The organism is Cohaesibacter haloalkalitolerans (genome assembly GCF_003574655.1).
In the GTDB taxonomy this organism is placed as follows: Bacteria; Pseudomonadota; Alphaproteobacteria; order Rhizobiales; family Cohaesibacteraceae; genus Cohaesibacter; species Cohaesibacter haloalkalitolerans.
In genome coordinates this window covers 343,956-459,298 of sequence record NZ_QNUM01000005.1, presented here as the reverse complement: position 1 = coordinate 459,298, position 115,343 = coordinate 343,956, and the positions used below count along the sequence as shown (strand labels likewise).

The following is a 115,343-nucleotide window of genomic DNA, read 5'->3' as shown; positions in this document are numbered from 1 at the left end:
GAGTATTTCTCTCTGTATGAAGAGAAGAACGACGGACCAGCTGCCCTGATCTTCGGCAACGGAACGGTTGTCGGCGCGCGTCTTGACCGTCTTGGCCTGCGTCCGCTGCGGTCTGTTGAAACGAGCGACTATCTGTGTGTCATGTCCGAAGCCGGACAGGTTGATTTTGATCCGGAAAGCATCATTCGTCGCGGCCGCATCGAGGCCGGTGGCATGCTCTATTTCGATCACGCAACCAAGAAGTCCTACACCTCCGACGAAGCTCTCAAGATGCTCGCGTCCAAGCGCGACTATCGCGAGCTGCTTGAAAAGGCTCGCAAGAACCTTGAAGACCTGCCGCGAGCAGAAGGAAAGACCGTCGTTTCGCCAAGCTTTACCGACGTGCAGCGGTCTGTTGCCTATGGTCTAAACCAGGAAAGCTTCAAGTTCCTGCTTGACCCGATGATGCTGACCGGCAAGGAAAAGATTTCGGCCATGGGCTACGGCGTAGCCATCAACGCGCTGACCGATCAGGAAGGCGGCATGTCGAAATACTTCTCCCAGCGGTTTGCCCAGGTGACCAACCCGCCGCTTGACAGTATCCGTGAAGCAGACGGCATGACGCTGCGTGTTGCGCTCGGTGCCAAGCCGCATTTCAACAAGGGTGAAACCAAGCAATTGGTCGTCCAGAGCCCCATTTTGTCTCCTGACGATCTGGCCGCCATTCGTGCTCAAAGTGATGTCGCCATCACAGAAGTGCCGATGGTGTTCGAGGTCGACCACAAGGCATCCAAACAGAAGGCGCAGGACGACCTGATCGCCGCTGTTGACCATGTCTGCGATCAGGTGGAACACGCTGCCCGTGAAAAAGGTGGCATCGTCATCTTGTCCGACGCCATGGTCGACGAAAAGCTCGCTGCCATTCCGCTGCCCCTGATGATCTCGGCTGCCAACCAGCGGCTGATTGAACAGGGCATGCGCTTCCGCGTGTCTCTGGTTGCCGAGAGCGGCCAGATCGCTTCTGCTCACCAGATTGCTACCTCCCTCGGGTTTGGCGCGTCGGCTGTCATGCCTGTCGTCGTTGAAGCACGTGCGATGGAATTTGCCAAGGGTGACAGGTCCGCAGCCAAGGCCAACATTGCCAAGTTCATCTATGCTGCCAACAAGTCGCTGATGAAAACCATGGGCAAGGTCGGCCTCTGCACGGCAGAAAGCTACATCGGTGGTGAGTTCTTCGAGCCGAACTTCCTCGACACGGACGAGAAGATCCTGAAGCGCTATTTCCCGAACATGAAGAACACGGTTGGTGGTGTGGACTTTGCGTCCGTTGCCAAGAGTGTTGTCGAGTGGCATAAGCGCGCCTGTGAAGTCAAATCCGAAGACGACATTCCGCTGCTGGGTCTGTTCAAGGAGCGGTCTGAAGGGGCCGGTCACACCTATGGCAACATGGCTGTGCGTGGCTTTGTTGAAATGACCGCAGAGAAGATCCAGTCCGAGCATGGTGCCCCACAGGAAGGCGACGCCAACGAAGACGACTTGCGCCTTTTGCCGGTTGCGCGTCTGAAAGACGCCTATGGCAAGGGATCTGGCTCCTATCGCAACACCAGCTTTGCCCGTCGCACCCCGGAAGAAATCGACGCCTTCAAGATCACGCCCAACTACCGCAAGTTCGCGCTCGAGCTTGCCAAGGAACGTGAAGCACGTCCGGCGGCGCTGCGTGACGTCCTAGGTTTCCCGACGGACATCAGCTGGGCAACGACGGCGGAAGAGTTCCAGCACGAGTTGTTCAAGCATGACCTGGTGGGCAACAACGAGTTCTTCGTTCGTGGCCTGCGCGTTCATCACAACAAGGACGACAGCTTCACGGTCTTCTTTGCCAGCAAATACACCCACGAGAGACTGGTCGCCCTGTCGATTGCGCTCAAGAACCAGTTCGGGGATGAGCTGCTGTCGATGAGGACCGAAGGCGAGAACATTCACATCACCGCCAAGGGTCAGGCTCACTACTATTTGGCCAACCACCGTCGTCCCTATGGCAAGTTGCCGTTGAACAGAGTTCAGCCAGCCCATGAAATCACCGCGATGCTCGCATCCGGTGCCATGTCCCATGGTGCGCTTGTTGCGCCAGCCCATGAGGCTGTGGCTCATGGTGCCAACATGGTTGGCGCTTTCTCTAACTCTGGTGAAGGTGGCGAACACTATTCACGTTACGGCACGATCCGCTCATCGAGCATCAAGCAGCTTGCTTCCGGTCGTTTCGGTGTCTGGACCGGCTATCTTGCCGACCCGACCCTCGAAGAGATCGAGATCAAGATTGCCCAGGGTGCAAAGCCGGGTGAAGGCGGACAGCTGCCGGGCAAGAAGGTAACGGTTGAAATCGCTGCGGCCCGTGGTGGTACGCCAGGGGTCGAGCTGATCTCGCCTCCTCCGCACCATGACACCTACTCCATCGAGGATTTGGCTCAGCTCATCCACGATGCCAAGGCGGCGCGTGTGCGCGTCATTGTCAAGCTGGTGTCGTCCGAAGGGATCGGCACGATCGCGGTTGGCGTTGCCAAGGCTGGCGCCGATGTCATCAACATCGCCGGCAACTCCGGTGGTACCGGGGCTGCTGCGGTGACCTCGCTCAAGAACACCGGTCGTGCGGCGGAAATCGGCCTTGCCGAAGTCCATCAGGCTCTCTGTGTCAACGGCTTGCGTGACAAGGTCATCCTGCGTTGTTCCGGTGCCCACCAGACCGCATCCGACGTCATCAAGTCCTGCCTGCTCGGCGGCGACAGCTTCGAGTTTGGCACCACGGCCCTGATGATGCTCAAGTGCGTGATGGCCAAGAACTGCAACATCAAGTGCCCGGCCGGTTTGACGACGAACTCGGAAGTGTTCGACGGCGACCCGCGTGCGCTCGGTCAGTATCTGATGAACATTGCCCATGAATGCCGCGAGATCCTTGCGAACCTCGGCTTCAAGAGCATGCGCGAGGCACGTGGCCGGTCCGACTATCTGCATCTGATCAAGCATCCAAGCGCGATCGGCCAGATGGATCTGAGAAAGATGCTGAAGCTGGTGGAAGAGGTTCATATCAAGGAACCGGTCTATCTCGAAGCTCACTATGAGATCGATGACATGCTCTTGAAGGAATTCAAGAACAAGGCCGTTCAGCGTCATCACCGCAACGCCAAGCTCATCGTCGAGAAGAAGCTCGACAACCGCAACAAGACGGTTGGCGGCCAGTTCGCGATCGATATCGAGCGCATGCTCCAGCACGAGATCTCGGAAAAGCATGTAAAGTCAATGCCGATGGTCTACACCGATGACCGCGGCCGCAACATGCTGAAGCCGGAAACGCTGGAAATCCATACGCATGGCTCTGCTGGCCAGTCGTATGCGGCCTTCTGCAACTCCGGCATGGTCTTCCATCATGTGGGAACCTGCAACGACGGCGTCGGCAAAGGTGCATCTGGTGGCTATATCGCCATTCATACGCCGGGTGGCGGCTCCGAAGAGAACGTGCTGATCGGCAACTTTGCACTGTTCGGCGCCTGCGGGGCTTCGCTGTTCGTCGAAGGCGGCGCCGGTGACCGTTTCGGGGTCCGCAACTCCGGCGCAACGGCTGTTGTCGAAGGTGTTGGCGACTTCTGTGGTGAATATATGACCAACGGCGCCATCATGAACCTTGGCGGCTTCGGCAAGGGCTTCTGTAACGGTATGTCCGGTGGCGTTGCCTACCAGTATGACCCTTACGACAAGCTGGAATCGCTCTACAGCCATGACTCGGTCAAGCTGCATCGTCTGGACGGTGACAACGACCGCGCCAAGCTGCACAGGCTGGCCGTTCAGCGCCTGCTGCGCCATCACGTCAAGTTCACCGGCTCGAAGAAAGGCAAGTTCCTGCTCGACAATTTCGAAACGGAAATCGTCAACTTCAAGTTCGCCACGCCGCTGGCGCTCGAGACCTATCAGAACTACGAAGCCATTCTGAAGGCCAACCCGCGCAAGGAGCTGACGGAAGAGCTTGCCAACGCTCTGGTTTCTTACCAGATCCGCAAGTTCAAGCTGGCCTATCGCGATGGCAAGGTGATTGCTGGCGGTATCATTCCGTCGCAGGGCGAGACCGACACCAAGCTGATGTATGAGCTGATCAACAACTTCACGGTGATCAACATGGCTCAGCAGATCGTCAAGACCCGCTACCGCGGCGAGGAGATCGATGCGGCTACGCTCAACGTCGGCGTCAGGAAGCTGATCCTCACCGAGGACTTCAACCTGATGACCAAGCTGTCGAACATCGCGAAGCAGGCGCTGGCCGACTATTCCGACATGGAACTGGCCGTCCTTGTGTCTGACAAGCGCATGAAAGACTACAAAGTCGCATTGTCCAACCGGAACGTCCCTCTGATGGACTCCATCGGCACATACGGCTGGATCCTGCTTCAGGATCGGTTGAACCGCAAAGCCATGGGCGCGTTGCCGGACTTCGAGGCACTGTTTGCCGCGACGTCCAGCCAGGAACTGGTCAAGCAGGTGTCCTAGACACCTGCTTTCCAAGACGTCCTTTCGATAGCAATTCCAATTGACGGATCAAAGAGAGATGACCATACCTTTCCTTCCTGCTGACGCCCCCTTTTCCGAAGACCAGAAGTCTTGGCTTGCCGGCTTCTATGCGGGCCTGCACACCCAGATGCTTGTCGGCAAAAAATCACAGACCGCAGAATCCAAATCGACCATCACCGCCAATATTCTCTACGGCACCCAGACGGGGAACTCCGAAGGGCTGGCGGAAGACTTCGGCGCGGCCCTGCGCGCCGATGGCGTCAACGCTGTCGTGACCTCGCTTGACGAGATCGAAGTCGAGGCTCTGGCCGACATGCACTATGTCTTCCTGATCACCTCCACCTATGGCGAAGGCGAAATGCCAGACAATGCCCAGATGTTCTGGGATGCCCTCAAGGGCTCTGACGCGCCGCGCCTCGAGCATTTGCACTTTGCTGTATTGGCACTGGGCGATACGGCCTATGACGGCTTCTGCGAGGCTGGCAAGCAGTTTGACCTGCGCTTCGAACAGCTTGGCGCCAAACGGTTGACCGCCCGTGTCGACTGCGACGTCGACTATGAAGAAAGCGCCGAAGGCTGGATGACCTCTTCTCGCGAAGAGCTTGCCAAGCACAACCCGGAGGGTGGCGAAGGCAAACTTGCCGAAGCTGCCTCCGTTGGCACCAAGGCAAAGTCCAAGTGGTCGCGCAAGAATCCGTTCGAAGCACCGGTCACTGTGAACCATCTGCTTTCCGGCGCAGGTTCTGCCAAGGAAATCAGGCATTACGAGTTCGATCTGTCCAACGACGGCCCGACCTATGAAGCTGGCGATGCGCTCAATGTCATCCCGACCAACGACCCTGCCCTCGTTGCCGACTGGCTCGACTATCTTGGCGTTCCCGGTGATACTGCGGTTGCAGGCAAGGATGTTTCACTGGAAGAACTGCTGTTCAGCCAGCTTGAAATCTCGACGCCTTCCAGCGAGTTCATCAAGGCGATTTCCAGCCGCTCCGATGACGAACATCTCGAGCACATCGTTGATTTCAACGACAAGGAAGCCATGGAGGCCTATCTGTGGTCCAAGGATGCTCTGGACATTGCACGGCTGCATCCCAAGGCGAAATTCTCTGTCGCTGAGCTGATCGGTCTGTTCAAGCCTCTGCAGCATCGGGCCTATTCCATTTCGTCCAGTTCCAAGATGTACGAAACCAGTGTTCATCTAACCGTTGCTTCCGTTCGCTACGAAAGCCATGGCCGCAAGCACGGCGGTGTCGCCTCCTGCTTCCTTGCCGATCGTGTCGGTCAGGACAAGGCACGGGTCTTCATTTCGCCAAACAAGAGTTTCCGCGTTCCCGAGAACAATGACGTTCCGATGATCATGGTCGGTCCGGGCACGGGCATTGCGCCATTCCGCGCCTTCCTGCAGGAACGTCAGGCAATCGGGGCCAAAGGCTTCAACTGGCTGTTTTTCGGCGATCAGCACGAAAAATCCGATTTCATCTACAAGGATGAACTGGCCAAGATGCAGGCTGATGGTGTGCTCAACCGGCTCGACCTCGCCTTCTCGCGCGATCAGGCCGAGAAGATCTACGTCCAGACCCGCATGAAGGAAAACGGCAAGGAACTTTATGCAGCCTTGCAGGAAGGCGGGCACTTCTACGTCTGTGGTGACGCCTCCCGTATGGCCAAGGATGTGGATCGGGCGCTGCATGCGGTCATATCCGATCAGGCTGGCCTCAGTGATGACGGGGCGATGGACTATGTCAATCAGCTCAAGAAGGAAAAGCGCTACGTGCGTGACGTCTATTGATGACACACGGATAGCCAACGACATCAAGCCAGCCTCCAGAAAGGCTGGCTTTTTTTATTGGCCAGATGGACTGCACCTCATACATGTGAACAGATTGTCCAACAGACATTTCAATCGTATAATTCCGCCATCCACAAGGTCATGACTATGTGTCACTTCGCTGGGAGGATCTGAAATGACATTGAAAATCGCACTACTTTCGCTGACGATTGCCGCCGGTGTCACCCTGATTTCACCCCTTCTTTCGGGGTCTGGTCTTGTCGGTGAGGCACACGCCCAAGCCTATCAGAACATGTCATGCGGTGAACTTTGGTATGCCCGCAATTCCATCTATGCGCAGCAGGGCTACTGCTTCAAGACCGCTCGCGCAAGGCAGACGTTCGGGCCACGGTGCTATGCCCCATGGGGACGACTGACCCCGCGTCAACAGCGCCGTGTCGACACGATCATCTACTGGGAAAGACAGTATGGCTGCCGCTGATGGCTCTCTCGGGCGCTATCAGTTCCAATGATATGATTTGATGACAGCAAAAGCCCGCAGGGTTCCCCGGCGGGCTTTTCATTAAAAATCGCGACTGAGCGTCAAATCTCTTGCCGCTCATGGTAGCAGCCGACGTTAGTCGTTGAGGCTCCTGCCGTTTTCCTGCATCATGGTGGCGACAGCATCAAACGCAGGATCCTTGGGCAGCTCTTCCAGTTCCAGAGCGCATTTACGCCGCCAGTTCGGGTGCTGATCAATCGTTCCGGGCAGGTTCTGCGCCTCTTCCTGCGCTAGAATATCATCAAGCTGAACCGCAATCATGGCAACGGGGGAGCTGGCCAGAGCCGAATGGGTTGTCGTGAACAGGTGATCAAAGCTCAGGTCGCCATGCGTCGATGGGTCCGGGTCGAGGGTAGCAAGGGCTGCGACTTCCTGCTGCCGATATTGCAGGGCACTCTGAGACGGAGCATCAAGACCACGAATTCGGTCGCGCCATTTGATATCGCAGCCGGAAATAAAGCCTTTCAGGGTCGGAGTATCGTGGGTACTGAAACCGGCAAGGCTGAATTCGCGCAGATCGTTCGGGTGCTTGAAGGTGCCATCGGGCCATTTTTCATATTGAAGAACGGAATAGCCATAAACTCCGTGAGACTGGACAGATTCCCGGAAGCCTTCCGGGACGAGACCCAGGTCTTCGCCGATGACTGCCGTTTGCGAGGCATCAGCCTCAATCGACAGAATGGCAAGGAAGACATCAAGCGGCTGGGACACATAGGCGCCCGGAACACCCCCATCAGGTATCCAGAAGCTACGGTTGAGACCGAGGACATGATCCACGCGCAGAACGCCCGCATAGGCCATCGCCGAGCGATAGATGTTGCGAAGCGACTTGTATTTGTTTGCAGCCAGCTTTTTCGGCGCATAGGCGACCAGACCCCAGTTCTGGCCATCCGGCCCGAGCTGATCAGGCGGCGCGCCCAACGAGACGCCCTGCGCGACGCTGTCATGTTCGCACCAGCTTTCGCCACCACCACGACGCGCCCCGACAGCGAGGTCAAGATAAAGGCCAAGCCCCTTGTCGCCTCGTGCCCTCTGCTGGGCGTCCCCAAGCTGAACACTGGCGATCCACTGCAGCCAGATGTGGAAGTCGATGCGTGCGGCAAAGCGCTCTCTTGCTTGCTTGATGGCATCCTCATGTCGCTCCCGGTAGGAGACTGGCCATTGGTGCCAATCAGTCCCATACTGATCGCAAATTGCTTCGTAGAGCGCAAAGCGTTCAAGATAGGACCCGCGCGACTCCCTGAAAGCAGCTAGCGCCCCCTTCGACTCCGAGCCAGCATGCGTGAGAAATAGGGAATAGAGATCACGCAGCGCAGCGTTGTGGCAAATCCGGTGATCATTGTAACGGATCTGTTCACTTGCCCTCAGCTCGGTCCACTGGGTTTCCACGGCTTGCAGCAGGGCGTGAATTTCCGGTAGGTCCGGCATGCCACTGAACTGATCGAGCGCAATGTGCTGGGTATTGATGAAACCGCGATGGGTTGGCGAATATGGACTGATGGCGTAAGGGTCGGTAAAGCCGAGAGCATGCACCGGGTTGATGCCGACAAAAGCGCCGCCGAGCTGGCCGACATATTCCGAGAAACGGGCGAGATCCTCGAAGTCACCAAGGCCGGAGTTGCGACTGGAGCGGAAGCCGTAGAGCGGAGCCGTTATGCCCCAAACCCGGCTTCTGCCAATCAGATCGTCAATGGATGGCGCACGCAGAGGTGCGGTGATGATGGTTACGGTCTCGATGCGACCGCCAACCTCACACACCAGCTCGTGGATACCCGATGGCAGGGGCGGTAGCGAGATATGTGTGTCGGCAATGCCGCTGAGGATTTCGGAAGTATACTGCGAGCGGACATCCGACGACAGCCCTTCATCCAGCTCTATATGCCAACGGGCACCAAGGCCGAAATTGCACTGATAATCAAAGCCGGTGCCGGTGATCAGTTCGCGCGGGAACCATCTTTTCTTTTCCGCTTCGACATGATCGCGCAACGCCTCATCGACGTCCGCCTCACTGTCGAGATGCAGCCCATTGGCCTTCAGGAAGGCCAGCTGTGTTTCGACTGGCGTCTGAACCAGATTGCCGTCGAAGTCGTTGTAGGCCGTATGTATTCCAAAAAAGCCCGCCAGAGCATTCAGCTTGTCTTGATTCATGACTTAGCAGTATCCGATTCCAGGATGAGCGCGACGACAGAAGACCCTGAGACTTCAGTGGTTTCCTGATTGGTTTCAAGGCTGGGATATTGAGTTTGTTGCGAAGTATCCAAAGCCCGGACCCAACGGAACCCTTCCGGACAGGCTGGCATGACAACGCTGGCAGCCACATTGCTGCGGTTGAACACGATGAAAACGACGTCATTGTCCTTCTCGTAGGAAGGCACCTCTGCCGAGCAACGCAAGGTCAGGCAGAAGCTGGACAGGCTCGGATCGCGCCATTGCAGCGAGAAGCCGCCGAAATCTGTCCATTCTACATCACGCAGATCATCCTGCTGACGCTTGGCTCCATGCAAGAACCGATCCTGTCGCAAGGCCTTGTGATCACGGCGGAACTTGCTGAGATAGGCCACGAACTCCTTCAGCTCGTTGTCTGCCTTGTCCCAACTGACCCAGCCGATCTCGTTGTCCTGACAATAGGCATTGTTATTGCCCTGCTGGCTGTTGGCTATCTCGTCGCCAGCAAGCAGCATCGGGGTGCCCTGACTGAGGAACAGGGTGGCAAGAAAATTGCGTTGGCGGCGGACGCGGCGCGCCCGGATCACCGGATCCTTGGTCTCGCCTTCAGCCCCGCAATTATCACTGTGGTTGGCGCCGTGGCCATCCATGTTGTTCTCACCGTTGGACAGATTGTGGCGGTTGTTGTAGCGGGTAATGTCCGCCAGCGTGAAACCGTCATGGGCCGAGATGAAGTTGACGGAAGACCAGGCGCGACGCCCTGCCCGGTCGAACTTGTCTGCCGAGCCGAGAAGACGGGAGGCAAGGTCCGGCGTGGTCTGCGGTTCACCCTTCCAGTATTTGCGGGTTGTATCGCGATAGCTGTCGTTCCATTCGGAGAACTCTGGCGGGAACCCACCCAGACGATAGCCGCCCGGGCCTATATCCCACGGCTCGGCAATGAGGCGCACCGTGGACAGGATCGGGTCCTGCCGGATGGCATCAAGGAACCCGCCATAAAGATCGAAGCCGTAGTCTTCACGGCAGACCGTCGTCGCAAGGTCGAAGCGGAATCCGTCGACCCCCATGCAGAGTACCCAGTAACGCAGGGAATCGAGCACCATGCGCAGGACGAATGGATGGGACACATTGACCGTGTTGCCACAACCGGTGTCATTGACATAGTAGCGCGGCTGACCGGCGATCAAACGATAGTAGGATGCATTGTCGAGGCCGCGAAAACAGAGCGTCGGGCCATTCTGGTCGCCTTCTGCCGTGTGGTTGAAAACCACATCCATGTAGACCTGAATACCGGCGGCCTTGAGCTTCTGGACCATGGCGCGGAAGCCGATGATCCCATCCGGTCCCAGATAGCGCGGCTCCAGTGCAAAGAAGCCGATTGAATTGTAGCCCCAGTAGTTGACCAGATTCTTGTCGAGCAGAAACTCGTCATCAAGAAAGTGATGAACAGGCATCAACTCCACGGCTCGTACGTTGAGCGACAACAGATGGTCGATCATTGCATCACTGGCGATCGCCTCATAGGTACCCCGGATACCTTCCGGGATATCCGGGTGCATCTTGGTGAGCCCCTTGGCGTGCGCCTCATATATGAGGTCGCGACCATCCATGATCGGCGCTTCGGTTTTCAGGAATTCATTGAGAGACGGATCGGACACCACGGATTTTGGCACACAGGAAGCACTGTCAGCGGCACCAAAAGTCAGGTCCCCGCCAGAGGCCCCCTTCTGATAGCCGAACAGTGTGGCAGACGGGGTCCACTTACCAAAAATCTCGCGCGTATAGGGGTCCAGCAACAATTTGTTGGAATTGAAACGATGGCCCTGCTCCGGAGCATAGATGCCGTGGGCCCGATAGCCGTAAAGCGTTCCGGGCTTCAGCCCCTCCAGATAGCCGTGCCAGACGGGACCGGTTCGCTCCGGCAAGGAGATGCGGTCGACTTCCTTGGTGCCGTCGTCAGAAAACAGGCACAGATCAATCTGGCTTGCATTCGCCGAGAAGACAGCAAAGTTTGTTCCCTCTCCGTCGAAGAAGGCACCAAGTCTGTATGGCGTTCCGTGCGAGGTTCTGTATTTCATCAATGATCGGTCCTAAAGGGCACAGCCATCTATTTCACCAGCGACTGGTAGAGTTCTTCATAAAGCTTGGCCGACTGATCCCACCCGACTTCTGCAAACATCGCGCGGCGCATCATCGATTTCCATTTCTTGTTGTCACTGAACAAGTCGCAGGTTCTGTGAACTGCCATTTCCAGGGCTTCCACCGTAGAGGGCGAATACTGAATGCCGGTTGCGCATTTGGTGGCCAGAGCCGCCGCATTCGCGTCAACAACCGTATCAGCCAGACCGCCTGTGCGAGAGACAACCGGAATCGTGCCATAGCGCAGTGCGTAAAGCTGAGTCAGACCGCAAGGCTCGAAACGGGACGGCACGAGAAGGGCATCGACACCGCCCTGAATCTGATGGGCCAGCTCTTCGTTGTAGCCAATCTCAACGGCAACATGATCTGGTGCCTGAGCTGCGGCGGCGAGATAGGCTTCTTCCAGTTTCTTGTCACCGTTGCCCAGCACCACAAGACGCGCATTCCGCTCAATGAGCGTTGGAATGACTTCAAGCAGCAGATCAAGACCTTTCTGGGTAGTGAGCCGCGAGACCACGCCAAACAGAGGGGCATCGGCGTTGCTGACCAGATTGAACCGGTCCTCCAGCCACTGGCGATTGGCGGCTTTTCGCTTGAGGCTCTTGGGGCTGTAGGTTTTCACCAGTGCAGAATCTTCCTGCGGGTCCCAGACCGTGAGGTCAATGCCATTGAGAATACCCGAAAGGTCCTGCTTCCGGCTTCTGAGCAGGCCTTCCAGACCCATGCCGAATTCCGGCGTCAGCAGTTCAGTTGCATAGGTCGGGCTGACCGTGGTGATCTTGTCGGCAAAAGCCAGACCGCCCTTGAGGAACCCGGCATGCCCCCAGTATTCAAAGCCATCCGGATTGAACATGCCCTCGGACAAGCCAAGGGTCTGGACGACGCTGCCGTCAAACAGGCCCTGAAAGGCGATGTTGTGAATGGTCATGACAGTTGGAGGCGCCTGTCGTCCGGACTGCTTCATATAGACCGGAACGAGCCCGGCCTGCCAGTCGTGAACGTGAACAAGCTCAGGCTTCCAGCCGCCGATGCCGTCGAGTCCAATCTTTGCGCCGATGAGCGAGAGGGCTCCGAACCGGACAGGATTATCCTCCCAGTCGAACCCCTCTTCATCGAGATAGAGGGTGCCTTTTCTGTCGTACAAATGGGGCGCATCCAACAAGAGAAGGTTAAGCCCCTTGGCCCGCACCGAATAGACGCGGGCCGGGCCTCCGAAGAGATCTTCCAATTCCAGAAGAACATCGCCATGCTTCAGCCAGCCACTCACATCGGGGTAAGCTGGCAGAAGGATTTTGATCGTATGACCAAGATGTTCAAGAGCCTTTGGCACGGAGCCGATAACATCGGCCAGGCCGCCGGTTTTCACGAATGGTGAGCATTCGGAAGCTACAAAAAGTACGTTCATCTAAAGGTCCAGTTTGTCAATCATGGACTGCGTTATCAGGCAGATGCCCTTTTCTGTGCGGCGGAACCGCTTGGCATCCAATTCGGGATCTTCACCAACGACCAGACCAGCCGGGATTTTGACATCGCGGTCGATGACCACATCCTTGAGCCGGGCTTCCCGGTTGATCTCGGCGTATGGAAGCGCTACGACGCCGCTCATCTTGGAGAAGGAGTGCGCCTTCACGCCGGTAAACAGCAGACAACGGTTCAGTGACGAACCGGAGATGATGCAACCGCCCGACACCATGGATGAAACAGCCTGACCGCGGCGCCCTTCCTCGTCGTGGATGAACTTGGCTGGCGGGGTCAGTTCCTGATGGGTCCAGATTGGCCAGTCATTGTCATAGATGTCGAGTTCCGGAATGAAGTCGGTCAAATCGATATTGGCTTCCCAGAAGGCATCGATCGTGCCCACATCGCGCCAGTAAGGTTTGATTTCAAGACCCGACCGGATACAGGAGCGGCTGAACGGGTGAGCAACAGCCTTGCCCTCCTTGACCAGTTTCGGGATGATATCCTTGCCGAAGTCATGATGGGTGTCAGGGTTGAGTGCTTCTTCCTTGAGAATCTCATAAAGGAATTTGGCTTCAAAGACATAAATGCCCATGGACGCCAGAGCACGGGTCGGATCGTTAGGCATTGCTGGCGGGTTGGCCGGCTTTTCGACAAACTCGAGAATGCGATCATTCTTGTCGACCTTCATGACACCAAATGCGCTGGCATCGGCCAGCGGCACCTCAATCGAACCGACGGTAACGTCGGCGCCGGTCTCGACATGCTGGCGGACCATGAGGGCATAGTCCTGCTTGTAGATATGGTCACCGGCGAGAATGACAATATATTTCGGGCCGTAGCTTTCCAGAATATCGAGGTTCTGATAGATGGCATCGGATGTGCCCTGATACCAGGCTTCATCATTCATGCGCTGGGAAGCGGGAAGAATGTCGAGAAACTCGTTACGTTCTTCCCTGAGGAAGCTCCAGCCGCGCTGCAGGTGGCGAATGAGGCTGTGGGCTTTGTACTGAGTGGCAACGCCAATGCGGCGGATGCCGGAGTTCACGGCGTTGGAAAGAGCAAAGTCAATGATGCGGCTCTTGCCGCCAAAATACATGGCAGGCTTGGAGCGCTTTTCGGTCAACTCCTGCAGACGGCTGCCCTTGCCCCCTGCCAGGATAAATGCCATCGACTGATTGGCAAGTCTGGACGTTTCACGATCAAGTTTCATAGAATGCTCTCCCCACTATCACTTGTGTTCATATCCTCAAATCCTGTTCACGCCTGCTCCAGTTGAAAATAGAGCGTGGAAAGCGGTGGCAATGTCAGTGACAGCGAAACCTCTCTCTCATGCGAGGGAATGTTTTCGGTTACGGATGCGCCAAGGTTGCCGCGACCTCCTCCTGCGTAAAGGCTTGAATCGGTGTTGAGAATTTCTACCCAACGTCCGGCTTTGGGAACGCCCAGACGGTAGTTCTGACGTTCGACCGGAGTCATGTTGCTGACGATAAGAACCGGGGCGTCGCCCTCGTCTCCATAACGGATCCATGCAAACACCGAGTTTTCAGCAGAATGGCATTCGATCCATTCAAAGCCGCGCGGCTTGCAATCATATTTATGAAGGGCGGGCACCTCCCGGTAGACCCGGTTCAGATCGCGCACGAGCGACTGCACGCCGCGCTGGAAGTCATATTGCAGCAGATGCCAGTCAAGGCTCTGGGTATGGTTCCACTCCTCGCCCTGCGCAAATTCGCCACCCATGAACAGCAGCTTCTTGCCCGGATGGCCCCACATATAGCCGTAATAGGCCCTGAGGTTGGCAAACTGGTCCGCCGGATAGCCAGGCATGCGGCTGAGGAGCGATCCCTTGCCGTGAACGACCTCGTCATGGCTCAACGGAAGAATGTAATTCTCCGAATAGGCATAATGCATACCGAAGGTCATGTCGTGGTGATGGTATTTGCGATGCACCGGCTCATGGGACATATAGCGCAGGGTGTCGTTCATCCACCCCATATTCCATTTGTAGCCAAAGCCCAGACCGCCATGATTGGTGGGAGCACTGACGCCGGGAAATGCGGTCGATTCTTCAGCGATGGTCACGATGCCTTGCGCTTCACGGTAGGCCGTGATGTTCATGTTGCGCAGGAAATCGATCGCTTCGTAATTTTCGCGGCCGCCGTCCTTGTTCGGGATCCACTCGCCTTCCTTGCGGGAATAGTCGCGATAGAGCATGGACGCAACTGCGTCAACGCGCAGACCATCGACATGATGTTCCTTGAGCCAGTAAAGCGCGTTTGCCGACAGGAAGTTGGCCACTTCGCGACGGCCATAGTTATAAACCAGCGTATTCCAGTCCGGATGGAACCCTTCGCGGCGATCCTCATGCTCATAAAGTGCCGTACCATCGAAGCGCGCCAGACCGTGAGCGTCTTCGGGGAAGTGTCCCGGCACCCAGTCAATCAGCACCCCGATACCGGCGGCGTGAAACGCTTCCACCATGCCGCGGAATTCTTCCAGCGTGCCGTGCCGGATGGTGGGGGCGAACAAACCAACCGGCTGATAACCCCAGGAGCCATCAAACGGATATTCGGAGATCGGCATCAACTCGACATGGGTAAAGCCCATGTCCTTGACATAGTCGACCAGCTGCTGGGAAAGCTCATAATAGGACAGCGGGCGGTTGCCCTCGTCCTGAACCTTGCGCCAGGACCCCAGATGGACCTCATAAATGGAAATCGGCTTGTCAATCCCGGTGCTTCCCGAACGGTTTTTCATCCATTCGCCATCGTTCCACGAATGCCCATCAAGCTTGCGAACGATCGAAGCGGTACGCGGTGCGTGTTCGGAACCGAAACCAACCGGATCGGCTTTCAGTGGCAGCAACTGGCCCTGTCTGTTCAGCAGCTCGTATTTATAGGCTTCACCTTCCGAAACACCGGGAATGAAAATTTCCCAGACGCCGGTGACACCTCGCGGCCGCATCAGATGACGTCGGCCATCCCAGTTATTCCAGTTACCAACAACAGAAGCGCGGCGGGCATTGGGAGCCCACACGGCGAAGTGCGTCCCGGCAACCCCTTCATGGGTCATCACATGCGCACCAAGCACCTTCCAGAGCGCCTGATGGGTCCCCTCACCCAGCAGATATTCGTCCAGCTCGCCAATGACCGGGCCAAATCGGTAGGGATCTTCCTGAAGCCAGACATGGTCGCCGCGGGTGACGCGCAGCTTGTAGGCGAACCGCTCTGTCCGGCCTTCAATCGGCTTGGCAAACAGATCCGGTGCGAAATCGTCCCGTTCTAGCTCAGCAATTACGCTGCCGGTTTCATAGTCGATGACTTCAATTTCCGATGCACCAGGAACAAAGGCTCGCACAATGAGCTTGCCCTCCCATTCCTGCAAACCCAATAGAGAAAATGGATTGCTGTGAATACCGTCCTGAATGGACTGGGCATCGCGTCTTGAGGTATATGATGTCATAGCCCTGCTCCCCCTTTGTGTATTTTTACGCTAGAGCATGTGATCCGCAAATGGAACTGCCAGAAAAGTCGTATCCCTTTGTTTTTTTAACCTAGAATTTCATATGCCCATTTGTCGCAGCGCCTGATATTCTTTTAAAAAACGGATTTTCCTAACAACTCTAGATTTCCGATGGCGCCAGATTCCCGGCGCCATCGGATGACTTGAAACAATCAGCGTTCGTAGAGGGACTTGGTGTCCCAGATGTCTTTTGCGTAGCCCTTGATCGTGCGATCAGACGAGAACCAGCCCATGTTGGCCGTGTTCAGAATGGCCTTGCGAGTCCAGTCCTTGGTGTTGAGATAATCCTTGTCGATCTTGCGCTGGGTTTCGAAATAGTCGTCGAAATCGCAGGTGACGAGGAAGTAGTCACTCTCATACATCATCTGAACGATGGAGCCGTACCGGTGCGGTTCGCTTGGCGAAAATACGCCGCTGGCGATCTGATTGAGCACACGATAGAGCCGCGGACTTGCCTCGATGGCGTGGCGGGAATAATCCTGCTGGGTGCGGCGCTCGAAGGCTTCCTCGGCGGTAAGACCGAACAGATAGAAGTTCTCCGCCCCGACATGCTCCCTGATTTCCACGTTGGCCCCGTCGAGCGTCCCGACAGTCAAGGCACCGTTGAGGGCAAACTTCATGTTGCCGGTACCGGACGCCTCCTTGCCTGCGGTCGAGATCTGCTCGGACAGGTCGGCGGCGGGCATCAAGATCTCCGCCATGGAAACATTGTAGTTTTCCGGGAAGATGATCTGCAGATAATCCTTGGTTACCGGATCCTTGTTGATCACGGCAGCAACATCATTGATCAGATGAATGATCCTCTTGGCCACTTCATAGCCGGGAGCCGCCTTGCCACCAAAGACCTTGACGCGTGGCGTCCATTCCTTCTTCGGGTTTTCCTTGATCTCGTTCCAGTAGGCAACCGCCTCGAACAGGTTCATCAGCTGGCGCTTGTACTCATGGATACGCTTGACCTGAATGTCGAGCATTGCATTCGGGTCGATATTGACCTCGTGCCGCTCAGACAGCCAGTTGATGAAGCGCTTCTTGTTTGCCAGCTTGGCCTTGTGAAACTCCTCCTGGAAGACGGCGTCATCGGCATAGACATTGAGGCGTTCAAGCTGTTCCAGATCATCCGGCCATTCGATACCGATAGACGAGTTGATAAGGTCGCGCAGCGGCTTGTTGCAGTCATAGAGCCAGCGACGAGGGGTGATGCCATTGGTCTCGTTGATGATCCGCTTTGGATAGACCTGATGCAGATCGTGGAAGACCGTTTCCTTGACCAGTTCCGTATGCAGAGCAGAAACGCCGTTGACATGAGAGGCCATGATAAAGGCCAACTCGCCCATATTGACGTTACCATTGTTGATGATGCGGATATTGGAACCGGTTTGCTTGAGGTGTTGGTCCTGAATGATCTCGATGATGCGATAGTGACGCGGCAGGATACGGGCAAACAGTTGCTCCGGCCACCGTTCCAGAGCTTCCGGCAGGAGCGTATGGTTGGTATAGCCAAGGCACTTTCTGGCAATGTCAATGGCTTCGTAGATTTCGATGCCATGGATGTCGGTCAACAAGCGAACCAGTTCTGGACCGGCGATGGCCGGGTGGGTGTCGTTGAGCTGGATGGCAGCCTTCTTTGGCAGATCGCGCAAATCATCATTGGTCGAGCGATAGCGGCGGATAAGGTCCTGAATGGACGCCGAGGTGAAGAAGTATTCCTGCTTGAGGCGCAACTCCTTGCCGGTTTCGGTCGTGTCATCTGGATAAAGAACGCGGGAAATGGTTCTGGCCAGCGCCTCAGGGGCACTTGCAGCCAGGAAGTCGCCGCGGTTGAAGCTCTCAAGGTCGAAGGCGCGGGTCGGTTTTGCCGACCAGAGGCGCAACGTGTTGCACCATTTTGCCTGCCAGCCGAGAGCCGGTGCGTCATAGGCCTGTGCCTTTACGGTCTCGGCCGGATACCACACGGCGCGACCGTCGGATTCACTGACATGACCGCCGAAGGCGATGATATAGGCGACTTCCGGTCGTTCGAATTCCCAGACGTTGCGCTGGGCAAGCCAGCCTTCAGCGGTTTCGACCTGCGCGCCGTTTTCAAAATGCTGTTCGAACAGACCATGTTCATAGCGAATGCCATAACCGTGGGCCGGAATACCGAGGGTGGCCAGCGAGTCAAGGAAGCAGGCGGCCAGACGGCCAAGACCGCCGTTGCCGAGGGCAGCGTCCGGCTCGTTGGCGACAATGGCGTTGTAGTCCTGCCCGAGTTCACGCATCGTTTCGCGTGCGACATCTTCAAAGCCAAGGTTGATCGCAACGTCTTCAATCAGACGACCGATCAGGAATTCCATGGATAGATAATAGACGCGTTTTGCGTTGCTGTCGTAAGTCTTGCGCGTGCTGTCAAACCAAGGGTCAACAACGATGTCCCGCAGGGCCAAAGAAAGAGACATCCGCCAGTCATAGGGCGTTGCGTGTCCCTGATCCTTCCCCAAAGAATATTTGAGGTGTCGCAGAACTTCTTGTTTTAGCTTGATTTGGAAAATCTTTGTGTTCATGAGCCCGAACGTCCAGTTGAAAAATGTGCCATTGGCGAAACGGAGGCTTCCCTCCACATGACAGTATGCAATCCCTGCAATTTATGGCGCAGTTATGCTTTATAAAACGCAAACACAAACTCTCTTAATCGGCCAATATGTCAAAAAGGTATATATGCCGCATGCTTTCCACTCCAGCCACTCTCCCCGCCCCTTTACAGCATTTCCCTTATGATTGATTGGGACTTTGAAAAAGACAAGCGGAGAGAAAAAAAGCTGACGAAAGTGGCATTTTTTAAGCATATGCCTTTTCCTGTTGCGCACGATCTGAGCAATTCCACCAAGACTTTTCCCCAAACGGCAAAATCCGTATTTCTGACCCAAAACCGTTTTGCTGAAAATTGAGCGATGGTTGACCAATTTCAGGGTGCCAATCAGTCCTGTGCGGTGGCTATACCACCCTAACTTACACGATTCGAGCGGCCACCATGGTCCTTTCCTTTCGCTTGCGAAAGAATGGCGAGTCTTGCTCGTTTTCTTGATGATGCCACAGCCAATATGGCCTTCGTATGACGGCCATACAAAGAAATGCGCTCAGCAACCCTATGTAAGCAAGGGCCGGACTGGTAATGCAGAGCAAAGAAAAAGGCGCAGTCGAAACCGCGCCTTTCACAGTGTCTTCCCGTACAGGCCGTCTGCAATCAGGCTGCCTTGACGTTGGTCAGTTTCGGCATCAGTTCGAGCAGATGCTGGGAATATTCATGCTGCGGGTTTTCGAACAGCTGTTCGGTCTCCGCAACTTCCAGCAGCTGGCCATAACGCATGACGCCGACCTTGTCGCACATCTGCCGGATGACCGGCAGATCGTGACTGATGAACAGCATCGTCAACCCGAGCTCGGCCTGCAGGTCCTTGAGCAGGTTGAGGATCTGTGCCTGAATGGACACGTCCAGAGCCGAGGTTGGTTCATCACAGATCAGGAAGCGTGGCCGGGTCGCCAGAGCACGGGCGATGGAAATGCGCTGACGCTGACCGCCCGAGAACTCGTGCGGATATTTCATTGCGGCAGCAACACCCAGCCCGACGTGATCCAGCAGATCGCGGACGATGCTTTCCGTTTCGGCCCGGGAACTGGCAAGCCCATGGAAGCGGATTGGCTCTGCAATGATGTCCATGACCTTCATGCGCGGATTGAGCGAGGAGAAAGGATCCTGGAAGATCATCTGCATCTGCCGACGGAAATGGTCGCGTTTCTTCTCGGTGGTGATCTGCGTCAGATCGGTCCCCGCAAAGTAGATGCTGCCTTCTGCCGGGGTGTAGAGCCCGGAAATCATCCGGGCGATGGTCGACTTGCCACTGCCACTCTCGCCCACAAGACCGAAAATCTCACCTGAATTGATTTCGAAGTTGGCGTCTTTCACCGCGTCGAAATAGCTCCGGTTCTTCTTGAAGATCGAATTCTTGGTCAGAAACCGCATGTAGAGATTTTCGACGTGAATCAGCGGGCCGGTATAGTGGTCACCGAAGTCACGAGCCTGACCGAGCCAGTGATTGGCAATGTCTAGGCTCTTTTTCGTTTCTCCTGCGGATTCGATATATTCGACCAGCGGAAAACGATCAAGACGCTTGTCCGGACGAGGAACTGCACTGATCAGGCTCTGGGTATAGGGGTGATCCGGATCACCAAGAATTTTGGCTGTGGTCCCCTCTTCCACCAGATTGCCACGGTACATGACGGCAACGCGGTCGGTGACGTCGGCAATCACACCCATATCGTGGGTGATGATCATCATGCCAACGTTTTTCTCAACGCAAAGCTTCTTGATCAGCTCCAGGATCTGAGCCTGAATGGACACGTCGAGCGCCGTTGTCGGTTCGTCAGCAATAATCACCTCCGGCTCGGCGCAAAGCGCAAGAGCGATGACCACACGCTGGCGCATGCCACCGGAAAACTGATGCGGATACTGTTTGACGCGGTGTTCCGGATCAGGGATACCGACCTGACGCAACAGATCAACCGCACGGTCCTTTGCTTCGGCTTCGGTTACATCCAGATGCAGCTCGATGGTTTCCACCAACTGCTTCTCGATGGTCTGAAGCGGATCGAGCGAGGTCAGAGGATCCTGAAAGATCATGCCGATCCGCTTTCCACGCAGCTTGCGCTTTTCCCGATCGCTGAGATTGTCGATGCGCTCGCCCTTGAGGTAGACCTCACCAGCAGCCATGCGTCCGGGAGGCTCCAGAAGGCCGATGACGGCGTTGCCGATGGTTGACTTGCCGGCGCCAGATTCCCCGACGACGCCAAGAACTTCACCCGGATTGACCTGCAGGGAAACCTTGTCGACGGCGACCATGGTGCCGCGTCGGCTTGGGAATTCGATCCGGAGATCCTTGATTTCCAAAAGTGCCATGATTATTCCACCTCGCCTTATCGCAGTTTCGGGTTGAGCGCATCGCGCAGCCAGTCACCCAGAAGGTTGACGGCGAGGACGAGCAGAATGAGAGCGATACCGGGGAAGATCGAGATCCACCATTCACCGGAGAACAGATAGTCGTTGCCGATGCGGATCAGGGTGCCCAGTGACGGTGTGGTTGGTGGCACACCGACGCCAAGGAAGCTGAGGGTTGCCTCGGTGATGATGGCCAGCGCCAGATGAATGGTGCCGATGACAAGCACCGGGCCGGTGACGTTTGGCAGGATATGGCGGAACAGGATTGTGCCGGGGCGAATGCCGATAACCCGGGCCGCCTGCACATACTCCTTGCCCTTCTCCACCATGGTAGCACCGCGAACCGTTCGGGCATATTGTACCCAGCCGGAAATGCCGATGGCGAAAATCAGGACATAGACAGCCAGCTCATCATGCAGATCCCTTGGGAAAATGCCGCGAGCCACACCGTCGATCAGCAGGGCAATGAGGATCGCCGGGAAAGACAGCTGCACGTCGGCAATACGCATGATGAAGGTGTCGGTACGACCGCCAGCATAGCCACTGATGAGACCAAGGCCAACGCCCAGGACAACCGAGAAGGCAACCGAAGCAAAGCCGACGAGCAGCGAAATACGGGCACCATAGAGAATGGTCGACAGAATGTCGCGGCCCTGATCGTCGGTGCCGAGCAGGAAGCGCATGTCGCCATCAAACTCGTTCCATGCCGGTGGCAGGTTGGAATCCATGATGTCGATCGAGGCGAGATCGAACGGATTGTGCGGCGCGATCATCGGGGCGAAAATGGCTGACAGGATGATCAGAAGTGTGATCACCGCTGACAGGATTACGACGGGAGAATGGGAAAAGCTGTACCAAAGGTCGCCGTCAAAAAACCGTTTCAAGGCTTGTTTCATAAGAAAAGTTTCCTGAATTACCGTTGGGACATTGCTCAGTGACTACCGCTGACGCGATCAACACGCAGGCGGGGGTCAACAAGGAAATACAAGATATCGACGATCAGGTTGATCACAACGAAGAACAGCGCAATCATGACCAGATAGGCTGCCATGATGGGAATATCGACGTCGCTGATCGCCTGAATGAAGAGCAACCCCATGCCCGGCCACTGGAACACGCTCTCGGTGATGATCGCGAAAGCGATGATCGAGCCGATCTGCAGGCCGGTGATGGTAATGACGGGAACAAGTGTGTTCTTGAGGGCATGACGATAGTTGACGGACCGCCTTGGCAGACCGCGCGCGCGGGCAAACTTGATGAAATCCGTACGCAGCACTTCAAGCATTTCCGCACGAACCAGTCGCATGATCAACGTCATCTGGAACAGGGCAAGCGTGAAGGCTGGCATGATGATCGATTTGAGGCCGGTCACGGTCAGCAGGCCGGTCGACCACCAACCGAGCATGACGACATCCCCGCGCCCGAAGGTCGGCAAAACGCGCCAGACGACACCAAACAGCAGGATCATCAGGATACCGATAAGGAATGTTGGCAGGGAGACACCGATCAGGGATCCTGTCATGATGATCTTGGTCATGATGCTGTCCCTGTTCAAAGCAGTGTAGACACCCAGCGGAATCCCCAGCAGCAGGGAAATCAACGCGGAGATAAACGACAGCTCCAGTGTCGCGGGCATGCGCTCGGCTATCAAATTGCTGACGGGTTGCTTGTGGTGATAGGAAAGACCGAAGTCGCCCTGCACGGCATTGCCGACAAACCGGCCGAACTGAACAAGGAACGGGTCATTCAGCCCAAGCTGTTCCCGGAGCTGCTCGCGCTCGGCAAAGGTCGTGTCCTGGCCGACCATGTTGCTGATCGGATCGCCCACATAGTTGAAGAGCGCAAAGGCAACGAAAGCCACGGTCAGCATGACCATCACACTTTGCAACAAACGTTTCACGATGAATGAAATCACGGATTTGGCTCCCTGAGATCCAGTTGATTTACTGAAAGGCTTCTCACGGCCTTTTCAGGCAAAAAACCCGGGCGCCGAAACGCCCGGGGGTATGTCTTCAGATTATTCAGGAACAACGATGTTGCGGAAGTCGAGCACATTGTCTGCACGCTGAACAACCGACACGCCATCGCGCACGCCCCAGGACAGCGGCTGCTGATGCAGAGGCAGGTAGCCAACTTCGTCCTTCACGATCTGGAAGGCTTCGTCGATCATGGCCTGACGTTTTGCAGGATCGGTTTCCTTGCCGATTTCCCCGGTCAGTTCATCCACGCGAGCGTTGGAGTAATGGCCAAGGTTGAACATGCCCTGCTGTGCGTCTTTGTTAACGGAATGCAGCAGGTTCAGGATGGCGTTGTGCGCATCGATGGAACCCGGGGTCCAGCCTAGCAGATAGAAGCTGGTGTCAAAGCCGCCGGTAGCCAGAATCTTGGCGAAATACTTGGCTTTCGGCTGAGCGTTGAGGTCAACCTTGATGCCGACCTTGGCAAGCATGCTGGCGACAGCCTGACAAGTTTTCTCGTCGTTGACATAACGGTCGTTCGGGCAGTCCATGCCGATTTCAAAGCCATCCGGATAACCGGCTTCGGTCAAAAGCTGTTTGGACAGCTTCGGATCGTAGGTGTATGGCTTGGCGATTTCAGCGTTGTAGCCATTGATCTGCGGTGCAATGAGAGTACCGGCAGAAGTGGACGCGCCACGCATGATCTTCTGCTTGATGGCGTCAAGGTTCAGGGCATGAGCAAAGGCTGCACGCACTTTCTGATCCTTGAGCGGGTTCTTGCCCTTGATGTTGGAATAGAGCAGTTCGTCACGTTCCTGATCCATGCCGAGGAAAATGGTGCGGGCTTCAGGGCCGGTCAGAGGAGCAACACCCTTGGCTTCGTCAAGACGTTGCCAGTCCTGAACGGGAACAGGGTACACCAGATCCATTTCACCGGAGATCAGAGCAGCAACACGGGTTGCGGCCTGTTTGATCGGGGTGAATTCGATTTCCTTGACGTTGGACTTGATGTCTTTCCAGTAGCCATCGAAGCGAACCAGTTTGGTTTTTACGTCCGGCTGACGCTCAACAACCATGAAAGGACCAGTGCCGTTTTCATGCAGGTTGGCATAGTTGTTGGTGTTGGTATCGCTTGGGCTGGTGGCTTCGAGCGTGTTGTTCTCTTCGCTCCATTCCTTGTCCATGATGTAGAGGAACGTCAGGTCCTGCATCAGAACAGCGTTTGGCTGACTGGTGGTGGCTTCGATGGTGTAATCATCGACCTTGGTCATGGAAGCGATCTGGCCTGCGCGACCGCGAAGGTCGGAACCGTCAGTCTGGGCGCGTTTCCAAGAAAAGATTACGTCATCAGCAGTGAAAGGATTGCCGTTATGGAACTTGACGCCTTCGCGCAGGTGGAAGATCCACTTGTTCGGTTCCGGGTTTTCCCAGGACGTGGCCAGAGCCGGGATCAGCTTCAGGTTTTCGTCATAAGCGGTCAGAGCATCGTAGAAGTTGCCCTGAAAACCCAGCGTGAAGGTTTCGTTGAGGCTGTAAGGATCCAAGGACCCCAGATCACCCTGAAAAGCGTATTTGAAGGTCTGAGCCTGCGACGGAGCAGCCATTGCGATGGCGCCAATTGCCGCGGCTACCAACAGCGATTTTTTGAATAATGTCATTTGCGGTTCCCTTTTTATTACAAGATGACAGTCTCTGCTTTGAATTTTGCAGTTTGTTACGTGAATGCCTTTTGCACAAGCCCGATAAAACAAAGTTTCCATCGGGTTTGAAGCGATTCAGCTTTTTGCCTGATAGTCGATTACCTTTGTCAGGAAAGACACGGCCTTCTCGACTTCAGAAACTTCAATAAATTCATTGGCCTTGTGCGCCTGGTCGATGGATCCGGGGCCGCAGACCACCGTTGAAATTCCGACTTCCTGAAACTGGCCACCCTCGGTGCCATAGGGCACCACGCTTCCTGTGTTCTGTCCGGTCAGGTGACGCAGTAGCATTTCGGCAGCGCCTTCATCCTCCGGGGCCAGTGGCGGGGCTGCCGCGATGACCTCAGTCACGATGTCCGCGCCTGATGCAGACTTGCGCATTTCATCCCGCAACTCAGCACAATAGGTCTCAAACCGCTCGGTGATGTCGCTGATCTTGTCCCACGGCATGTCGCGAACGTCCCAATAGAACGAGCATTCGCGGGACACGATGTTGGGGGCCGTGCCGCCTTCGATCATGCCAACATGAACCGTGGTATAGGGAGGTTCGAAGCCGCTGTCGGGGAAGCTGCGTTCCTTGTAGTAATTGAGCTGCCCTTCAAGAAAGCAGACGAGCTTGGCTGCCGTCATGACGGCGCTGACACCCAGATGCAGCTTGGAGGAATGGGCTTCCTGCCCGATAACCGTGGTCTTGTAGACATTGACGCCCTTGTGGGCATTGACCATTTTCATGAGCGTCGGTTCGCCGACAATGGCTGCCGTTGGCTTTGGAAGCTGTTTGGCGATTTCCCGGATCATGAATGGCGCGCCGATGCAACCGACTTCCTCATCATAGGAAAGAGCCAGAATGATCGGGCGTTTGAGATCGGCCTTCACCATCTCCGGTACAAGCGAAAGAGCAATGGCCGAAAAGCTTTTCATGTCGGCGACACCACGCCCATAAAGACGGCCATCCTTTTCAACAACACTAAAGGGATCCGAATCCCAAGGCTGTCCTTCCACAGGCACGCAATCGGTGTGTCCGCTTAGAATAATGCCGCCTTCCACATTTGGGCCGATGACCGCAAACAGGTTGGCCTTTGTCTTGTCTTCATTGTAGACATAGGTGCTCTCGATGCCGAACCCTGCGAGATAATCTCTCACATAATCAATGAGGTCGAGGTTCGACTTGTATGAGCTTGTGTCAAACGACACCAGTTTGGAAATGAACTCGATTGCTGTTTTGGTCACTTCAATTGTCCTGTGAGGCTCGATATCTTTGTTATTATTATACATATGGATAATTGGCGTCAGCATAATGTCAAATCGAATTTTTTTGGTGTTTTATGCATAGATGCTATATACTGTCAATATTGACAGTATAACTTTGATTGGTGACGGCCCCCTTATGAGACTGCGACAAATAGAAGCCTTTCGTGCAACGATGAATACCGGCACCATTACCGGCGCTGCAAACATGATGGCAGTGACACAACCCTCGGTGAGCCGCCTGATTGCCGATCTTGAGCTCAATCTCGGGTTCCGATTGTTTGAAAGGAAGGGAAGCCGCCTGCATCCCACTGAAGAAGCATTACGTTTCTATCAGGAAGTCGAGCGAACCTTTGCCGGCATAGATCAACTAGAAGCTGTTGCCGAACGTATCCTGCAGGAACAGATGGGGCTGCTCAGTGTACTGTCGACCCCTGCCCTGGCAACATCGCTGATGCCGAAAGTGCTCAAGCGGTTTCATGAGCTTTATCCTGAGACGAAAGTTCGTCTCGAGGTGCGGATGCCGATGGAAATTTTCCGGCACCTGCAATCCAATGCTGGGGATGTTGCTGTTTCGAACCACGCCGCCGAGTTGCCTGGCGTCATACAGGAACCTCTGATCGATGCTGCCTTTGTCTGCGTCATTCCCGAGGGACACCGGCTGGCAAAGAAGGATGTCATTACCCACGGCGATCTCGATGGCGAAACCCTGATCGGGCTGTCATCGGAAGGTGTGCTCAACTGGAACAAGATCTTCAAGAAGTTTCGCGAAACCGGAATCGAGAATGACAACTGGCTTTCCACGCAACATTCCGGATCCGGCTATGCGCTGGTGGCCGAGAAGCTGGCCATCGGCATTCTGGAGCCTTTTTCAGCCCGTCAATGGGATGGCAGGGGCGTGGTGATCCGGCCGCTGCGGCCGAAAATCACCTTTTCCTTCTCTCTGTGTTTTTCCGCCAACAAGGCGAAGTCCTCCGTGGCGCAGGACTTCGCAAAGCTTGTACGGCAACAACTGGTGGATGAACCACCTCTGCATCAGGACTGAAACCGAAAGGCTCAGCCCCCGATCACATATCCGTCAAGGGATCTGGTTGAGCCATTCTTCTGTTGCGAATCTTTCGGCCACCAGCTTTTCAGCTGCGGCATATTCTTCCGGCGTGATGTTGCCGTCCGAGCCGCCGTTGAGAGTCTTGAAGGTTGCCTTCATGTGATCGATGACGGCGCGCCGTTCCATGCCGGTCTGGCTTTTGACCGGATCAACGCGCTTGGCCGCACTGGCAGTCCCCTTGTCCGACAGTTTTTCGCGCCCGATGCGCAGCACCTGCATCATCTTTGATGCGTCCATGTCATAAGCCATGGTCACGTGATGCAGCACGGTGCTTTTCTGGTAGCGCTTCTGTGCCGCGCCGCCAATCTTGCCCTTGGTGCTGGAAATGTCGTTGAGCGGCTTGTAGAAGGCATCGATGCCGATCTCGTTGAGCGCCTTCAACACCCAGTTGTCGAGAAAGGCATAGGAATCGGCAAAGCTCATGTCGGCGACCAGTTCTGCCGGAGCATAGAGTGAATAGGTGATCGCGGTGCCCTTTTCCACGAACATGGCGCCACCGCCGGTGACGCGACGGATCACCTGGACGCCCAGTTCCTTTGTCGCATCCATGTCGACTTCATTCTTCAGCGACTGGAACTTGCCAATGATAATGGCCGCCCTGTCCCACTCCCAGAAGCGCAGGGTTGGCGCACGACGACCAGCCGCCACTTCGCGGGCCAGAACTTCATCAAGGGCCAGATGCATGGCGGGTGCCACGGCTTCGGAATCGATGATCTGCCATTCGTAGTCACGCCATGTCTTGGAAACACCAAGCGCGCGTCTTACCGCGATGGCAACAGACTCAGGCGTAAAGCCGATCATGGCAACATCATCATCCAGCCTGGCTGTGATGGCCGAGGCAATTTCCTCGACAGAAGATGTCGCAGACAGACCATCCAGAGCCGCACAGATGTCTTCCAGAGCTTCGGCCGGTTCGAGGAAAAAGTCGCCCGCAATCTGAATGTTGCGCATGACACCGTCCTGAACGTCAAGATCGGCAACGACCAGTTTTCCGCCATGTACCTTGTATTCGCCGTGCATCTGAAAATTCTCCTTTACAGCTCGCATGCCCAGTTGGAAAGCGCGGGCAACCTAGGCTGAAATAGGGTGTCGGGCAACCGATTTCACGCCCCTGAGACAAAAATGCCGGGCCGATTTCCGCATATCGGCCTGTTGAGCGGAGGAACTTTCTTCCAAACTTATTTCGCCTTCCTCATTGATTTGCCGATGTCTTGCGCTTAAATGTAGCACGCTACATAAATTGGAGAGCCTAATGACCGAGTTTGCCGGTGTCGGTTTTCTGCTCAAGCAGATCAATGACAAACTGAGCCAGTATATGAACAATGAACTGCATCCTTTCGGATTGACCCACACACAGGCCAAGTTTCTGCGGTTTCTCAATGATCGGAAGGGAATGGATACCTCGCAAAAAGACATCGAGGACCATTTCGGCATCGCACATTCAACGGTGATCGGGGTTCTGAAGCGTCTGGAGCAGAAGGATCTGGTTGCCTTTGTTCAGGATCGGGGCGATCGCCGCAAGAAACTGGTCGTCCTGCTGCCTGCAGAAGAAAAGATCCATGCGCAGGTTCAGATCGCCAAGAAACGCATTGACCAGCAGATGATCAAAGGCATGTCGCCACAGCAGATCGAAGCACTCGAAACGAGCCTCAGGCATCTCCATGAAAACATTCACGAACTCATGAATAAGAACAAATAGTCGGACAGTCCCCATCTTATGAAACCGCAAGATACCTCACATGAGAACTACCTGTTTGAACGAATGCCCGTCCCGCGCGCCATTCTCGTCAACGCCCTGCCGACCGTGGCTGGCATGGTTGTCATTCTCGTCTACAACATTGCCGATACCTTCTTTGTCGGCCAGACCAATGATCCGTTTCAGGTGGCCGCTGTGTCCCTTGCTACGCCGGTGTTCCTGCTCTTCATGGCGACTGGCAACCTGATCGGTATTGGCGGCACATCCGTCATCTCCCGCGCACTTGGCGAAAAACGTCCAGGATTTGCCAACGCCGTCAGTTCCTTCTGTTTCTATACCTCATGGATCGTCGGCATCATATTCGCCGGCGTGTTTCTTGTTGAAATGCCGCGCATACTGAATGCTATCGGCGTCAGCGAGAACACCATCGCCCCTACCCGCGATTACCTGATGTATGTGGCCCCCAGCGCGCCATTCGTCATCATGGGTGTCGCGTTTGGCAACATTGTCCGTGCTGCAGGCAAGGCAAAGGAAGCAATGTTCGGCATGATGCTCGGCACAGGCCTCAACATCATCCTTGATCCGCTTTTCATCCTTACACTCGAAATGGGCGTTGCGGGTGCGGCCATCGCCACCCTTATCGGCAACATCGTCTCCTCGCTCTATTTCTGGCGCCTCGTGGCTGGCAACAAGACCTCGCTTTCCATCAGTATGTCAGACTTCCGAATTCGAGGTGTGCTGTGGCCTGTCGTCGCCATCGGGGTTCCCGCAGCCCTCAACAACGTATTGATGAGCACGTCGGTTATCGTGCTCAACAATGTGCTGTCGAGCTATGGCGACATTGCCCTTGCAGCCATGGGAGTGGCCACGAAGGTTTCGATGATTGCGGTTCTGTTGCAGATCGGGCTTGGTGTCAGTATCCAGCCGCTGCTTGGCTATAACTATGGCGCGAAAAATTCGGCGCGCTTCCGGTCGGTGCTGCAAACCGCCATCGTCTATGCCCTCGTCATGGGGTCTGTGCTGACCTTCGTCAGCTGGCTTGGCTCGGGCTACATCGTCAATGCCTTTATCGAGGATCAAGCCGTCTATGATCAGGGTGTCCGCTTCGTGAGAGCGCTTCTGCTAACCGGCCCGGTCATCGGCATCATGTTCATTTACATCAACACGTTGCAAGCAATGGGAGCGGCAAAGGAATCTCTGGTCTTGTCGGTCAGTCGTCAGGGTTTCATCTTCATTCCCATGATCTTTGTGCTCAACCACCTGTTCGGGCTTTCCGGCGTGGTCTATGCGCAACCGGTCGCCGACGTCATGGCCATTCTGATATCGATTGCACTGGTGTATCCGCATCTGGCCAAGTATCTGCCCAAACATGACGAACCCGGCAAATCCGGTGAAGACCTCGGCAGCCAGCCTGCTCAATAAGAACTGCCGCGTGATTGATTCGATATGATCTTCACTGCGCGCAGAAACATAAAAGCCCCCTTTCAACCAACTGAAGAAAGGGGGCTTTTTTGCTTCGGAGTTTGATCAGTTCGGCAGATCATTGCTGTTCGATTTGAGTGCCCTGAAGATGCGATCGATCTTCTCATCCAGAATCTCAGGCGACGTCGCATAATTGAACCGGACAAATTGCTCGTAGCCCTTGCCAAAGTTGGCCCCGTTGCCTCCCATGACGCGCCCTTTGTCACGCAGGAATTCAAATGGTGAACCGGAAATGGTAAAGGCCGAAAAATCAACCCAGGCAAGGTAGGTTGCTTGCGGCTTGCACAAGCCCACTTGCGGCATTTCTTTCCAGAAGCGCTCGACGAAGTGATCGCGATTGCTTTCCAGAACCGCAAGGTTTTCTCGAGCCCAGCCGTCCCCCTCTTCCCAGGCAGCCGTGGTTGCAACCAGCCCCGTTATGCCGGGGTGGCCGAGCAACATGGCAGGCACTTTCTGCTCGAACTCTGCCTGCAACTTGTCAGAGCCGAAATGCATCACGGCACAGGCAAGACCCGGAATATTGAAGGTCTTCGAGGCGGAGTAGAGCGTAATGGTTCGCTCAGCAAGATCAGGGAACATCTTTGCGAAAGGAACATGGGTCAGCCCGTCAAACAGGATGTCGCTGTGAATCTCATCGGAAATGATCGTCAAGCCATGCGCTTTAGCCAACTGTGCCAGCGGTTCCAGCTCTTCTTTGGAGAAGACCCGACCAGTCGGGTTGTGCGGATGGCAGAGCAACAGAATCCTGACGCCTTCTCCGATCTGGCGCTCAAGTGCCGCGACATCAAGTTCATAACGCCCGTCGACAACCGGCATGATGTTGCAGACGGCCGTTCGACGCGTCTGGGCAATCGCAGCATGGAACATCGGATAGGCTGGCACCTGAAGAGCAACGCCGTCACCCTCCTCCGAGAAAGCCCATATGGAGGCGGCTACTGCCTGCACCAGATTGCTGACCGGCAGCGTGGTTGCAGTGTCGATTTCCCAATCAAAACGATCCTTCATGCGCTGTTTGAAGGCAGCCTTGAGCCTAGCTTCAGGGCCTCCGTCACCATGGGAAGCGTAGCCGAACTTCTGATTGTCCACCGTGGACTGCAGCGCATTCATGATAACGGGCGCAATGGCGAAGTCCATTTCTGCCGGGTTGGAAGGCAGGATATCTTCAGCAAAATCCACCCATTTTCCGCTCGCTCTTAGACGCAAGCGCTCGCGCGTGAGAAACTCTATCATGACGACCTTTCAAAAATTCATTGTCTTCCAGTCAAGGAATGAGAGATTGATATCGGATGTAATCATTCGTGCAGGAAACGAGATGAGGAAGGATATGGCAACGGGCACCAGCGCGTTACCAGCGTCTAGCGATAGCATTTAAGACACAGACGCGCAAATATCACAGATAATGTTCAGCCGAACAAAGTTTCCGCAATCTTTTTGATTCAGCCCAACAATTAAGCAGAATTTCATTCTGTCGCGTCTTGCTTCAATCAACAATTGCAGATTTTCGTCGTTTTCTTACTTTTCTAAATTCGCAAGATTTGGAATAATTTGCACAATAATTAGACATAAGTTATTATACATATATCATTGCAAAAAGTTACCCGACAACTTGCCTTGACATTGCCCAAATTAAGTAGTTCATTAGTCATACAACAAGGCCCAAGGGATGTTTTATTCCTTTTCATTACCAGATCCTATTTTGTTACTTTCTCTGCTTCCTATTTTGGCAGCACAGTTTAGACATTGCACTGCAAGGCACTGTTAATTTCAAAATCAATTCTTGTAACTCCGCCTTCTTCAGGCAGAAATGGGCTTCCACTTTCATAGACGAGTGGAGATCTAGCTCTTTCAAACACACTCATCGCCATAGTCTCATTATCAATCCTCTTCAGCATGGCGGACGACTCGCTAACGGCCAGGCATTCGTCGTCAGTCTCATGGTGTCTTGCGCGTTCATCGCGACAAAAATTGGCAAGCTGCGGAGGAATTGACAGCTTGCCAGTTGAGGTTTGGTGGGGTCGTGAGTTTCGCCCCGCCTCAGGAAGTTCATTGACCAGTCTGCCCTTGTCTGTCGCCAGCTCCCAATGTGGCGCGACAAGAATTTGGCGACTTCAAAGCGCCATGTCTTTTGAGAAGACAAATTTCATCCGGTTGCTGTAGGTCTCTCCCGGTTTCAGGGTCACGGACGGGAAGTCGGGGTGGTTAGGCGAATCCGGATAGTGCTGTGTTTCCAGGGCGAATCCGGGATAGGTCTCATAGAGCGCCCCATCCTTGCCTTCGGTTGGCAGAGCCTTGAAATGATTTGCCGTGTAGAACTGGACGCCGGGCTGGTTAGAGTAAAGCTCGAACCCGCGACCGCTGGCCGGATCGCAAGCCCTTGCCGTCAGCCGCATCTTGCCATCATAAACAGTATGACACAGATTGTGGTCATAACCGCCATCAGGCCAAGCATCGGCGATCATGTCGCCTATCGAGTGTGGTTTATTGAAGTCAAACGGGGTTCCCTCAACCGGAGCAATCTCGCCCGTCGGGATCTTCTCAGGCGTGACCAGCGTATAGTGATCAGCCAGAATGCAGAGCTTCTGGTCTGTTACGCTGCCACTAGCGTGCCCGGCCAAATTCCAGTAGCCATGATAGATCATGTTGACGATGGTGGTCTTATCGGTCACCGCCTCCATGGTCAGCTCCAACGCGCCCATGCCGTCTACCCGGTATGTTGCGGTTGCTTCCAATGTTCCGGGGTAGTTCTGGTCACCATCAGGGCTGTGCAGCCGGAAGGTCACGGAGTTTTGTTCCGGGTTGGGGTCAGCCAGCCAGAAGCGTTTGCCATAGCCGGGCAACCCACCGTGCAGATGGTGCGGGCCGCTGTTGGTCGGCAACTGGATTTTCTCGCCCTCAAGGGTGAACCGGCCAAGGTTGATGCGGTTGGAAAAGCGACCGCAAATCGCTCCTGCATTGCCCGGGTTGTTCACATAGCTCGCCGGATTGTCGTAGCCGAGCACAATGTCCTCGACCTTGCCATTGCGATCCGGGCGCAGTACCCGTGTCAGGATGGCGCCGTAGGTCATCACTTCGATGGTGGTCTCGCCGCCGGTGATGCGGTAGGCATCGACCTCCTTGCCATCGATCGTTCCAATGACAACATGTTCGATTGTTGAGAGAGCCAATTCCATTTCCTCCTCGTGGAAAATCCTGAGCAGTTGGACACGCCCCCTGCCCGTTTGGATTCGACACGGCTCTGCCCCTTGTTGGGCCTGATAGCCATGAAAGATCACCCCGTCGGTTTTCTTCGGGGTCCATCGGAAAGCCGGTGGCCAACTTCTGGCGCTGGCCACCGGTTTGTTCAAGAGGCTCAGATCACCGATTTGACAGCGTCTGCAACGGCCTTGTCGGTAATGTTGAAATGCTTGTAGAGGACGGCCGGCGGTGCGGACTCGCCGAACGTGTCGAGCCCAACGCAGGCACCTTCAAAACCGACATATTTGCGCCAATAGTCCGTATTGCCCGCCTCGACGGAGACCCGAGGAATGCCGACCGGCAGAACGTCTGCCTTGTAGGCGGCATCCTGCCTGTCAAACAGGAAGGTCGACGGCATGGAAACAACGCGGGTTCCGATACCTTCCGCTTCCAGAAGCGCCTGCCCCTTGAGAGCAATGTCCATTTCACCACCAGTAGCGATGATGACGGCTTTCAGCTCGCCCTTTTCCTTGCGAAGAACATAGCCGCCTCGTTTGATGGCGTCGACCTGAGCGTCTGTTCGCTCAAACGCCGGACAGATCTGGCGGCTGAGCGACATCATTGTCGGCGTTTCGGCATGCTCAAGAGCACATTTCCAGGCAACGGCAGCCTCGGCGGCATCGCACGGGCGCCAAACGTCGAGGTTCGGGATCATGCGCAGAGACGCCAGATGCTCGATCGGCTGATGGGTCGGCCCATCTTCGCCAACGGCAATGGAGTCATGGGATAACGCATAGATGACCCGTTGCTTCATCAGGGCTCCCATACGGATGGCATTGCGCTGATAATCCGAGAAAGTCACATAGCCACCACCAAACGGAATGAGACCGCCGTGCAGGGCCAGACCATTCATAATGGCTCCCATACCGAACTCGCGGATACCGGCAAACAGGAAATTCCCCCCGCCTTCAGCGGTTATGGCCGTGCAATCATCCCAGATCGAAAGGCAAGAGCAGGCAAGGTCGGCGGACGCGCCGATCAGTTCGGGCAGTTCGCTGGCGATCATGGTGATTGCCTTGTGGCTGGCCATACGAACCGGCATTTCCTGCTGTGCCTTTGCTGTCTCCTTGATGAAGGCATCAAGCTTGGCCTCGAAGTCTGTCGGGAAAGCTCCGCTCATGCGCCGTTTGTAAACGGCAGCCTCTTGCGGGAATGCCTTTTCATAGGCAGCAAAGGCTTTGTTCCAGGCAGCTTCTGCGGCAGCACCGGCATCAACCGCGCTCATCAGGTCATAGACTTCCTGAGGGATCTCGAAGGCCGGATAGGTCCAGCCCATCAGAGCGCGGGCCTTGGCGATTTCCTCATCCCCAAGCAGGTTGCCGTGGCAGGATGCCGTCCCTCCCACCGTCGGAGCCCCCTTGCCGATGATCGTCTTGCAACAGATCAAGGTTGGTTTTGCGTTCTGCTTTTTCGCTTCAGCAACAGCAGCTTCAACAGCTTCGATGTCATGCCCGTCAATGTCACGAATGACATTCCAGCCATAGGCTTCAAAACGCATTGGCGTATCATCGGTAAACCAGCCCTTCACTTCGCCGTCGATAGAAATGCCATTGTCGTCATAAAGCGCAATCAGCTTGCCAAGGCCGAGCGTACCGGCAAGGGAACAGGCCTCATGGGAAATGCCTTCCATCAGGCAACCGTCGCCCAGGAACACGTAGGTATAGTGGTCGACGATGTCATGTCCGGGGCGGTTGAACTCGGCGGCCAGCACCTTCTCGGCGAGTGCCATGCCGACGGCATTGGCGATGCCCTGCCCGAGCGGTCCGGTGGTTGTTTCAACGCCGGGCGTCACGCCATGTTCCGGATGGCCCGGAGTCTTGCTGTGCAGCTGGCGGAAGTCCTTGATGTCGTCCATGGTGACGTCATAGCCGGTGAAATGCAGCAGGCTATAGAGGAGCATGGAGCCATGGCCGTTGCTCAGCACAAAGCGGTCACGGTTATCCCATTTCGGGTTTTTGGGATTGTGTTTCAGGTGACCCTTCCAGAGGGCGACACCCATTTCAGCCATACCCATGGGCATGCCCGGGTGGCCTGACTTGGCATTCTGTACGGCATCGGCCGAGAGAAAGCGGATAGCGTTTGCAAGAACGGTTGGGGCTTTATCTACCATTTCAAACCTCGTGGAAGACTATTTGTAGGCCGTGACGAAAATTTCGATCAAAGTGTCGCCGCCCAGATCGGGCGAGCACAGGGTCGCGCGGGCGGGCAGATGCTCTGCCTCGAACCATTCGCCCCAGACTTCGCTCATTCCTGCCTTGAGATCGAGGCTGGCGAGATAGATGGTTGCGAACAGAACCTTGTTCTTGTCCGAGCCTGCCGCATGCAGGTAGCCTTCCATCTTTTCGAGGGTCTCAAGCGTTTGCCCTTTGATATCCTTGCTGGTATCATCGCAGGCAGTACCGCCGACAAAGACAAACCCGTCTTTCTCAACGACGCGATGCAACACAGGGGTAGGAAGATATCTGTTTACCATGGAGTGTTTCCTTTCCTTGTTTGTGGGGGAATTGTCGCAATGCTTGTGGAAGGGCGCGGCAATTCCCTCTGATCCTTTCCGGCGTTATTTCTTCTGTTTCTTGAACTCTTGCTCGATCAATGCGGTCATGCGCTCGAGAGACGCCATTGCCTGGACGCCATCGTGGATTTGGGGAGCAGCCGACGGCTCACCGCGAAAGGCGGCGGCGGCATCGGCGATCAGCGCTGCATAACCCTTGTGATCCTCATTGGCTGCGGCTGTGAAATTGGGTTCCCAGCAGAGGGTGTCGACCTCGGGATCGAGCGTTGCGTTCCGGTCATCGGCCTTGAAGGGCGGATGGCGGAAGTATTTCACATGGATGATGTTCTGGATCTCGACCCGCCTGTGGTCGCCCATGATGGTCAGGCTTTCGGTTGGATTGCCGCGTGACTGGGTTGTCCCCATGGCGACCGAGCCGATGGCACCGTTTTCGCATTCGAAGCCCAGATGCACGAGGATATGACCCGGCTCGGAGACGTTGACCCGCACCGACAGATCAGAAAAGGGTGCCCCGGCCAACCAGGGCAGCAGGTCCATGTAGTGAACACAATGATGCAGGTAGAAGCTCGAATAGTCGGGCTTTCCCGAAAAATAGGCAGGCTCGTTCATATAATAGCCGCTCAGCCCCATGACCGGGCCAAATGCTTCACCCTTGAGAATGTTGCGGGCAATCCGGTTACCGGTGGAATAGCGTTTCATGAAGCCGACTACGACGGGTTTGCCAGCCTTGTCGGCGGCAGCGGCTATCTCCCGAGCGCTTGCCAGATCCTTTGCGGGTGGCTTCTCGATGAAGACCGGCAGTCCCTTGGCAAGCGCCGCCAGAGCAGCGTCATGATGAACCTCCGGCCCCACGGCCATGCCAACAGCGTCGAGCCCCTTGTGATTGACAAGCTCATGGAAGTCGCCATAAGCCGCTTCGGCGCCATATTGGGAAGCGGCCCGTGCTGCGGCCTTGCCATCAAGATCGCAGACCGCAGCGATGTGCAGGTCATTGCGTGCCAGTTGCGGCATCAACATTTGCGTGGCGTGTCGCCCGCATCCGATCCAGCCAATATTCAGTGTCATCTTTGATAGTCCGCCATTCGGGCGCAGGCGCGCACCAGTTCTACAGAAGCCCTCAATTTTTCGCTCTCGTCCTCCTGTGGTGGACGCCACTGGGCGATGGGCAAGCCGATACGATCATCATTGCGACGGAAGGGTTCCAGCGTTATGGCACCCTGATAATCAATGTCACAAAGCGCCTTCATGATTGCCGGCCAGTCCATGTTGCCGGTTCCCGGGAAACCGCGATGATTTTCATTTCCCTGGAAATAAAACAGCCTGTCTCCCGCCATGCGTATCGCATCGGGAATGGACCGTTCTTCGATGTTGGCGTGGAAAGTATCGAACAGCAGCCCCAGTGCAGGATGATCAACCGCATCAATCACCCGCAGGGCCTGCGATACGGTCGAAATGACATCCGTTTCATAGCGATTGAGCGGCTCAACCGAGAGCAGGCAACCAGCGCTCTCCGCTACGGGAGCAAGATCCGAGAGGGCCGTGACAACCCGCTCTTCCCTTGCCTTCATTTCATCGTCGGCAACAGGCGCCGGGGCACGCCCGGCAAAGACCATGGGAGCCCCGTAGAGAGGGCCGCCAACGGAAATGGCGCCAACCGTTTCGGCAAGCTCGATACAGTATTGAAGATAGTCCGTGCCAGCCTGACGGATCGCCGGATCGCTATCGGAGATCGACCGGGCCAATGACACTCTCGCGGCGAGCGCAATTTGCAAGCCCGCATCATCAAGCGCCAGCCGAATGTCGCCGGCCGCCAGACCTTCTTCCGGTTCGGGAACCAACAGTTCCACCAGATCAAACCCCAGCTCCTTCATCCGGACAAACAGGCCCAGATGCTCCCGGCCAAATGGCCGGGCAAACTGCATCGAGATTATTCCAATCGGATTGTTCATCGTCTTGCCTCCAGAGGCGTTCCGCCCCTACCCCTTCACTGCGCCTTGCGTCATGCCACTGATCAGGCGTTTCTGAACAATCAGGAACAGGATGGTCGCAGGCAAAGCGCCAACGATACCGCCGGATGTGAGAAGCCCCCACTGCACTTCATACTCGCCGATGAGGGTTTGGATCGCGACCGTGATCGGACGCACATTCGAGCCACCAAGAGAGAGTGCATAGAGATATTCGTTCCATGCGGTGATGAAGATATAGATGCCGGTGGCGACGATACCGGGCATGCAGAGCGGCAGCACGACGCGCCTCAGAGCTCCAATCCGCGTGCAGCCATCGGTCATCGCAGCTTCATCAAGAGACTTGGGTATGCCATTGATATAACTTGTCATCATCCAGACCGAGAAGGGAATGGCGACGGTCGAGTTGGCGATGATCAGGGCCAGATGCGAATCCAGCAGACCAAGTACCCGCATCAGAACGAACAGCGGCAGGATCAGCAGCACGATCGGGAACATGTTGATGATCAGGAATTGCGTCAGCAGATATTTCTTGCCGATAAAGTTGAATCGCGAGAAGGAATAGGCTGCGGTGACGCTGAGAGTGAGACCGACGACGACGGTGCCAGCGGCCACAATGAAGGACGTGATCATGTTGTCGAGAAACCCGACGGTGTTGAACAGCCGGTAGTAGTTCTCGAAGGTTGCGCCGATCAGGCTCGGCCCTTGCGTGAAGAGCTTGTCTTCCTGTGTCAGCGACGTCAGCATCATCCAGAGATACGGCCCGAGGGTGAAGAGCAGGATGATCACCATCGGCAGTTCAACAGTCAACATGCGGCGCAGTTTGCTTTTGTGGCTAACCATTAGTCCGCTCCCTTTCCGACCTTGCGTAGATAGACCACGACGATACCGAGCAACATGATGGTGAAGAGCACGGCAAGCGAAGAGCCGTAGCCGAAGTCGAGGTTGGTGCGCGCCTTGACGAAGGCGTATAGCGGTAGCGTATAGGTGGCATAGCCCGGCCCGCCGCCGGTCATGACGTAGATGACGTCAATGGAGTTTGCGACCCAGATGGTCCTCAACAGCACTGCCGTTACCAGAACCCCAGAAATTCCGGGCAGAGTGATGTGCCAGAACTGGCGCCATTTGCTGGCACCATCGATCGACGCGGCTTCATAATAGCTCCGCGGAATGGACTGCAGCCCGGCCAGGATCATCACGGCAAAGAATGGAAAGCCCTGCCACGTGAGCGTCAGGATGATGGCATAGAGCGCCGTATCTGGATCGGCGAGCCAGGGCACGGAGTCCTGAATGATGTTCATGCGCAGCAGGAAGTCATTGAGGATGCCGTAGTTGGAATCATAGATCCAGACCCACATCAGCCCAATGACAACGGATGGCAGGGCCCAGGGGATGATGATCAGGGCACGGGCCAGCGGACGCCATGGGAATTCCTGATTGAGCAGAAGCGCCGTCACCAAACCGAGCAGCAGCTGGCTGGGAATGGTAAGCCCGATCCAGATCACGGTATGCTTGAGGGAAATCCAGAAGACTTCGTCATGGAAGGCGGCAAAGAAGTTTTTCAGGCCGACAAAGCTGATCGCGTTCGGTTTCCATAAGATATAGTCGTGCAGGCTCATCCATGCTGCCTGCAGCATTGGAAAGAAAACGATCGCCAAAGTCACGATCACGGCGGGCGATAAAAGCGCATAAGGTAGTACGCGTTTAGCGAGCGCCGCGCGACTCGATGGCCACTCAGATGAAGTCATTGTCATTGTCATGTCACCGGATAACAAGCCGGCGTCCTATGTGCCGCCATCCTGACTTCACCTGATGAGAGGTGCTGTCCGACAGCGCAGAACCGGAGTCATGGGGGAGCGGTTCGGCCGAACTTTTCGACCGAACCATTGGCAAATGTTCAGCTTTTACTTGTTGAACAGTTTGTCGATCTTCTCGTTCATTTCTTTTGCGGTGATTTCGCCGGTGAGCGCACGCTGCATGTTGACTGGCCACTCGGTGTTCACGAAGTCGGACGTTTCAGGCCGGTTCGGGAGCATGTGAGCGAATGGCAAAGACTCGATGGTGGCATCGACAAAGCGTTTCGGATGCAGGGTCCAGTTGGCAGAGTCTGTTTTGGTGACAGGCAACTGACCGGTGGACTCGTTGAATTCCTTGTTGTTGCCTGCGGAGGAAAGGAAGGCGATCCATTTCCAGGCAGCATCCTTGCTCTTGGCCGAGGAGAAGACAGCCGTCGACTCATCGCCGAATGACGTCCAGCGTCCACCGCCGCATTCCGGCACGGTTGTGGCCGAAACCTTGTCACCAAGCGCGGCAACCATGTCGTTGGCCGAGCCGATGTGGTGAATGGTCATGGCCGTGGTGCCAGCCTTGAACGCTCCGGTTACTTCCTTGAAGCCGTCATTTGGTGCGGATGGCGGGAAGACCTTGTCTTTCTGGAACAGATCAACCACAAACTGGGTGCCTGCAACGCCTGCGTCGCTGGTCAGACCGCTCTTGTCGAAGCTCACGCCTTCACGGGAGAGAACAAGGCTGCCCCAGTGATCATGACCGCCCTTGCCGCCACGGAAACCAAAGCCATAGACATTGTTCCGTCCATCGCCGTTGGTGTCCCGGGTCAGCTTGATGGCTGCGTTGCGGAAGTCATCACAGGTCTTGGGTGGTTCGAGGCCAAGTTCCTTGAACATGTCGGCGCGATAGTAGAGATAGAGAACGACATACTGGACGGGCAGATAATATTGCTTGCCGTCCGGGCCTTTGGTCAGGTCGAAAAGGTTGGCCTGAATGTCGCTTGCGCCATCCCACGCAGCGATGCGATCATCAATCGGCTCCAATGCACCCATTTCGACCAGCCGAGGCTGTGCGTGCATTTTCACCATAGCTGCGTCTGGTGCATTACCCGCAATGATCGATGTATATAGATTATCGTAATAGCTATTCCAGGGAATGTTTTCGGCTTTGATCTTGATGCCAGGGTTCTTTGCCTCGAACTTGGCAACCAGATCAGCCATCGGGTTGTCCGCATTGTCGAAGTGATACCAGAACCGAACAGTATCTTCTGCGTTTGCGGCCGCGCCACAAATCATCATTGCCGCAGCGAGCGCTGCGACGGACAGTGATTTCTTCATCTTCTCCTCCGCTTAATACCGTTTTCTCAACGGCAAAGTGGTTTCCTCAATGCCCGTGATTTGACAAAAGAAGCCTCCCGCTCCCCCTGAGGCCGTTCGGGCTTCGGCCATATCCTTCCCCGATCTTTCGATCTCCTCTGAAAGCCAGCCCCCTCTCCTGAGCTGCTTTCACCCGATAGCCGAACGTCTCCACGGCTCGGCCAACACAACGAGCTAGATGTCCTCCTCTGTGATATCCGGACCGAATTCGGCGATGGTTGTTACGTGATGTGCGATGGCGGCGGTGGCTTTCTTCGCGTTTCCCTCCGCAAGAGCATCCAGGATCGCTTCATGTCGCACGGCTGTTTCATACAAATCCCGCTGGCTACCGGAATTCAGAATCTTGAAGCGGTGGTTGTGAATGAGACAACGCTGCAGCATCGGCCGCACGCTGGGCAGATCGGCAGCATCAAACAGATTGAGATGGAAGGCGCGGTCATAGAGCGTGAGCTGATAGACATCATCCTGCATCGCCGCTGCCTTCATATTCTCGATGGTCTCTGAAAGCTCGCTCCTGAGCAGCGAGCCAAACCGGCGCAAAACGCGCACCATGCTTCGCGACTCAATATCGCGTCGGATACGGATCATTTCGTGGGCATCATCGGCCCGCGCATCCGCAACAAAGGTGCCCCGATGTGAGCGCCTTTCGACAAGCCCGTCATTGCTAAGGGCAATGAGCGCTTCCCGCACAGTGCTCTGACTGCAGCCGAAGCGCTCGGCTATTTCCATTTCCACAATCGTAGCCATGGGTGGCAAGACACCAAGCATGATTTCACGCTGCAAATCGTCATAGACAGTAAGGCTCCTCTTCGCACTGCGTCGCCCTGAGGCTGTTGTGCTACCCTGCTGTTTATCAAGATTTTCGTTCGTCATTTTCATCCCAGCGCTTGCATCTCCGTTTCATTATCGATAATATAGCGATAATTAATCGATATGACAAGACTGCTTTTTCAGGTCATGATCGATTGTCCCCCTCATCGGCTCCGCTGCCGAAACTGGAGTTTTACACACACATCGAATGGCCGGGATTTCCGACCCCGGCGCGGTCATCTGGGAGGAACTGATGGCGAGTATTAAGCTAGAGCGGCTTGTCAAGAATTACGGGTCGTTTCGTGCAATCAAGGGTATTGACCTATCTATCGAAGACGGAGCATTTGTGACCTTCGTGGGGCCTTCGGGCTGTGGCAAATCCACCCTTTTGCGCATGGTTGCCGGTTTGGAGGAGATTTCCGGCGGAACCCTCAAGATTGACGACGAGGTCGTCAATGAGCTTGAACCCCGCGACCGCGATATCGCCATGGTGTTTCAGGACTATGCCCTTTATCCGCACATGTCGGTTGCTGAAAACATCGGCTTCGGGCTGAAGATGCGCAACATGGACGCCAGCGAAATTGATCAGCGTGTCAAGGAGGCGGCAGACATCCTGCAGATCGCCCCACTCCTTCATCGCAAACCCGGCCAGCTTTCCGGTGGCCAGCGCCAGCGTGTCGCCATGGGACGCGCCATCGTGCGGCGGCCCAAGGTCTATCTTTTCGATGAGCCTCTTTCCAACCTCGACGCAAAATTGCGTGTCGATATGCGCACCCAGATCAAGCGCCTGCATCAATTACTCCGCACCACCACCATCTATGTAACCCACGATCAGGTGGAAGCCATGACACTGGCTGATCATATCGTCATTCTGAAGGACGGCATGATCATGCAGCAGGGCCAGCCCGTGAGTGTCTATGAGAAGCCAATCAGCCGGTTTGTCGGTGAATTCATCGGGTCTCCCAAGATGAATATCATCTCGGCGACTGTTGCCGACGCTGACGCCGAGACAGTGCTGGAAAATGACAGCTTCTCACTCAAGGTCGCCGACTGTGGCAAAGTTCCGGGAGAAACAATCGAGGTCGGCATTCGGCCCGAACATCTTATTCCCTGCAACAAAGAAGAGGCTCTCATTACCGCTCGCGTTGATGTGCTGGAACCACTCGGGTCCGACACCCATGCCATCTGTCTCGTCGGCAAGCAGGAATTGACGGCCCGGCTGGACCCGAGCCTTGCACTCAAGCCAGGTGACATCCTGTATCTGCGTGCTGAGCCGGAAAAAATCCATTTCTTCGATCCGGAAAGCGGTGCGCGTCTCGAAATAGACCTGCCGCAGCAAATCGCAGCGTAAGGCTCGAGGGGCCTGCGCCAACAAGACTTCTTTTCCGTTCTCTCCTCCTGCCGAGAGGCAGCAAAAGAGCACTTAGACCAACTTCAGAGTGGCTTGACCCATCAAGCCACTTTTTCTTTTGCAAAGATCACAAGGGGCAACCCCAAACGAATGGCCCGCCCAAATATAAACAACCGGCAGACCGCGAAGCCTGCCGGTTGTTTCATTTCAAACGATGCGCCCTGACGCCTACTGTGCCTTCTTGCGGCCAAAGCCGAAATCCGTAAGGATCGCGAACAGGCTAGGCACGAGGAACAGCGACAGGATGGTTGCCGTCAGCAGGCCAAAGGCAAGGCTGTTGACAAGCGGGATCAGGAACTGCGCCTGCGTGCTGGTTTCAGCCAGCAGAGGCAGAAGCCCGGCAATCGTCGTAAGCGACGTGAGCACCACGGCCCTCAGACGGGCCTTGGCCGCTTTCTTGGTCGCCTCCATCACATCGTGTCCGGCCTCCATCTCTTCATAGATGAAGGATACAAGCAGAATCGAGTTGTTGACCACAACACCGGACAGGGTTGCCAACCCGACGAGGCTCGGAATGGAAATATCCAGCCCCATCAACAGATGGCCGATCACCATGCCGATGGCGCCCAGCGGAATCGCGGCCATCACAACAAATGGCAGGATGTAGCTGTGGAACTGGAAGCTCAGAAGGATGAAAACGAAGGCCATGCCGATGTAGAAATTGGTCAGCAGTGACCCGCCGGTTGTTGCTGCTTCCTTGCCTTGCCCGTTGAAGGCCATCGTCACGCCCGGGAACTGCTTCTTGAGTTCCGGTGCGAACCGGGTCTTCACCTCCATCATCAGCTCACGGGCGTTGACGACCGTTGGCCGGATGGCTCCGATCACGGAAACAGTCCTTTGCCCGTCGACGCGGTTGATGCGCGCATAACCGCGGCTCTCGGTGATGTCAGCAACCGTTGCCAGTGGGATCTTGGAACCGTCAGAGGCGGTGACGTAAAGCGCATTGATCCCGCCGCGGCTGTCGATCGTTCCCTCGGCGAGGCGCACACGGACGTCGACGCCATAGCGCCCGGTCTGGATTTCTAGGCCGGTATTGCCTTGCACGATGGAGCGCAATTCTTCTGATACCGTCTTGGCTGTCAGTCCTAGTCCGCCAGCGTCGTCATGCAGCTTGATGATAAACTCCGGTTTGCCCGGGCGCAGGTCATCGAGTACATCGACGACCCCGTCGTAGCCCGCGAGAAATGCCTTGAGGGCATCACCGGCATCCTTGATCTCGCCAAGATCACCACCTTGCAAGCGAATATCGATGGCATTGCCTGCCACGCCGCGTTCCTTGTCGGTAAATTTCATGGCCAGACTGCCCGGCACCGGTCCGGTGAGCTTGCGCCATTGGGAGAGCATGGCCTGCAGGGAACCTTTGCGGTCCTGAGCGCGGATGAGATCGGCGCTGATGGTAGCCAGATGCGGCCCTTTCTCGTTGGCATCAACATTGACGCCATAATAGACGAGCACATTCTGGACCAGATCGCGGCCTTCCTGCTGCATTGGCTTGAACTCTTCGTTCACCTTGCCAAGTGCGGTCACAACCTGCTGGACGGCAACTTCCGTTTCATCCAGCGTCGTGCCCTGCGGCATCAGGATGCGGGCCTGAATGGTATCGCTTTCCAGCGTCGGGAAGGAGCGAAACTTCAGCATCCCGTTGGCAAAGGGCACATAGGCGAGAATCAGCATAGCGATGATCACGCCAGTGGTGAGGTAACGCCAGGAAATGGCCCAGTCGATTGCCCGCCCGAACACGCCATTCCGGAAGGCCTCGAACCCTCGTTCAAAGGCTGCATGGAACCGGGACTGCTTCCGTGCGCCCTGTTTGGAGAGCGAATGATAGAGGTGGGATGGCAGGATCAGGAAGGCTTCGATGAGGCTGATTGCCAGCGTGATCACAAGAATGACCGGCATCACCTTGAGAACGGCGCCGATCTTGCCTGCCATGAGCGCCAGTGGCCCAACGATCAGGATCGTTGTCAGGAAGGACGAGATGACGCTCGGCAACACCTGCATGGTGCCCTTGACCGCAGCATCGAGTTCCTTTTCCCCCCTCTTGAGGCGCGCGCCGATATTCTCCGAAATGACGATCGCATCGTCCATCAACAAACCTGTGGAGACGATCAGCCCGACCATGGTCATGGTATTGAGCGTATAGCCCAGTCCATTCATGGCAAAGATTGCGCCAAGGAAGGACACCGGCAGGCCCATCGCAACCCAGAAACTATACCGCAACGAGAAGAACAGCCACATCGTCAGGAACACCAGCACTAGCCCCTGAATGCCATTGGACGTCAGAATCCTCAGGCGATCGACAATGTTGGGCGACACATCCTGCGAGATGTCGAGACTGACACCCGGAGGCGCCATGGTCTTTTCCTTGGCAAGGATATCATCGATGATGGCCTTGACCTTCAGGGTGTCCTGACTGGGTGTCTTGGCGATTTCGATAAGAGCGGCGCGCTTGCCGTTGAAGGTTACCTTGTCTTCGGCAAACTCGAACTGCTTGGAAATCGTTGCGATATCCTTGAGGCGGACAATGCCGCCATCGGCCGAACTCTTGATGACAATTTCGCCAAACTCGCGCGGCTTGCGGCGCTGGTCGGCATAGCGCAACACCAGATCCCCGCTTTTGGTTTCCAGCGTGCCAGCCGGAAGATCAACGCTTTGCGCCTTGATCGCGTTGGCAACATCGGGAATGCTGAGGCCGAGATCCCTGAGGGCAGTTTCATCGACCCGCACATCGATCAACGGATCGGCAAAGCCTTTCATCGTGGCCTGCGCAATCTGCTTGTTGCGCATCACGCGGGACAGCACCTTGTCGGCATAGGCAAACAGGCTCTGCGGATCATCAATACCGGTGATGGCGATTGTCGCAATCGTTGCCGTGCGTTCCATCTTGGTGACCGTCGGGCGTTCCACGTTTTCGGGAAAACCGGTGATCGCCTCGATCTCGCTCTTGATGTCGTTGTAGAAGGTGTCGAAATCCCGCCCTTCGATCATGGTCACGACCGCGATGGCGAGGTTTTCACGGGCCTCGCAGGTCATTTCCAGCTTGTCGGGAATGACGCCAAGCGCCTCTTCGAAGCGGAGACAGACGGCCTCCTCGACATCCAGCGCCGTTGCACCGGGATAGGAAACGCGGACTTCAACCTGCGTCGGATCGGTTTCGGGAAAGGTATCCCGCTGCAGTTTTGGCAGAGACAGGGCACCGACCAGCAATATGGCGACCATCAGCAGGTTCGCTGCCGTGGGATGCTTGGCAAAATAGCGGATCATGACTATTTGGTCCCTTTGCTAGCAGCTTTACCGGAGGCTTCAGCCATCACGCGTTCAAGCAGCGCCTTGTCCGGCTTGGGACCAACCAGCATGCCATCTACCGGCGCGGGCAGATCAGAGACCACCAGTTTCTCGTTCGGTTCCAGCCCGGAGGCCAACACAGCGATATCCCCCTGAATATAGGCGACCTTGACCGGCTTGAAATGCAGCCGTTTCTCGGCGTCGACAACCATCACCGTGCCCTTGCGAATGGCCGAAGCGGGAATGGCAATCTTGTCCTTCTTCGGCTGCCCCTGCAGGATGACCTCGACTGCGGTATCGCGCACCAGCGGCGGGCGCTGTCCCGGCGTGGCCTGACCATAGGGATCACTCACCGTCAGCACGATGCCGCGCGTCCGGGTTTTCGGGTCCATCGCAGCGGTGACCCGATCGAGTTTGGCGTCCCAGACGATATCGTTGCGCGGCGTCCGCAAGACAACCTTTGCTTTGATGGCATCATGACGGTCCGATGTGCCATCACTGCCCGCCTCCAGCGAGGCCAGAGGGCTGCCCGTCTCACCCGGCTTGTTGAACAGCGAACTCAGGGCCCCGATCGGGAACTGGGCGACCACTTCGGCGACCGATATGCCATCACCCGAAAACAGTTGCTGGCCCTTGTTGACATATTGCCCCAGCGAGATATCGACGGTATTGAGCCGCACGTCGAACGGCGCCTTCAGTTCGGTTCGTTCGAGATCAAGCGCGGCAATTTCCTTTTGTTGCAACAGGACCTTGCGCTCGGCGGCGTTCAACTTGAGCGTGCTGACCAACGTCTGCACCTTTGCATCCTGCGTGAGGGAGGCCCTTTCCGCCGTGTCGACGATGGCTTGAGAAGCCGAGCCCTTCGCCATCAATTGTTTCTTGCGATCAAGATCATCCTGCAGCAACAGCGAAGCCCGTTCCTCGATCTTGAGGGATGCCTTTGTCGTCTCGTCCTTGGCGTTGAGCGCCTCGATCTGGGCGTCGATCTGGGCAAGGCTCAACTGGTATTCTCGCTCGTCTATCTTCAGGAGGCTTGTTCCGGCAGGGATCAGCAAGCCACTTCTGAGCTTGTCCGCTGTCCAGACCACTGGCCCGGCGACCTGCGCAACTGCATCCCAGGTTCGATCCGGCTGAACCTTGCCATATCCGGAGACGAAAGGAACCGCCGTCACGGCCTTGACGCCGATGACCTTGACCGGAGTTGCCTTTTCCTTGACATCGGTCGCTGCTTGCGGGGGCTTGGTATTCTGGGCGGATGCCATGGTTATGGCGATGGCAATCAAAACGGGGGGAAGCAGGAGTGCTTTTTTGAGTATGCTCATGATCAAGCTCTTTGATGTGTCGAAAAACAGACGAATCGAGACCCGTAACCGGATATATTTTTATATATTAGAAATTACGCGAACAACTGAGCGCACAAAAGAGGCAAATGGTATCCGAAGGTAACCGATTGTAATCGACCATATGAAATGCTTGATGATGACCATATTAGCAAAAAGTCAGCCCACCGCCCATTGAACACCAAGGGCTTGATTTTCAAGCGCCTTCCAAAGGCTGGCAAGGGCGGTCTTTCGTCGCAGCATGGCGGCGGGAAACCCTTGGCTTTGTTGCCTACCGGGCGGTCATGTCCGGGCAGGCTTTCAGTTTTTGGCGAAGCTGATGGGCAGCGTGAAGCTGATACTCGCCTTGCCGCTTGAAGCGGGGATTGTCGGGAAGGGAGCGGCCCGTTGCGCCATCGAAAGGGCGGCCTCATCGAGTATCGCGCTGCCGGAAGACCGCACCAGATTGAGGCCGCTCATTGCTCCATTCCGGGCCACGACAAACCGGATGACCGCCGTTCCGGTCTCCCCCCTTCGCCGCGCGGCGTTGGGATAGCGCTTCTTGCTGGCTACACGGGAACGGACCTTGCCCATGTAGTTGGAGGTCTCGGCGTTGCCGTTGGACGCTCCCTTGCCACCGTTGCCACCAGTTGCACCTTTCTGCCCCTTGTCACTGGCCACATTGCCTCCACGGCGAGACGCTACGGTTGCCTGTTGTTCGTTGCGTGGCGTCTTTGCCCGGCTAGCCTTCACAGGAGGTTTTGGCTTGATCTGCGGTAGTTCGGCAATCGCCTTTGGGGCTTCAACCGGCTTTATGGTTTCAACGGCCCGCGCGTCCGGCTCTCGGGCTTCCATCTTTTGTGTCTCAGAAGGTTCAAGCTGCTCTGGCTCTACGGTCTTGGCTTCCCGTGGTTTCAGGATATCCGGCTCGGACAAAGCGTCATTGGCCGCCAGTTCCTCTATCGGAACCTCCACGGCCTGCTGCGGCACAACGGGAGCAGGGCTTGCTCGAACGGGCGCAATGGGCTCAACCGGGGTGGCTGTTGTTGGCTTGACCACCCGGGCCTGAGACGGGACAGGCTCGATGGCTGCGGACTCCACCGCATCCTGAGCGACGGAATCAAACAGACCGCCAATCTCAAGCGCCGCAACCCCTGCCCCGCGCTCTTCCCTGATCACCTCCGGGTCCTTGACAAAATACCACGCTCCAACCCCATGCACGACAAGAGAGAGAGCGATGAACAGTAACAAACCTGACGATCGCATCAGTTCCTCTCTTGCAATGTTATAAGGCGAATCTTCTTGTGCCCTGCTGCCCGGAAGGCCTGCAAAATCGGCATCAAAACGGAGGCTTGCAGATCCTTGTCTGCCAGAATTTGCAAAGTGTCGCCCGGGGCACCAACCGGGGCGTCCTCCGGCTTCTCACTGGGCATCGGGGCGGGAAAAAGCGCCAGAATGTCATCCAGCGCAAGTCGCTCTCCGCGATGGACAAGCGTCCCGTCCGCAAGGATCTCAATCGCATTGCCTGCGGGTGGGACATCCGGCAGGGTCCGGGCGCTGGGTGGGGTCAACTCCGGGGTCACCGGTGGAGCAACCGTTCCGGCGATCAGAAAGAAGATCAGCATCAGGAAGACGATGTTGATCAGCGGGATGGTATTATCCGGCAGAATTTTCTTGTGGGCTTTCGCCTTGTGCATGCGCATGCTGATACCCCGGCCAGATGGCTTGGGCCTCCTCGCTTCAATTGGCTAGAGACACAGATTTCAATTGGCTGTTCCTGAGGTTCTGCAACAGGGACACCAGCGTCTGCAGTTTGACATCCCCCTTGGGCACAACAACTGCCGAGGTGACGCCTTCTGCAATGAAGGGAGCCAGTGCGACATCCGGATCCGACAGGTCTGCGACCTTGCCATTGAGGCGGACACCCTCTTCCGTTGAGACGGAAATGATCAGTTTTGGCGTTTGCCCACGCCCTGTCCCTACCCCTGCGACACCCAGATCAAGCTCACTGTAGCGCGAGAAGGTGGAAGACAGCATGAAGAACAGCAGGAGCAGAAAAATCACGTCGATCAACGAAGTCAGCCCGACGATGGAGCGTCGTTTGCGCGTGGCTTCAAGACGCATGAATCAGCTCCGCCTGATGACTTGATAACGAACCTTTCCCGGTCACGACCTTATCCGTGATCTGTCCGGTCAACACGGCGGTGGCCAGCTCTTCCATCACACTCTGCTCACGTTCGACGCGAGTGGTGAACCAGTCGGCAAACAGGCTGGCCGGGATGGCGACGGCCAACCCCACGGCCGTCGTCAAAAGTGCGACCCAGATCCCCCCAGCAAGAACGGATGGATCAACAGTCGCCCCAGCCTCCTGCAGGCGCTGGAAGGCTTCAATCATGCCTATCACAGTGCCGAATAGCCCCAACAGCGGCGAAATCTGCCCGACGGTTTCCAGAAACCGCAACATGACCCGGGTGCGAGACAGGGACAAAAGCGCCACCCGCTCGATATCCTCGCGTATCAGCTCAGGCTTGTCCGCATGATGCATCTGCCCGCGCATGGCATGGGCAACGACGATGGTCGCAGGTGACTTGCCCTTGTCAAGCAACGACAGCGCCTCGTCCTTACTGCCCGCCTGCCATAGCATCAGGGCTTTGCGAGCCCGCCCGTGACGCCCAACCCCGATCAGCGAAAATTGCCAGAGCTTGTACAGGATGACCGCCAACGACAGAACCGACAGCACCACAAGCAGCATGACCACCGGGCCGCCCATGTCGATCATGGCTCTTACCTGCTCCACTACGGCATGGGGGTCAAACCCGACATCAGCCGCCACGGGTGCCGGGGCCACTGGTGATGTTGCACCATCGACAAGGTCAGGTGTTGTGATTGTCGGGGTTTCAGAGAGTGTGGTGGGCATGATTGGTATCTATTCCAGTAAGGCAAATTCGGGTTTGAGCAGCTCAGAGACCAAGCTTTATCTGGGTCTTGGAGGAAGGTTCCAGCGCCTTGAGACAGACGTCTTTTGTCACGGCCTCCCCCTGACAGTCGGCGACATCGTTGATCAGGATTTCGCCAAGATCCTCACATCCGCCTCCGGGCAAGTCGAACTGACGCAGACGCCGTTTGTCCTTTGCCAGCGCCCCGGTGCTCAGGACCATCAGATCCTGAACGAGACCTGCGTTATCGAGAATAACAATCTCAAGGCTCATCGCATCAAGCGGAGAGCCGAGATCATTCTGTATGAGGAATGACAAACGACACGCATTATCAACGGGCTGAGCGTTGTTCAATTCAATGGAAATGGAAGGATTTTTCTCCCCCACTCCGTACGCCGCAGCGTTGGCACCGGTAGTGCCTCCTATCAGCAATGAGCAGCAAAGACCAAAAAGAATGGACTGGCGACAAACCATGCGGGCGAAACTCCAATCTGTCGTTATCGATGAAACGGCCAACGTCTGAGCGCCAGCGCTTGGGGCACTGGTTCTGCTGCTCACGGGAAAATCCCGATGGCGCTTTCGCACTCCGACCCGCCAGCCTGCGCTAAAGCCAATCAGAGCAAAGACTTCCGACACAATACTATTTGTTGAGTAATGTATTCAAGTTTATAAACTTGCGCCAATGCGCCAAATGATTAGGCCAAAGCGCCACACTTGCCAGCCCCAACAGAGACAGATGCTTGGCCAGACCTAACGGTAGTGCATGACCAGTTTCTGATCGCCGATCTGATGGATTTCAGCCTCGAAATCAAAAATCGTCTCAATCGTCTCTGAAGTCAGAATGTCATGCGTGGGGCCATTGGCGATCAACTTTCCATCGCGAAGCCCAACGATCCAGTCGGCGTAGAGAGCGGCGTAGTTGATTTCATGCAGCACGACGACAATCGTCTTTCCGCTTTGCTCCGAGAGCTCGTGCAGTGTCTGCATCAGCGCACGGGCGCTCTTCATGTCGAGATTGTTGAGCGGCTCGTCGAGCAACAGATAGTCGGTATCCTGCGCATAGGCCATGGCAACAAAGGCCTTCTGTCGTTGGCCACCGGATATTTCATCAAGGAACCGGTGCGCAATCTCGCCGAGCCCAAGCGCTGCAATCGCCTCGTCAACCTTGTTCTTGTCCTCTGCGCCCGGCCTGCCGTTGTGATGAGGGAAACGGCCAAAAGAGACGAGATCCCGCACCGTCAGACGCGAAGCCAATGTGTTGGACTGGCTGAGAATGGCGAGTTTTCTGGCCAGTGTCCGGCTCGGTGTCTTGCTGACATCAAGACCATCAACCGTGATCACCCCATGTTGCAAGGCATGCAGACGGGCGATTAGCGACAACAGGGTCGACTTCCCCGCCCCGTTCGGCCCGATCAATGCGGAGAGCTTGCCCTTGGGCAGCGAAAGGGAAATATCACTGAGGATCGTCTGCCCCTGAATGGAATGGCTCACCGACTGGATGTTGATCATCTGTTTCGTCCTTTGAGAATCAGGATCAGGAATGTGAGGCCTCCCAGAAACTCGACAATCACGCTGAGCGGCGTCGAGAGATTGAGCACCTGTTCCAGAACCACCTGCCCGCCGATCAGAACACAGGCCGAAAGCAGAGAGGCTGCTGGCAGCAGGATAGCGTGACGATGGGTTGGCAGAAGCTGATAGGTCAGATTACTGACCAGCAGCCCGAAGAAGGCCACCGGCCCGACCAGTGCCGTTGATACCGACACCAGCGCTGCGATAATTACCAGCATTGCGTAGACCTGTCGCTTGTAGTGAACACCGAGATTGACCGCAGCATCACGCCCGAGTGCCATGACGTCGAGGTCAAACCGCATCCGCCAGGTTGCCACCAGCGCCGCAGCAATCATCAGGCTGCTGACCAGCAGAAGGTCTGCATTGATGGAGTTGAAACTGGCCATCGCAGAGGTCGCAGCAACGACGAAGTCATTGGGATCGATGAGGCGTTGCAGAAAGGAACTGAATGACCGGAAGAGCACACCGAAAATGATGCCTGTCAGCAACAGTCGGTGAATATCCTCACGCCTGCCATCAACCGACTTGCCCAGCAGTGAGCCAAACAGCAGCAGCGAGGCCACCATCATGATGGTGAAGGAGGAAAAGAAGGATGTCTGCGCGGACAGCTGGGAAAAGCCAAATCCGCCGAGCGTGAAGACGAGCACGGTTTGCAACAACGCATAGAGCGCGTCAAACCCCATCAGGGATGGCGTCAGGATGCGGTTGTGCGTGAGGGTCTGGAACAGCACCGTGGCAACGGCGATGGCAACAGCGACAAGGCTGATGCCGAGCAGCTTCGTTCCGCGAAACCACAACACAAAGTCCCAGTTGCCGCGGGCATTGACCGTGAGGAAGGCAACAGAAAACAAGCCATAGAGGCAAAGAAGCAATGCCAGTCGTCGAGCGATCATCGCGCGCGCTCCTTATCTCGCAGGCATGCCACCCCTTTGCTTTTGGGTGGAAAATATAGCAGCCACAGGAACAGCAACGCCCCGAGGACACCGAAGATCGTGGCTGCGGGTATCTCGAACGGATGCCGCACCAGACGCCCGACAAGATCGGACAGCAGCACCAGCCCACCGCCCATCATCGCTGTGACCGGCAGGGTGCGGCGCAGGTTATCGCCCAGCCAGCGGCTGACAATATTTGGCACGACCAGTCCGACGAAGGGGATGATCCCGACCGTGACCACGGTTACGGCCGAGATCAACGAAACGATGACGAGACCAAGGCGGACAATCTGGTGATAATTGAGGCCAAGATTGACGCTGACACTCTGCCCCAGCCCAAGGATGGCAAATTGATCGGCGATGACATAGGCAAGCAGCATCAGGACGCCAGCGAGCCACAACAGCTCGTAACGGCCTTGCAATATGCCGGAAAATTCCCCGAGAAACCAAGTTTCGAGATATTGCAGCAGGTCTGCCTGAAAGGCGATGAAGGTGACGAGCGCACTGACGACACCGCCATAGGCTATGCCAACCAGCGGCACCAGCAGCGGCTGATGTGGCGGCAGGCGCCGGACCATGGCCAGAAACACCATGGTGCCCAACAGAGATGTGACGCAGGCACAGGCCATCTTGATGAAGATGGAAGCCCCCGGCAGAAGGAAGGAGATCAGCAGAACCCCGAGCGCCGCCGTGGAGCCAGCCCCCGCCGTCATCGGCTCGACAAAGCGGTTGGCAACGATCATCTGCATGATGACGCCTGCGACCGCCAATGATGCACCGGTCAGCAGCACGGCAAGAGTGCGCGGAATACGACTGACAACAAGCAGATTGAGCCCCTCGCCTGACCGGGAGAAGCTATTCATATCGAGATCAATCGCACCAACGAAAAGGCTCGCAACTATTCCCGTGAGCAAAAGGGCAATTGCAATCAGCCAGCCTTTGGTCATTTCATTTCCATCCAACGGATCCTGGAAAGGAGACAGCACGGACCGGACAACCGCTTGCGAATGCCCGGTCCGTGGGTAACAATCAGGACGGATTGGCTCCGCCAAATGCCTTGATGATTTCATTGATGGTGTGGGTCATCGACTGAATGCCACCGCTGGCGATATAGATATTGGCAGCATCGAGATAGACAACCTGCCCGGCCTTCCACGCCTTGGTTTCATGCACCAAGGCATTATCGAGTGTCGTGGACGCAGCATCCCCGCTGGCCCCGATGGCGGCGGACCGGTCGATCACCAGCAGCCAGTCCGGATTGACATCGCGAATGAACTCGAAGGAGACTGCCTCGCCGTGGGTGGCGTCTTCAATTGTGCTGATGGCTTCCGGCAGACCGACGGCATCATGAATCCAGCCAAAGCGACCGCTGGCTCCATAAGTCGAGATCTTGGGGCCATTGGCAAGAATGATAAGGGCATTGCCCTTGCCTTTGACCGCAGCCTTTGCTTCAGCCAGCTTGGCATCAAACGCCATTTCCAGCTCGGCAGCCTTGTCGCGCTTGTTGAACAACGCACCATAGGATTCAAGACGCTTCTTGGCTTGCCCAACCATGTCTGCGCCCGAAATGGTCATGTCGATGGTCGGAGCCACCTTCTCCAAGGCTTCATACTGTTTGGCTGAACGGCCACCGATAACGGCAAGATCGGGCTGAAGGGCGTTGATGGCCTCGAAATTGGGTTCAAACAGGCTACCAATCGGTTCTGCCTTGCCCTCCAGATGGTTGAGATACTGGACATAGAGCTTGTTGGGCACACCGACGGGCGTCACACCAAGCGCATCCATGGTATCGAGCGCAGCAATGTCCATGACCACGACCTTCTCTGGCTGCGCGGCAAAGGTTACTGGCTCTCGTGCGGTGTCAACCGTAATCTCAGCGGCAGAAACCTGTGTGGCGGCGAACGCCAGCATGGCGGCGCATGTCATTGCCAGACGGGACAATCGTGCAGTCATGTTCCAATCCTCTGTTTGTCTTGCAGGAAACGGCAGAGATGGAATATCACCTGCCAATTTTAATATGAATGTGAGTTGCAACATAAGGTAAGATGTGAGAATGAAAAGGAGAAAATGTGTTTGCAGAATTTATTTTGAATATAATTCTCAACTTTTCAACAGAACATCTCCCTATCCTCCCCCCCCCCTACCCGTTGCAAGGGTCTTCCTACTTGCCAACAAGCTGTATCAGGCCTTGTGGCAGGATTTCCCGCCAGGCGAACATGTCATGGGCAGTTGGAAATTCGGCCCGTTCCACCTCATAGCCTTTGGCCAGCAACACATCAGCGAGATGCCGGTTTGGCTCCAGAATGCTGGCAAAGCCATCCCCCCGTGAGGTTTCAAACAAACCGGACGAAAGATAGAAGCGCACCGGCTTGTGTTCACTGGTCGCAACGCGACGCGCTACGGCGTTTTCTCCTTGAAACGCACCCTCTGGAGACCACCAATAGGAACCGGACATGGAGAGTACAGCGCCGAATTCTTGCGGATGCTTAAGGGCGATAGTCGTGGACCCAAGGCCACCGAAGCTCGAACCGGAAAGAATGGTTCTGTCGGCCCGTGGGGTCAAGCCCGTCTGATCAATGACAAACTGCAGCAGTTCATCGGCCATGAAGTCGGCGAACGCATCACTGTCGGGCAGTTCTCTGGCCCGGACGACATTGTCGATGGAGGACACGAACACCGTTACCATAGGCCGGAGCCTGCCAGATTCCACCAGAGCGTCGATGCTGCGATCAAGGAGCCCCTTCTTCAAGAATTGCTCGCCATCAAAGACAAACAACAACGGCGTGGTATCATTAGAGACATCCAACCCGGCGGAACGGTGGATCCAGATATCGCGGGAGTTCGAAAGTCGTTCACTTGCCAGACGATAGTGTGTGAGCGTCCCTCGCTGGCTGGCGGCCTGCTCATGCCATGGCTCAAGGTCCCCTCCGGCAACGCGGAAGGTCGATGACTGATTGAAGGGATCTGGCGCATTTGCAGGCCATGGAAAATGATTGAACGGGTCGGCCTTGGCCGTTGCCAGAATGGCCACCCGCTGCGCTCTGGCCGGCCCCTCAAACTCGGGCACATTGTCCGCCAGTTGATAGGAGAAAAGGCTACCCGCAGGGACAGCAATGCTACGGAACCAGACATCGCTTTGCTCAAGCCTCTCAAGCTCGTAGATATCATTGGCCGGTCCACCCAGCATTTTGACATTGCGGCTTGCTCCCCTGAACAGAAAGGTCAAAAGAGGCTTCCCCTTTTCTCCCTCTTCAACCAGTGGCGTTCCCTCTGCTTCAACCTCATGCCAGAAGGCGTCTGTCGATGCATTGGTGGCAAGCTGTTGGGCCAGTGTTGCAATCCTCGGGCTGAGATAATCCCTGGGCGGCGCCTTCAGGTCATCGGCAGCAATCGATCCGGTTTGTCGCAAGGTCAGCTTGCCTGCAATGGAGGCGGTAATCATCAGGTGTGCGGGGTCATCTGGCAATTGCAGCACCACATGCTTGCGCCCCTCGCCCTTTTGCAGAAGCGACCGGTGATGCTCTCCGCCATCGCGGCGCAAGGCTACATCGAATGGGGTTCCGTCTGTATCGAGAGACAGGGTTACCAGCGCACCCGGCGCACCAACGAGCTTCACCTTGATGACATCGGCGGCTTTCAACGCGATTGTGAGGTCTTCGTTGAGGACTGCAACATGCTGTCGAATGGGTGAGGATTGGGTCATGGCAAATACTCCCGAAACCTGGAGCCCCATCACAAGGCAGATCGCCGCCAGAAAGCATTTTATCATCAATTTTTCCTGATGCCGCTTCACAGCCCGCTCTTTGGGCCGGATGATGCTGAGACATTTGGGAACCCGCCGTTCATAAATGACAGGTGCCCTCCGCCAGCCCTAAAGCTGGCGAAGGGCTTGCTCGGTGGGTCCAAGCGTAGCTAGAAGCGCAGATTGGCGGAGAAATAGTAGCGCCGCCCATCAACGTTGAAATCGTCCGATTCCTCACGATAGATCTGGTTGTCAGCGATATTGAGCACCCCGGCTTTCAGCGTGAAATTGTCATTCACCTCATAGGCTCCGGTCAGGTCTGCCGTGACATAGGCCTCCGCCTTGGAGGCATTGGCCATGTTGCCGTCTGTTGGAACATAGGTATATTGCTTGCCAACAATATTGACCTTGGTTCCCAGTGTCAGCTTGTCGGTTGCCTGCCAATCCATTGCGACGTTTGCAGAGTGCTCCGGCTGATAGGCCAGAGGCCGCTTGACGCCACTGATCGCCTTGGCATCCAGATAGGTATAGTTGGCCTTGATTGTCAGATCGTCGCGCGGACGGATGGTCAGACTGGCTTCCACCCCCATGGTGCGAGCCTGATCAATGTTTTCATAAGAAAACATCGGGTTGCCATCCGATGACAGGCCGACATAATTGTCGTAGGTCATGGCCGTGGCCAGATCGGAGGTGCGGGCTGGCGGATAGGGGATCATATCCTTGATATCATTGTGGAAGGCCGTCAAGCCAACAGAGAACAGGTCCTGATCATAGGATACGCCAGCCTCAAAACTGGAACCGATCTCCGGCTTCAGATCCTCGCTACCTACCATATAGCACCCGCCACCACAGGAAACCTGATACCAGCTTGGGCTGTTTTCCAGCAATGTCGGCGCCTTGAAGGAAGACGACCAACCGCCCTTCACCGTCACAGCATCGGTGAGATTGTAAACGCCGTAGACACGGGGGCTTGCATTCCAGCCGAACTTCTCGTGATTATCAAAGCGTGTGCCGAATGTCATTTCGAACCGATCCGTAATGGCGGCCTGATCTTCGGCAAAGATGGCAGCCTGCCATACCGACGATTCTGATCCACCACTGCCGGTCAGCACGAACTTGTCATTGATTTCCTGATATTTGTATGCGGCTCCGACTGTGACCTTATGCGGCACGATCAGATCGACCTCATGGTTCACCTTGCCGTCGGCATTGAAATTGTAGGCCGTGTTCGGCTGCATATCACCGGCAGTGTTGCCATGGCCGTAGTCATTGTGGATTTGGTCGCCATAAACCTTCACCTCGGAAGAGCCGAAATCATACTCACCTCTATGGGTGACCCCCACAGATTTGCGCTCGAGTGTGGTCAGATCTTCCTTACGGTTCGAATAGCCGACGTTAAAGTCCATCTCATTGCTGTCATTGACGAGCCAGGTCGCCGTGCCATCGATGAACTTGTCGTCACTATCGGCAAAGCCGGGCAGATGGCTTCCGTCCCGCTGAAGACCGGGATTGATATCATCATCATCGGACGCGCGTATATCGTAACTGCCATAGGTTTTGAGGAACAGTCGATCCTTGATAATCGGGCCGGACAGGGAAAAGGAGCTGCGGCCATAGTCCCCCGACTTGCGGTTCTCCTGAACCGTCACTTCATTGGTCAACGACCCGTGCCATTCGTTTCCAGCCCTTTTGGTAATGATGTTCACCACGCCACCAATCGCATCCGAGCCATAAAGCGAAGACATAGCTCCGCGCACCACTTCGATGCGCTCAATGGCTTCAACGGGAACCCATCCGGAGTCGTAGTCGTTGCCGCGGAAGACGTTGGGGTCGGAATTAACACGCTTGCCGTCGATCAGAAACAGCGTGTAGCGCTCCGAGAGGCCGCGTATCTGAACCTTCTTCTGGTTGCCCGAAGTGTTGAATGTGACACCTGGAACAGATTCCAGCAGCGCCCGGGCATCCTGCGCTGGCAACTTGGCGATATCTTCTGAAGTGACGACGCTGACGGTCGCCGGAGCATTCTTGACGTCCGTCTCAGAGCCTGCGGCTGAAACGACGATGGCCTTGAGCACATCCTCTTCCGTCAATTCCTGAGCCGTGGTCAGGGTGGTGCTGGCCAACAAGGTTGCCAAAATGATTGTGGAGCTGGTCAGGCTCCGAATCGTGGTGTGGCTGATTTGGTCCTTTGTGTTGTTTATCGTGTCGAACACATGGGAAGTCATTGGAAAACCGCGAACCTTCAAGTTTGGATGGAAATGGGCCAAGAACCCCGGCAACAGGATTGTCGGATTTTTATCTTGACTCCAACACTCAACATAAAAGAAATACAGGTGATGTAAATTTCGAACGCTTTCGCTGCGGCGCCATTTTTTTAGGCCAAGGCGCCAAGTGCTCGCTCCCGCCACCTCAGGGGTGGGGGTGATTTTCACCTATGACGCATAGCCAGGTACGTCCGTGATCCGAGTAAAATCCAATTTGCCCTTAGCCACGGTTGCCTTTATGGAAGGCAAGCCCACCCATCACAGCCGAGACCTCAAGGAAGAGGTGTGCCCCTGCTTCCAGTTGATGATTTTCCTGGAAGGGGAACAGAAGTTCTATCTGGACGACAAGCTGTTCGATATTCACGCAGGGTATGGTGCAGAGCGGCGAGCCCAGATGCTGCTCATCCAGCGCAATCGGCCCTGCCTCCTTCGCACGGAGCCTCATCTTGGAGAGAAGACCCTGCGCAAGGTGAAAGTGTCCCTGCCCGCAAACTGGCTGGAAGAATCCGGCCTTGGTAAAGCCTCTCCGATCTTGAAACAGTTTCGAAGTGAACAGATCAGCAGCTACCTTGCCGAAGCGACAGCTGAGATGACATCACTGGCCGAAGCGGTCATACGGCCCCCCGCCCCCTTCACGGAAGGAACTACTCCGGACTGTGTTGCTCTTTACAGAGTGGCCAAGGGGATGGAACTGATTGCTCAGGCCTGTCTCGTTGTCGCAAACCGTCTGCAGCCCGGGGGCAGCACCCGACAGGCGTGCCATTTCAATCAGGCGGAGCGAATCCGCAGCCATATCCTCAACCATCTGGATGAAGACCTGACCATAGACAGCCTTTCGCGTCAGGTCGGGGCAAGCAAACGCTCTGTACAACGCAACTTCAAACAATATTTCGGTATGACCGTCACCGACTTCATACGAAAACAGCGGCTGGAAAAAGCCCGGCAGGCGATCGAAAAGCACGGCATGACCATCGGACAGGCAGCTTTTCTTGCCGGATACAACAACACGTCAAGCTTTAGCAACGCCTTCAAACTGGCCTACGGATCAACCCCGAAAAGCTGGCGCCCCAAACGCTGAAAAGTTAAAAAATCGTCCGGAAAATTGACAAGAAACGCCAAACCGTCATGCCAGCTTGGCGCATATGGTTAATTTTTGACTACCGAGCAAAATGATTCACAGCAATTTTCAACTTTCATAACTGTCCGCTTGACGAAAACCATCTTTTTCATCATGACATCCGTTTGATATTGCACCACTTTTTAGGATGCCCTTCAAAAAGGGTAGCCCATGAAAAACGCTGCCATGACAAGCACATAAAAATTTGCCTCAATTGTGCCAAATACTTGAACACTCTCGAGGTTGAACAAAACTGACTTGGATGGACGTAAATTTTCATGGAACTACCGGGAACTATATCGAGCCTGAAGACTTCTCTCATTACAACAGTGTCGAACTAGGATGAATGCTCCGATGTCTATTACGCGTCGCGTGTTTCTGGCTGCTTCTGCTGCCACAAGCTTGGTTTCTCTGAGCAATCTCGCATTTGCTGCAGGAACCGACGCAGCACCGGCAGATACCGTTGAAGTCGCTCAGCCCTTCAGCTTCGACAGCCTTTCTGCCGAAATGCAGGAGATGGCGTCCAAGGATTATGTGTCCCGGCCGCAGGTGGAGGATTCCTATCTCAAGGACCTTACCTACGACCTCTATCGGATGATCCGGTTCAACCCGGAGAAGGCACGTTTTGCCGATATCGATGCATCGGCATTCCGTCTTCATGCCTTCCATATGGGTTGGCTGTTCAAGTCTCCCGTGACCCTGTTTGAGGTCACGGAAGGCAAGGCTACGCCGATGGGCTTCAACACGGATGACTTCATCTACGAGCGGGAATCTCGCGACAAGGTTCCCGCTCATCGGGCTCTGCCAGGCATTGCCGGTTTCCGGCTTCACTATCCGCTGAACCGCCCGGACGTCTTTGACGAACTGGTCTCCTTCCAGGGGGCCTCCTATTTCCGGGCGCTCGGTCATGGTTCGGTCTATGGCTTGTCCGCCCGCGGTCTGGCGATCAATACCGGCAGCTCGGAACCGGAAGAGTTTCCGGTGTTCACCCGCTTCTATGTGGAGCGCCCGAACCCGTCCGAACAGAAGATCACAGTCTATGCGGCGCTCGAAAGCCGCTCGGTCACCGGGGCCTACCGGTTTGTCATCAATCCGGGCCAGAACACCGTGATCGACACGACCGCGCGTCTCTACATGCGGGAAGACGTGCCGCAGCTTGGCATCGCGCCTTTGACTTCCATGTTCCTGTTCGCCGAACGCAACAGGGACAAATTCGACGACTACCGCCCTAACGTGCATGACAGTGACGGGCTGGAAATCGTCAAGCAGAATGGCGAGCGCGTCTGGCGCCCCCTGTCCAACCCGCCGAATCTGGCTTCAAGCTATTTTGCCGAGCAATCGCCAAAGAGCTTTGGGCTGATGCAGCGTGACCGGAATTTCGATCATTTCCAGGATATTTCCGCCATGTATGAAAGGCGGCCATCCCTGAGGATCGAACCGGTTGGTGACTGGGGCAAGGGCTCCGTGCGTCTGGTGGAAATTCCGTCCGATCTGGAAGTCAACGACAATATCGTCGCCTTCTGGATGCCGGAAAATGGCGCCTCTGCAGGCCAGAGCCTTGAGTTTTCCTACCGGATGCATTGGGGCAATCTGCCCGCACAATCCGAGGAAGAACTGGCTTACGTGCTGGAAACCCGGTCCGGGACCGGCGGCGTATCCGGTGTCAGGAACAAGGACGGCACCCGCAAGTTCGTTATCGACTTCAAGGACGGGGTTCTGGCGAACCTGCCCGCCAGTGAAGTCGGCAATGTGAAAATCAACAGCGCTATTCAGAATGGCGAAATCAAGACCCAGACCCTGACGCCGATCCCAGAAGAAAAGGTATGGCGTCTGGTGATGGATATTGCCGCCAGTGAAGGAAGCATAGTGGAAATGACAGCACATCTGTCAGGCTATAACCGACGCCTCAGCGAAACCTGGGCGTATCAATGGATCAATGACTAATTGGTTGAAACATCAACTATATTGCAAGCGTAAAACAAGGTGATGACAATGACTTTTGAAGAGTTGACTTCCGGCCCTTGCGCTTTGCCGCGGGCTCCCCTGGCCATGCCGACCCAGATTCTGGAAAATCCGGAACACCATGGGTTTGTGTCCAGCTTGCGGATTTTCCTTCGGGAAACCGCCAGACTTTCTGGTGCATGAGCGCTAATCTATGAAAAAGTTCGGGCTCTATCTGTTGCGGGGCTTTGCCATTCTGGCAAGCCTCGCAATAGGTGCCATTGCGTTCATGACCTTTCTTCAGGTGGTCGCAGTCAATGGCATAAACCTGTTTGACATCATTCTGTCGGGGCTCATCCTGATTTCCACCATCTGGCTAGCCTGGGGTGGGATGCAGGGGATGATCGGTCTCACCACATCGCCAGCAAGAGTCTCGCTGAAGAAAAGCGACAGGATTACCGGCAGATCCATCATTCTGATGCCCGTCTACAATGAAGACCCGCTGATGTCCTTCACGCGGCTGGCTGCCATGGAGAGATCTCTCAAACGCAGCGATCCGCTCGCAGACATTCATTTTGCCATTCTGTCGGACACCCGCAAGGACGATATCGCCCGACAGGAAGAGGAACTGTTTGTTCATCTCGTCGAGGAATGCGATGGCGAGGGACGCTTCTTCTATCGCCGCCGCGCCCAGAATATCGGCAAGAAGGCCGGCAATATCGAGGACTTTCTGACCCATTCCGGCGCGGCCTATGACTATGCGATCATTCTGGATGCTGACAGCCTGATGGAGGGTGACACCATCCTCGAAATGATCGCCCGGATGGAAGCCGAGCCACGCCTCGGCTTGCTGCAAACCTTGCCCAAGATCATTCGCGCCGAAACCCGTTTTGGCAGGGCCATGCAATTTGCAGCCTCGTTCTATTCGCCGGTCTTCTGTCGCGGGCTTGCGATGTTGCAGGGCGAAACCGGCCCCTTCTGGGGACACAATGCCATTGTACGCATTGATGCCTTTGCCCAGTCATGCGGTCTGCCTGCCTTGCGTGGCCAGCCTCCATTTGGCGGCCACATCATGAGCCACGACTATGTCGAGGCGGCCCTTCTCGCCCGTGCGGGCTGGATTGTCCGTGTCGATGACGATCTGGAAGGCTCCTATGAAGAAGGCCCGGAGAATGTCGTTGACCATGCCAAGCGCGATCGGCGCTGGTGTCAGGGTAACCTGCAGCATTCCCGCGTCATCAATGCGCCCGGCCTCAAGCCATGGTCACGCTTTGTCTTTGCTCAAGGCATCATGGCCTATATCGCGCCGCTGTTCTGGCTGGCGTTCCTGATCGTGTCCATTCTGGCGCCGGGCTTTGACAACCAGCCGAACTATTTCCCCGTGCCAAACTGGCCAACACCCTATATTCCGCCGTCGATGACCTTTCAGGCCATCAGCCTGCTGGTTGGCATTTTCGGCTTGCTGCTTCTGCCCAAGCTGATGATTGTCGTCAAGGCAACCATCACGGATCGGGCGCGCTTCTATGGCGGTGCGGGCAAGGCTCTGACCTCGACGCTTTGGGAGCTGCTGATCTCGTCACTGATCGCACCGATTGTCATGCTTTATGCAACGCGCTCGGTCTATCAGGTCGTCATGGGCAAGGATGGCGGATGGCCAACCAACAACCGTGGGGACGGCCGATTGAGCTATGCGGAGTGTTTCGCTGCGGCCTGGTGGGTGTCTCTCATTGGCGTGGTCGGGCTTTTGCTCGCCATCTATCTGGCACCGAACATTTTCTACTGGTTGCTGCCGGTCGCCCTGCCGATCCTCTTTGCGCCGTGGATCCTGCACTGGAGTTCCCAGATCGGTTCCGACTCGGTCTTCACTGTGCCGAGCGAAATGCTGACACCGCCCGTTGTCAGCCTGCATGATGAACTGGTGGAACGCTGGACCACCCTCTACGCTTGAGGATCTCGTGATCAACCACCCGTGGCGGCCATTGATCGGTTAACGCCCGTCTTTGGCTGATTGAAATTGTGCTGCCACGGCTTGAGAGCGATTGCCTTGCGGATCAGGGCCACGAGTTCCTCGTCATCAATACCCTGCCGCAGAGGCTCCCTCAGGCCGACCGAATGGCTATTGCCAAGGCAGAGATGCAATGTTCCGTCGGCGCCAAGGCGAACCCGATTGCAGCTTGCACAGAAGTGACGCGACAGCGGTGTGATGAAGCCTATTTTCGTTTCGCTTCCGGCAATCCGCTTATAGCGGGCCGGGCCGCCGCCCGATGAAATGTCGTCGATCAGATTGAACTCGGCTTTCAGCGCCTCTTCCACGACATCCAACGGCAGATAGCGAGAGACGGCATCCATGCCCCCTGCCCCCATGGGCATGGTTTCGATGTAGCGCAGGGTGAAGCCATTCTCTATGCAGAAGCGAGCCATCGGCACGACTTCATCGTCGTTGATGCCTTTCATGACCAGCATGTTGATCTTGATCGGATCAAACCCCTCCTGCCGGGCACGGAAAAGGCCCTTCAATACGTGGTCCAGATTTCCACCATTGGTGATGCGGGCAAAACGCTCGACATTGATGCTGTCGAGGGACACATTGAGCCTTCCCACGCCAGCGGCAAACAGAGCCTCGGCATGAGGCTCCAAAAGCAGCGCATTGGTGCTCATGGACATGTCATCGACACCCGGGATTTGATGCAGTCGGGCCACCAATTGAGCCACCCCCTTGCGCACCAGCGGCTCGCCACCTGTCAATCGGACGCGATGCACGCCCAGCACAGCGAAAGCCCTGATAACCCGCTCGATTTCATCGAAGGTCAATCGTGTGTCTGATGGGGCAAAGCCCCTCGTACCCTTTGGCAGGCAATAGAAGCAGCGCAGGTTGCAGCGATCGGTCAAAGACAGGCGCACATAGTCGATGGTACGTCCATATGGATCGATAAAGGCCATGGCGTGGTTCCTCTTACGGCAACAGACCAGACGAGCGGCTGCCGGGTCACTCCGGCAGCCGAGCTTTTGTCTCTGATCGTCAGGCGATCTTTTCGATTTTTGCCGGCAGGCCCTGACGAACAGAGGCTCCGGAAATCGGATCGACCCAAACACCGGGGTTGCTTCTGGTCGGATCAATCAGACCCAGGTCATTCTGCAACACGCCGCTGCCTTGTCGTGGATCGGCTGGCATGGTGGCACCGTCGATGGTGATATCGGCGGCGCCAAACCGGCGATGGCCAAAACCATGCTCAATGGCAACGGTGCCCGGCACCACCCCATCTCGCACCACGGCAACACTCTCAAGGCTACCGCCCGGCGTGGTCAGGCGCAGTTTGTCGCCGGTCTTGATGCCCTGGCTTTCAGCCAGATCGCGGCCGATGTTGAGGGTGTTGGTTCCCACGACCCGCAAAAGCGTCTTGGCTCCGACGGAATAGGAGTTCTGCAACGGCGACTTGAAGCTGATCACCTTCACCGGCCATTCGCTTGCCGGGTAGACATCCGATACCTTGCTGCCATCGACAAATTCCGCCTCACGCCACGTTGGCACCCCGGGGGAGCGCTTGCCGGTCATGGCGTTGCGGGCACTGCCGACACCTTCGTTATAGATCTGCATGGCCTTGCCGAACGGATGGGCGCTCAGATCGCCCTTGTAGCTCTTGTCCTTGTTTTCATAGCGCCCGCCCTTGGCATAGACGGTTGCAGCCTTGCGCCATTCGTCCGGCTTCAGGGTCGCTTCCAATGTCGAGCGGATGCGTTCGACACCCGAGACGACGAGATCATCGTCGCTGGCCTCGTCCACCATAGATCCGCCGGATGTTGCGACATTTACCGCTCCGCGCAGATAGAAATCCTCCGGCCGGTTGAGCGGATGCATGGCGCCGTCCTTGTCGGGAATGGCAGCATCGCCAAAACCCGGCAATCCGAGCCGCTTGGCCGTTGCGATAAGGAACATGTCGACATCGATCGGCACACCGTCCGCCGTTTTGGCAACCCTCGGCTCAACGACCGGCCAGCGGGCCGTCGTCACCTTGGTTGGCACGCCGTTCCACGGCTTGACGAAGCCCCAGCTTTCATACATCACCGTATCGGGTACGATATAGTCAGCAAGCGCCGTGCTTTCATTGATGAAGGGATCGATGGAGATGATCAGCGGCACCACCTTCGGATCCTTCAGCTTCGGCACAAGATGCTCGATACCGGCGATACCATAGATCGGATTGGCATTGCGCAGGATCAGCGCCTCGATGTTGTAAGGATAGCCATTGACCATCGAGGAGAACCATTCGGTCGCCAGTCCCGGTGCATTGGGGTACCACGGCCCGTCCGCCGGGAAGGCCTTGCCCGAGGCCTTCTTGGCCTTGAACTCCGATGTCTTCTCATAAGGCACATTGCGCCCCAGTGGCAGGCCCTTCGGCTTGACGGCGCCAATCACCTTGTTGAGGTCATAAGCGGGGCCGTTGGTGTCGGGGTACCAGCCGCCGAGCATGACGGTGCCGCCCTTCCAGTTGAGATTGCCGATCAGCGTATTGAGCATCATCAGCGCAAAGGCATTGTAGAAGCCAGACCCGCTCATCATGCCGCCGTGGCTGTTGACTGCTGCCTTGCGGCCATGGCTGGTGAAGCGATCAGCCAGATTGGTGATCGTTTCAACTGGAATTCCGCAGGCACTGGCATAGTCAGCATAGCTCAGGCGTTCCGCTTCCTCACGCAGCAGCGAAAGCGCCGACTTGACCGCTATCGGACCATCCCTGCCCTCGACCGTTCCATCAAAGAACAGCGGCGCAGGCTGGTCTCCTACAGGGATGGGGCCTGCATCGGAGGCGACCATATAGGGGTCGCTGTCGTCATAGGACTTGGCCCCTTCGGCCAGTTCCAGCCCCATGTCCGATCCGCGCAACAGCTTGCCCATGCGCGGGCTCTTCTCGTCGACGATGACCAGATGGGTGGCGTTACTCCAGTTGGCTTCCCCGGCGATCGTTGCCGCTTCCTTGGAAGGTTGAGCCAGATAGGCCTTGTTGATGCGGTCGTTCTCGAACATCCAGCGCATCATGCCCATAGCCAGGGCGCCGTCTGTACCCGGAATGATCGGCACCCAGCGGGACCGATCGCCTGATGGACCGTTCTGGGCGTGGTTAAGCACCGGATCAACGACCACATAGTCGAGCTTGCCGTCACTGCGGGCTTCGGCCACCAGAGCGCCAATGCGTTTGAAGGGGTTGCCAGCATTGCCCGGTGCGGTGCCGACGAACAGGATGAATTCGGCCTCCTCGAAATCCGGTTTTGCGTGCGGCATCCCCTTGACGTCGCCAAACATGGCGCCGGACCCTGACCGATAGGAGCCGCCACAATAGGAGCCGTGACGAGCGTAGTTGGTGGAGCCGTACCCCTGTTTGAGCCAGCGCAGATTCATGTTGTCACGACCATCGTTGACCGAGCTCAGCATCACCACGCCATTGGCGCGAGGGCCGAACTCGGGTGCGTCGGCGCGGATCGGGGTCTCAAGATCGCGGATCTCCCTCAGGCCTGCCACCTTGCCTTCTCCGAACAGATCGCCGCCCTCCACGACTTCCTCCACCAGCTGTTCAAAGCTGATGGTCTGCCACTGGCCAGACCCGCGCGGACCGACACGCTTCAAAGGCTGGAGAACCCGGCGCGGGTTGTCGAGCTGGTCGAGCACCGCATTGCCGCGACCGCAGGCCGTCGAGCGATGCAGCATTCCATTGCCTTCACCTGCCTGGGCAAGCGCCACAAGGCTTTCCCGCACGGGCGTTTCATAAGGCAGGAATTCGGTCGTGCTGAGTGGATTATACGGGTTGCCCGTCACCCGCAGCACCTTGTTTTGGGTCTTGTCGACCCGCACACGCACACCGCACATGGTGGTACAGCCGATGCACATGGCGTAGCTGACGGTCTGATCCGGGTTGAGTTCAATCTCGCCATTGGCGGCGACGCGATATTCCGGTTCCGGCGCATTACCGGTTATGTTCTTGCGTGGCACTTCACCGGACCATTTGCCCTTCAGGACCTTTTTGACCGGTTCGGCATAGCCTGCTGCGAATGCACCCAAAGCACCGATTGCCGCAGCACCCTTCAAAATATTTCGACGTGTTGACATGGGCTTTCTCCTCAGACGGTACGTGCGGATTGGGGGGCGGCAGACGACGTCGAACCATCGTCCGGCACCTCCGCCTCGGCCCAGGGCACGAATGTGGTGTAAAGGATGAGCAGGAAGATCCAGAGCCCGAAGGTTCCGATCACGCCCATCAGGCCTTCAAGGCCCGTTGGCATCAGGGCATCATAGAGCCCGGAGCCGACCTTGGGCACGGCCTGCCCGCCCATGAAGACGGTCCAACGAAACATCCAGGCTGCATGGATGGCAATAAGGCCGGTGATCCAGCCCGACCGCGAGGGCGCGACCACAGCGATCACCAGCGGAATGATGATCGCAGCTGCGGCCCATAGCGCAATCCTCTGCCAAACGGTAAAGCCAGCGACAGAAGCCAGCGCCTCGGTATGGCTCTCGCTGATGCCGGACAGGGCAACCGCGAACCACAGGGCGCCGATGATCCCGACGATAACAAGGGCCAGAGCCAGCATGCGGTTCATGCGCGCTTCAACCACTCTGCCGGTTGCAAACAGCCGACCGAGCACCAGCATCACACCAAGTGCACCGACAGCGCCTGTGGCAGCAAACTGCAGCGGTAGCAGAGGCGTGTGCCAGAGCGGACGGGAGTAGACAACCGCAACTTCCATGCCGGTGTAGGTGAGAATGCCAAGCGCAGCAACACCTGCTCCGATGCCAATGATGCGGGCAAAGCCGTTGGCCGGACTGCCGAAGGCAAGGAAGCGGAAGATCCAGGCAAAGCGCCAGTCATCCTGACCCCAGCGATAGAAGGCAGGACGGTTTACGGCCCATGCATAGAGCAGCAGCAGCGTAACGTAGGACATGACAATCCACGAGCCCCATGCCATCCACGAAGTAGCGTGAGTGTAGACGAAGAACTCCCAAAACCGACCCGGCTGGTGCAGATCAGCAAGCAGGGCAACGGGACCGGAAATGCCGGTCGTTACTGCCGTGATCAACGCCAGCCGGGCGTGCGGCAGGGAGGACGCACGACCAAGAACAAATGCCGGGAAACTCAGAAACAGGGCTGTCGTCGACATGCCGATCAGGAAGAAATATTGCACCGCCCATGGCAACCAGGCTGCTTCGTGGACTGCGCCAACGAGTTCATGAATCTGCATTATCGGCCCTCCCCGTGATGCTCCAAACTGGTGGTCAGAGGAGGCTTGTAGGCAGCTTCCCCTGCGACACGGCCATCAAGGGCCTCATCCAGTCCGATGTAATAGACATTGGGATCGGTGTGCATCTCGGGACGCAGAACCGAAACTTCATTCGACGCCAACAAGCGCGATACCGTGCTTTCAGGATCGTTGAGATCGCCGAAGATGCGCGCACCACCAACGCAGGTTTCGACACAGGCAGGCAACAGCCCCGCCTCGGTGCGATGGACGCAGAAAGTGCATTTGTCAGCGGTCTGGGTTTCGTGGTTTATGAAACGGGCGTCATAGGGACAGGCCTGAACGCAATATGCGCAGCCCACGCAGCGGGAGGCATCGACCAGCACTTCGCCGGTTCCTTCCTGCTTGTAGGTGGCCTGCACCGGGCAGACCTCGACGCAAGGCGGTTCGTCACAGTGGTTGCACAGGCGTGGCAACATGACCATAGCCGGGTCGCGCCCTTCCTTGACTACCTCATAAACGGATACGTGGGTGCGGAAGGCATCTTCCGGCACAGCATTTTCCATGATGCAAGCCACCGTGCAGGCCTGACAGCCGATGCATTTGCGCAAGTCAACGACCATGCCCCAGTGGGGGCCGCTGGCGCCCTTGCCATCGGTCGTGGAGCCGGTTGTTGCCGAAGCGCTGTTGGCCCCGGCAACCGTGGCCGCGGCCCCTATCGTCACCTGTCCAATCGCTCCGAGAAATTGTCGGCGAGAACTATCCATGGCTGGTCCTTTCACTCCGGGCTGGGATGACCGGCAAGATGACTGCCGCGCACATGTAAAACCCGTTTGGTCCCTCAGAGGCCGCATCCTCTTCGTGTTTTGAATCACAAGGAGGGGCAGCCGGTCTTGAGAACCAGAGTAGAAAGGAGTTCTGTTGGAGTGAATCAGGCCAAACCCAGGGCCTTTAGGGGGTAACCCCTAAATCTCGTCCCAATTGACCGTGACAAGCTGCCGCACCAGATCCGCCGGTGTCGTGGCTTCCATCTTGGTCATCAGATTGTGGCGATGGATTTCCACGGTCTTGAGGCTAATTCCGAGATCCGCCGCAATCTGCTTGTTCTGCCTGCCATCCATGATGGCCCGGGCAACATCCTGCTCACGGCTTGTAAGGCTCTCAACGCGCCCTGCTATCGCGGCCTTCTTCTGTTCGTCTCCGGCGCGGGCGCGGGCTTCCTTCAAGGCATCGTTGATGCGTTCGACAAGTGCCATGCCGTTGACCGGCTTCTCGAAGAAGTCGAGTGCTCCGGAGCGGATGGCCCGAACTGCCATCGGCACATCGGCATGGGCTGTGATGATGATCACCGGCAGGGCACAATTGCGTCGCTTCAACTCATCAAGCAGTTCCAGCCCGGTCATTCCGGGCATCCGCACATCAGCGAGAATGCACCCCACCACCGCGCCATCCAGCCGGTCAAGCAGCTCTGCCGCCGAACCATGCGTCTCGATGGTCAGACCAAGGGACGACAGCATGAAGCCAAGGCCCTCACGCACAGCGCGATCGTCATCGACGATATGGATGATCCCGTCCTCAGTCATGCCCTCTCTCCCGTTGGCAGCCAGATGGCCACTTCCAGTCCCTCGCCATCATCGGGACGCTTGGCCCGCATGGACCCGCCGTGTGCTTCCACGATGGACCGGCTGAGCGCCAGCCCCAGCCCGATTCCGTCGGTCTTTGTGGTATAGAAGGCTTCAGCGAAATGGCCAAGGTCTTCTTCGCTCATTCCATGGCCGAAGTCGCGCACCCGCAGCAAAATGCCATCACTTGCTTCGCGCCACGGCCGAACGGAGAGGATGGCCTTGCGCCGCTCCGGTTCCAACTCGCCCATGGCATCAATGGCATTCTGAACGAGATTGAGGACCACCTGCTGAATCTGGATAGGATCAACCGTGATGAGCGGCAGCCCCGGCACCAGATCGACAGTAACGCTGACACCGGCCCGATTGGCAGAAGCCTCATAGACGGCGGCACAATCGGCGATCAGGTCAGCCACAACAACCGTTACCGGCTTTGTTTCCTTCTTGCGGACGAAAGCGCGGATGCGGCGGATGACTTCGGCTGCCCGCTGCGCCTGCTGGGCGATTTCACCGGAGGCCAATTCCATATCATCTGTCGTGAAACGATTGGCCTTGATCCGCAACAGGCAACCCTGCGCATAGTTGGAAATGGCGGCAAGCGGTTGGTTCAGCTCGTGGGCGATGGAGGATGCCATCTCGCCAAGAATGGACAGGCGAGCGACATGTTCGAGTTCGCGCATATGCTTGCGATCAGCTTCCTCGGCACGCTTGCGTTCAGCCATCTCAAGCCGCAGCCGGGCATTGGTATTGTTGAGGTCCCTCGTCCGTTTGCGCACAAGGCTCTCGATACGCACCGAATAGATCGCCCAGAAGATCAACGCTCCTGCGATGATGACCAACCACTCGCGATAATCATTGATGAAATCCGAGAGGGAAATCGGCCCGGTCCGGGCATAGGGCCCGATTTGCAACTGGCGCAACACCGCATGAACCGACTGATAGTCAAGCGGGACGGTCCAGAGGTTGCCCGCCTGCATCTGCATGAGCGTTATCGCCACCTGCTTGGCAAAAGCGGCATCGGTTCTAGGCGTTTTGGCGAACGGCCAGTTGGGGTAGATCGGGCTCGATATGGCGCAATCGGTTTGGCTGTCGCTTCTTGTAGCGAAGGCCTTCAGCGCCCCATAGCGGGTGGGATTCTGCTTTTGCAGCATCTCCAGAGTGCAGGTGCGCATGACGGCGACGTCGGCCTTGCCCTCAAGCACCGCTTCGGCCACCTGTTGCATCGGATAACCGGTCTGAAGGATGTCCAGCCGACGAGCGAGAGACGGATCGACCTTGTTCATTTCCGCCCAGATGACCTGAAAGCCGCCGAACGCTTCGGTCGAGACCACGGCCATCTTCTTGCCGACCAGGTCTTCCAGCGATTGGAACTGCCCAGCGGTGACCAGTGTCGAGGCCACGGGCTGATCTTCATCCACCGTCGCGATACGGCTGATGTGATAACGATACTCAAGCTCGGCATAGTTGCCCGGATTGGTGATGACAAAATCGAGCTGCCCGGCCTTCAGAGCAGCATCAAGCCCCGAGATATCCAGCGCCACCAACTCGAAGGTTACATCAGGAAAGGCGACATCCAGACTGGCCTCGGTCGGGGCCCAGTGGGCGCGGGAATGCTCTTCGCCGAGCACATCAAGAACACCAATGCGTTTCACCTCGCCCGCAGAGCCTGGAGCGGGAAGCAGCATCGGCGCGATCAAGAACATCGCCCAAAGCACGGAGCGGATGGAAAGCCTTCGCATGTTGCTATTGTTCGCCCCTCATCCGGTTGACAGTTGTCCGACTAATGCAAAGACAGCATGACGTGTACTGATGCTCCGTTTGTAAAATGCGGCCATCGGTTGCACAAGTCTTTTGTCCATTGCTGCGCGCCACCAATTTGCTCCAAGAGGCAGCGCTTCATCTATATCTTTTCATTTGAAGAGAAACAGATTTGAGCGCCAGATGGCATAGAGGCAGATGGCTCCGAACATCAGAAAGGCAGCGATGGAAAGACTGACGGATCGCGCAACCTCCTTCGGCAGGTCTCGCTTTAAGCTATCAACCTTCAGGGCCCTCAAGGGGAGTGAGAGAAAGCCAGACGACAGCGCAAAACCTGTTCCGATAAATAGGCTTATGTAAATTCCATATCCAATGAAATCATACTCCGGCTTCAGAATGCAGAAGGGGCAATGGTGATATGGCTGGGCATAGATATAGGGAGCGATGACCGAGATCACCGCCACGATGGCAGCGATGAAAAAGAACGGGCTGATCACCGCATAAAGCGGCGTCATGATTGGTTTCCAGAGGCCGAGCGTCGCCAGCACCGTCAACAATCCCAACCCGCCAAACAGCAACCAGAGCGCCAGCTCAGGATCGAGCGAAGACAATTGCGCTTCGATACCAGAGACTTCGGGCGTGAACAGCCGCGAACAACAGGAGGTGATGACGTCCGTTTCAAGGTTGAGAAAATAGCTCAGCTGAAGTGCCGCTCCGACCAGCATGACCGGGGCAAGGCCGATGAGGAAGGCGTATTTGTAGCGCGTCAACGGATAGTCCCTGCCCTTGCCATCAACATGGTTGAGCACGAGCCAGACAAAAGCACCGAAGAAGGTCGCCAGTTTGAACAGCAGTGCAGGAAAGCCATAGGCGTTGACATTCAGCGTACCGACAGCGCACATCGCGCCAGTGAACATCACCGCCATGCGATCGGCGTTGTAGACGAACAGCAAGAGGCTCAGCAGCTCAACCACCATCACAAAGGTTAGCGCAGTCGAAACCAGATAGGTCTTGCGCTCCATGTTGATCTGCCGTGCCCTGCCGCTGCTCACGTCCCAGTTTTTCAGCACCCCATAGGCGAAAATCGCTGCCCACAGCAAAATAAGACTATCAAGCGTCGAGACGAGCAGAAGCGCAAGGATGGTGCTTTGAAAGATCATTCTTTTTCGTTCTCCCGCTCTGATTGCTCCAGCACGTCTTCAATCGCGCCATCCTTCATGCTGACGATCCTGTCGACAAGTTTGGCTTGCCATATGCGCGGATCGTGGCTGGTCATCAGGATGGTCTTTCCCTGCTGCTTGAGATCGGCCATCACACCGAGAAATTCCTCCGTCAAAGCCGTATCGAGATTGGCCGTCGGTTCATCGGCGAGGATGATTGCCGGATCATTGATGAGCGCGCGGGCAATCGCCACCCTCTGGGCTTCGCCGCCTGAAAGCAGTTCACTGGCAACGGTCGCCTTGTGATCCAACTGCAGGCGATGCAAGATCTCCATGGCACGGTGCCGGAGGTCAGCGTGATCACCGCCGAGCGGCAAGGCCGGAGCCATTACATTCTCCATCACGGTCAGACCGCGCAGCAGGTTGAACCGCTGGAAGATAAAACCGAACGTCCGGCGGCGAATATCGGTCATGAATTTTTCCGGCAGCCCTGAAATACATTCGCCTTCAAGGTGGATGCGGCCGGAGGTTGGTCGCGACAGACAGCCGATCATGCTCAACAGCGACGTCTTGCCGGACCCACTCGGACCACGAAAAACCGTCGTCGCATCGAGAGGGATCTTCAGGGAAACGTCACGCACGGCCCGCACTTCATTTGGCTGGCCATCATTGTAGATCTTGCAGACAGACTCGAGTTCAATCATCGCATCACCTGTTCCGGATCCGTGATGGCAGCCCGCCAGATGGGCACGATGGTGGCCCCAGTGAAGGGAACTATGGTGAAAATAGCCAAAGTCGCCAGTTGCAGGCCATCAATACTCGGCGGCAGCGAGAAATCCGGGTAAAGAACACCCCAGCCCTGCAGCACCGGTTTCAAAAGCCCTGCGTCGAACAGGAAAACATGGGCGTAGGCGGCCAGCACGCCGCCCAGAAATGCCAGCAGCGAGACCAGCGCCCCTTCCCAGAATTTCATCGCCAGAATGTCACTCGTGTCCCAGCCCACGGCTTTCAGGACGCCGATTTCGCGTTTCTCTTCGCCAGACAACCCCGAGGCCTTGTCGAAAACAAGGATGGCAAAGGCGACGATCACGGCGGCGAGCAAGGCCAGCAAAAGCCCCTCTCGCCATGAGAAGATAGCTTCATAGGTACGCAGGATATCGTCCCGCGTCACAAACCTCGCATCGGGAAGCAGGTAGGAAGCCTTTCCGACGATCGTGGAGACCTCCCGGGTGTTGCGCACCTTGAGGACCAGATCCGTGTAGACATTGGGCGGCAGGTTGAAGAAGCGGCGGAAATCCTCTTCAGTCACAAGGATCAAATCGCTGCCCACCAAAGCGGAATCGGGCATCATCACATCCTTGATGCGCATCACGAGCGGCTTGCCCGTTGGCGACGTGATGGTCAGAATGCGCCCCTTTTTCGCCCCCCTCACCCGGGCAATTCCTTCGCCAAGGATCGCCTGACCTTTTGTCAGCTGGTAGTCCTTCGCATCGGGGCCGGGCACCATCAGGGTATAGTTGGCCCGTGTTCCCTGATCATAGAAGTAGCCCCAGAGCCTGCCATAGGCCTTCTGAACGCCGCGAATGTTGCCGACCTTGTCGAGATAGGACAGCGGCACCAGATCGTGTCGCCCCATGACCAGTCGCTGCACCGTGATCTCCGGCGCGCCCGACAGCATCAGAGCCGCCTCCCGACGGATGGCATGGGAGAAAGACATCACCGACGCCAGCAAAAAGACAAGGACCAGATAGACCGCAAACAGCATGACGTTTCGCCAAAGCCGCCGACGCATGGCCGACAGGGTGAAGTCGATCAGATTGAGGTGACGCCGCAGCGCTGTGCTATTCACCGCCCCTCCTCTTCGTCACTGACTTCAATTCGCGCCTTGCTGGAAAAATGCAGGTTTGGGCCAATGAGCGATCCCGTCGGGAAATGATCCAGCGACACCGGATGATCCTGAAAGGCCGTGCTGAGGTCTGCCATTGATGGATTGCGTGTATAGCGGGCTTCGGTGAACAGGGTAAGGTCACTGAGCCCCAACTGTTGCACCAACGATCTTGCCGGTTGGCGCGGGCTGTCATCAAGAGCAGCAAGTATCACGGTCACCCCGAGCAGGACCATGAACAGGGCCACAAGCCCAAGGACAATGACGGAAGGACGCAGGATCATGTGAGCAGAAACTCCCCCTTGTCGAGGCCAAGAAGCAGCGCCATTGTCACCTCTTCGAACGTCACCAACCTCTTGCCCCGATGATCCTTCATGAATTCATCGGCATCATAGCGATCCGGGTGTGGGACAAGTTCATGGCCCATCGGCCCCAACACATCCGACCCCATGACATAGAGGGCCGATCGGGCGTCGATCCGCTCGGTCGCGTAGTAGTCGGTCACGCCCACGCGGTCGATCTCCTCGGCCTTCCGCCCGGAAGCATATTTGGGCATGTCGAGCAGATATTTGAACAGATCCTTGGCCCCGTCGAAATGATCCGCATGCCCGTCCTTGAAAAGGACCGTGGCGATCCAGTCGGGATAGCGGGCCGGAAACATGCCACAAACGGGACAGGCGTCCCTGTCGCCGGGCATGGGAAGGTCAGGCAGAGGCGATGCGGCCTGCCGGGCAAACCCAGCCGTTGACAGAGAAGAGACTGACGTCAGCAGCAGGCCCAACGTCAGGACCTGTCGCCTGTTGATGGAGAAATGATCGAGATGGGAACACATGGAACTTTGCCTTGAAGGGTTAAGGGAGAGAAAGGATGGAGACCAGTGTGCTCGGTTTCCCCATCCTTCCTTCCCTGAAAACGGGGGAAGACCGGGTCAGTTGCCCTTGGTCTTCATGTCTTCCATTTTCTTGGCCATATGTGCCCGCTTTTCGGCCCTGCGCTTGCGGATCATAAGGGTACTTTTTGCCATATCGGCATAGGCGACTTCCAGCGCCTCCTCAAATCCGACGACGCGCGCGGCGCCAGATGCTGCGGCCTTTTCAGGATCGGCGTAGGCCCACTTGCGGGTGGCTGACATGGTGCCAGGTTTTGTCGGGTCGAGAGCGTAGTGGGCTTTCGAAGCGTCAATCAGCGGCTTGATCTCTGCGTCCGAACCGGCGTCACCAACCCAGATTCTCTTCGGGACGCGGTCCATGTTGAGGCCGAGGGACAGGGAAAGACAATGGATCGAGCATGTTCCTTCGCAAGACTCATCATCATACTGGATGAGATGCCGGGTCTGGCTCCACTGCTCACGCACCATGCCGCAATAGGTACAGCGCGGATATTTCTCGAATTCCTTGTCGGTCGGATTGGTGTCCTTTTTCATGTGTCCGGTAACACCGTTCTTGCTGGTCCATTCCCAGGGGGACAGCATCGCAGCAAAAGCGGCAAGAGGCGAAAGGGCAATGGCAACAGGGGCCAGCGCTGCCGAAGTCAAAAGGGTACGGCGGTTCATGACAGTGTCTCTTTTCAATCGAGTAAAACACACCTGACCAGCCGCGGGCGTTGCCGCGCGATGGCTCAATATCCGAGGCACGCCTACAAGGTTCCGGGCGCGACTGGTCAGGCCTTTTATGGGGATGTCATGAAAAGGTCGGAGGGCCGCGCGCGTAAATGCGATGCAGGGCAAGGACTACGAGGACTTGATCATAAGGCTGGACCGCAGCGGGAAAGCTGGCAGGCTCACTCACAGCGAGTATCGGCGGAGCGCCTTCCAACATTGGGGCGATGGCTGCCGAGGCACAGACCGGGCAACTATCAGGGTTGACGCCCTTTTCGGGGGCATTGTTGCTGCCACTCTCATCATCAAGAATGATGAGCCCGCCAGCGGAGCAGATTTGCAGGAAGCTGTAGGCTGTGCTGCCCTTTTGGACCTTGGCAACATCTCCCGCCGCAGCAGTCCAGACAGACGTGGCATGGACGACACCAAAGAACAGCTGACAGGTCAACGCTATCAGCGTGACACAGACTGCCAGACTATCTTTGCGTAATGCCCGCATGCGTTTGACCTGTGATCGGACCGAATCCGACCGCCCCTTCCCTAAATCCCGGTTTCCAACAAGAAAACAGGATGGCGGGAGAAGTTGAAACTAGACATTGGTCAAAAGTGATTATGATATGCCTATTTTATCCGCGACATTTTGCCCGCAACAAACCCAAGGCGGGCACCAGCACTGGTCATGGGTCGTCCATCAGGTCGCCACGACGAAGCGCGCGACGACCTGACGACTGGTTTTTTTCAGGCCGGTGTTCGCGACAGAATGCGCGGCAGCAACTGCCGCAACATGCTTGGCACGACCAGAACCAGACCGATAGCGGTTGCTGAGAAATTGGGTGCCACCAAGAGGATGGCAGCGAACACGAGAATGAGGCGCTCAAACCAGTAGAGCGGCGCATAGAGCCAGCCGGAGACGGCCGATGCCAGCACCCAGATGCCAAGAACGGCGCCGCTAAAGGCCAGAGCAAAGGCCTGCCAGGTGAAACCATCGGTGACAATCAACAGGGCTGGCTGGAAGGCAAAGACAAAGGGCACCAGCGCTTTGCCCATGCTCAAGCGGAACGCTGTATTGCCCGCCTTGAAGGCGTTAGCTCCGGCTATCCCCGCCCCGGCATAGGCCGCCATGGCCACCGGAGGTGTCACGTCGGCAAGCACACCATAGTAGAACACGAAATAGTGGGCCACCATCTGCTGGACACCAAGCATGCCCAGAATGGGCGCAGCCACGGCCACCATGATGATGTAGTTCGCCGTGGTCGGAATGCCACAGCCCATCAGGATGCAGACGACAGCGGTCAGCATCAGGGTGAACAACAGCGTCAGGGATGGCACGGTCATCAGTTCAAACGGCAGGAAGGCGACCATGTCGTGAACCGAATTGGCCCAGTCCTGCGCAATGGTCGTGACCATATAGGCGATCTTGAAACCGACACCCGTCAGGGTGACGACTCCAATCACCACGCCCACCAGCGCGGCTGCTGCGGTAACTGACAAGGACTGCTTGGCACCGAGAATGAAGCCTTCCCAGATGCCATGCAGCGTTCCTTTGATCCCTTCGATTAGGCCGGACGCCCGGATCTGCTGGATGGCAAGCACGACGATACACGCGGAGATCGACCAGAAGGCCGCGGCGAACGGGGTGCGGCCAGAAAGCAGGACGGCCACCAGCAGAGCGAGCGGCAGGACGGACAACCAGCCCTTCTTGAGCACGCGCCATGCATTGGGCAACTCTTCGACGGACATGCCCCGAAGCCCCAGACGGCGGGCTTCCAGATGAACCTGAACCAGCACACCGAAGAAATGCATGAAGGCAGGCACCAGGGCAGCGGTCAGGATCGTCGTCAGCGGAACGCCGAGATATTCGATCATCAGGAAGGCGACGGCACCCATTACCGGTGGTGTGATCTGGCCACCGGTCGAAGCGGCAGCCTCAACGGCAGCAGCGAAGTGGCGTGGATAGCCGATGCGGATCATGGCAGGAATGGTCAGGGATCCGGTTGTCACCGTGTTGGCGATGGAAGAACCGGAGATGGACCCCAGCAGCGCCGAGGACAACACCGACACCTTGGCAGGGCCACCCGCATAGCGCCCGGCCAGGGCCGAAGCAACGTCGATGAACAACTGCCCTAGACCGATGCGCGTTGCCATCACGCCGAACAGGACGAAATGGAACACATAGGTCGCGATAACGCCGAGCGCTGTGCCATAGATGCCCTGTGAGGTCAGATAGAGATGGTTGACGATGTTCGACCAGCTGGCGCCGGGATGGACCAGAATGCCGGGCATGGACTTGCCGAAATAGGCATAGGCCATGAAAAGGATCGCGATGACCGGCAAAGGCCACCCCATGGAACGCCGTACTGCTTCGAGCAATACCACGATCAATATGGTGCCCATGATAACATCGATTGGCAGTGGGTTGCCGACACGAAACGCAAGTTCGCTATAGATCCATGGCACATAAAGCGCACTGACGATCCCCGCGATGGCAAGACACCAATCTATGAGAGGCAAGCCGAACGGCGCGGCCCAGCTGGAGGCGATTTCCTTTTTGCCGAAGGCCGAGAAGCTGAGAAAGACGACCAGCAGTGTCACGCCCATGTGGAACCCACGATGCACCGTTGCCTGTGGAATGCCGAACCCGGCCGTGTAATAGTGATAGCATGACAACAGGAACAGGATGGCGGCGGCGACGAGCGTCAGAGGCATTTGCAGAATACGGAAGCGGAGCTCCGGATCGAACTTTTCCTCGATTGCCTGAAGCTCGTCGGCGGATAGTTCCTTGATCTGTTCTTCTGTGCTCTGTTTGATGCTGTCGTCGGCCATATTTTCTGCGCTCCTGTAGGAAAGAGGAAAAGGGGGTGCGCATGTCATCGCCCCCCTTCCCGTTTGTTTTGTCAGAGACAAGTCTCACGCCCCAAGGGGCATTATTTCAGGAGACCAGCTTCCTTGTAGAATTTTTCTGCGCCCGGATGCAGCGGAATACCAACGCCATTGAGCGCGGTGTCGGCGGTGATCATCTTGCCCTTTGCATGGCCTGCATCAAGAAGCTTGCGGGTGTTGGCGTTCCACAGAGCCTTGGTGATGTTGTAGATCAGCTCTTCCGGCTGGTCGGCACTGGTGACCCACTGGGCGCCAACAGACAGGGTTTTCACGTCGTCGGCATTGCCGTCGTAGGTACCGCCCGGGATGGTGTCCGGGCCGAAGAATTTGAAGTCTTCGCAGATCTTCGGAGCTTCTTCGCAGGTGATCGGGATCATCTTGACGGAATGCTGGCTGGCCAGTTCGGAAATCGCGCCGGCAGGATAGCCACCAACAAAGAAGAAGGCATCCATGGCACCGTCACGCATACGGTCGGCAGCCTGATCAGGCTTCAGATATTCCGGCGAGATGTCTGCTTCGGTAAGGCCATAACCATTGAGGATGATCTTGGCGTCGACAAGGGTGCCCGAACCGGGTTCGTCCATGGAAACGCGCTTGCCCTTGAGGTCAGCAACGCTGTTGATCCCGGAATCGGCGCTCACAACGAGGTGGATGCTTTCCGGATAGAGGTTGGCAATGGCGCGCAGTTTGTCGACAGCCGGTTTGCCTTCCCAGATGCCGGTGCCGGAGTAGGCCCAGGTGGCGACGTCAGACTGGGAGAAACCGGATTCCAGCGAACCGCCAGCAATCGCGTTGATATTGGCGACAGAGCCGTTGGCCGACAGCGCCGAAGCGATCAGGCCGGGAACGCCGCATGAGCCGCCCTTGTCACATGGACGAGACCCCGGAGGGTTGGAAATCGCATTCGCAAGGAGCCCGCCAATTGGGTAGTAAGTGCCGGCGGTGCCGCCTGTTCCGATACGGAAGAAAGCCATGTCCTGGGCACTGGCGGCAGAGGCAACCAGGCTGAGCGCAAAGGCAACGCCGGTCAAAATCTTAGTATGCTTCACAATATATCTCCTAACATCCGCTGCATTGATCAAATAACGTTACCCCATCCCCCGTGTGATCACAAGTTGATGCCTTTATTATTGTCACTGCCGAACATAACAATTGGTAGTCAAAGGCATTGTTTGCGCCATGTTGGAGTATATTGATTTTGTTGGTGATAAAGCCCGAACCAGCTTCAGCGCACAAAGCCCAGCTATACATTTTGCCCAAATATTAAGCAGAACAACCGGATCATGTAGATCGAATTACTCAGTAGAGACACCAAGAATAAATCAACAAAGACGGGATGAAACCGAAAATACTCCCAACTCGTCGGTCACACGTGAGCACTCGGTCCCACGCGACATGTGATCACACAGGATCACAGGCTCTTCATGGCGTGCGCGCCAGCCCCTCCTTGATGCGGCGCAACGGAATGGAGCTTTCAATATTGGCAACGCCGGGAACCTTGGTGAGCCGCCCGACAAGGAAGTGTTCGAAGTCCTTCAGATCCCGTGTCACCACTCGAATGAGATAATCGCGGTTGCCGGTCATCAGCCAGCAATCCACCACTTCCGGGAAAGTCTTGATCGCCGCCTCGAACTGCGCCAAGGCGTTATCCACCTGCCGGTCGAGTTGTACGGATACAAATACGGTGACATCGAAACCGAGGGCGCTCTCGTCGATCAGGGCACTGTAACCCTTGATGACCCCGCATTCTTCAAGCCGCTTCAGTCGGCGGGCTGTCGGTGTCGGGCTAAGACCGATGGCTTCGGCCAGAGCCTGAACGGACAGGCGGCCATCGCTCCGCAACAGACGGAGAATCTGTAAATCGAACTTGTCCAGATTGACGTTTTCCATCAAGATCGCCCTTGTTCTTGGTGCTTTCCTCCAATCTGATAGCACTCATTGCGATAGATAGCCAGAAATCCACTCTTCGTGTTCCGTATTATGTCCAATTATACCAGCAGGAAGAACAACAATGACAAGCAATCACCTCAAGACGATCGAACAGCGCCTGTTGTGGCTCTCACACTGGATGATCCACCACGCCAACCACATACGTCCGAAAGTGGATGGCATCAAGGTTGGTGGCCATCAGGCAAGTTCCGCCTCCATGGTCTCGATCATGACCGCGCTCTATTTCTCTGCCCTGAAGCCGGAGGACCGGGTCGCAGTGAAACCCCACGCCTCACCGATATTCCATGCCATGCAATATCTGATGGGCCTGCAGACCCGTGAGAAGCTTGAAAACTTCCGCAGTTTTGGCGGCACACAATCCTACCCGTCGCGGACCAAGGACATCGATGATGTCGATTTCTCCACCGGCTCAGTCGGGCTTGGGGCTGCGATTACCAGCTTTGCCTCTATCGTGCAGGACTATATCAAGGCCAAGGAATGGGGAGCTGAACAGAAGCTTGGTCGGATGATTGCACTGGTGGGCGATGCCGAACTCGACGAAGGCAACATTTATGAATGTCTGCAGGAAGGATGGAAAAACGACCTCCGGAACTGCTGGTGGATCATCGACTATAACCGTCAGTCTCTGGACGGGATCGTGCGTGAAGGACTGTTCGAGCGGGTCGAAAAGATCTTCTCCGCCTTTGGCTGGGATGTGGTCCGGGTCAAATATGGCAAGCTTCAGCGCGAAGCCTTCGAGGAACCGGGCGGTGACAAGCTGCGCGCCTGGATCGATGCCTGCCCGAACCAGACCTATTCGGCCTTGACTTTCATGGGTGGTGCGGTCTGGCGCAAGCGACTGATGGACGATTTGGGCGATCAGGGCGACGTAACCGCCCTCATCGACCGCCACAGTGACAAGGACCTTGCAACGCTGATGGAAAATCTCGGCGGTAATTGCGTCTCCACCATGGCAGATGTTTTCGCCTCGATCGACCATGACCGGCCAACCTGTTTTCTGGCCTATACGGTCAAGGGCTGGGGCACTCCGATCGCCGGGCACAAGGACAATCATGGCGGCCTGATGAACAAGGCCCAGATGGAAGACTGGCAAATCCACATGGGGGTTCCAAAGGGACAGGAATGGGACCAGTTTGCAACGGTGGAAGATGTGGAAGGGCTCAAGGCGTTTCTGTCTTCTGTTCCCTTCTTCTCCAAGGGTCGACGCCGGTATACGGATCACGTCATCGATGTTCCCGTCATCGAGATCGCCTCTGAAAAGGCAGTGTCTACGCAAGCCGCGTTTGGCAAGATTCTCGACAGCCTTTCCAAGGGCGACAGCGAACTGGCGAGCCGGATCGTCACCACGTCACCCGACGTGACGGGCACGACAAACCTCGGGCCATGGGTCAACCGTCGCAAGCTGTTTGCGCGAGAGCCTCAGGCTGACGCCTTTATCGAGCATCGCATTCCCTCCACGGCCAAGTGGGAGTTTGCACCCCAGGGCCAGCATATCGAACTGGGCATAGCGGAAATGAACCTGTTTCTGCTGCTCGGGGCCGCCGGGCTCTCGCATTCGCTGTTCGGCAAGCGCCTGTTGCCCATCGGCACGGTCTATGACCCCTTTGTCTGCCGTGGGCTCGATGCGCTCAATTATGCTTGCTATCAGGATGCGCGCTTCATGATCGTAGGTACCCCGTCCGGTGTCACCCTTGCACCGGAGGGTGGCGCGCACCAGTCGGTCGGAACGCCTCTCATCGGCATGAGCCAGGATGGCCTTGCTGCCTTTGAGCCAGCCTTTGCCGACGAACTCGCCGTCATCATGGAATGGGCATTCGACTACATGCAGCGCGATGGCGAAGGGGATCCGGACGAGCGTACCTGGCTGCGCGATGAAACCGGCGGCTCGGTCTATCTGCGCCTTACCACCAATCCCATCGACCAGCCCGGCACGCGGATTGATGACACTTTCCGTCAGGGAGCCATCGACGGAGCCTATTGGCTGCGCAAACCGGGGCCGAATTGCGAGGTGGTCATTGCCTATCAGGGCGCTGTCGCCCCTGAAGCAATCAAGGCCGCGGGCGCCATTGCCGAGGCCCGCCGCGACATCGGCGTTCTGGCCGTTACCTCAGCCGACCGCCTCAATGCCGGTTGGACCGCGGCGCAACGGGCCCGCTCACGGGGCAACACTGCGGCCAGTGCCCATATCGAGCGGCTGCTGGAGCCCCTGCCCGCCCACTGCAAGCTGGTCACCGTGATCGACGGCCATCCGGCCACCCTCGCCTGGCTTGGCGGTGTCGTTGGCCATCAGACGATTTCTCTGGGCGTCGAGCATTTCGGCCAGACAGGCACCATTGGCGATCTCTATCATCATCATGGTATTGATGCGGCCTCGATTGTCGAAAAGGTTGAAGGCCTTTCTGCCGGGCGCAAGATCAAGTCAGGCATTCATGCTTCGCTGAGCTGAGGGCGGCGCTTGCCGTCTGCCACACATAGCCAAAGAGCCCGCCTGACCCGGCGGGCTTTTCCTTTTCCGGTTCCTTCGGCTCAACCTCCGCCAGTCCCGATTTGCGATTGACGGCAAATCTGCTACCTTTCGCTTTGCTTGAAACGAAACCAAGAGGCAATCCCGATGGCCATGGATATTGTTCGCGCAGGATTTACTGCGCAGACCACGGCCATCAACAACCTGCTGAAAGCTCTTGGAGACGGCCAGCCGGTTCAGGGCCGCTTGCAGGCGATCACGAAACTTCCCACAGGCGAAGCCCAATTGCGCGTCCAGCTTGCGGGACAGGTTCTGGACGTAAAGGCCGATCCGGCCGTGGCCAGTCAGCTCAAAGCCGGAAGCCCGGTAACCGTTCAGGTCACACAGACGTCCCAGGGACCGCAACTGACCATCAGACCGATGCCGACCTCTGGCGAAGCACAGGGGCAGCCCCTTGCGCCGTCATCCACCGGCGCTGCAAGTACGACCGGAGCCCCTCAACCTTCTCCGCTTCAATCGACAGCGACCATGGCGCGCCCGGATGGCTATACTCAGGTCAAAAGCGACCCTCCTGTTGCCACCCCGCCCTACAGTGCCCGGCCAGCAGCAACCGCGCCACTAAGCCAGCCCCCCATTCCAGCGCCACTGGTTGCCCTGCAACGGCAGGCAATGACCCAGCAGCGATCACTCACCGAGCTGTTTGCCAACCTCACAGCCTTCGTGGAGCAGGTGGAAGGCGGAGCAAGACCTGGCGTTTCTCCCGATCTTGTTGCCACCATGCGATGGGTTCTCGGCTTTCAACTGGCACCCGAGCGGCCGCCCGAAGGCAGCAAGGCGGACACAACGCTGCGCCAGCTTATTTCCTCGCTGGGGCTTTTGGGGCAGCAAACAAGCAGCGCGCATGAAACCGGCCCGGCTTCCAATCTCAAGGCAGCGCTCAGTCTGTTGCAGTCTTTGCTCCCTGACGATGGCAATATGCCCACTCCCCAGAAGGCTCAGTCCGGCGCTCCAACAACACCCAGCGTCAGCCGCGACTTTCCGCCCTTGAAGGGCGCTCCCCTCGAAGGGCAGGACGCGCGCCTTCCGACATTTCTTGCCTCGGCTTCCAATCAGGTGGCGCTTTCGCACATCAAGAGTTCGGTTGAAGCTGCACTGGCGCGGATAACCCTCAGTCAGATCGCTTCGCTACGCTCTGCATCAGGAGATCATGCGTCCACAGGCGGGCATGCGGTTCAGACCTTGCACGCGGAAATTCCTGTCGCTGTTGCCAACGGCACAGCCATTGTGCAGATGACGATACAACAGGACCCTACCAGTCCCTTTGACGAGGAAAATGACGAAGCGACACAAAACGGTGAGCGAGACCGTGTCGGCTGGATTGTCCACTTCGCCGTTGATACGGAGCCGGTTGGTGCTGTCAGCGCTGCGCTGCAGTTGCGCGGGCAAAGCGTGCGCCTGACACTCGGGGCCGAACGGGAGGAGACACTGGAGATCTTTCAGCACGGCACACCACTGCTGCAAGCGATGCTGGAAGAAGAAGGTCTCACGCTGGCGGGCCTTGTGTTCAAACGGCAAAAGAACGGGACCGCTGATCGGCACATGGATATCGTGCCCTTTCAAGACGCGCGACTGGATCGCAGGCTATGAGCAACAGAGACGACCAATTCCCCCCAATCCCCGATGAAGGCAGACCAGCCACTGGTGAGCAGAAGCTGGCCGTCGCCTTGCAATATGACAAGGACAAAGACCCGGCACCCCGTGTCACGGCCAAGGGCAAGGGCAAGACGGCAGAGCGCATTGTGGAGCTTGCCCGGGAACATGGCGTCATTGTCGAAGGCAACCCAGCGCTTGCTCAGGCACTCAGCGCTGTCGAACTTGACGAAGAGATCCCGGAATCGCTCTACGCGGCAGTTGCAGCCGTCATTCGGTTCGTCATGCAGGAATCCGAGAAGAAGCGCCGCAGCTCGACAAAGCCGTGAGGGATCAGCGCCAGCGCCCGGCAGCAAGCATACTTACTACGCCTTAGGCGCCTCCGGCTTGCTGGACGGCCCTGCTCCCTGCGGCCACTCCTGCCGCGAGACAGACGGACAGAGGCTGCGAGCGCAACCACTGATCAATAAACCCGGCGTTGAAGGCGTCTCCGGCGCCTGTCGTATCGATCACCGGCACAGCTTGCGCAAGTTCCCTCCAACACCCTTCGATAGACTGGCAATAGGCCCCGTTCGCACCAGCCTTCAGCGCGACATTGGGGAAATGGAGGGATAGAAGATCAAGCATGTCATTGGGTAACGCTTTACCTGTGATCGCTTGCGCCTCTTCCATATTTGGCAGAAACAGATCAACCCCTTTGCACCGCTCCAGAAGATCGGGCGCATGGATCAGGGCGTCATCCCAGCTTGGATCAAGGGAAACGGACAAGCCCGCCTCCTTGGCACGCGACACAAGGTCGGGCATTTCAGCCAGAGTGGCAAATTCGGCAATATGAAGATGGCACGCTCCGTCCCAATGCAACGCTTCGTTCAGATGAGCAGGTTCGGCCCGACCCGCCCGCTTGGTCAGGAAGGCGCGTTCAGACCCGATGACTGACGCAACGGTGATTTGTGGCCCCGCCTCTGCATCCCGCTCAAGAAAGGACTGGTCGATATTCCTGCTCTCGATCTGCGCGGCGACATCGCACGACAGAGCGTCTGTTCCCAATCTTGCGACAAGGGAAACTGCGCGTCCGATTTCGGCAAAATGGGCTGCCGAAATATAGGCCCCACCGCCCGCCGTCATGGTGAGGTCTTCGGCGAAGACCTCTCTTCCGAGTATCGGCATCCGCCCCAGTCCCGTGAAAATCAGGTCACAGTAGATCCGCCCGACACACAGGACTGCGCCAGTATCCGCTTTTCTAGTCATCATTTGCGGCCCAGGCCTTTTTCGGTCTTCGCATCAAAAAGATAGAGCTTTCCGGTTTCCACCGAACATTCAACGATGCTGCCCACGGGTGGCGCGACATTGCCCGGCAAGGTCGCGATGACCGGCTCCCCATCGACTCGCATGTGAACCATAGTCTCCGGCCCCAACGGTTCGCAAGCTTCAACTTGCCCCGAAATGGTCAGGATTGCCCCTTCCTTTGGCGCATTCACAATGAGGTCGTGCGGCCGGACCCCGACCAGAATATCGGGATCGTGATCGGGAAGTCCGGCTTTGCCAGCAAGGGCCGCCATGGGGATCATGTTCATCGAAGGCGTTCCGATGAATCGAGCCGTGAAGACATCGGCCGGGTTCTCATAAAGATCAACCGGCGTTCCCGTTTGCAGGATATATCCGTCCTTCATCACGACAATCCGGTCGGCCATGGTCATGGCTTCGATCTGATCGTGGGTGACATAGACCGTTGTCGTCTTGAGATCCTGATGCAGCTTCTTGATTTCGATCCGCATTTGCGCACGGAGCTGGGCATCGAGGTTGGAGAGTGGTTCATCGAACAGGAAAGCGGATGGGTTCCGCACCATGGCGCGCCCGATGGCGACACGTTGGCGCTGGCCGCCCGACAAGGCCGCGGGCCGTCGATCGAGATAATCGGTCAGCCCGAGAATGCGTCCGGTTTCTTCAATCCGCGCGTTCTTCTCGTCCTTGCTAAGGCTGGAAGTGTAAAGCCCGAAGCCGATGTTCTCGCGCACGGTCATGTGCGGGTAGATCGCATAATTCTGGAACACCATGGCGATATTGCGCTGCTTGGGTGCCCGCTCGTTGACAATCTCATCACCAATTCTGAGCTCGCCGCCCGAGATCTCTTCCAGACCGGCAATCATCCGCAATGTGGTGGACTTGCCACAGCCGGAAGGGCCAACGAGCACAACAAATTCGCCGTCAGCTATCTCAAGATCAATGCCATGCACGGCTTCAACCTTGTCGTAGCGCTTGACCAGTTTTTCAAGTGTAATGGAAGCCATTATGCATGTCCCCTCAATCGGGTGAAACAGAGATCCAGATCGCGCTGCGCTTCATCAAGCAACCGCGTTTGCCTCTTCCATTCGCTCCTGAAGCCATCGCGCTGCGTTTCATACTCGGACAATGCCTCGCCAAGCGGGGCTTCGGCAGGGCCGCCGAAACGATCGCGAACGTGAACGAAATATTCGGCAGATACGATTTCTTCAAAGGCAGCCTCATCGAGCCCGGTGTCTCTGCCGACATGCTTTTTAAAAGCAGCGACAAACGGAGCGAAGCCGTCTTTGCCAAGAGAGCCCTCAAGAGCAACAACCGTCTTTGCCACTTCCGCCGCAATCTCGTGCGCCTGCCGGAACGACAGTTTCTCCCTGCGCACGAGCGAGTCGGCAAGCTCGGTGATCGTGATACAGGAGCGATCGAGGTTTGACTTTACCCGTTCGCTATTAATGGACACGGAAGCTATGAAGCTCGTCAGCAGATCCAGCACTCGATAGCCGGTTGCAAAAGCCTGATAGCCCATCGCCTGCGTTTCGCCTTCACTGTCGTTCATGTCGGTGAACGGCGTGTTATGCATCATGGTCAGTACCGACTGCGCCCGCCCCACGGTCTGGCTTGACAGGTGGCGCATATGCTCAATCGGCACGGGATTGCGCTTTTGCGGCATGATGGAGGAAATCTGCACCAATGCATTGGGCACATAAAGCTGGGCAACCTCGAAGCTGCTCCAGACCTGAAAATCCTGGATCAGGCGGCCAAGATGCAGGAAGAGCAACTCAAGCGCAGAATAGGATGCGGTTGTATAATCAACAGCAGCGATGCAGCTGTAGGAATTGCGCAAAGGGGCCGAGAATCCCAACAGGCTGGCCACGCGATGTCGGTCAATCGGAAACCCGGTGGTCGTGATGGCGGCAGCTCCCATCGGACACAGATTGACCGTGTTCCGGACGGTAAACAGCCTTTCGATATCACGTCCTAGCACTTCAATGGCGGCGGACAGATAATGACCGAAAGTCGTCGGCTGGGCAGGCTGCCCATGCGTATAGGCCACAATCAGCGTGGCCTTCTCACGCTTTGCTGTCTCCACCATCTGGGCATGGAGCGCAATGGCCTTGTCCAGAGCGACATCAATGTGGTGCCGCAAGCCGATCTTGAACAGCGTGTGGTCAATGTCGTTGCGAGAGCGGGCGGTATGAAGCCTGCCGCCAAGGTCTGCGCCCAAGCGGGCTTTCAGTTCCTTTTCGATCAGGAAGAAATAGTCTTCCACCTCACCGGTATACTCCAGCGTCGAAGGATCAATCTCTACGTCAATGGCAACCAGCGCATCGGCGATCCTTGCCGCCTGATCCTGCGTGAGAATGCCGGTCTCAGCGAGCATGACCAGATGGGCTCTGTCGATGCTTCTGAAGCCTTCGACGAAGTTGTTCTTGGCGCCGTCAAACAACGGCTTCAAAACGGTCTGCTTGTAGACAGGGTCCGGAAACACGCTCTTGTCTTTGGCAGAATTGGTCTCTTCTGACATATTGTATTAGCCTTTCACACCGGCGAGCATGACGCCCCGCACGATATATCGCTGAAAGAGAAGAAATACGAGCAATGTGGGGATGGTTGCCAGTGCGGCACCGGTCATGATCATCTCCCACTGGATGGCGGCTTCCACGGCAAAACTCGAAAGCCCCACCGGCAGCGTATAAAGCTCGCTGGATGTGGTAACGATCAGCGGCCAGAAGAAGGCCGTCCAGTTGCCAAGGAAGGTGAAGATGGCAAGGGCGGACAGTGCGGGCGCAACGAGCGGCATGGCAATCTTCCACCAGATGACGAATTCGTTCATGCCATCAACCCGAGCCGCTTCCATGAAGTCATCGGGCACGCCCTCGAAGAACTGGCGCATCAGGAATGTGCCGAATCCCGTCATCATGCCAGGGAACATGATGCCCCAATAGGTATCCAGCCATCCGAAATTTGCCGACATCAGATACCATGGAATGACCAGCATCTCGGTCGGGATCATCAAGGTCGACAGAATGGCCAGAAAGATGAAGCGGCGGCCACGGAACCGGAATTTGGCCAGCGTATAGCCCACGAGACTATCAAAGAAAACATTCGAACAGGTGACGGAAACCGCGACCAGCATCGAGTTGAAAAACCAGCGCACAAAGCCGGTGCTCGTCAGAACCGCAACATAGTTGGACAATGTCGGATGGGCCGGGATCAATCGCAGATCATAGACGTCACTCGCAGGTTTCAACGAGGTGGAGAACATGAACAGGAGCGGCGTTATCATCACGATGCCGCCAATGAACAGCAGCGTCCAGATGAGGATGCGACCGGGCTGTATCTTGATGCGATAGCGAGACAACGCTTCCTGACGGTCGGTATCGGTCATTTTTTGTCCCTCAGAATCCAGAGCTGAAGAAGCGAAATCGCCAGCAGAATGAGAAAGAGAACCACGGTTTGCGCGGCAGCGTAGCCCATCTGATAGGAGGAAAATGCCGACTGGTAGATCATCAGGACGAGCGGCTTTGTCGAACCCAGCGGGCCACCGGGATCGTTGGTGGTCATGTTGTAGACCTGATCGAAAATCCTGAGGAAGCCGATGGATGACATCACGACCAGAAAGATCGTGGTGGGCTTCAACAAGGGCAAGGTAATCTTTTTCAAGATTGCCCACTCCCCTAACCCATCGATCCGCGCCGCTTCGTAGAATGTTGACGGAATGGCACGCAGGCCAGCCATAAAAATGATGATCTGGAAGCCCAGACCGGCCCAGATGGCGGTCACCATGATGGACGGCAGGGCCTGTGAGGTCGAGCGTAAAAACGGCTGCTGCATCAGACCGAACGAGGACAAAAGATCGTTGATCACCCCGATCGGAGCGGGCTGATAAAACCATCTCCAGACCCACGCCATGGCTGCGGCCGTCGTCAGGAACGGCAGGAAATAGAGCGCCCGGATAAAGCTATGACCAAATCTGATCCGGTCCAGCGCGAAGGCCACCGTAAAGGAAATGAGCAGTGAAATGGGCGTACCAAGGATCAGATAGGCAAAGGTATTCCGGAAAACCTGCCAGAATTTCGGGTCAGAAAAGAGCTTGGCATAATTTTCAAACCCGATGAATTTCGGTTTGTTCATCAGGTTCCAGTCCGTCAGGGAAAGACGGAAGGCATCAATCGTCGGGTAGAAACGGATAACCGAGTAGAACAGCACAGGCAGCGCCAGAAACGTCCAGACCCAGAATAGCCGCTTCGTGCGCATCGAAAAGCGATCGGTAAAACCGCCGCCCTCGGGGCGGCCTTGCGCCGCCCCTTTGGATGTCTGAACCGTGCTTGGCATGGATTTTTCCCGCTTACATCGCGTCGTCGATAATCTTCTGTTCCTGCTTGGCAGCTTCAGCGACGCTCTCTTCAGGCGTCTGACCATTGATCAGCACACGGTTGGCCATATCCATGGCGGTCTGGCGTTGTGCAGCCTCATCCACGAACAGCGTCGTGTGCGCATCGGCCAGCCCCTTGAGGAACGGGCCATAGATCGGGTTGGCCGTGTTTTCATCCGTCAACGCCACTTCGCGTTTGGCAGGAAGCTCACCGACAACGTCAAGCCAGATTTTCATGGCTTCCGGAGAGGTGACGTAGGCGAGGAATTTTTCGGCCGCTTCGAGCTTTTCACCTTTGACCTTGGCGCCAATGCCGTTGGCAAAATAGCTTGAATAGTTCGACTGATAGCCGTCAGCATTGGCTGGCAGCTCGGCAACGCCCCATTCGAAATCCTTGATCTGTTTGAAGGAACCAAGACGGAAGGTGCCGTCGATTGTCATCCCGGCCTTGCCGGCGCGGAACGCGGCCTGACCTTCATCCATGAAGCCGATCTGGCCGACTTTTTCCTTGAGCTGCAGATCCGTATAGAAGGACAGCGCCTTGGCACCGGCTTCGCTATCATATTTCACGGTGCGATAGTCATCCGTATAGGGCTCTCCGCCGAACTGGCGAACAAGCACTTCACGCCACCAGTGATGGTCCTGCCCGCTCATGTCCATCGTCATGCCTTCGGTCAGCATGTTTCCGGCATCGTCATGCTTGGCGATTACCTTGCTGGCAGCAACAAGTTCATCAAGGGTCTTGGGCGGGTTTGCCGGGTCCAGCCCGCTATCGGCAAACAGCTTCTTGTTATAGAACAGCGCCAGTGAACGCACGGCCGTCGGGAGCCCATAGTATTCGCCATCGCGCTGCATGGCCGTCACGATCGGGAAGAAATCGGCTTCGATCTTGTCGTGCGGAAAGGCTTCCTTGCCAAGCGGCTGCAACAGGCCACCTGCAACGAACTTGTCGAGCCAACCGTAGAACAGCTGCATGACATCCGGCCCTTTGCCTGCCATGTTGGCGGCAACAATACGGGTCTGATAATCGGCATATGGGAAGGTGACCTGCTTGACGGTGATGTCAGGATTGGCTGCTTCAAAATTCTTGATCAGCTGATCCATGGCATTGACGCGGGTCTCATAGATATATTGCCAATACTCAATTTCCACGGCCTGAGCAGCAGTGAATGCAGGCAGGCTAAAACCGGACAGCAATCCGGCAAGCAGTAGCGCTTTTTTCATTGAAAACTCCAATCCCTGTTAACGGCGAAATGCTTGGTCATCTGCCAACGCACGAAAGATCAAACCACCGGTTTCATCATCCGCATGGTGACGTTTGATTATTGAATGTATGGAGCCATTTTGCCCCACCTCTGTTTTTGGGCGGTTCTTTGATTGCCTGGTCCACCCTTTGCGTTAAGCGTTGCGTAACAATTGGATTTTGTCAATAAGATAATTTAATTGAATTAATGTATTGACGAGTAGGGCCTATCGGCACCAGACTGGGAAACCTGAGAAAAGCGGGACAATCATGACCAAGAAACCACGCGCTGCGACCCATTTCGCGATTGGCAACAACCCTGAGAGAAGCCGGGAGCACAATCGACGTGTCGTGCTGGACATCATTCGCCAGCATGGCAGTCTGGGGCGCATGGAGATTGCCCGGCGCACCCATCTGACCGCACAGGCTGTCGCCAATATCGTGGAGGAACTGGTCGAGGCCAATCTGGTCAAAAACACCGGACGCCGCCGCACCAGCCGAGGCCAGCCGCCTGTCCAGTTTGCCATCAACCCTGAAGGGGCAGCGACCATTGGTGTCGAGATCGCAACCGACCAGATGGCCACGACGGTGTTGGATCTGACTGGCGACCTTCGCTACAAGCGGATCATTCCGCTCACCGATACGACACCGGAAAAATGTCTCCCCATTTTCAAGGCCGAAACGGACCGCGCAAGACAGTCCTTTGCCTCGCCCCTGCTTGGAGTGGGCGTTGTCATGCCCGGTCCGTTTGACATTGACGGCATGAGCTCTGTTGGCCCAACCACCCTGCCCGGCTGGAGCAACATGAATGTCAAAGACGCGCTGGAGAAGGCCTGCGGCGCCAGCGTCACTCTGGAAAACGATGCCTCGGCAGCAGCCGTGGCCGAGCGCCTTTTCGGAGCCGGGCACAAGGTCTCGCATTTCGGCATGATCTATTTTGGCACCGGCATCGGGCTGGGGATGATTCAGGATGGCCTTCCCTACCGCGGAGCCTTCGGCAACGCTGGCGAAATTGGCCATGTGCTGGCGGTTCCCAATGGCCGTGCGTGCCCATGCGGACAGAAAGGATGTCTGGAACGCTACGCCTCCTTGCATGCGTTATACGAGAAATTCGAGGCGGTCGGTCGCCTGCGTCCTGATATTGACGCGCTTGAAGCGCTGCTTGAAGCGAATGACCCGGTCATTCTGGAATGGCTCGATGAAGCCTCGCTGCATCTGACCACGATCGTCGGGTTGCTTGAAAACATTCTCGACCCGGAAACGCTGATCGTCGGCGGGATCCTGTCCGACCAGATTTTTGACGCTCTTCTTGAGCGCATGAAGGCATTGCCGCGCTCGGTTGCTGGTCGGCGCATGCGCACCTTGCCACGCGTCATGCGTGGACAGACCGGGCAATTTACCGCAGCTCTTGGCGCGGCCGCCCTGCCACTGTTTGAAATCCTCACCCCAAAGCTTGAAACGTCATCACCTGACCAACAGGTTGCCTGACAACCAAGGACTTGTTTGCATGCTTACGCCGCGCCAAAGAATTGAACACCAGATGACGTCACCCAAACTGACCTCTCTTTATCGGGCTCTGACGCGGTTGAAGTCCTTAGTGACTCTCATGAATACGGGGGCTCACCCCGATGACGAGCAATCAGGCCTTCTGGCCCATCTGAGCCTCAAGCTGGGCATGCGGGTCATTGTCGGGTGTTCCACGCGCGGCGAAGGGGGCCAGAGTATTCTGGGGCCTGAGCGCCTCGGCGCTTTGGGCGTGTTGCGGACATTGGAGATGCAAAAGGCGGCACAAGTTCTTGATGCAGATATCTATTGGCTCGGCCACGGACCGGACGACCCGGTGCATGACTTCGGCTTTTCAAAAGACGGCGATGGCACATTTGCCCATTGGGGTGAAGAGCGCATCGTCGAGCGGATGGTCAGGGCCTATCGCGAAGAACGTCCCGACATCGTGCTGCCGACCTTTCTTGACGTCCCGGGCCAGCATGGCCACCACAGGGCGATGACGCGCGCTGCGGAAACCGCGCTGGCGCTCGCCGCCGATGAAACGGCCTATCCGGAGCATTTTGAGGAAGGTCTCAAACCCTGGCGCGTTGCGAAATTCTATCTGCCAGCCTGGTCTGGCGGCGGCGGAACCTATGACGATACGGTGCCGCCGCCTCCGGCGACCTTGACGATTGACGCAACCGGCGTTGATTTGCCAACCGGAGCAGCTTTTGGGCGCTTGGGGGAATGGTCGCGCTATTATCATGCCTCTCAGGGCATGGGCGTCTGGCCAGACCGCCCCGCCAGCCGCTGGCAACTCCATTTGCTGCATGGGCCTTCAGGGTCACACCCGGAATCCACCATTTCTGACGAACTCCCCACATCGCTGACTGCTCTTTGCGCGGGACAGTCGGCGGAGGGGAAACTCTCATCATTGTTAAAATCAGCAGACGAGGCGATCAGCAATGCCGTTGATGCCTTCCCGGATCGCACTGCAATCTGCCGCTCTCTTGTTTCCGCAAAAGAGGCAATGGTTGCAGCGCTTGACTGCGCGCCACAAACCTTCCTCGACCTCCACCAGCATCGACTGCAACGCAAGCTCGTTGAAATCGATGTTGCGCTGTTTGAAACCGATGCGCTTTTCGAGCGGGCCTACGCACAAGGCGACGCCCTGACACAGGGTGGCTCAACAGACCTTACCATCGTCCTGCCACAAGGCTTGTCCGCTGAGCCCGAGGTTTCCCTCACCTTGCCGCAGGGGGTAAAAGCCCAGTTGATGAGCCGCGAAGACGGTTTGCTCCGCTACACCCTGTCCGCCCAGCGGGATGCGCCCCTGTCCTTGCAATACCCGCCCAAGTGGTCATCTCTGGAAGGCAATGGCGCCGCCTTTATCACCATGACTGCGACTATTGGCGGCCAGCCAGCCACAAAGGCATTCGATCTGGAATGTGATTTGCCAGTCATTCCGGCCCATTCCCTTGAAATCGAACCTCCAGCCTTTCTACTGCCCATAGGTCAACCGACCGACAAATTGCTGTTCAAGGTCCAATCCACCTGTGATGACGCAAGCTTGAGTTTCTCAGCGCCGGATGGTTGGGACATTCAACAGAATGGCGCGGGCAAAAAGGTCATCGCACCTTCACAGCCCAAGGCTGGGCGCATCAGCATTGTTCCTCTCATCGATGGCGAACCGGCCTCATCCGTCACTGACTTCAGCTACCCCCATATCGGCAAGGGGCGGCATATCAAGCCTGTGGCTCTGGATATTCTCTGCCTTGATCTCCAACTGCCAGAAGACATCCATGTCGGCTATGTTGGCGGGGGAGCCGATAATGTCGCCCTTTGGCTCGGCAGAATGGGCGTTCCATACGAAGATCTCGACGCTTCGGCGTTGTCAGGTGATCTATCCCGCTTCACCACGATCCTTATAGGCCTATTTGCCTTCGGGTTGCGCAAGGATCTCGCGGCATCGACCGACAGGATTCGCACGTTCGTGGAAGAAGGCGGTCATCTTGTCACGCTCTATCATCGGCCATCGGATGGCTGGAATCCCGAAAAGACCCCTCCCCGGTTTCTTCAGATAGGCTCGCCGTCCCTTCGGTGGCGTGTTACCGACCCGACGGCTAAAGTCACGGTGTTGAACAGCGAGCATCCGCTCCTTGTCGGCCCCAATCGAATTGGCCCTGAGGATTGGGATGGCTGGGATAAGGAGCGCGGGCTCTATTTCGCCTCCCGATGGGAAGAGGCATATGAGCCCCTGCTCTCTCTCCATGATGCCAATGAAGACGCGCTTACCGGTGCTCTGGTTTCGGCCAGAATCGGCAAAGGAAGACACACCCACACCAGTCTCGTCCTGCACCACCAGATGGACAAACTGGTGCCCGGCGCATTCCGCCTGATGGCCAACCTGTTGCAAAAAGCCTGAAGGAGCAAACGTCGTGGAGCGGGATTACAGCCTCCCGCAGCATTAATCGATATGCAATCCGCAAGACGGAATCACGCCAAATTCGATCAAGTCATGGAGAGGTGACCGCAAGAAACATGAAGGCAAAGCACCGATTGAAATCCTATCCGGTGCGCCAGATAACACTCTCCACCCAATAGAGGATTAGCTCCCTCTTCGGAGGGGGCGCCAGTTCAAATGTGTCCCCGTTTGACGGTTGATCCTCAGGAGATGTGAAATCACCGTTGAACCCGACAAGCGGAGCCCCTCAGTCCCGCTTGCGGTTCTGAGTGCGAATATCAACTTCCAGGCTGAGATCAAGAGAAACCTCATCATTGATTGAGGTCTTCTGCTTGAGGCCCTCGCGCTGAGGCAACGCATCCCGCAATGCATGCAAGTCACCGATGTTGGCAGCAAGCCGCAGAGTTTGATTGTCCCAACTCAAGGATAGCACCGGTGCCATTTCGGCGGGCTCGATAACGGCACCAAGAATCTGACCCTCGGACAGGCATGTTGCCTGGATGACACTCGTCCCGTTGCACAGGCATTCCAGTTCAGACTTGTCGATCCGGAACCGGACCTTCTGGCCATCAATACGAAAATTCATGATATATCCTTTTCATAAAGCCCATACAAAGTCCTTGCACACCGCGCCAGTGTTCTCGAGCCTTGCTAGAAGTCACGCACACACGGCAGGCACACACAGCGGGAATTGCCAGAATCCTCTGCTTGTCAACGCCGTGTTCATGCCAATGGCATCGAGAGGAGCAACCAGGCCCAAAACCCTGATTACAGCCGCTGCGCTTCACTTTGACATACTGAGGGAGATCTTTCCGTGCCTGAGCCTTCGGCATATCCACGCAAAACCGCCGACGAACATGAGCCGCCGCCCATTGAATTGCAAGAGCTTTCGGGAAAAACAATATCTGAGAAGGGGGATGGCGGAGAGGAAGGGATTCGAACCCTCGAGACAGTTACCCGCCTACGCCCTTAGCAGGGGCGCGCCTTCGACCACTCGGCCACCTCTCCGCGGACCTGTTTAAAGATCATGGGGGGTTGAATCAATGGCTATTTTGTCATGAGAATGACATTTCCACATATGCCTCGTAGTGACCTGGCATTTACTCCCGGGTTGCCAGAATTGCGGCGAGCTTTGCCAATTTCTACGCGCCGTCAATCACTTGAAGGGCATCCAGCAGGCATCGGCGGAACAATTGCTGATCAACTTCATGACCGCAAGCCTCGCCCGTTGGGGCTTGCGTGAAAGCCGTGAATGAAAATGCACCATGATTGGCTGACGTCCGTTCACCCACAAGCGAGGCTTTTGGCTCACGATAATCATCCGACGTCTCAGGCGCTCAGAACGCTGTTCAAATAGTGCTCGAACACGGGATATCCGTCCCGCGCAAAATCAAAATTACCAAACGGCAGTAGGGCCATGTTGATCATACCGATGAGAATATAGAGAAAGCCCATGGCAGCCTGTTCGGGTTCCACGCCGGGGCGCAACTGCCTTGCGTCATGCAGCCTGGTGTAGGCGCAAAAGAGGACCTGTTTATAGAGCCGGTACTTGTCGTCCAGAAACTCCGCAAGGTCGCGGTCCTTCACCGATATTTCCATGTTATGCATTATGATGAAGAATGCTCGTCCGACAACGTTGTTGTCTTCGAACAGCTCAAGCAGATTGTTGATCTCATGTCTGAATCGGGTTGCCGGGTCATGCTCCGGCAGGTTTAGCAGGGTTTCCCTGATCGGCTCGAAGAAGGGCATCACATGCTCCTGCCAGATCGCCTTAATCATCTCGGATTTGTCGGGAAAATGGCCATAGAAGGCACCACGCGTCACCCCCGCCCGCTCGGCGATTTCGTTCAATGTCGTCGCCGTATAGCCCTGTTTTTGAAACAGTTCTGCACCAGCCTCAAGCAAGGCCTGATAGGTTTTTTCTTTTTCTGCTTTGGTTTTGCGGGCCACTGTCTTTGTCCATGAAACGCGTCTGTTAACCTCAATCCTCCCTAAGAGGTGCATAGCAGTTATAGGGCGACATTTCCACTTTGCATTTATTCATACACGAATGTATATATAATCCACGAACGGCAAAATTTTTCAATGCGCCATAAGTACGCGCTAACTCACTCCCGGTTTGGTCAATGACAAAAAATCTCGTGCTACTCGGCCTGATGGCTCTCATGCTGTCCGGATGCAACAGCGATGTGTTTTCTTCTGCCGATGCCAATGAAACAGCAATTGAAGATGCGTCCGCTCGCCCGGCCAAGATTGCGACCGCGCATCAGGTTGCCCTCAGCCTTCCCAAGGCCTTTCCCGGTGTGACCAAGGCGTCACGCAAAGCCATTCTTTCCTTCCGGGTTGATGGACAGATCGAAGACTTCCCTGTTCATGCCGGTCAGGTCCTTCCCAAAGGCTCACTGATTGCCCAGCTGGATGATACGCCCTATCACAATGTTGTTGATGCAAGGCAGGCTGATTTTGACCTTGCCAAGATCAGCCTGGAGCGGGCTCAGAAGTTGTTTGAACAGGACCACGTGGCCAAGTCGACGTTGGACGCCGCTCGCTCGACCTTCCAGTTAGCCGAGGCTGCTTTGAAGTCGGCCCGTGACAATGTTGATTACACCAGCCTTACGGCACCCTTCGATGGCCTCGTTGCCAAGACCTATGTCGAGCGCTACCAGACCGTTTCGGCCGGGATGCAGATCGTGCAATTCGAAGGCACCAATAATATTGACGTGGTGTTCAACGTGCCTGAAAAACTGTTCCTACGGTTCAACCCGAAGAAACTGGCCATCAAGCCAACGCTCAACATCGAGTTCGATGCCCTTCCCGGCAAGAGCTATCCAGCCCAATACAAGGAAATCGACACCATTCCGGACAGTGTGACCCGCTCCTATGCGGTGACAGTCACCATGCCTCGTCCGGCCGATCTGACGGTCTTTTCCGGCATGAGCGTGACGGCAAGCCTCAATCTGGCAGAGCTTTTGTCCAACAGCGACGATGGTGGTGTGCTGATTCCTCTCGAAGCCGTGTTTGAGCAGGACGGCAAACGCTGGGTCTGGAAGCTTGACGAGAAGAGCGAGGCTCACAAGACCGAGGTGAAGGTTTACGGGATTCAGGATGGCAGCATCCGGGTTTCGGATGGCTTGAAGGATGGCGACAAGGTGATCGCAATCGGAGTTTCCTACGTTACCGAAGGCCTGAAGGTTCGTCCCTTCAAGAAGGAAGGCGGGCTCTGATCCTGCCCAGCCTTTCGGGGCCGTTCCGATTGTCCATTCTTTTCGTGCAAGTGCGTCCCGGTATTTGATGCCCGTTGCGGGGATGCGTCAGGAAGACAGCAATGAAACTTACCGACTACGCCATTGAGAACAAAGTCTTCAGCTGGATGATGACCTTCCTGCTCCTTGCTGGCGGCATCTATGCCTACATGAATCTGGGCCGGCTGGAAGATCCCGAGTTCACGATCAAGGAGGCCGTCATCGTTACGGCCTATCCGGGAGCCTCTCCCATGGAAGTGGAAGAGGAAGTCACCCTGCCGGTTGAAACGGCGCTGCAACAACTGCCTTATGTCAAGCATATCACCTCCATTTCCTCTTCCGGTCTCAGCCAGGTAACGGTGGAGATGAAGGACAAATACCGCAGTACGGAGTTGAGGCAGATCTGGGATGAAATGCGTCGCAAGATCCACGACATGGAATCGTCCCTGCCGTCCGGCTCCTATCCCCCGGTCATCAACGACGACTTTGGTGATGTCTATGGCATCTACATGGCGATCACCGGCGACGGCTACAGCCACCAGGAACTGAGTGATTATGCCGACTATCTGCGGCGTGAACTGGTGCTCGTTGATGGCGTGGGCAAGGTGACCATTGAAGGCACCCTGCAAAAGCAGATCATTCTTGAAATTAGCCGTGCCAAGCTGGCCGCGCACAATATTTCCGTAGCTTCGCTGACAGCGTTGTTGCAGAACCAGAATATCGTAACCGATGCTGGCAGCATCCGGGTTGGCAGCGAGTATATCCGTATCAGCTCCACCGGCGACTATAGCAACGTCGACCAGATCAGGGACATCCTGTTGGGACAGGCCGGCGATGATGTGGTCTATCTTTCCGATATTGCCGACGTGAAGGTCGATTATGCAGACCCGCCCAGCCACGTCTATCGCTTCAATGGCAAACCGGCGCTGACGGTGGGCATTTCCTTTGCCGATGGTGTCAACGTCACCGAGGTCGGTGATCTGGTCAGCCAGCGCCTCCAGCAACTGGAAAGCGGCCGTCCGGTTGGTGTCGAGCTCAACACGATCTACAATCAGCCAGAGCAGGTTACAACGTCGATCAACGACTTCCTGATCAACCTTGGTGCATCGATCATCATCGTCATTGTCGTATTGCTGGTCACAATGGGGTTGCGGTCCGGCATCCTTATGAGTGTCATCCTGCTGCTGACCATTTGTGGCACGCTGATTGTGATGAAGCTGATCGGCATGCCGCTCCACCGGGTTTCCCTCGGCTCGATGATTCTGGCGCTCGGCATGCTGGTCGACAATGCCATCGTGATCACCGATGGCATTCTGGTGGGGCTCAAACAGGGACTGACCAAGGTCAAGGCCGCCCACCGCATTGTCACACAGACAGTCTGGCCGTTGTTCGGTGCGACAGCCATCTCCATCGTCGCCTTCGCACCAATTGGCCTCTCGCCAGACAGCACCGGGGAATATGCCGGCTCCCTTTTCTGGGTCCTGATGATTTCGCTGACGATCTCGTGGATTCTCGCCATCACCCTCACACCATTCCTTGCATCCGTCATGTTCTCCGAGTCTCAGGTGCAACAGGAAGAAAGTGAAGAGGCCATCGACCCCTACAAGGGCTTTGTCTACCAAATCTACAAGGCGCTTCTGCTGTTCTCGCTCCGCTGGCGCTGGGGCACGATGATCATCATGGCCGGAGCCATGGCAGCGGCTATCTATGGCTTTGGATTTGTCGGTCAGTCCTTCTTCCCGACATCCAAGCTGCCAATGCTGACCGTCGACTACTGGCTGCCGCAAGGGTCGGATATCCGTGCCACCATGGAAGACATGGACCGGCTCGAAGAGATCATGAAGAAGAACGACAAGATCAAGCAGATCACCTCGACCATCGGTGCGGGTGCCCAGCGTTTCATGCTCACCTACAAGGCGGAGCGAACTTATCCGAACTATGGCCAGTTCATTGTCGAGGTGAAGAATTTCGACGACATTCAGGAGGTCCGTCAATGGCTCGACAAGGCATTGCACGAGGCGGCACCCTATGCCTTCGTCAAAACGAGCCGCTTCGAACTCGGCACAGCGGCAGGCGCCAAGATCGACGCCCGGATCACCGGCCCGAACCCGGTGGTGTTGCGCCAGTTGGCTGACAAGGTCATCGATATCTATCGCAATGATCCCGATGCAGTGAACATCCGTCACGACTGGCAGGAACGGACCAAGGTTCTGCGGCCACAGTTCGCCGAAGCGGAAGCGCGGCGTCTTGGCATCACCAAAGCGGACATTGATCGCGCCATCCTGTTGAATGTCCATGGCCTGACCATTGCTTCTGCGCGCGATGGCTCCGATATCCTGCCAATCGTGATCCGTCCGCCGCTCAGCGAGCGCAGCAGTGTCGACCAACTTGGTGACGTTCAGGTCTACAGCTCTGTTCTTTCCCGTTATGTCAGCATTGATCAGGTGGTCAAGTTCATTGATCTGGCCTGGGAAGACCCGTTGATCATGCGGCGTGACAGAAAGCGCACCATTCAGGTCTGGGCTGATGCCGACCCCAATTCGAACGTCACCAGTCTGGCGCTGTTTGAACGCCTCAGAGGCAAGGTCGAAGCGCTGGAACTACCGCAAGGTTATGAACTCAGCTGGGGCGGCGAATATGAAAACCAGACCAAGGCGACGGGGGCAGTCTTTGCCAATGTACCGCTCGGTGTGCTGGTCATGTTTGCCATCACGGTTTTGTTGTTCAATTCGATCAAGCAGACGCTTGTGGTCTGGATGACGGTTCCGCTTGCCATCATTGGTGTGACGGTTGGTCTGCTGCTTTTCAATCTGCCGTTCAGCTTCACCGCACTCATCGGGTTCCTGTCCCTGTCGGGGATGTTGCTCAAGAACGGCATTGTGCTCATCGAAGAGATCAAGCGGCTCAACGAAGAGGATGGACTATCGATTCACGATTCCATCACGCGGGCGGCAGTTTCGCGCCTGCGGCCGGTGACCATGGCGGCACTGACCACAGTGTTGGGCCTTGTGCCACTAATCACAGATATCTTCTTCAACTCGCTGGCCGTGACCATCATGTTCGGCCTTGCTGCTGCAACTGTCCTGACGCTTATCGTCGTTCCGGTGCTGTTCGCCATCTTCTATGGCGTTCGCTTCCGGCGTGGCGAGACAATTTAGCGCGCGTTTCGTTAAATCGACCTCGATTTAACGAAAATAATTCGCGCCCAAACAAATAGATAGAGCAAGTCAAGTGAATGCAAATGAACGCGACAAGCTCTAGGCACTGTAGTCATACCTTTTCAGGGCTGTTTCGGCTGCCCTGGGAAAACCCGGTCCCCACGTAGACCCACGAAGCCGGGTTCCTGTCCGGAACGGGCCACAAGCCCGCAATGGAAGACAATCACGTCAGCATCGGACAATTCTGATGCTGACGTGATCTGTTCCGCAAGGGTTTCCTCTCCCCTCCTCCTCATGGCCATTTTGTGTCCCACGGGTTCCCGTCTTACTGCAACGCGGTGGTGGTGCTTTTCGGCGGGTTCATTTGAAACTACGATTCGAACCTTTTCAAAATTTCTCCTACTCACACTTCAAGTCTACAGCCAGATTTTGCTCTATAAGTTTCGTTTTAGGTTTATTTCGAACTTTTATCTTGATATTTCGAACCTAAACGCGCATCTTCTGATGACATTGGAGAGAGACATGGAAAATCTGATTCCGCGCCACAAGGACATTCTGGATATCGCCAAGCGAGACGGCCGTGTTGACGTCGACAGTCTGGCTGCCAGTTTCAATGTCACCCCGCAGACCATCCGCAAGGATCTCAATTTTCTCTGTGACGGAGAAATGCTTGAGCGGGTGCATGGTGGGGCCATCTTCCCGTCCGGTGTTGCCAACTATGCTTATGCCGCCCGCCGCCAACATGCAGCCGCCGAGAAGGCTTCCATCGGCAAGGCGACAGCGGCCCTCATCCCGGACAGCGCCTCTCTCATCATCAACATCGGAACCACGACCGAACAGGTCGCCCATGCGCTGGTGCGCCATGACAGCCTCATGGTCATCACCAACAACATCAACGTCGCCAACATCATGCACACCGGCTCGAACGCCGAGGTGGTTGTTGCCGGCGGCATGCTGCGCAAGGAAGATGGCGGTCTGGTCGGCGAAGCAACGGTCGACTTCATCCGCCAGTTCAAGGTGGACTTCGCCATCATCGGCACCTCAGCCATCGATGAGGACGGAACCCTGCTTGACTATGACTTCCGCGAGGTTCGGGTGGCGCAGGCGATCCTCCAGCACGCCCGCAAGACCATCCTAGTTTCCGATTCCATGAAATTCGAACGCACGGCACCGGTGCGCATAGGCCATCTCTCCGACGTGGACTATTTCGTGACCGACACCCTGCCAAGTGAAGACATTCAGGCGATTTGCCACGATGCAGGAACCGAAATCATCGTGGCAGCCCCAGACAAGAGCGAGAACGAACAATGACAAACGAAGTCAAGGACATCTTCGTCGTAGGCGGCGGCATCAACGGCTGCAGCATCGCGCGTGACGCGGTGGGGCGCGGCTACAGCGTGACGCTGGCGGAAATGCATGATCTGGCCAGTGCGACATCGTCCGCCTCGACCAAGCTCATTCATGGCGGGCTGCGCTATCTTGAATATTACGAGTTCCGCCTCGTTCGAGAGGCCCTCAAGGAACGTGAAGTGGTCTGGGCCAATGCCCCGCACATCGTCTGGCCGCTGCGCTTCGTTCTGCCCTATTTCAAGGGCGGCATTCGGCCTGCATGGCTGATCCGGATCGGCCTGTTCCTTTATGACTACATCGGTGGTCGCAAGAAGCTGCCGGCAACTGCAGACATCAACATGAAGACCGACCCGGTAGCCGCACCGCTGAAGCCACTGTTCACCAAGGCCTTCGAATATTCCGATTGCTGGGTCAATGACTCCCGCTTCGTCGTACTCAACGCCATGGACGCCCAGAAGCGCGGCGCAGACATTCTGGTGCGCGAGAAGGTTGTCTCCCTCATCTATGACAAGGGCCTCTGGACCATCACGACGGAAAACCAGATCAACGGCACCAGAACCGAGCACAAGGCGAAAATGGTCGTCAACGCCTCCGGGCCATGGGTCGACCATGTCATCGGCGAAGCGCTCAACACGCCACATGACCGCAACGTCCGCCTCGTGCAGGGCAGTCACATGATCGTCAAGAAGATGTTCGACCACAAGCGCTGCTACATCTTCCAGAACAATGACGGCCGTATTGTCTTTGCCATTCCATACGAGGAAGACTTCACGCTCATCGGCACAACCGACCATGACTTCGAGGGCGATCTCAACGCCGACAAGATTCAGGCCACGGAAGAGGAGCTGCTGTATCTCTGCAATGCCGCCAGCGACTATTTCCAGAAGCCGGTAACGCGCGAAGATGTTGTCTGGAGCTTCTCGGGTGTTCGTCCGCTCTATGACGACGGCGCCTCTGCCGCTCAGGAAGCAACCCGTGACTATGTCCTGCGTCAGAAACCCGAAGATCACGATGAGTCCATCATTCACATCTTCGGCGGCAAGATCACGACCTCGCGCAAGCTGGCCGAGGCTGTCGTCAAGAAGATCGAACACAAGCTTGGAGCCCGCAAGCCGAAATGGACCAAGGTTGCCCCGTTGCCCGGTGGCGACTTTGCCGGCGAGGACTTCGACAGCTTGCTGGCCAAGCTCAAGACCGATCACCCCTATCTTGAAGACAAGCATGCCTATCGCCTGATGCGCCTCTATGGCACGCTGGCACGCGATCTTCTGGCAGGCGTAACCTCCAAAGAAGGACTGGGGCAGCATTTCGGTGCCGACCTCTACGAGGCCGAGGTGCGCTACCTCATCGATAGGGAATGGGCAATGACCGCCGAGGACGTCCTGTTTCGCCGCACCAAATGTGGCCTGAGTTTCACTCAGGATCAGATTTCCGCCCTCGATGCCTTTATGAAGGCCCAGTAACCCGATAGGATTTGGGCAAGCGATCGAAAAACCGGCCGCCTTGCCCTCCTCGGGCTGTCTTGCTCATTACCTGCAACTAGACCTGCAACTGGGCCGGTCGTAGATTTCATCACTTATCGTTTCAGCATTCGCGGAGGAGGCGAACTGTTCATGAAAAAATCCTACGTCATGGCGATCGATCAGGGAACCACGTCGTCCCGCGCCATCCTGTTCGATAGCAACTACCGTATCTGCTCCGTCTCCCAACGAGAATTCACGCAGTATTTCCCGAAATCCGGCTGGGTTGAACATGACCCTGAGGAGATTTGGGAGAGCGTAATCTCCACCTGCCGCGACGCCATGGAAAATGCCGGGGCTCACGCAGCCGACATCGCCGCCATCGGCATCACCAACCAGCGCGAAACAACCCTTGTCTGGGACAAGCGCACCGGTGAATGCATCTATAATGCCATCGTCTGGCAGGACCGCCGCACCTCGGACTATTGCAAGAAGCTGGTCGAGGAAGGCAAGGAAGAGACCGTCATCGAGAAGACCGGTCTGCTGATAGACCCGTATTTCTCCAGCACCAAGGTTGCCTGGATCATCGACAACGTGGAAGGAGCGCGCCAGAAAGCGGAAGATGGCCATCTGGCGTTCGGCACCATCGACAGCTTCCTGTTGTGGCGGCTCACCGGGGGCAAGGTACATGCGACCGACGCCACCAACGCCAGCCGTACCATGCTCTACGACATCCACAATGCGCGCTGGAGCAGCACCCTGCGCCAACTGCTCGATCTGCCGCAGCATCTCGCCCGTCCGGATGTCCGCGACTGTGCGTCCGACTTCGGCGAAAGCCTGCCGGAACTGTTCGGCGGTCCGATCAAGATTGCCGGCATTGCCGGTGACCAGCAGGCCGCGGCCATCGGGCAGGCCTGTTTCGAGCCAGGCATGCTGAAGTCCACCTATGGCACAGGCTGCTTTGCGCTGCTCAACACGGGCGAAAAGCCGGTCAGATCGGAGAATCGCCTGCTCACGACCATCGCCTACCAGCTCAATGGCAAGCCAACCTTCTGCCTTGAAGGCTCCATCTTCATTGCAGGTGCCGCCGTGCAGTGGCTTCGCGACGGGTTGGGCATCATCGAGCGCGCCAATCAGGCTGGCCCCCTCGCCCGCAAGGCTGACGAAAACCAGCAGGTCTATCTGGTTCCCGCCTTCGTCGGGCTCGGCGCGCCCTATTGGGACGCGGATTGCCGGGGTGCCATGTTCGGTCTGACGCGCGGCACGGGGCCGGAGGAAATCTGCAAGGCGACGCTCGAGTCGGTCTGCTACCAGACACGCGATCTGCTGACCGCGATGAAAAAGGACTGGAAGGGCCACAACGGCACCATTCTTCGTGTGGATGGCGGCATGGTCGCCTCCAACTGGACGATGCAGTTCCTCTCCGACATCCTGAACGCGGTGGTCGAACGTCCGCGTGTTCTGGAGACCACAGCGCTCGGGGCAGCCTATCTGGCAGGATCCCAGGTCGGCTTTTATCCGGACAGGGATGAATTCGCCAAGAGTTGGGCGCTTGAGCATCGCTTCGAGCCCTCGATGGATGAAGCCCTGCGGGAAAGCAAATATGAAGGCTGGCTGGACGCCGTGCAGCGGACTTTGAGCCACTAGTCAGCATTTCTGACCCCAAATCTCTGTTACCTATACATGCATAGCTACATAGAATCTGTAGCTATGCATTTTTAGTTGGTCTGCCGAAGCAACATTCCCGGTGCATTTTCCTCTTCTGGTGGGTTAGTCAGAGGCATTCCCGCCAAGAGCCGCAATGTGATACTCTTTACGGGATCAAGACGAAGTCATGTAACGCAGCGACTGGACCAGCTGTAATGCATGGCTTCGTTGAACCAGGGCCAAGACAAAAGCGACATGCGATTTTCTCGCCGCAGAGGAAATCGTCGGCCCCGACGAGGCTGTCATCGATTGGCAGAAAAACAGGCTTTGAACAGAGACCCAGAATGACCGATCTCGCTTCTCCTCCAGACCCGATTCGCCTCAGACACAGGCATCTTGAAAAAATCGCCATGGCTGCGCTGAATGTCGGCTGCATTCTCATGGAATCCGGCGCAAAGGCCGAAGTCGTCCGCAATGGCATCGAAATGGTGGTATCCGGCCTTGGGGCTGAGACCATTGCCGTGCGCATCGGCTATGCCTCCATCAGCCTGACGGTGCGTGGTGGTGGCGACAACACCATCAGCCGCCTCCTGCAGGTCGGCCATCACGGCGTCAACCTGCAGCTCAACAATGCCGCAAGAGCGCTCGCCGTCAGGGCTTCGCAAGGCGGCATGGAACCGGAAACCATTGTCGAGGAAGTAAAGACCCTCCGAAAGATCACGCCAAAGCACCATTGGATCATCGTTGCGCTCGCCACCGGGCTTGCCTGCGCATCCTTTGGACAGCTTCTTGGCACTGACGCCACGGCCTTCCTGCCGATCTGGTTTGCCGGGTTCATCGGCCAGACCATCCGGCATTTTATGGTGCTTAACAAACAGAACCTGTTTGCCATGGTTGCCATCGTGGCCTTCGCCTCCTCCGCCATTGGCGGTCTCTTAGCCCAGCTGTTCGGCAGTTCGACACCGGAAATGGCCATGTTTTCTTCGGTTCTGCTGCTCGTACCCGGCGTCCCCTCGATGAATGCCCAGACCGATATCATGGAAGGGTCGCCAACGCTTGGCAGCGCCCGCGCCCTCACCGTCATGATGATTCTTGTCTTCCTCACCGTTGGTGTCGCCCTCTCCCGCTCCATTCTGATGCGCTTCGGAGCGAATGACGCGTTGTTGAGCTACGGGCTGCTGCATCACATCATCTTTGGCGGTATCGCGGCAGCAGGATTCGGCATCCTGTTCAATTTCAGTTGGCGCACGGTTGGCTGGACGGCGATCGGCGGCGGCATTGCCCTGGCGGTTCGTACCCTCGGCATGGACGCGCAATGGGGGCTCGCCATGTCCTCGACACTTGCAGCGGCTGCTGTGACGGTTTATGTCCGCCTGCTCTATCTGTTGCCGGTCTATGTGCCCACTGGCGGCAGCATGCTGGCGATTGCGGGCTGCATTCCGATGATTCCGGGCAGTAGCGCCTCGCATGGACTGGTTGGGCTGATGACCTTTGCCACCCAGCACAACAATTATGATGTTCTGCTGCTTGGCAGTTCTTTCGCTTCCCTGCTCAGTGTGGTGTTCACCATTGGCGGCATTGCGGCTGCGATCACCCTGATCAACGAGATCATCAAGCGCCCAAGCTTCCCAACGCAATAGCGGACAGCTTTAGGCTCTCATAGATCAACCGATGCGCGGGCCTTCCGAAAAAGGTGCCGCGCATTTTCATACCCGACAGCCCCGTTTCGCCCAGCCAGTCCAAACTCGTCCTCGCCTCAACAGGTTCTGGCGCATCACTCCCCACGCTGCACCACGCTGCACCACGCAGAACATGGCCCATAAAAAAGGCCCGCACGAAGCGGGCCTTTCGAAACACGATACAGAAAAATCTGTATTAGCGTTTGGAGAACTGGAAGGAACGACGAGCCTTTGCACGGCCGTATTTCTTACGTTCAACAACGCGAGAGTCGCGGGTAAGGAAGCCGCCCTTTTTCAGGACGCCACGCAGCTCTGGTTCGTAGTAGGTCAGAGCCTTTGCAATGCCGTGACGGATAGCGCCAGCCTGACCGGACAGACCACCACCAGCAACGGTGCAAACGATATCGAACTGACCATCACGATCAGCAGCAATGATTGGCTGCTTCATGACCATCTGCAGAACCGGACGACCGAAATAGACGTTGTATTCTTTCTTGTTCACGATGATTTTGCCAGAACCTGGCTTGACCCATACGCGAGCAACAGCGTCTTTACGTTTACCGGTAGCATAGGCACGACCATGAGCGTCGAGCTTCTGGACATGAACCGGAGCGGAATCTTCAGCTTCTACGCCTACTGCGGAGCCGAGATCTTCAAGAGACTGAACAGTATCGCTCATTGTTAGGCCTTCGCATTCTTGGAGTTCATGGATTTGACGTCCAGCACTTCTGGGGACTGAGCTTCATGCGGATGCTCGGCGCCACCATATACGCGCAGGTTGGACATCTGAACGCGGGACAGCGGGCCGCCTGGCAGCATGCGCTGTACAGCTTTCTGGATCACACGCTCAGGGAACTTGCCCTCGATGATCTGACGAGCGGTCCGTTCCTTGATGCCGCCCGGATGACCGGTGTGCCAGTAGTATTTCTTGTTTTCGTATTTGCGACCGGTCAGTTTGACCTTGTCAGCATTGATGACGATAACATTGTCGCCGCAATCCATATGCGGGGTGAAGGTAGCTTTATGCTTGCCACGAAGGCGCATCGCGATAAGCGAAGCCAGACGACCAAGCACCAGACCTTCGGCATCGATCAGAATCCATTTCTTTTCGATGTTAGAAGGGTTTGCAGAAAAAGTTTTCATTGCGCTTCCGTAAATCGGTGTCATGTTGACAGCGTGAAACGGCGACCTGTTCGTGGCCGCCGCAATGTCTGGCGCTCCTTTTATAGAAGTCTGTGTTTTTGTCAAGAACCTTCATCAAAAATACATACGCAAATTCAATGGGTTATTTTTGCGGTAATTAAATACCACATAAAATTACGTATTTTAGCCCTCCCCTGCGATCCTTCCGCCTTGCTCAAAGCTGGCATATGCCCCCTGCGCTCAGGACGAACAAACCGCCCCACTTTTGGCGGCAGGGCGGTTTTTGCTTCAAAGTTTCAGATCATGTGCCCGGTGTCTTGCACTTTCAGCCATCTACAGCGCGCAAGAGAAGTCATGAAGGCCGGTGTCTTCATGGCGATAGGTCGAGCGTGGAGCCTTGGATGCGCCATTGACCGTGCCGAGGAACTTGGCTTCGGCGACCTTCATGCGTTTCCAGCCGAGTTCGCCTGTGCGGGCGCCTCCCGATGTCTGGTACACATACATCAGCTCATTGCCGCGCAGGCTGCGTCCAACAGCATGCACCTCAACATCCCTGTCATAGCCATGATAGTTGATCTTCAGAACATCATGATTCTTGAGGGCTTCGCATGCATATCTGCTTTCCATAACGGTTCTCCTCATTGAACATTTTGTTACGGGTTCATTATCGGAAACAGAACGGCGACTTGTAAATTCTCAAATAGTTATCAGGATTTCAAATCATATTGACAGACGTTAACCTCATTGAAGTCTTCACTGCGGTAATCATAACCGTCCATCCTGCAGTCGTTTTCGGCTGCCCTTTCTTCCTACTCGTGCCCAATTGACTCTATCTGCGGTTGGCAGTCAATGTCCGGTACATTGTAAGAACTGTCTGAGTCTGAGGAGATTGTTATGAGCATAGCGACACTGAGCCCGGAAGCCCTGGTCCTGACCGAACAAGTGGGTACAATCCGGCGCCTGATCATGAACCGCGCCAAGGCCCGCAATGCCCTTTCGCTTGACATGATGAATGCGCTCATCGACGGACTGAAGACAGCCGAAGACGATGCTGCGACGCGCGTGGTTGTTCTGGCGGCCAATGGCCCCGCCTTTTCTGCCGGTCACGACCTCAAGGAACTCAACGCCCACCGCAATGACCCTGACAAGGGCAAGGCCTTCTTTGACGAGACATTCAGGACCTGCGCCACGCTAATGCAGACCATTCAGGGCATTTCAAAGATTGTCGTCGCTGAAATTCAGGGCACGGCTGCTGCGGCAGGGTGCCAGCTGGCGGCCGCCTGCGATCTGGCAATCACGGTCAATGAGGCCGAGTTCGGGACACCCGGTATCAATATCGGCCTGTTCTGCACCGGTCCGGGCGTGGAATTGACCCGTTCGGTTCCGCGCAAGCAGGCCATGGAACTGCTGATTACCGGCGAGATGATCGACGCCCACACGGCCAAGGCCTATGGCATTGTCAATCGCGTGGTGCCTAAAGAATATCTGCGCATCGTGGTCGACAAATACGCCATGGAGATCGCGGGCAAGTCGGCCCAGGCGCTCAGTTTTGGCAAAAGCGCCATCTATCGTCAGGATGAGATGACGGTTGCTGATGCCTATGATCTGGCCGCGGGCGTCATGACAGACAATCTGCTCGCAGACGATGCCGTCGAGGGCATTCAGGCATTTTTGGAGAAACGCAAAGCCGATTGGCCTAGCCTCAAATAGGGAGAGAGACATGGACCATAGCGACTACAGCGTGGATTACCTCAAGGGCATTCTGACTTCGGTCAAGCGGATCGCCCTTGTTGGTGCGAGCAACAAGCCGGAACGCGCAAGCTATCGCGTGATGCGCTTCCTGCTCGAGATGGGGTATGACGTCATTCCGGTCAATCCGGGACTGGCAGGGTCCGAGATCCTCGGGCAGCCTGTCGTTGCCAGCCTCAGGGACATCGCCGGCCCCATCGACATGGTCGATGTCTTTCGCAATTCCGAAGCGGCTGGCGAGGTGACTGACGAAGCGATAGCCGTCGGTGCCAAAGTCGTCTGGATGCAGCTCAATGTCAGCAATCCGGAAGCGGCAGCCCGAGCTGAAGCTGCGGGTTTGCAAGTGGTGATGGATCGCTGCCCGAAAATCGAATACAGAAGCATCATGTTCATCTGATCGGGCCATTTGCATTGCTACGATTGGCTCTGCTTCCTCTCCGGCTGGGCACCATTTTATGGAAGGCTGATTTCCTTTGTCGGTGCAGATATGGCCATTTCCCGGCTATATCTGCGTTAAAACCGAAATTCATTTTGCCACTTTGCGCAAAATCTCTGCATATTGGAAAATTTCGCCAACAAGCCACCAAATTTTGAAACTATATTTTCAATTTTCAAATGGCGGTTTTGGGATTGCTGGTCTAAAGTCAGGCCATATTCCGGTCTTACACACTCTCTGTAACACCAAGGCCAAGTATGACGCGAGGCTTGCCTGAACGCTCTGCTTGCTATCATCAAGAGGATTATTATGAGCGAAGATTCCGCACCCGGCTTTTCCACTTTGGCTATTCACGCAGGCGCACAGGCTGACCCGACCACCGGAGCCCGCTCGACACCTATCTACCAGACGACGTCCTATCTGTTCCGCGATACCGAACATGCCGCCAATCTGTTTGGCCTGAGGGAATTCGGCAACATCTACACCCGTCTGACGAACCCGACCACGGCTGTTCTCGATGAGCGCATCGCAGCGCTTGAGGGCGGTTCTGCCGGTGTATCGGTTGCCTCCGGTCATGCAGCCCAGCTCATCACCTTCCATTCGCTGATGGGTCCCGGCGACAACATGATCGCAGCCAACAAGCTTTATGGCGGCACCATCAACCAGCTCAACCACACCTTCAAGAGCTTTGACTGGCATGTCAAATGGACCGACGCGCTTGATCCGGAAGCAGCCCGTGCTCTGGTCGATGAAAAGACCAAGGGGATCTATATCGAGAGCCTTGCCAACCCGGGCGGAGTGATCTGCGACATTGAAGGCTTTGCCAAGGTCGCCAAGGATGCCGGTGTGCCGCTCATCGTCGACAACACCATGGCAACCCCTTACCTCTGCCGCCCGATCGAACATGGCGCCAACATCGTCGTGCATTCCATGACCAAATTCATCGGCGGCCATGGCAACTCCATGGGTGGCATCATCGTTGACGGCGGCAACTTCGACTGGAGCCAATCCGACCGGTTCCCGATGGTCAACACGCCTCGCGCCGAATACAACGGGGTGAATTTCTACGAGACCTTCGGCCCGATGGCCTTTGCCATCACCTGCCGCGCTCTTGGCCTCAGAGATCTTGGCCCAGCCATTTCGCCGTTCAACGCCTTCCAGATCCTGACCGGTGTCGAAACCCTGCCGCTGCGCATGGAACGTCATTGCGCCAACGCGCTTGTCGTCGCCACCTGGCTTGAAAACAACGACAAGGTTGGCTGGGTTTCCTATGCTGGCCTCGAATCCAGCCCACACAAGGCTGCGCAGGAAAAATACATGCCCAAGGGTGCCGGCTCGGTTTTCACCTTCGGCCTCAAGGGCGGCCACGAAGCTGGCGTCAAGTTCATCACCAGCCTCAAGCTGATCAGCCATGTTGCCAACATTGGTGATACGCGCTCGCTGGCCATCCATCCGGCCTCGACCACCCATAGCCAGCTGACCGACGAGCAGAAAACTGCCGCGGGAGCAGCGCCGGACACCATCCGTCTTTCCATCGGCATCGAAGATGTCAAGGACATCATCGCCGACCTGGAACAGGCCATGGCCTGAGGGACCCTGCCCTCAACGAGATATCAAGACAAAAGGCCGGACGCAGTCCGGCCTTTTTGCTGTTTGGCGTTCAGGAAATCACTCGGCCCCATGCAGCCGGTTGAGCCGGTTGGCGGCGAGCGCGGAAGGCTTGCTCTTACCAGCCAATCGTCCTAGGTTTGCTAGCAGACCGTGCATTTCAGGGAATCCGAATGACGTTTGAAGAGAGATATGGCCTCGCCATCAGCGAATTGAAATCAACGCCGATTGTGGAAGGCAATTATGCGCCCCCCATGCACAGGCTGCTGCGCAAGCTTGGCGTTCGGGTGCGCCCGCCCCATTACAGCCCGATCTGGTTCAATATCT

The 115,343-nt window shown here is 56.4% G+C and carries 88 protein-coding genes and 1 tRNA gene (2 of these 89 cut by a window edge); 26 read left to right on the top strand and 63 right to left on the bottom strand.

The window, feature by feature from the left end; translation table 11 throughout:
* From DSL70_RS15150 to DSL70_RS15140, 3 genes are all read left to right on the top strand, one after another.
* Positions 1-4,509: the 3' portion of a glutamate synthase-related protein gene (locus tag DSL70_RS15150; RefSeq protein ID WP_483458439.1), read on the top strand. 987 nt of this gene lie to the left of the window's left edge; only the last 4,509 of its 5,496 coding nucleotides appear in the window; the start codon falls outside the window, past its left edge; it ends in the stop codon at positions 4,507-4,509.
* A 58-nt stretch (positions 4,510-4,567) separates the two neighbouring features.
* Positions 4,568-6,319 (top strand): diflavin oxidoreductase, encoded by a 1,752-nt coding sequence (locus tag DSL70_RS15145; protein ID WP_119308767.1) that lies wholly within the window; start codon positions 4,568-4,570, stop codon positions 6,317-6,319.
* Positions 6,320-6,494: 175 nt separating this feature from the next.
* Positions 6,495-6,800 carry a YARHG domain-containing protein gene (locus DSL70_RS15140; protein ID WP_119308766.1) on the top strand — a complete coding sequence of 102 codons (306 nt, stop codon included), beginning with the start codon at positions 6,495-6,497 and terminating at the stop codon, positions 6,798-6,800.
* A 135-nt stretch (positions 6,801-6,935) separates the two neighbouring features.
* On the opposite strand, the gene malQ is transcribed toward DSL70_RS15140, so the two are convergent.
* The 6 genes from malQ to DSL70_RS15110 all read right to left on the bottom strand — a co-directional run bounded on the left by malQ (position 6,936) and on the right by DSL70_RS15110 (position 18,688).
* Positions 6,936-9,008: a 4-alpha-glucanotransferase gene (gene malQ / locus DSL70_RS15135; RefSeq protein WP_119308765.1), complete on the bottom strand. Its 2,073-nt coding sequence runs from the start codon at positions 9,006-9,008 to the stop codon at positions 6,936-6,938.
* Entirely contained in the window at positions 9,005-11,104 is a 2,100-nt protein-coding gene (gene glgX, locus DSL70_RS15130; RefSeq protein WP_119308764.1) for a glycogen debranching protein GlgX, read from the bottom strand. Before glgX ends, malQ begins: the two co-directional genes overlap by 4 nt.
* A gap of 29 nt (positions 11,105-11,133) precedes the next feature.
* On the bottom strand, positions 11,134-12,570 hold the full coding sequence (gene glgA, locus DSL70_RS15125; protein WP_119308763.1) for a glycogen synthase GlgA: 1,437 nt from the start codon (positions 12,568-12,570) through the stop codon (positions 11,134-11,136).
* Positions 12,571-13,836 (bottom strand): glucose-1-phosphate adenylyltransferase, encoded by a 1,266-nt coding sequence (gene glgC, locus DSL70_RS15120; protein WP_119308762.1) that lies wholly within the window; start codon positions 13,834-13,836, stop codon positions 12,571-12,573.
* 47 nt (positions 13,837-13,883) lie between these two features.
* A complete protein-coding gene (gene glgB / locus DSL70_RS15115) occupies positions 13,884-16,088 on the bottom strand; it encodes a 1,4-alpha-glucan branching protein GlgB (RefSeq protein WP_119308761.1) in 2,205 nt (734 codons plus the stop codon).
* Positions 16,089-16,300: 212 nt separating this feature from the next.
* The gene (locus tag DSL70_RS15110; RefSeq protein ID WP_119308838.1) at positions 16,301-18,688 is read right to left on the bottom strand and encodes a glycogen/starch/alpha-glucan phosphorylase; all 2,388 of its coding nucleotides are present in this window, start codon (positions 18,686-18,688) and stop codon (positions 16,301-16,303) included.
* Positions 18,689-18,898: 210 nt separating this feature from the next.
* On the opposite strand from DSL70_RS15110, the gene DSL70_RS22285 reads away from it, so the two are divergent.
* A complete protein-coding gene (locus DSL70_RS22285) occupies positions 18,899-19,072 on the top strand; it encodes a hypothetical protein (RefSeq protein ID WP_162916734.1) in 174 nt (57 codons plus the stop codon).
* Positions 19,073-19,368: 296 nt separating this feature from the next.
* Here DSL70_RS22285 and DSL70_RS15105 read toward each other — a convergent pair whose 3' ends face one another.
* The 5 genes from DSL70_RS15105 to argE form a co-directional block, all read right to left on the bottom strand.
* Positions 19,369-21,078 (bottom strand): ABC transporter ATP-binding protein, encoded by a 1,710-nt coding sequence (locus DSL70_RS15105; RefSeq protein WP_119308760.1) that lies wholly within the window; start codon positions 21,076-21,078, stop codon positions 19,369-19,371.
* Positions 21,079-21,095: 17 nt separating this feature from the next.
* The gene (locus DSL70_RS15100; protein ID WP_119308759.1) at positions 21,096-22,013 is read right to left on the bottom strand and encodes an ABC transporter permease; all 918 of its coding nucleotides are present in this window, start codon (positions 22,011-22,013) and stop codon (positions 21,096-21,098) included.
* Between the two features lie 35 nt (positions 22,014-22,048).
* Positions 22,049-23,032: an ABC transporter permease gene (locus DSL70_RS15095; RefSeq protein ID WP_162916732.1), complete on the bottom strand. Its 984-nt coding sequence runs from the start codon at positions 23,030-23,032 to the stop codon at positions 22,049-22,051.
* 102 nt (positions 23,033-23,134) lie between these two features.
* Positions 23,135-24,733 (bottom strand): ABC transporter substrate-binding protein, encoded by a 1,599-nt coding sequence (locus tag DSL70_RS15090; RefSeq protein ID WP_119308757.1) that lies wholly within the window; start codon positions 24,731-24,733, stop codon positions 23,135-23,137.
* Between the two features lie 117 nt (positions 24,734-24,850).
* Positions 24,851-26,005: an acetylornithine deacetylase gene (gene argE, locus DSL70_RS15085; RefSeq protein WP_245418230.1), complete on the bottom strand. Its 1,155-nt coding sequence runs from the start codon at positions 26,003-26,005 to the stop codon at positions 24,851-24,853.
* 157 nt (positions 26,006-26,162) lie between these two features.
* Between argE and DSL70_RS15080 the strand changes: the two genes are divergently transcribed.
* Positions 26,163-27,068, top strand: coding sequence for a LysR substrate-binding domain-containing protein (locus tag DSL70_RS15080; RefSeq protein ID WP_162916730.1), 906 nt, complete (start codon positions 26,163-26,165; stop codon positions 27,066-27,068).
* A gap of 33 nt (positions 27,069-27,101) precedes the next feature.
* On the opposite strand, the gene lplAB is transcribed toward DSL70_RS15080, so the two are convergent.
* The gene (gene lplAB, locus DSL70_RS15075) at positions 27,102-28,151 is read right to left on the bottom strand and encodes a lipoate-protein ligase LplAB (protein ID WP_119308754.1); all 1,050 of its coding nucleotides are present in this window, start codon (positions 28,149-28,151) and stop codon (positions 27,102-27,104) included.
* A gap of 232 nt (positions 28,152-28,383) precedes the next feature.
* Between lplAB and DSL70_RS15070 the strand changes: the two genes are divergently transcribed.
* Together DSL70_RS15070 and DSL70_RS15065 are read left to right on the top strand one after the other, a co-directional pair.
* Positions 28,384-28,830 (top strand): MarR family winged helix-turn-helix transcriptional regulator, encoded by a 447-nt coding sequence (locus DSL70_RS15070; protein ID WP_119308753.1) that lies wholly within the window; start codon positions 28,384-28,386, stop codon positions 28,828-28,830.
* A gap of 18 nt (positions 28,831-28,848) precedes the next feature.
* Complete coding sequence (locus DSL70_RS15065; RefSeq protein ID WP_119308752.1) at positions 28,849-30,249, top strand: MATE family efflux transporter; 1,401 nt, start codon at positions 28,849-28,851, stop codon at positions 30,247-30,249.
* Positions 30,250-30,354: 105 nt separating this feature from the next.
* Here the strand turns inward: DSL70_RS15065 and DSL70_RS15060 are convergent, their stop codons facing one another.
* The 10 genes from DSL70_RS15060 to DSL70_RS15015 all read right to left on the bottom strand — a co-directional run bounded on the left by DSL70_RS15060 (position 30,355) and on the right by DSL70_RS15015 (position 42,056).
* On the bottom strand, positions 30,355-31,539 hold the full coding sequence (locus DSL70_RS15060) for a MalY/PatB family protein (protein WP_119308751.1): 1,185 nt from the start codon (positions 31,537-31,539) through the stop codon (positions 30,355-30,357).
* Between the two features lie 878 nt (positions 31,540-32,417).
* On the bottom strand, positions 32,418-33,473 hold the full coding sequence (locus DSL70_RS15055; RefSeq protein ID WP_119308837.1) for an aldose epimerase family protein: 1,056 nt from the start codon (positions 33,471-33,473) through the stop codon (positions 32,418-32,420).
* 185 nt (positions 33,474-33,658) lie between these two features.
* On the bottom strand, positions 33,659-35,653 hold the full coding sequence (tkt, locus tag DSL70_RS15050) for a transketolase (protein ID WP_119308750.1): 1,995 nt from the start codon (positions 35,651-35,653) through the stop codon (positions 33,659-33,661).
* Between the two features lie 18 nt (positions 35,654-35,671).
* Positions 35,672-36,016, bottom strand: a complete 345-nt coding sequence (locus DSL70_RS15045; RefSeq protein ID WP_119308749.1) for a RidA family protein — start codon at positions 36,014-36,016, stop codon at positions 35,672-35,674.
* Between the two features lie 84 nt (positions 36,017-36,100).
* The gene (locus tag DSL70_RS15040) at positions 36,101-37,120 is read right to left on the bottom strand and encodes a Gfo/Idh/MocA family oxidoreductase (RefSeq protein ID WP_119308748.1); all 1,020 of its coding nucleotides are present in this window, start codon (positions 37,118-37,120) and stop codon (positions 36,101-36,103) included.
* On the bottom strand, positions 37,117-38,004 hold the full coding sequence (locus DSL70_RS15035; RefSeq protein WP_119308747.1) for a sugar phosphate isomerase/epimerase family protein: 888 nt from the start codon (positions 38,002-38,004) through the stop codon (positions 37,117-37,119). The genes DSL70_RS15040 and DSL70_RS15035 overlap by 4 nt, the downstream gene beginning before the upstream one ends.
* A gap of 27 nt (positions 38,005-38,031) precedes the next feature.
* Positions 38,032-38,862 (bottom strand): carbohydrate ABC transporter permease, encoded by an 831-nt coding sequence (locus DSL70_RS15030; protein ID WP_119308746.1) that lies wholly within the window; start codon positions 38,860-38,862, stop codon positions 38,032-38,034.
* On the bottom strand, positions 38,862-39,638 hold the full coding sequence (locus tag DSL70_RS15025; RefSeq protein ID WP_245418229.1) for a carbohydrate ABC transporter permease: 777 nt from the start codon (positions 39,636-39,638) through the stop codon (positions 38,862-38,864). The genes DSL70_RS15030 and DSL70_RS15025 overlap by 1 nt, the downstream gene beginning before the upstream one ends.
* 285 nt (positions 39,639-39,923) lie before the next feature.
* Complete coding sequence (locus DSL70_RS15020; RefSeq protein ID WP_119308745.1) at positions 39,924-41,144, bottom strand: ABC transporter substrate-binding protein; 1,221 nt, start codon at positions 41,142-41,144, stop codon at positions 39,924-39,926.
* Between the two features lie 213 nt (positions 41,145-41,357).
* A complete protein-coding gene (locus DSL70_RS15015) occupies positions 41,358-42,056 on the bottom strand; it encodes a GntR family transcriptional regulator (protein ID WP_162916728.1) in 699 nt (232 codons plus the stop codon).
* Between the two features lie 190 nt (positions 42,057-42,246).
* Between DSL70_RS15015 and DSL70_RS15010 the strand changes: the two genes are divergently transcribed.
* Entirely contained in the window at positions 42,247-43,344 is a 1,098-nt protein-coding gene (locus tag DSL70_RS15010) for an ABC transporter ATP-binding protein (RefSeq protein WP_119308835.1), read from the top strand.
* 228 nt (positions 43,345-43,572) lie between these two features.
* Here DSL70_RS15010 and DSL70_RS15005 read toward each other — a convergent pair whose 3' ends face one another.
* The 13 genes from DSL70_RS15005 to DSL70_RS14945 form a co-directional block, all read right to left on the bottom strand.
* Complete coding sequence (locus tag DSL70_RS15005) at positions 43,573-46,668, bottom strand: efflux RND transporter permease subunit (protein WP_119308743.1); 3,096 nt, start codon at positions 46,666-46,668, stop codon at positions 43,573-43,575.
* Between the two features lie 2 nt (positions 46,669-46,670).
* Positions 46,671-48,011, bottom strand: coding sequence for an efflux RND transporter periplasmic adaptor subunit (locus DSL70_RS15000; RefSeq protein ID WP_119308742.1), 1,341 nt, complete (start codon positions 48,009-48,011; stop codon positions 46,671-46,673).
* A 318-nt stretch (positions 48,012-48,329) separates the two neighbouring features.
* Complete coding sequence (locus tag DSL70_RS14995; protein ID WP_119308741.1) at positions 48,330-49,274, bottom strand: energy transducer TonB; 945 nt, start codon at positions 49,272-49,274, stop codon at positions 48,330-48,332.
* Positions 49,274-49,711, bottom strand: coding sequence for an ExbD/TolR family protein (locus DSL70_RS14990; protein WP_119308740.1), 438 nt, complete (start codon positions 49,709-49,711; stop codon positions 49,274-49,276). Before DSL70_RS14990 ends, DSL70_RS14995 begins: the two co-directional genes overlap by 1 nt.
* Before the next feature lie 37 nt (positions 49,712-49,748).
* A complete protein-coding gene (locus DSL70_RS14985; RefSeq protein ID WP_119308739.1) occupies positions 49,749-50,132 on the bottom strand; it encodes an ExbD/TolR family protein in 384 nt (127 codons plus the stop codon).
* On the bottom strand, positions 50,122-50,925 hold the full coding sequence (locus DSL70_RS14980) for a MotA/TolQ/ExbB proton channel family protein (protein WP_119308738.1): 804 nt from the start codon (positions 50,923-50,925) through the stop codon (positions 50,122-50,124). The genes DSL70_RS14985 and DSL70_RS14980 overlap by 11 nt, the downstream gene beginning before the upstream one ends.
* 43 nt (positions 50,926-50,968) lie before the next feature.
* On the bottom strand, positions 50,969-51,262 hold the full coding sequence (locus DSL70_RS22280) for a hypothetical protein (protein WP_162916726.1): 294 nt from the start codon (positions 51,260-51,262) through the stop codon (positions 50,969-50,971).
* A 432-nt stretch (positions 51,263-51,694) separates the two neighbouring features.
* Positions 51,695-52,453 (bottom strand): iron ABC transporter ATP-binding protein, encoded by a 759-nt coding sequence (locus tag DSL70_RS14970; protein ID WP_119308736.1) that lies wholly within the window; start codon positions 52,451-52,453, stop codon positions 51,695-51,697.
* The gene (locus tag DSL70_RS14965; RefSeq protein ID WP_205563284.1) at positions 52,450-53,403 is read right to left on the bottom strand and encodes an iron chelate uptake ABC transporter family permease subunit; all 954 of its coding nucleotides are present in this window, start codon (positions 53,401-53,403) and stop codon (positions 52,450-52,452) included. Before DSL70_RS14965 ends, DSL70_RS14970 begins: the two co-directional genes overlap by 4 nt.
* Positions 53,403-54,392: an ABC transporter permease gene (locus DSL70_RS14960; RefSeq protein ID WP_119308734.1), complete on the bottom strand. Its 990-nt coding sequence runs from the start codon at positions 54,390-54,392 to the stop codon at positions 53,403-53,405. The genes DSL70_RS14965 and DSL70_RS14960 overlap by 1 nt, the downstream gene beginning before the upstream one ends.
* 82 nt (positions 54,393-54,474) lie before the next feature.
* Complete coding sequence (locus DSL70_RS14955; protein ID WP_245418228.1) at positions 54,475-55,398, bottom strand: siderophore ABC transporter substrate-binding protein; 924 nt, start codon at positions 55,396-55,398, stop codon at positions 54,475-54,477.
* A gap of 208 nt (positions 55,399-55,606) precedes the next feature.
* Positions 55,607-57,148, bottom strand: coding sequence for an alpha/beta hydrolase-fold protein (locus tag DSL70_RS14950; RefSeq protein ID WP_162916724.1), 1,542 nt, complete (start codon positions 57,146-57,148; stop codon positions 55,607-55,609).
* A gap of 209 nt (positions 57,149-57,357) precedes the next feature.
* Positions 57,358-59,310, bottom strand: coding sequence for a TonB-dependent receptor domain-containing protein (locus tag DSL70_RS14945; protein WP_205563275.1), 1,953 nt, complete (start codon positions 59,308-59,310; stop codon positions 57,358-57,360).
* Positions 59,311-59,689: 379 nt separating this feature from the next.
* Between DSL70_RS14945 and DSL70_RS14940 the strand changes: the two genes are divergently transcribed.
* From DSL70_RS14940 to mdoH, 3 genes are all read left to right on the top strand, one after another.
* On the top strand, positions 59,690-60,529 hold the full coding sequence (locus DSL70_RS14940) for a helix-turn-helix domain-containing protein (protein ID WP_119308731.1): 840 nt from the start codon (positions 59,690-59,692) through the stop codon (positions 60,527-60,529).
* Between the two features lie 393 nt (positions 60,530-60,922).
* Positions 60,923-62,512: an OpgD/OpgG family glucan biosynthesis protein gene (locus DSL70_RS14935; protein WP_205563274.1), complete on the top strand. Its 1,590-nt coding sequence runs from the start codon at positions 60,923-60,925 to the stop codon at positions 62,510-62,512.
* Between the two features lie 211 nt (positions 62,513-62,723).
* Positions 62,724-64,457 carry a glucans biosynthesis glucosyltransferase MdoH gene (mdoH, locus tag DSL70_RS14930; RefSeq protein ID WP_119308729.1) on the top strand — a complete coding sequence of 578 codons (1,734 nt, stop codon included), beginning with the start codon at positions 62,724-62,726 and terminating at the stop codon, positions 64,455-64,457.
* A gap of 11 nt (positions 64,458-64,468) precedes the next feature.
* Here the strand turns inward: mdoH and moaA are convergent, their stop codons facing one another.
* The 16 genes from moaA to DSL70_RS14850 all read right to left on the bottom strand — a co-directional run bounded on the left by moaA (position 64,469) and on the right by DSL70_RS14850 (position 82,525).
* Positions 64,469-65,449 (bottom strand): GTP 3',8-cyclase MoaA, encoded by a 981-nt coding sequence (moaA, locus tag DSL70_RS14925; RefSeq protein ID WP_119308728.1) that lies wholly within the window; start codon positions 65,447-65,449, stop codon positions 64,469-64,471.
* A 79-nt stretch (positions 65,450-65,528) separates the two neighbouring features.
* Positions 65,529-68,606 carry a molybdopterin-dependent oxidoreductase gene (locus tag DSL70_RS14920; RefSeq protein ID WP_119308727.1) on the bottom strand — a complete coding sequence of 1,026 codons (3,078 nt, stop codon included), beginning with the start codon at positions 68,604-68,606 and terminating at the stop codon, positions 65,529-65,531.
* 11 nt (positions 68,607-68,617) lie between these two features.
* The gene (gene nrfD / locus DSL70_RS14915; RefSeq protein WP_119308726.1) at positions 68,618-69,736 is read right to left on the bottom strand and encodes an NrfD/PsrC family molybdoenzyme membrane anchor subunit; all 1,119 of its coding nucleotides are present in this window, start codon (positions 69,734-69,736) and stop codon (positions 68,618-68,620) included.
* A complete protein-coding gene (gene dsrO, locus DSL70_RS14910) occupies positions 69,736-70,500 on the bottom strand; it encodes a sulfate reduction electron transfer complex DsrMKJOP subunit DsrO (protein WP_119308725.1) in 765 nt (254 codons plus the stop codon). Before dsrO ends, nrfD begins: the two co-directional genes overlap by 1 nt.
* A 198-nt stretch (positions 70,501-70,698) precedes the next feature.
* Positions 70,699-71,316, bottom strand: coding sequence for a response regulator transcription factor (locus DSL70_RS14905; RefSeq protein WP_119308724.1), 618 nt, complete (start codon positions 71,314-71,316; stop codon positions 70,699-70,701).
* A complete protein-coding gene (locus tag DSL70_RS14900) occupies positions 71,313-73,094 on the bottom strand; it encodes a sensor histidine kinase (protein WP_119308723.1) in 1,782 nt (593 codons plus the stop codon). Before DSL70_RS14900 ends, DSL70_RS14905 begins: the two co-directional genes overlap by 4 nt.
* 171 nt (positions 73,095-73,265) lie before the next feature.
* Positions 73,266-74,273 (bottom strand): hypothetical protein, encoded by a 1,008-nt coding sequence (locus tag DSL70_RS14895; protein WP_119308722.1) that lies wholly within the window; start codon positions 74,271-74,273, stop codon positions 73,266-73,268.
* A complete protein-coding gene (locus DSL70_RS14890; protein ID WP_119308721.1) occupies positions 74,270-74,977 on the bottom strand; it encodes an ABC transporter ATP-binding protein in 708 nt (235 codons plus the stop codon). The genes DSL70_RS14895 and DSL70_RS14890 overlap by 4 nt, the downstream gene beginning before the upstream one ends.
* On the bottom strand, positions 74,974-76,122 hold the full coding sequence (locus tag DSL70_RS14885) for an ABC transporter permease (RefSeq protein WP_205563273.1): 1,149 nt from the start codon (positions 76,120-76,122) through the stop codon (positions 74,974-74,976). The genes DSL70_RS14890 and DSL70_RS14885 overlap by 4 nt, the downstream gene beginning before the upstream one ends.
* Positions 76,119-76,442 (bottom strand): hypothetical protein, encoded by a 324-nt coding sequence (locus DSL70_RS14880; RefSeq protein ID WP_205563272.1) that lies wholly within the window; start codon positions 76,440-76,442, stop codon positions 76,119-76,121. The genes DSL70_RS14885 and DSL70_RS14880 overlap by 4 nt, the downstream gene beginning before the upstream one ends.
* Complete coding sequence (locus DSL70_RS14875) at positions 76,439-76,990, bottom strand: nitrous oxide reductase accessory protein NosL (RefSeq protein WP_119308720.1); 552 nt, start codon at positions 76,988-76,990, stop codon at positions 76,439-76,441. The genes DSL70_RS14880 and DSL70_RS14875 overlap by 4 nt, the downstream gene beginning before the upstream one ends.
* A gap of 96 nt (positions 76,991-77,086) precedes the next feature.
* Positions 77,087-77,710: a nitrous oxide reductase accessory protein NosL gene (locus DSL70_RS14870; RefSeq protein ID WP_119308719.1), complete on the bottom strand. Its 624-nt coding sequence runs from the start codon at positions 77,708-77,710 to the stop codon at positions 77,087-77,089.
* 127 nt (positions 77,711-77,837) lie between these two features.
* The gene (locus tag DSL70_RS22275; protein WP_162916722.1) at positions 77,838-78,254 is read right to left on the bottom strand and encodes a hypothetical protein; all 417 of its coding nucleotides are present in this window, start codon (positions 78,252-78,254) and stop codon (positions 77,838-77,840) included.
* A gap of 239 nt (positions 78,255-78,493) precedes the next feature.
* Positions 78,494-80,578 (bottom strand): TRAP transporter permease, encoded by a 2,085-nt coding sequence (locus tag DSL70_RS14860; protein WP_119308717.1) that lies wholly within the window; start codon positions 80,576-80,578, stop codon positions 78,494-78,496.
* Positions 80,579-80,679: 101 nt separating this feature from the next.
* Positions 80,680-81,684 (bottom strand): TAXI family TRAP transporter solute-binding subunit, encoded by a 1,005-nt coding sequence (locus DSL70_RS14855; RefSeq protein WP_119308716.1) that lies wholly within the window; start codon positions 81,682-81,684, stop codon positions 80,680-80,682.
* A gap of 373 nt (positions 81,685-82,057) precedes the next feature.
* Positions 82,058-82,525: an Lrp/AsnC family transcriptional regulator gene (locus DSL70_RS14850; RefSeq protein WP_119308715.1), complete on the bottom strand. Its 468-nt coding sequence runs from the start codon at positions 82,523-82,525 to the stop codon at positions 82,058-82,060.
* Between the two features lie 121 nt (positions 82,526-82,646).
* Here DSL70_RS14850 and DSL70_RS14845 point away from each other — a divergent pair, with 121 nt between their 5' ends.
* The 3 genes from DSL70_RS14845 to DSL70_RS14835 all read left to right on the top strand — a co-directional run bounded on the left by DSL70_RS14845 (position 82,647) and on the right by DSL70_RS14835 (position 87,028).
* The gene (locus DSL70_RS14845; protein ID WP_119308714.1) at positions 82,647-85,031 is read left to right on the top strand and encodes a 1-deoxy-D-xylulose-5-phosphate synthase N-terminal domain-containing protein; all 2,385 of its coding nucleotides are present in this window, start codon (positions 82,647-82,649) and stop codon (positions 85,029-85,031) included.
* Positions 85,032-85,196: 165 nt separating this feature from the next.
* A complete protein-coding gene (gene fliK, locus DSL70_RS14840) occupies positions 85,197-86,696 on the top strand; it encodes a flagellar hook-length control protein FliK (protein WP_119308713.1) in 1,500 nt (499 codons plus the stop codon).
* Positions 86,693-87,028 carry an EscU/YscU/HrcU family type III secretion system export apparatus switch protein gene (locus tag DSL70_RS14835; RefSeq protein WP_119308712.1) on the top strand — a complete coding sequence of 112 codons (336 nt, stop codon included), beginning with the start codon at positions 86,693-86,695 and terminating at the stop codon, positions 87,026-87,028. Before fliK ends, DSL70_RS14835 begins: the two co-directional genes overlap by 4 nt.
* A gap of 43 nt (positions 87,029-87,071) precedes the next feature.
* Here the strand turns inward: DSL70_RS14835 and DSL70_RS14830 are convergent, their stop codons facing one another.
* From DSL70_RS14830 to DSL70_RS14805, 6 genes are read right to left on the bottom strand one after another with little or no spacing between them, the layout of a single operon-like run.
* Positions 87,072-87,950 (bottom strand): carbohydrate kinase family protein, encoded by an 879-nt coding sequence (locus DSL70_RS14830; protein ID WP_119308711.1) that lies wholly within the window; start codon positions 87,948-87,950, stop codon positions 87,072-87,074.
* Complete coding sequence (locus DSL70_RS14825; RefSeq protein WP_119308710.1) at positions 87,947-88,987, bottom strand: ABC transporter ATP-binding protein; 1,041 nt, start codon at positions 88,985-88,987, stop codon at positions 87,947-87,949. Before DSL70_RS14825 ends, DSL70_RS14830 begins: the two co-directional genes overlap by 4 nt.
* A complete protein-coding gene (gene argH, locus DSL70_RS14820) occupies positions 88,987-90,501 on the bottom strand; it encodes an argininosuccinate lyase (RefSeq protein ID WP_119308709.1) in 1,515 nt (504 codons plus the stop codon). The genes DSL70_RS14825 and argH overlap by 1 nt, the downstream gene beginning before the upstream one ends.
* Before the next feature lie 6 nt (positions 90,502-90,507).
* Positions 90,508-91,365, bottom strand: a complete 858-nt coding sequence (locus DSL70_RS14815; RefSeq protein WP_119308708.1) for a carbohydrate ABC transporter permease — start codon at positions 91,363-91,365, stop codon at positions 90,508-90,510.
* Positions 91,362-92,312 (bottom strand): carbohydrate ABC transporter permease, encoded by a 951-nt coding sequence (locus DSL70_RS14810; RefSeq protein ID WP_119308707.1) that lies wholly within the window; start codon positions 92,310-92,312, stop codon positions 91,362-91,364. The genes DSL70_RS14815 and DSL70_RS14810 overlap by 4 nt, the downstream gene beginning before the upstream one ends.
* Positions 92,313-92,325: 13 nt before the next feature.
* Positions 92,326-93,576 carry a sugar ABC transporter substrate-binding protein gene (locus tag DSL70_RS14805; protein WP_119308706.1) on the bottom strand — a complete coding sequence of 417 codons (1,251 nt, stop codon included), beginning with the start codon at positions 93,574-93,576 and terminating at the stop codon, positions 92,326-92,328.
* A 289-nt stretch (positions 93,577-93,865) separates the two neighbouring features.
* Between DSL70_RS14805 and DSL70_RS14800 the strand changes: the two genes are divergently transcribed.
* On the top strand, positions 93,866-95,083 hold the full coding sequence (locus DSL70_RS14800; RefSeq protein WP_119308705.1) for an ROK family transcriptional regulator: 1,218 nt from the start codon (positions 93,866-93,868) through the stop codon (positions 95,081-95,083).
* A 19-nt stretch (positions 95,084-95,102) separates the two neighbouring features.
* Positions 95,103-97,505, top strand: coding sequence for a PIG-L family deacetylase (locus DSL70_RS14795; protein WP_119308831.1), 2,403 nt, complete (start codon positions 95,103-95,105; stop codon positions 97,503-97,505).
* 286 nt (positions 97,506-97,791) lie between these two features.
* Here the strand turns inward: DSL70_RS14795 and DSL70_RS14790 are convergent, their stop codons facing one another.
* The 3 genes from DSL70_RS14790 to DSL70_RS14780 all read right to left on the bottom strand — a co-directional run bounded on the left by DSL70_RS14790 (position 97,792) and on the right by DSL70_RS14780 (position 99,494).
* Positions 97,792-98,130, bottom strand: a complete 339-nt coding sequence (locus tag DSL70_RS14790) for a DUF7009 family protein (RefSeq protein WP_119308704.1) — start codon at positions 98,128-98,130, stop codon at positions 97,792-97,794.
* Positions 98,131-98,462: 332 nt separating this feature from the next.
* Positions 98,463-98,552 (bottom strand) — tRNA-Ser (locus tag DSL70_RS14785).
* A 321-nt stretch (positions 98,553-98,873) separates the two neighbouring features.
* On the bottom strand, positions 98,874-99,494 hold the full coding sequence (locus DSL70_RS14780; protein ID WP_162916718.1) for a TetR family transcriptional regulator: 621 nt from the start codon (positions 99,492-99,494) through the stop codon (positions 98,874-98,876).
* 176 nt (positions 99,495-99,670) lie between these two features.
* On the opposite strand from DSL70_RS14780, the gene DSL70_RS14775 reads away from it, so the two are divergent.
* From DSL70_RS14775 to DSL70_RS14750, 6 genes are all read left to right on the top strand, one after another.
* Positions 99,671-100,768, top strand: coding sequence for an efflux RND transporter periplasmic adaptor subunit (locus tag DSL70_RS14775; RefSeq protein ID WP_119308702.1), 1,098 nt, complete (start codon positions 99,671-99,673; stop codon positions 100,766-100,768).
* A gap of 101 nt (positions 100,769-100,869) precedes the next feature.
* Positions 100,870-103,944 carry an efflux RND transporter permease subunit gene (locus tag DSL70_RS14770; RefSeq protein ID WP_119308701.1) on the top strand — a complete coding sequence of 1,025 codons (3,075 nt, stop codon included), beginning with the start codon at positions 100,870-100,872 and terminating at the stop codon, positions 103,942-103,944.
* 522 nt (positions 103,945-104,466) lie between these two features.
* On the top strand, positions 104,467-105,255 hold the full coding sequence (locus tag DSL70_RS14765) for a DeoR/GlpR family DNA-binding transcription regulator (RefSeq protein WP_119308700.1): 789 nt from the start codon (positions 104,467-104,469) through the stop codon (positions 105,253-105,255).
* The gene (glpD, locus tag DSL70_RS14760; RefSeq protein ID WP_119308699.1) at positions 105,252-106,757 is read left to right on the top strand and encodes a glycerol-3-phosphate dehydrogenase; all 1,506 of its coding nucleotides are present in this window, start codon (positions 105,252-105,254) and stop codon (positions 106,755-106,757) included. Before DSL70_RS14765 ends, glpD begins: the two co-directional genes overlap by 4 nt.
* Positions 106,758-106,907: 150 nt before the next feature.
* Positions 106,908-108,401, top strand: coding sequence for a glycerol kinase GlpK (gene glpK, locus DSL70_RS14755; protein ID WP_119308698.1), 1,494 nt, complete (start codon positions 106,908-106,910; stop codon positions 108,399-108,401).
* A 344-nt stretch (positions 108,402-108,745) separates the two neighbouring features.
* Positions 108,746-110,041: a threonine/serine exporter family protein gene (locus DSL70_RS14750; protein ID WP_119308697.1), complete on the top strand. Its 1,296-nt coding sequence runs from the start codon at positions 108,746-108,748 to the stop codon at positions 110,039-110,041.
* A 235-nt stretch (positions 110,042-110,276) separates the two neighbouring features.
* On the opposite strand, the gene rpsI is transcribed toward DSL70_RS14750, so the two are convergent.
* The 3 genes from rpsI to DSL70_RS14735 form a co-directional block, all read right to left on the bottom strand.
* The gene (gene rpsI, locus DSL70_RS14745; RefSeq protein WP_119308696.1) at positions 110,277-110,759 is read right to left on the bottom strand and encodes a 30S ribosomal protein S9; all 483 of its coding nucleotides are present in this window, start codon (positions 110,757-110,759) and stop codon (positions 110,277-110,279) included.
* A 2-nt stretch (positions 110,760-110,761) separates the two neighbouring features.
* Positions 110,762-111,223 (bottom strand): 50S ribosomal protein L13, encoded by a 462-nt coding sequence (rplM, locus tag DSL70_RS14740; RefSeq protein ID WP_119308695.1) that lies wholly within the window; start codon positions 111,221-111,223, stop codon positions 110,762-110,764.
* 333 nt (positions 111,224-111,556) lie between these two features.
* On the bottom strand, positions 111,557-111,850 hold the full coding sequence (locus tag DSL70_RS14735) for a hypothetical protein (RefSeq protein WP_119308694.1): 294 nt from the start codon (positions 111,848-111,850) through the stop codon (positions 111,557-111,559).
* A gap of 267 nt (positions 111,851-112,117) precedes the next feature.
* Between DSL70_RS14735 and DSL70_RS14730 the strand changes: the two genes are divergently transcribed.
* The 4 genes from DSL70_RS14730 to DSL70_RS14715 form a co-directional block, all read left to right on the top strand.
* The gene (locus DSL70_RS14730; protein WP_119308693.1) at positions 112,118-112,933 is read left to right on the top strand and encodes an enoyl-CoA hydratase; all 816 of its coding nucleotides are present in this window, start codon (positions 112,118-112,120) and stop codon (positions 112,931-112,933) included.
* A gap of 10 nt (positions 112,934-112,943) precedes the next feature.
* On the top strand, positions 112,944-113,369 hold the full coding sequence (locus tag DSL70_RS14725) for a CoA-binding protein (protein WP_119308692.1): 426 nt from the start codon (positions 112,944-112,946) through the stop codon (positions 113,367-113,369).
* Positions 113,370-113,717: 348 nt separating this feature from the next.
* Positions 113,718-114,998 (top strand): O-acetylhomoserine aminocarboxypropyltransferase, encoded by a 1,281-nt coding sequence (locus tag DSL70_RS14720; RefSeq protein WP_119308691.1) that lies wholly within the window; start codon positions 113,718-113,720, stop codon positions 114,996-114,998.
* 191 nt (positions 114,999-115,189) lie between these two features.
* On the top strand, positions 115,190-115,343 hold the beginning of the coding sequence (locus tag DSL70_RS14715; protein ID WP_119308690.1) for a DUF6404 family protein. Its footprint extends 263 nt past the window's final position; the window shows 154 of its 417 coding nt (coding positions 1-154); the start codon lies at positions 115,190-115,192; its stop codon lies beyond the right edge, outside the window.

Excerpts from the sequence above, each read along its gene's own strand:
- DSL70_RS14775 (WP_119308702.1), top strand. The coding sequence starts at position 99,671 with ATGACAAAAAATCTCGTGCTACTCGGCCTGATGGCTCTCATGCTGTCC.
- DSL70_RS15000 (WP_119308742.1), bottom strand. The coding sequence starts at position 48,011 with ATGAGCATACTCAAAAAAGCACTCCTGCTTCCCCCCGTTTTGATTGCC.
- DSL70_RS14800 (WP_119308705.1), top strand. The coding sequence starts at position 93,866 with ATGACCAAGAAACCACGCGCTGCGACCCATTTCGCGATTGGCAACAAC.
- DSL70_RS14720 (WP_119308691.1), top strand. The coding sequence starts at position 113,718 with ATGAGCGAAGATTCCGCACCCGGCTTTTCCACTTTGGCTATTCACGCA.
- DSL70_RS14770 (WP_119308701.1), top strand. The coding sequence starts at position 100,870 with ATGAAACTTACCGACTACGCCATTGAGAACAAAGTCTTCAGCTGGATG.
- nrfD (WP_119308726.1), bottom strand. The coding sequence starts at position 69,736 with ATGCAGATTCATGAACTCGTTGGCGCAGTCCACGAAGCAGCCTGGTTG.
- DSL70_RS14970 (WP_119308736.1), bottom strand. The coding sequence starts at position 52,453 with ATGATCAACATCCAGTCGGTGAGCCATTCCATTCAGGGGCAGACGATC.
- DSL70_RS22285 (WP_162916734.1), top strand. The coding sequence starts at position 18,899 with ATGATTGATTGGGACTTTGAAAAAGACAAGCGGAGAGAAAAAAAGCTG.
- DSL70_RS15010 (WP_119308835.1), top strand. The coding sequence starts at position 42,247 with ATGGCGAGTATTAAGCTAGAGCGGCTTGTCAAGAATTACGGGTCGTTT.
- mdoH (WP_119308729.1), top strand. The coding sequence starts at position 62,724 with ATGAAAAAGTTCGGGCTCTATCTGTTGCGGGGCTTTGCCATTCTGGCA.
- argH (WP_119308709.1), bottom strand. The coding sequence starts at position 90,501 with ATGTCAGAAGAGACCAATTCTGCCAAAGACAAGAGCGTGTTTCCGGAC.
- glgX (WP_119308764.1), bottom strand. The coding sequence starts at position 11,104 with ATGAAATACAGAACCTCGCACGGAACGCCATACAGACTTGGTGCCTTC.
- tkt (WP_119308750.1), bottom strand. The coding sequence starts at position 35,653 with ATGGTAGATAAAGCCCCAACCGTTCTTGCAAACGCTATCCGCTTTCTC.
- DSL70_RS14825 (WP_119308710.1), bottom strand. The coding sequence starts at position 88,987 with ATGGCTTCCATTACACTTGAAAAACTGGTCAAGCGCTACGACAAGGTT.
- DSL70_RS14830 (WP_119308711.1), bottom strand. The coding sequence starts at position 87,950 with ATGATGACTAGAAAAGCGGATACTGGCGCAGTCCTGTGTGTCGGGCGG.
- DSL70_RS14750 (WP_119308697.1), top strand. The coding sequence starts at position 108,746 with ATGACCGATCTCGCTTCTCCTCCAGACCCGATTCGCCTCAGACACAGG.
- DSL70_RS14870 (WP_119308719.1), bottom strand. The coding sequence starts at position 77,710 with ATGAACCGCCGTACCCTTTTGACTTCGGCAGCGCTGGCCCCTGTTGCC.
- DSL70_RS15100 (WP_119308759.1), bottom strand. The coding sequence starts at position 22,013 with ATGAAACAAGCCTTGAAACGGTTTTTTGACGGCGACCTTTGGTACAGC.
- glgC (WP_119308762.1), bottom strand. The coding sequence starts at position 13,836 with ATGAAACTTGATCGTGAAACGTCCAGACTTGCCAATCAGTCGATGGCA.
- rplM (WP_119308695.1), bottom strand. The coding sequence starts at position 111,223 with ATGAAAACTTTTTCTGCAAACCCTTCTAACATCGAAAAGAAATGGATT.
- DSL70_RS15060 (WP_119308751.1), bottom strand. The coding sequence starts at position 31,539 with ATGATAGAGTTTCTCACGCGCGAGCGCTTGCGTCTAAGAGCGAGCGGA.
- DSL70_RS15040 (WP_119308748.1), bottom strand. The coding sequence starts at position 37,120 with ATGACACTGAATATTGGCTGGATCGGATGCGGGCGACACGCCACGCAA.
- DSL70_RS15005 (WP_119308743.1), bottom strand. The coding sequence starts at position 46,668 with ATGATCCGCTATTTTGCCAAGCATCCCACGGCAGCGAACCTGCTGATG.
- DSL70_RS15080 (WP_162916730.1), top strand. The coding sequence starts at position 26,163 with ATGAGACTGCGACAAATAGAAGCCTTTCGTGCAACGATGAATACCGGC.
- DSL70_RS14845 (WP_119308714.1), top strand. The coding sequence starts at position 82,647 with ATGACAAGCAATCACCTCAAGACGATCGAACAGCGCCTGTTGTGGCTC.
- DSL70_RS14935 (WP_205563274.1), top strand. The coding sequence starts at position 60,923 with ATGTCTATTACGCGTCGCGTGTTTCTGGCTGCTTCTGCTGCCACAAGC.
- DSL70_RS15015 (WP_162916728.1), bottom strand. The coding sequence starts at position 42,056 with ATGACGAACGAAAATCTTGATAAACAGCAGGGTAGCACAACAGCCTCA.
- DSL70_RS15030 (WP_119308746.1), bottom strand. The coding sequence starts at position 38,862 with ATGGTTAGCCACAAAAGCAAACTGCGCCGCATGTTGACTGTTGAACTG.
- DSL70_RS15090 (WP_119308757.1), bottom strand. The coding sequence starts at position 24,733 with ATGACATTATTCAAAAAATCGCTGTTGGTAGCCGCGGCAATTGGCGCC.
- DSL70_RS14905 (WP_119308724.1), bottom strand. The coding sequence starts at position 71,316 with ATGACTGAGGACGGGATCATCCATATCGTCGATGACGATCGCGCTGTG.
- DSL70_RS14880 (WP_205563272.1), bottom strand. The coding sequence starts at position 76,442 with ATGATCCTGCGTCCTTCCGTCATTGTCCTTGGGCTTGTGGCCCTGTTC.
- DSL70_RS14725 (WP_119308692.1), top strand. The coding sequence starts at position 112,944 with ATGGACCATAGCGACTACAGCGTGGATTACCTCAAGGGCATTCTGACT.
- DSL70_RS15020 (WP_119308745.1), bottom strand. The coding sequence starts at position 41,144 with ATGAAGAAATCACTGTCCGTCGCAGCGCTCGCTGCGGCAATGATGATT.
- DSL70_RS14790 (WP_119308704.1), bottom strand. The coding sequence starts at position 98,130 with ATGAATTTTCGTATTGATGGCCAGAAGGTCCGGTTCCGGATCGACAAG.
- DSL70_RS14960 (WP_119308734.1), bottom strand. The coding sequence starts at position 54,392 with ATGACCAAAGGCTGGCTGATTGCAATTGCCCTTTTGCTCACGGGAATA.
- rpsI (WP_119308696.1), bottom strand. The coding sequence starts at position 110,759 with ATGAGCGATACTGTTCAGTCTCTTGAAGATCTCGGCTCCGCAGTAGGC.
- DSL70_RS14980 (WP_119308738.1), bottom strand. The coding sequence starts at position 50,925 with ATGCCCACCACACTCTCTGAAACCCCGACAATCACAACACCTGACCTT.
- malQ (WP_119308765.1), bottom strand. The coding sequence starts at position 9,008 with ATGAATCAAGACAAGCTGAATGCTCTGGCGGGCTTTTTTGGAATACAT.
- glpD (WP_119308699.1), top strand. The coding sequence starts at position 105,252 with ATGACAAACGAAGTCAAGGACATCTTCGTCGTAGGCGGCGGCATCAAC.
- DSL70_RS14890 (WP_119308721.1), bottom strand. The coding sequence starts at position 74,977 with ATGATTGAACTCGAGTCTGTCTGCAAGATCTACAATGATGGCCAGCCA.
- DSL70_RS15110 (WP_119308838.1), bottom strand. The coding sequence starts at position 18,688 with ATGAACACAAAGATTTTCCAAATCAAGCTAAAACAAGAAGTTCTGCGA.
- DSL70_RS14835 (WP_119308712.1), top strand. The coding sequence starts at position 86,693 with ATGAGCAACAGAGACGACCAATTCCCCCCAATCCCCGATGAAGGCAGA.
- DSL70_RS15140 (WP_119308766.1), top strand. The coding sequence starts at position 6,495 with ATGACATTGAAAATCGCACTACTTTCGCTGACGATTGCCGCCGGTGTC.
- moaA (WP_119308728.1), bottom strand. The coding sequence starts at position 65,449 with ATGGCCTTTATCGATCCATATGGACGTACCATCGACTATGTGCGCCTG.
- DSL70_RS15035 (WP_119308747.1), bottom strand. The coding sequence starts at position 38,004 with ATGAACAATCCGATTGGAATAATCTCGATGCAGTTTGCCCGGCCATTT.
- DSL70_RS14810 (WP_119308707.1), bottom strand. The coding sequence starts at position 92,312 with ATGCCAAGCACGGTTCAGACATCCAAAGGGGCGGCGCAAGGCCGCCCC.
- dsrO (WP_119308725.1), bottom strand. The coding sequence starts at position 70,500 with ATGGATAGTTCTCGCCGACAATTTCTCGGAGCGATTGGACAGGTGACG.
- DSL70_RS14940 (WP_119308731.1), top strand. The coding sequence starts at position 59,690 with ATGGAAGGCAAGCCCACCCATCACAGCCGAGACCTCAAGGAAGAGGTG.
- DSL70_RS14955 (WP_245418228.1), bottom strand. The coding sequence starts at position 55,398 with ATGACTGCACGATTGTCCCGTCTGGCAATGACATGCGCCGCCATGCTG.
- DSL70_RS14875 (WP_119308720.1), bottom strand. The coding sequence starts at position 76,990 with ATGTGTTCCCATCTCGATCATTTCTCCATCAACAGGCGACAGGTCCTG.
- DSL70_RS15105 (WP_119308760.1), bottom strand. The coding sequence starts at position 21,078 with ATGGCACTTTTGGAAATCAAGGATCTCCGGATCGAATTCCCAAGCCGA.
- DSL70_RS14950 (WP_162916724.1), bottom strand. The coding sequence starts at position 57,148 with ATGACCCAATCCTCACCCATTCGACAGCATGTTGCAGTCCTCAACGAA.
- DSL70_RS15145 (WP_119308767.1), top strand. The coding sequence starts at position 4,568 with ATGACCATACCTTTCCTTCCTGCTGACGCCCCCTTTTCCGAAGACCAG.
- DSL70_RS15065 (WP_119308752.1), top strand. The coding sequence starts at position 28,849 with ATGAAACCGCAAGATACCTCACATGAGAACTACCTGTTTGAACGAATG.
- glgB (WP_119308761.1), bottom strand. The coding sequence starts at position 16,088 with ATGACATCATATACCTCAAGACGCGATGCCCAGTCCATTCAGGACGGT.
- DSL70_RS14805 (WP_119308706.1), bottom strand. The coding sequence starts at position 93,576 with ATGAAAAAAGCGCTACTGCTTGCCGGATTGCTGTCCGGTTTTAGCCTG.
- DSL70_RS14795 (WP_119308831.1), top strand. The coding sequence starts at position 95,103 with ATGCTTACGCCGCGCCAAAGAATTGAACACCAGATGACGTCACCCAAA.
- DSL70_RS14860 (WP_119308717.1), bottom strand. The coding sequence starts at position 80,578 with ATGGCCGACGACAGCATCAAACAGAGCACAGAAGAACAGATCAAGGAA.
- DSL70_RS15070 (WP_119308753.1), top strand. The coding sequence starts at position 28,384 with ATGACCGAGTTTGCCGGTGTCGGTTTTCTGCTCAAGCAGATCAATGAC.
- DSL70_RS15045 (WP_119308749.1), bottom strand. The coding sequence starts at position 36,016 with ATGGTAAACAGATATCTTCCTACCCCTGTGTTGCATCGCGTCGTTGAG.
- DSL70_RS14765 (WP_119308700.1), top strand. The coding sequence starts at position 104,467 with ATGGAAAATCTGATTCCGCGCCACAAGGACATTCTGGATATCGCCAAG.
- DSL70_RS14895 (WP_119308722.1), bottom strand. The coding sequence starts at position 74,273 with ATGATCTTTCAAAGCACCATCCTTGCGCTTCTGCTCGTCTCGACGCTT.
- glgA (WP_119308763.1), bottom strand. The coding sequence starts at position 12,570 with ATGAACGTACTTTTTGTAGCTTCCGAATGCTCACCATTCGTGAAAACC.
- lplAB (WP_119308754.1), bottom strand. The coding sequence starts at position 28,151 with ATGCACGGCGAATACAAGGTACATGGCGGAAAACTGGTCGTTGCCGAT.
- DSL70_RS15025 (WP_245418229.1), bottom strand. The coding sequence starts at position 39,638 with ATGAGCCTGCACGACTATATCTTATGGAAACCGAACGCGATCAGCTTT.
- DSL70_RS14850 (WP_119308715.1), bottom strand. The coding sequence starts at position 82,525 with ATGGAAAACGTCAATCTGGACAAGTTCGATTTACAGATTCTCCGTCTG.
- DSL70_RS14985 (WP_119308739.1), bottom strand. The coding sequence starts at position 50,132 with ATGCGTCTTGAAGCCACGCGCAAACGACGCTCCATCGTCGGGCTGACT.
- glpK (WP_119308698.1), top strand. The coding sequence starts at position 106,908 with ATGAAAAAATCCTACGTCATGGCGATCGATCAGGGAACCACGTCGTCC.
- DSL70_RS14995 (WP_119308741.1), bottom strand. The coding sequence starts at position 49,274 with ATGCGATCGTCAGGTTTGTTACTGTTCATCGCTCTCTCTCTTGTCGTG.
- DSL70_RS14735 (WP_119308694.1), bottom strand. The coding sequence starts at position 111,850 with ATGGAAAGCAGATATGCATGCGAAGCCCTCAAGAATCATGATGTTCTG.
- DSL70_RS14815 (WP_119308708.1), bottom strand. The coding sequence starts at position 91,365 with ATGACCGATACCGACCGTCAGGAAGCGTTGTCTCGCTATCGCATCAAG.
- DSL70_RS22275 (WP_162916722.1), bottom strand. The coding sequence starts at position 78,254 with ATGCGGGCATTACGCAAAGATAGTCTGGCAGTCTGTGTCACGCTGATA.
- fliK (WP_119308713.1), top strand. The coding sequence starts at position 85,197 with ATGGCCATGGATATTGTTCGCGCAGGATTTACTGCGCAGACCACGGCC.
- DSL70_RS14920 (WP_119308727.1), bottom strand. The coding sequence starts at position 68,606 with ATGTCAACACGTCGAAATATTTTGAAGGGTGCTGCGGCAATCGGTGCT.
- DSL70_RS14900 (WP_119308723.1), bottom strand. The coding sequence starts at position 73,094 with ATGCGAAGGCTTTCCATCCGCTCCGTGCTTTGGGCGATGTTCTTGATC.
- DSL70_RS14990 (WP_119308740.1), bottom strand. The coding sequence starts at position 49,711 with ATGCGCATGCACAAGGCGAAAGCCCACAAGAAAATTCTGCCGGATAAT.
- DSL70_RS14730 (WP_119308693.1), top strand. The coding sequence starts at position 112,118 with ATGAGCATAGCGACACTGAGCCCGGAAGCCCTGGTCCTGACCGAACAA.